Annotated in this window: 105 protein-coding genes, 1 pseudogene and 1 riboswitch (1 of these 107 cut by a window edge); of the genes and pseudogenes, 40 read left to right on the forward strand and 66 right to left on the reverse strand. The window is 56.6% G+C overall.

Annotation, left to right across the window (positions count from 1 at the left end):
• Window positions 1-34: 34 nt before the first annotated feature.
• The 25 genes from ACMGGX_RS00820 to ACMGGX_RS00940 form a co-directional block, all read right to left on the reverse strand.
• Window positions 35-1,111 (reverse strand): hypothetical protein, encoded by a 1,077-nt coding sequence (locus ACMGGX_RS00820; RefSeq protein WP_348561332.1) that lies wholly within the window; start codon window positions 1,109-1,111, stop codon window positions 35-37.
• A 3-nt stretch (window positions 1,112-1,114) separates the two neighbouring features.
• Window positions 1,115-1,669: a hypothetical protein gene (locus ACMGGX_RS00825; RefSeq protein WP_420297909.1), complete on the reverse strand. Its 555-nt coding sequence runs from the start codon at window positions 1,667-1,669 to the stop codon at window positions 1,115-1,117.
• Between the two features lie 76 nt (window positions 1,670-1,745).
• Window positions 1,746-2,258, reverse strand: a complete 513-nt coding sequence (locus ACMGGX_RS00830; protein WP_348561334.1) for a hypothetical protein — start codon at window positions 2,256-2,258, stop codon at window positions 1,746-1,748.
• Entirely contained in the window at window positions 2,239-4,779 is a 2,541-nt protein-coding gene (locus tag ACMGGX_RS00835) for a type VI secretion system Vgr family protein (protein ID WP_420297910.1), read from the reverse strand. Before ACMGGX_RS00835 ends, ACMGGX_RS00830 begins: the two co-directional genes overlap by 20 nt.
• Before the next feature lie 65 nt (window positions 4,780-4,844).
• Window positions 4,845-6,263 carry a serine/threonine protein kinase gene (locus ACMGGX_RS00840; RefSeq protein ID WP_420297911.1) on the reverse strand — a complete coding sequence of 473 codons (1,419 nt, stop codon included), beginning with the start codon at window positions 6,261-6,263 and terminating at the stop codon, window positions 4,845-4,847.
• A 24-nt stretch (window positions 6,264-6,287) separates the two neighbouring features.
• A complete protein-coding gene (tssH, locus tag ACMGGX_RS00845; RefSeq protein ID WP_420297912.1) occupies window positions 6,288-8,903 on the reverse strand; it encodes a type VI secretion system ATPase TssH in 2,616 nt (871 codons plus the stop codon).
• Between the two features lie 38 nt (window positions 8,904-8,941).
• Window positions 8,942-9,985 carry a type VI secretion system baseplate subunit TssG gene (gene tssG, locus ACMGGX_RS00850; protein WP_420297913.1) on the reverse strand — a complete coding sequence of 348 codons (1,044 nt, stop codon included), beginning with the start codon at window positions 9,983-9,985 and terminating at the stop codon, window positions 8,942-8,944.
• On the reverse strand, window positions 9,982-11,853 hold the full coding sequence (gene tssF, locus ACMGGX_RS00855) for a type VI secretion system baseplate subunit TssF (protein ID WP_047061052.1): 1,872 nt from the start codon (window positions 11,851-11,853) through the stop codon (window positions 9,982-9,984). Before tssF ends, tssG begins: the two co-directional genes overlap by 4 nt.
• A gap of 2 nt (window positions 11,854-11,855) precedes the next feature.
• Window positions 11,856-12,419: a type VI secretion system baseplate subunit TssE gene (gene tssE / locus ACMGGX_RS00860; RefSeq protein WP_223537189.1), complete on the reverse strand. Its 564-nt coding sequence runs from the start codon at window positions 12,417-12,419 to the stop codon at window positions 11,856-11,858.
• Complete coding sequence (locus tag ACMGGX_RS00865) at window positions 12,412-13,224, reverse strand: type VI secretion system accessory protein TagJ (protein WP_420297914.1); 813 nt, start codon at window positions 13,222-13,224, stop codon at window positions 12,412-12,414. The genes tssE and ACMGGX_RS00865 overlap by 8 nt, the downstream gene beginning before the upstream one ends.
• A gap of 9 nt (window positions 13,225-13,233) precedes the next feature.
• A complete protein-coding gene (locus ACMGGX_RS00870; RefSeq protein WP_038417450.1) occupies window positions 13,234-14,232 on the reverse strand; it encodes a hypothetical protein in 999 nt (332 codons plus the stop codon).
• Between the two features lie 16 nt (window positions 14,233-14,248).
• A complete protein-coding gene (locus ACMGGX_RS00875; RefSeq protein WP_023336024.1) occupies window positions 14,249-15,046 on the reverse strand; it encodes a PP2C family protein-serine/threonine phosphatase in 798 nt (265 codons plus the stop codon).
• Complete coding sequence (gene tagH / locus ACMGGX_RS00880) at window positions 15,043-16,806, reverse strand: type VI secretion system-associated FHA domain protein TagH (RefSeq protein WP_420297915.1); 1,764 nt, start codon at window positions 16,804-16,806, stop codon at window positions 15,043-15,045. Before tagH ends, ACMGGX_RS00875 begins: the two co-directional genes overlap by 4 nt.
• A gap of 81 nt (window positions 16,807-16,887) precedes the next feature.
• A complete protein-coding gene (locus ACMGGX_RS00885; RefSeq protein ID WP_420297916.1) occupies window positions 16,888-17,295 on the reverse strand; it encodes a putative T6SS immunity periplasmic lipoprotein in 408 nt (135 codons plus the stop codon).
• Complete coding sequence (locus ACMGGX_RS00890; RefSeq protein ID WP_021240381.1) at window positions 17,286-17,828, reverse strand: hypothetical protein; 543 nt, start codon at window positions 17,826-17,828, stop codon at window positions 17,286-17,288. The genes ACMGGX_RS00885 and ACMGGX_RS00890 overlap by 10 nt, the downstream gene beginning before the upstream one ends.
• Window positions 17,829-17,885: 57 nt before the next feature.
• Entirely contained in the window at window positions 17,886-18,368 is a 483-nt protein-coding gene (locus ACMGGX_RS00895) for an Hcp family type VI secretion system effector (RefSeq protein ID WP_008502640.1), read from the reverse strand.
• A 344-nt stretch (window positions 18,369-18,712) separates the two neighbouring features.
• Window positions 18,713-20,212 carry a type VI secretion system contractile sheath large subunit gene (tssC, locus tag ACMGGX_RS00900; protein ID WP_014884232.1) on the reverse strand — a complete coding sequence of 500 codons (1,500 nt, stop codon included), beginning with the start codon at window positions 20,210-20,212 and terminating at the stop codon, window positions 18,713-18,715.
• Window positions 20,213-20,215: 3 nt separating this feature from the next.
• A complete protein-coding gene (gene tssB / locus ACMGGX_RS00905; protein WP_008502644.1) occupies window positions 20,216-20,740 on the reverse strand; it encodes a type VI secretion system contractile sheath small subunit in 525 nt (174 codons plus the stop codon).
• 75 nt (window positions 20,741-20,815) lie between these two features.
• A complete protein-coding gene (gene tssA / locus ACMGGX_RS00910) occupies window positions 20,816-21,832 on the reverse strand; it encodes a type VI secretion system protein TssA (protein WP_126795749.1) in 1,017 nt (338 codons plus the stop codon).
• A gap of 11 nt (window positions 21,833-21,843) precedes the next feature.
• Entirely contained in the window at window positions 21,844-22,560 is a 717-nt protein-coding gene (tagF, locus tag ACMGGX_RS00915; RefSeq protein ID WP_023312158.1) for a type VI secretion system-associated protein TagF, read from the reverse strand.
• Window positions 22,561-22,576: 16 nt separating this feature from the next.
• Window positions 22,577-26,197 (reverse strand): type VI secretion system membrane subunit TssM, encoded by a 3,621-nt coding sequence (gene tssM, locus ACMGGX_RS00920; RefSeq protein ID WP_420297917.1) that lies wholly within the window; start codon window positions 26,195-26,197, stop codon window positions 22,577-22,579.
• 2 nt (window positions 26,198-26,199) lie between these two features.
• The gene (locus ACMGGX_RS00925) at window positions 26,200-27,438 is read right to left on the reverse strand and encodes a DotU family type VI secretion system protein (RefSeq protein ID WP_033145801.1); all 1,239 of its coding nucleotides are present in this window, start codon (window positions 27,436-27,438) and stop codon (window positions 26,200-26,202) included.
• Between the two features lie 17 nt (window positions 27,439-27,455).
• Window positions 27,456-28,799, reverse strand: a complete 1,344-nt coding sequence (gene tssK / locus ACMGGX_RS00930; RefSeq protein WP_024909829.1) for a type VI secretion system baseplate subunit TssK — start codon at window positions 28,797-28,799, stop codon at window positions 27,456-27,458.
• A 28-nt stretch (window positions 28,800-28,827) separates the two neighbouring features.
• Window positions 28,828-29,331: a type VI secretion system lipoprotein TssJ gene (tssJ, locus tag ACMGGX_RS00935; protein WP_023312162.1), complete on the reverse strand. Its 504-nt coding sequence runs from the start codon at window positions 29,329-29,331 to the stop codon at window positions 28,828-28,830.
• 23 nt (window positions 29,332-29,354) lie between these two features.
• Window positions 29,355-29,849 (reverse strand): hypothetical protein, encoded by a 495-nt coding sequence (locus tag ACMGGX_RS00940; protein ID WP_033145802.1) that lies wholly within the window; start codon window positions 29,847-29,849, stop codon window positions 29,355-29,357.
• A gap of 1,001 nt (window positions 29,850-30,850) precedes the next feature.
• Here ACMGGX_RS00940 and ACMGGX_RS00945 point away from each other — a divergent pair.
• Complete coding sequence (locus ACMGGX_RS00945; protein ID WP_420297918.1) at window positions 30,851-33,139, forward strand: FdhF/YdeP family oxidoreductase; 2,289 nt, start codon at window positions 30,851-30,853, stop codon at window positions 33,137-33,139.
• 22 nt (window positions 33,140-33,161) lie between these two features.
• Complete coding sequence (locus ACMGGX_RS00950) at window positions 33,162-34,058, forward strand: LysR family transcriptional regulator (protein ID WP_181595188.1); 897 nt, start codon at window positions 33,162-33,164, stop codon at window positions 34,056-34,058.
• Here the strand turns inward: ACMGGX_RS00950 and ACMGGX_RS00955 are convergent.
• Both ACMGGX_RS00955 and ACMGGX_RS00960 read right to left on the reverse strand, forming a co-directional pair.
• Window positions 34,037-34,795 carry a phosphate/phosphite/phosphonate ABC transporter substrate-binding protein gene (locus tag ACMGGX_RS00955; protein ID WP_420297919.1) on the reverse strand — a complete coding sequence of 253 codons (759 nt, stop codon included), beginning with the start codon at window positions 34,793-34,795 and terminating at the stop codon, window positions 34,037-34,039. The genes ACMGGX_RS00950 and ACMGGX_RS00955 overlap by 22 nt on opposite strands.
• Window positions 34,788-35,759 carry a fatty acid desaturase gene (locus ACMGGX_RS00960; RefSeq protein ID WP_420297920.1) on the reverse strand — a complete coding sequence of 324 codons (972 nt, stop codon included), beginning with the start codon at window positions 35,757-35,759 and terminating at the stop codon, window positions 34,788-34,790. The genes ACMGGX_RS00955 and ACMGGX_RS00960 overlap by 8 nt, the downstream gene beginning before the upstream one ends.
• Before the next feature lie 149 nt (window positions 35,760-35,908).
• Between ACMGGX_RS00960 and ACMGGX_RS00965 the strand changes: the two genes are divergently transcribed.
• The 4 genes from ACMGGX_RS00965 (at window position 35,909) to ACMGGX_RS00980 (ending at window position 39,653) form a co-directional block, all read left to right on the forward strand.
• Window positions 35,909-36,889 carry a GlxA family transcriptional regulator gene (locus ACMGGX_RS00965; RefSeq protein WP_217073119.1) on the forward strand — a complete coding sequence of 327 codons (981 nt, stop codon included), beginning with the start codon at window positions 35,909-35,911 and terminating at the stop codon, window positions 36,887-36,889.
• 78 nt (window positions 36,890-36,967) lie between these two features.
• Window positions 36,968-37,978, forward strand: a complete 1,011-nt coding sequence (gap, locus tag ACMGGX_RS00970) for a type I glyceraldehyde-3-phosphate dehydrogenase (protein ID WP_348561351.1) — start codon at window positions 36,968-36,970, stop codon at window positions 37,976-37,978.
• A 281-nt stretch (window positions 37,979-38,259) separates the two neighbouring features.
• On the forward strand, window positions 38,260-38,964 hold the full coding sequence (locus ACMGGX_RS00975) for a hypothetical protein (RefSeq protein WP_063440415.1): 705 nt from the start codon (window positions 38,260-38,262) through the stop codon (window positions 38,962-38,964).
• Between the two features lie 209 nt (window positions 38,965-39,173).
• Entirely contained in the window at window positions 39,174-39,653 is a 480-nt protein-coding gene (locus ACMGGX_RS00980; RefSeq protein ID WP_063440411.1) for an Hcp family type VI secretion system effector, read from the forward strand.
• A gap of 47 nt (window positions 39,654-39,700) precedes the next feature.
• Here the strand turns inward: ACMGGX_RS00980 and ACMGGX_RS00985 are convergent, their stop codons facing one another.
• Window positions 39,701-40,888: an MFS transporter gene (locus ACMGGX_RS00985; RefSeq protein WP_033145809.1), complete on the reverse strand. Its 1,188-nt coding sequence runs from the start codon at window positions 40,886-40,888 to the stop codon at window positions 39,701-39,703.
• 115 nt (window positions 40,889-41,003) lie between these two features.
• On the opposite strand from ACMGGX_RS00985, the gene ACMGGX_RS00990 reads away from it, so the two are divergent.
• Window positions 41,004-41,960, forward strand: a complete 957-nt coding sequence (locus tag ACMGGX_RS00990) for an AraC family transcriptional regulator (RefSeq protein WP_029740088.1) — start codon at window positions 41,004-41,006, stop codon at window positions 41,958-41,960.
• A 102-nt stretch (window positions 41,961-42,062) separates the two neighbouring features.
• Window positions 42,063-43,748: an alpha,alpha-trehalase gene (locus tag ACMGGX_RS00995; RefSeq protein WP_420297921.1), complete on the forward strand. Its 1,686-nt coding sequence runs from the start codon at window positions 42,063-42,065 to the stop codon at window positions 43,746-43,748.
• A 490-nt stretch (window positions 43,749-44,238) separates the two neighbouring features.
• Here the strand turns inward: ACMGGX_RS00995 and ACMGGX_RS01000 are convergent, their stop codons facing one another.
• Together ACMGGX_RS01000 and ACMGGX_RS01005 are read right to left on the reverse strand one after the other, a co-directional pair.
• Complete coding sequence (locus ACMGGX_RS01000) at window positions 44,239-46,341, reverse strand: TonB-dependent siderophore receptor (protein ID WP_181593324.1); 2,103 nt, start codon at window positions 46,339-46,341, stop codon at window positions 44,239-44,241.
• A gap of 112 nt (window positions 46,342-46,453) precedes the next feature.
• Window positions 46,454-46,708 carry a GlsB/YeaQ/YmgE family stress response membrane protein gene (locus tag ACMGGX_RS01005; protein WP_008502662.1) on the reverse strand — a complete coding sequence of 85 codons (255 nt, stop codon included), beginning with the start codon at window positions 46,706-46,708 and terminating at the stop codon, window positions 46,454-46,456.
• Between the two features lie 208 nt (window positions 46,709-46,916).
• Here ACMGGX_RS01005 and ycgR point away from each other — a divergent pair, with 208 nt between their 5' ends.
• Window positions 46,917-47,648 carry a flagellar brake protein YcgR gene (gene ycgR, locus ACMGGX_RS01010; RefSeq protein ID WP_023312174.1) on the forward strand — a complete coding sequence of 244 codons (732 nt, stop codon included), beginning with the start codon at window positions 46,917-46,919 and terminating at the stop codon, window positions 47,646-47,648.
• Between the two features lie 37 nt (window positions 47,649-47,685).
• Here the strand turns inward: ycgR and emtA are convergent, their stop codons facing one another.
• Complete coding sequence (emtA, locus tag ACMGGX_RS01015) at window positions 47,686-48,297, reverse strand: membrane-bound lytic murein transglycosylase EmtA (protein ID WP_023312175.1); 612 nt, start codon at window positions 48,295-48,297, stop codon at window positions 47,686-47,688.
• A gap of 107 nt (window positions 48,298-48,404) precedes the next feature.
• Here emtA and ldcA point away from each other — a divergent pair, with 107 nt between their 5' ends.
• On the forward strand, window positions 48,405-49,319 hold the full coding sequence (gene ldcA / locus ACMGGX_RS01020) for a muramoyltetrapeptide carboxypeptidase (protein ID WP_420297922.1): 915 nt from the start codon (window positions 48,405-48,407) through the stop codon (window positions 49,317-49,319).
• A 97-nt stretch (window positions 49,320-49,416) separates the two neighbouring features.
• A complete protein-coding gene (locus tag ACMGGX_RS01025) occupies window positions 49,417-51,150 on the forward strand; it encodes a potassium/proton antiporter (protein ID WP_348561355.1) in 1,734 nt (577 codons plus the stop codon).
• Between the two features lie 97 nt (window positions 51,151-51,247).
• On the opposite strand, the gene dadX is transcribed toward ACMGGX_RS01025, so the two are convergent.
• Together dadX and ACMGGX_RS01035 are read right to left on the reverse strand one after the other, a co-directional pair.
• The gene (gene dadX, locus ACMGGX_RS01030) at window positions 51,248-52,318 is read right to left on the reverse strand and encodes a catabolic alanine racemase DadX (RefSeq protein ID WP_039263625.1); all 1,071 of its coding nucleotides are present in this window, start codon (window positions 52,316-52,318) and stop codon (window positions 51,248-51,250) included.
• Between the two features lie 9 nt (window positions 52,319-52,327).
• Window positions 52,328-53,626 carry a D-amino acid dehydrogenase gene (locus tag ACMGGX_RS01035; RefSeq protein WP_033145816.1) on the reverse strand — a complete coding sequence of 433 codons (1,299 nt, stop codon included), beginning with the start codon at window positions 53,624-53,626 and terminating at the stop codon, window positions 52,328-52,330.
• A 321-nt stretch (window positions 53,627-53,947) separates the two neighbouring features.
• On the opposite strand from ACMGGX_RS01035, the gene ACMGGX_RS01040 reads away from it, so the two are divergent.
• Window positions 53,948-55,480, forward strand: a complete 1,533-nt coding sequence (locus ACMGGX_RS01040; protein ID WP_023293929.1) for a SpoVR family protein — start codon at window positions 53,948-53,950, stop codon at window positions 55,478-55,480.
• A 112-nt stretch (window positions 55,481-55,592) separates the two neighbouring features.
• On the opposite strand, the gene fadR is transcribed toward ACMGGX_RS01040, so the two are convergent.
• Window positions 55,593-56,312, reverse strand: a complete 720-nt coding sequence (gene fadR / locus ACMGGX_RS01045) for a fatty acid metabolism transcriptional regulator FadR (RefSeq protein WP_023312180.1) — start codon at window positions 56,310-56,312, stop codon at window positions 55,593-55,595.
• Window positions 56,313-56,512: 200 nt separating this feature from the next.
• Between fadR and nhaB the strand changes: the two genes are divergently transcribed.
• Window positions 56,513-58,051, forward strand: a complete 1,539-nt coding sequence (nhaB, locus tag ACMGGX_RS01050) for a Na(+)/H(+) antiporter NhaB (RefSeq protein ID WP_047061072.1) — start codon at window positions 56,513-56,515, stop codon at window positions 58,049-58,051.
• Window positions 58,052-58,194: 143 nt separating this feature from the next.
• Window positions 58,195-58,725 (forward strand): disulfide bond formation protein DsbB, encoded by a 531-nt coding sequence (gene dsbB, locus ACMGGX_RS01055; RefSeq protein WP_024909807.1) that lies wholly within the window; start codon window positions 58,195-58,197, stop codon window positions 58,723-58,725.
• A gap of 123 nt (window positions 58,726-58,848) precedes the next feature.
• Here dsbB and ACMGGX_RS01060 read toward each other — a convergent pair whose 3' ends face one another.
• From ACMGGX_RS01060 to ACMGGX_RS01070, 3 genes are all read right to left on the reverse strand, one after another.
• Window positions 58,849-59,289, reverse strand: coding sequence for a YcgN family cysteine cluster protein (locus tag ACMGGX_RS01060; RefSeq protein WP_024909872.1), 441 nt, complete (start codon window positions 59,287-59,289; stop codon window positions 58,849-58,851).
• 93 nt (window positions 59,290-59,382) lie between these two features.
• Window positions 59,383-60,042 carry a fumarylacetoacetate hydrolase family protein gene (locus ACMGGX_RS01065; protein WP_029742142.1) on the reverse strand — a complete coding sequence of 220 codons (660 nt, stop codon included), beginning with the start codon at window positions 60,040-60,042 and terminating at the stop codon, window positions 59,383-59,385.
• 47 nt (window positions 60,043-60,089) lie between these two features.
• Window positions 60,090-60,365: a YcgL domain-containing protein gene (locus ACMGGX_RS01070; RefSeq protein WP_029742143.1), complete on the reverse strand. Its 276-nt coding sequence runs from the start codon at window positions 60,363-60,365 to the stop codon at window positions 60,090-60,092.
• Window positions 60,366-60,488: 123 nt separating this feature from the next.
• Here ACMGGX_RS01070 and minC point away from each other — a divergent pair, with 123 nt between their 5' ends.
• The 3 genes from minC to minE are packed head-to-tail and all read left to right on the forward strand — an operon-like array spanning window position 60,489 to window position 62,305.
• Window positions 60,489-61,196, forward strand: coding sequence for a septum site-determining protein MinC (gene minC / locus ACMGGX_RS01075; RefSeq protein WP_059346912.1), 708 nt, complete (start codon window positions 60,489-60,491; stop codon window positions 61,194-61,196).
• A 23-nt stretch (window positions 61,197-61,219) separates the two neighbouring features.
• A complete protein-coding gene (gene minD, locus ACMGGX_RS01080) occupies window positions 61,220-62,032 on the forward strand; it encodes a septum site-determining protein MinD (RefSeq protein WP_029742160.1) in 813 nt (270 codons plus the stop codon).
• A gap of 3 nt (window positions 62,033-62,035) precedes the next feature.
• Complete coding sequence (gene minE, locus ACMGGX_RS01085) at window positions 62,036-62,305, forward strand: cell division topological specificity factor MinE (protein ID WP_008500504.1); 270 nt, start codon at window positions 62,036-62,038, stop codon at window positions 62,303-62,305.
• A 75-nt stretch (window positions 62,306-62,380) separates the two neighbouring features.
• On the opposite strand, the gene rnd is transcribed toward minE, so the two are convergent.
• From rnd to ACMGGX_RS01110, 5 genes are all read right to left on the reverse strand, one after another.
• The gene (rnd, locus tag ACMGGX_RS01090) at window positions 62,381-63,508 is read right to left on the reverse strand and encodes a ribonuclease D (RefSeq protein WP_115504063.1); all 1,128 of its coding nucleotides are present in this window, start codon (window positions 63,506-63,508) and stop codon (window positions 62,381-62,383) included.
• A 71-nt stretch (window positions 63,509-63,579) separates the two neighbouring features.
• Window positions 63,580-65,265 carry a long-chain-fatty-acid--CoA ligase FadD gene (gene fadD / locus ACMGGX_RS01095; protein ID WP_420297923.1) on the reverse strand — a complete coding sequence of 562 codons (1,686 nt, stop codon included), beginning with the start codon at window positions 65,263-65,265 and terminating at the stop codon, window positions 63,580-63,582.
• A 203-nt stretch (window positions 65,266-65,468) separates the two neighbouring features.
• On the reverse strand, window positions 65,469-66,050 hold the full coding sequence (locus ACMGGX_RS01100) for a Slp family lipoprotein (protein ID WP_032658483.1): 582 nt from the start codon (window positions 66,048-66,050) through the stop codon (window positions 65,469-65,471).
• A 37-nt stretch (window positions 66,051-66,087) separates the two neighbouring features.
• Complete coding sequence (gene tsaB, locus ACMGGX_RS01105; protein WP_181593332.1) at window positions 66,088-66,783, reverse strand: tRNA (adenosine(37)-N6)-threonylcarbamoyltransferase complex dimerization subunit type 1 TsaB; 696 nt, start codon at window positions 66,781-66,783, stop codon at window positions 66,088-66,090.
• 66 nt (window positions 66,784-66,849) lie between these two features.
• On the reverse strand, window positions 66,850-68,760 hold the full coding sequence (locus ACMGGX_RS01110) for an ATP-dependent DNA helicase (protein ID WP_039263631.1): 1,911 nt from the start codon (window positions 68,758-68,760) through the stop codon (window positions 66,850-66,852).
• Between the two features lie 133 nt (window positions 68,761-68,893).
• Between ACMGGX_RS01110 and ACMGGX_RS01115 the strand changes: the two genes are divergently transcribed.
• Complete coding sequence (locus ACMGGX_RS01115) at window positions 68,894-69,238, forward strand: RidA family protein (protein WP_023312193.1); 345 nt, start codon at window positions 68,894-68,896, stop codon at window positions 69,236-69,238.
• Window positions 69,239-69,244: 6 nt separating this feature from the next.
• Here ACMGGX_RS01115 and ACMGGX_RS01120 read toward each other — a convergent pair whose 3' ends face one another.
• Complete coding sequence (locus ACMGGX_RS01120; RefSeq protein ID WP_033145823.1) at window positions 69,245-69,436, reverse strand: YoaH family protein; 192 nt, start codon at window positions 69,434-69,436, stop codon at window positions 69,245-69,247.
• A 61-nt stretch (window positions 69,437-69,497) separates the two neighbouring features.
• Here ACMGGX_RS01120 and pabB point away from each other — a divergent pair, with 61 nt between their 5' ends.
• From pabB to ACMGGX_RS01140, 4 genes are all read left to right on the forward strand, one after another.
• Window positions 69,498-70,823, forward strand: coding sequence for an aminodeoxychorismate synthase component 1 (gene pabB / locus ACMGGX_RS01125; RefSeq protein WP_420298739.1), 1,326 nt, complete (start codon window positions 69,498-69,500; stop codon window positions 70,821-70,823).
• Window positions 70,824-70,829: 6 nt separating this feature from the next.
• Window positions 70,830-71,408 (forward strand): CoA pyrophosphatase, encoded by a 579-nt coding sequence (locus ACMGGX_RS01130; RefSeq protein ID WP_023312196.1) that lies wholly within the window; start codon window positions 70,830-70,832, stop codon window positions 71,406-71,408.
• A 184-nt stretch (window positions 71,409-71,592) separates the two neighbouring features.
• The gene (gene sdaA, locus ACMGGX_RS01135; protein ID WP_023312197.1) at window positions 71,593-72,957 is read left to right on the forward strand and encodes an L-serine ammonia-lyase; all 1,365 of its coding nucleotides are present in this window, start codon (window positions 71,593-71,595) and stop codon (window positions 72,955-72,957) included.
• Between the two features lie 130 nt (window positions 72,958-73,087).
• Window positions 73,088-74,686: an EAL domain-containing protein gene (locus ACMGGX_RS01140; RefSeq protein WP_420297924.1), complete on the forward strand. Its 1,599-nt coding sequence runs from the start codon at window positions 73,088-73,090 to the stop codon at window positions 74,684-74,686.
• Window positions 74,687-74,692: 6 nt separating this feature from the next.
• Here ACMGGX_RS01140 and yoaE read toward each other — a convergent pair whose 3' ends face one another.
• Together yoaE and ACMGGX_RS01150 are read right to left on the reverse strand one after the other, a co-directional pair.
• Window positions 74,693-76,252 carry a CNNM family cation transport protein YoaE gene (gene yoaE, locus ACMGGX_RS01145; protein ID WP_420297925.1) on the reverse strand — a complete coding sequence of 520 codons (1,560 nt, stop codon included), beginning with the start codon at window positions 76,250-76,252 and terminating at the stop codon, window positions 74,693-74,695.
• Window positions 76,240-76,449, reverse strand: a complete 210-nt coding sequence (locus ACMGGX_RS01150) for a protein YoaL (protein WP_407044014.1) — start codon at window positions 76,447-76,449, stop codon at window positions 76,240-76,242. The genes yoaE and ACMGGX_RS01150 overlap by 13 nt, the downstream gene beginning before the upstream one ends.
• Before the next feature lie 266 nt (window positions 76,450-76,715).
• On the opposite strand from ACMGGX_RS01150, the gene manX reads away from it, so the two are divergent.
• The 5 genes from manX to mntP all read left to right on the forward strand — a co-directional run bounded on the left by manX (window position 76,716) and on the right by mntP (window position 80,870).
• A complete protein-coding gene (gene manX / locus ACMGGX_RS01155; protein ID WP_205916283.1) occupies window positions 76,716-77,681 on the forward strand; it encodes a PTS mannose transporter subunit IIAB in 966 nt (321 codons plus the stop codon).
• Window positions 77,682-77,727: 46 nt separating this feature from the next.
• Window positions 77,728-78,528: a PTS mannose transporter subunit IIC gene (gene manY, locus ACMGGX_RS01160; RefSeq protein WP_008500490.1), complete on the forward strand. Its 801-nt coding sequence runs from the start codon at window positions 77,728-77,730 to the stop codon at window positions 78,526-78,528.
• A 12-nt stretch (window positions 78,529-78,540) separates the two neighbouring features.
• Window positions 78,541-79,392 (forward strand): PTS mannose transporter subunit IID, encoded by an 852-nt coding sequence (locus tag ACMGGX_RS01165; RefSeq protein ID WP_006810994.1) that lies wholly within the window; start codon window positions 78,541-78,543, stop codon window positions 79,390-79,392.
• 54 nt (window positions 79,393-79,446) lie between these two features.
• Window positions 79,447-79,905, forward strand: coding sequence for a DUF986 family protein (locus tag ACMGGX_RS01170; RefSeq protein ID WP_181593336.1), 459 nt, complete (start codon window positions 79,447-79,449; stop codon window positions 79,903-79,905).
• 198 nt (window positions 79,906-80,103) lie between these two features.
• Window positions 80,104-80,293, forward strand: a riboswitch (yybP-ykoY riboswitch).
• Between the two features lie 10 nt (window positions 80,294-80,303).
• A complete protein-coding gene (gene mntP / locus ACMGGX_RS01175) occupies window positions 80,304-80,870 on the forward strand; it encodes a manganese efflux pump MntP (RefSeq protein WP_348561365.1) in 567 nt (188 codons plus the stop codon).
• Here the strand turns inward: mntP and rlmA are convergent.
• From rlmA to mgrB, 7 genes and pseudogenes are all read right to left on the reverse strand, one after another.
• A complete protein-coding gene (rlmA, locus tag ACMGGX_RS01180; protein ID WP_063439330.1) occupies window positions 80,867-81,682 on the reverse strand; it encodes a 23S rRNA (guanine(745)-N(1))-methyltransferase in 816 nt (271 codons plus the stop codon). The two genes, mntP and rlmA, sit on opposite strands and share 4 nt — an antisense overlap.
• 65 nt (window positions 81,683-81,747) lie before the next feature.
• Complete coding sequence (ftsI, locus tag ACMGGX_RS01185; protein ID WP_045355990.1) at window positions 81,748-83,466, reverse strand: peptidoglycan glycosyltransferase FtsI; 1,719 nt, start codon at window positions 83,464-83,466, stop codon at window positions 81,748-81,750.
• 219 nt (window positions 83,467-83,685) lie between these two features.
• Entirely contained in the window at window positions 83,686-83,895 is a 210-nt protein-coding gene (gene cspE / locus ACMGGX_RS01190) for a transcription antiterminator/RNA stability regulator CspE (protein WP_001062678.1), read from the reverse strand.
• A gap of 13 nt (window positions 83,896-83,908) precedes the next feature.
• Window positions 83,909-84,053: pseudogene (locus ACMGGX_RS01195) on the reverse strand (DUF2627 domain-containing protein).
• A gap of 525 nt (window positions 84,054-84,578) precedes the next feature.
• Window positions 84,579-85,568, reverse strand: coding sequence for an MBL fold metallo-hydrolase (locus ACMGGX_RS01200; RefSeq protein WP_348561368.1), 990 nt, complete (start codon window positions 85,566-85,568; stop codon window positions 84,579-84,581).
• A 23-nt stretch (window positions 85,569-85,591) separates the two neighbouring features.
• Window positions 85,592-85,882: a YebO family protein gene (locus tag ACMGGX_RS01205; RefSeq protein ID WP_029741994.1), complete on the reverse strand. Its 291-nt coding sequence runs from the start codon at window positions 85,880-85,882 to the stop codon at window positions 85,592-85,594.
• A gap of 74 nt (window positions 85,883-85,956) precedes the next feature.
• Entirely contained in the window at window positions 85,957-86,100 is a 144-nt protein-coding gene (gene mgrB, locus ACMGGX_RS01210) for a PhoP/PhoQ regulator MgrB (RefSeq protein WP_006175995.1), read from the reverse strand.
• A 161-nt stretch (window positions 86,101-86,261) separates the two neighbouring features.
• Here mgrB and ACMGGX_RS01215 point away from each other — a divergent pair, with 161 nt between their 5' ends.
• Window positions 86,262-86,501, forward strand: coding sequence for a YobH family protein (locus ACMGGX_RS01215; RefSeq protein ID WP_023312207.1), 240 nt, complete (start codon window positions 86,262-86,264; stop codon window positions 86,499-86,501).
• 68 nt (window positions 86,502-86,569) lie between these two features.
• Here the strand turns inward: ACMGGX_RS01215 and kdgR are convergent, their stop codons facing one another.
• On the reverse strand, window positions 86,570-87,361 hold the full coding sequence (gene kdgR, locus ACMGGX_RS01220) for a DNA-binding transcriptional regulator KdgR (RefSeq protein WP_023312208.1): 792 nt from the start codon (window positions 87,359-87,361) through the stop codon (window positions 86,570-86,572).
• Between the two features lie 179 nt (window positions 87,362-87,540).
• On the opposite strand from kdgR, the gene ACMGGX_RS01225 reads away from it, so the two are divergent.
• Window positions 87,541-88,914 carry an MFS transporter gene (locus ACMGGX_RS01225; protein ID WP_420297926.1) on the forward strand — a complete coding sequence of 458 codons (1,374 nt, stop codon included), beginning with the start codon at window positions 87,541-87,543 and terminating at the stop codon, window positions 88,912-88,914.
• 50 nt (window positions 88,915-88,964) lie between these two features.
• On the opposite strand, the gene htpX is transcribed toward ACMGGX_RS01225, so the two are convergent.
• From htpX to ACMGGX_RS01245, 4 genes are all read right to left on the reverse strand, one after another.
• Window positions 88,965-89,846 carry a protease HtpX gene (gene htpX / locus ACMGGX_RS01230; protein ID WP_014884290.1) on the reverse strand — a complete coding sequence of 294 codons (882 nt, stop codon included), beginning with the start codon at window positions 89,844-89,846 and terminating at the stop codon, window positions 88,965-88,967.
• Window positions 89,847-90,039: 193 nt separating this feature from the next.
• On the reverse strand, window positions 90,040-92,088 hold the full coding sequence (prc, locus tag ACMGGX_RS01235) for a carboxy terminal-processing peptidase (RefSeq protein WP_029741991.1): 2,049 nt from the start codon (window positions 92,086-92,088) through the stop codon (window positions 90,040-90,042).
• Window positions 92,089-92,107: 19 nt separating this feature from the next.
• Complete coding sequence (gene proQ, locus ACMGGX_RS01240; protein ID WP_023336085.1) at window positions 92,108-92,794, reverse strand: RNA chaperone ProQ; 687 nt, start codon at window positions 92,792-92,794, stop codon at window positions 92,108-92,110.
• 96 nt (window positions 92,795-92,890) lie between these two features.
• Window positions 92,891-93,388: a GAF domain-containing protein gene (locus tag ACMGGX_RS01245; protein WP_420297927.1), complete on the reverse strand. Its 498-nt coding sequence runs from the start codon at window positions 93,386-93,388 to the stop codon at window positions 92,891-92,893.
• Between the two features lie 132 nt (window positions 93,389-93,520).
• Here ACMGGX_RS01245 and yebS point away from each other — a divergent pair, with 132 nt between their 5' ends.
• The 4 genes from yebS (at window position 93,521) to ACMGGX_RS01265 (ending at window position 99,272) form a co-directional block, all read left to right on the forward strand.
• Window positions 93,521-94,804 (forward strand): membrane integrity lipid transport subunit YebS, encoded by a 1,284-nt coding sequence (gene yebS, locus ACMGGX_RS01250; RefSeq protein ID WP_420297928.1) that lies wholly within the window; start codon window positions 93,521-93,523, stop codon window positions 94,802-94,804.
• Window positions 94,773-97,406: a PqiB family protein gene (locus ACMGGX_RS01255; protein WP_063439338.1), complete on the forward strand. Its 2,634-nt coding sequence runs from the start codon at window positions 94,773-94,775 to the stop codon at window positions 97,404-97,406. Before yebS ends, ACMGGX_RS01255 begins: the two co-directional genes overlap by 32 nt.
• A 77-nt stretch (window positions 97,407-97,483) precedes the next feature.
• Window positions 97,484-98,926 carry a 16S rRNA (cytosine(1407)-C(5))-methyltransferase RsmF gene (gene rsmF / locus ACMGGX_RS01260; RefSeq protein ID WP_420297929.1) on the forward strand — a complete coding sequence of 481 codons (1,443 nt, stop codon included), beginning with the start codon at window positions 97,484-97,486 and terminating at the stop codon, window positions 98,924-98,926.
• A 106-nt stretch (window positions 98,927-99,032) separates the two neighbouring features.
• On the forward strand, window positions 99,033-99,272 hold the full coding sequence (locus tag ACMGGX_RS01265) for a YebV family protein (RefSeq protein WP_008500472.1): 240 nt from the start codon (window positions 99,033-99,035) through the stop codon (window positions 99,270-99,272).
• Between the two features lie 34 nt (window positions 99,273-99,306).
• Here ACMGGX_RS01265 and pphA read toward each other — a convergent pair whose 3' ends face one another.
• A complete protein-coding gene (pphA, locus tag ACMGGX_RS01270) occupies window positions 99,307-99,951 on the reverse strand; it encodes a protein-serine/threonine phosphatase (protein ID WP_420297930.1) in 645 nt (214 codons plus the stop codon).
• A 165-nt stretch (window positions 99,952-100,116) separates the two neighbouring features.
• Between pphA and ACMGGX_RS01275 the strand changes: the two genes are divergently transcribed.
• The gene (locus tag ACMGGX_RS01275; protein ID WP_181593344.1) at window positions 100,117-101,058 is read left to right on the forward strand and encodes a VirK/YbjX family protein; all 942 of its coding nucleotides are present in this window, start codon (window positions 100,117-100,119) and stop codon (window positions 101,056-101,058) included.
• A gap of 407 nt (window positions 101,059-101,465) precedes the next feature.
• Here the strand turns inward: ACMGGX_RS01275 and ACMGGX_RS01280 are convergent, their stop codons facing one another.
• From ACMGGX_RS01280 to yobA, 3 genes are read right to left on the reverse strand one after another with little or no spacing between them, the layout of a single operon-like run.
• Window positions 101,466-101,804, reverse strand: a complete 339-nt coding sequence (locus ACMGGX_RS01280) for a YebY family protein (RefSeq protein WP_045404471.1) — start codon at window positions 101,802-101,804, stop codon at window positions 101,466-101,468.
• Window positions 101,805-101,820: 16 nt separating this feature from the next.
• On the reverse strand, window positions 101,821-102,690 hold the full coding sequence (gene copD / locus ACMGGX_RS01285; protein ID WP_420297931.1) for a copper homeostasis membrane protein CopD: 870 nt from the start codon (window positions 102,688-102,690) through the stop codon (window positions 101,821-101,823).
• A gap of 1 nt (window position 102,691) precedes the next feature.
• Window positions 102,692-103,063: a CopC domain-containing protein YobA gene (yobA, locus tag ACMGGX_RS01290; RefSeq protein WP_033145842.1), complete on the reverse strand. Its 372-nt coding sequence runs from the start codon at window positions 103,061-103,063 to the stop codon at window positions 102,692-102,694.
• Window positions 103,064-103,199: 136 nt separating this feature from the next.
• Here yobA and ACMGGX_RS01295 point away from each other — a divergent pair, with 136 nt between their 5' ends.
• The 3 genes from ACMGGX_RS01295 (at window position 103,200) to exoX (ending at window position 104,878) form a co-directional block, all read left to right on the forward strand.
• On the forward strand, window positions 103,200-103,430 hold the full coding sequence (locus tag ACMGGX_RS01295) for a DNA polymerase III subunit theta (RefSeq protein ID WP_013096102.1): 231 nt from the start codon (window positions 103,200-103,202) through the stop codon (window positions 103,428-103,430).
• A gap of 110 nt (window positions 103,431-103,540) precedes the next feature.
• Window positions 103,541-104,191, forward strand: a complete 651-nt coding sequence (locus ACMGGX_RS01300; RefSeq protein WP_181593346.1) for a carbon-nitrogen hydrolase family protein — start codon at window positions 103,541-103,543, stop codon at window positions 104,189-104,191.
• 24 nt (window positions 104,192-104,215) lie between these two features.
• Entirely contained in the window at window positions 104,216-104,878 is a 663-nt protein-coding gene (gene exoX / locus ACMGGX_RS01305) for an exodeoxyribonuclease X (RefSeq protein WP_010432611.1), read from the forward strand.
• Here exoX and ptrB read toward each other — a convergent pair.
• Both ptrB and ACMGGX_RS01315 read right to left on the reverse strand, forming a co-directional pair.
• Window positions 104,875-106,935, reverse strand: a complete 2,061-nt coding sequence (gene ptrB / locus ACMGGX_RS01310; RefSeq protein ID WP_063439342.1) for an oligopeptidase B — start codon at window positions 106,933-106,935, stop codon at window positions 104,875-104,877. The genes exoX and ptrB overlap by 4 nt on opposite strands.
• Window positions 106,936-107,020: 85 nt before the next feature.
• Window positions 107,021-107,668, reverse strand: coding sequence for a tellurite resistance TerB family protein (locus tag ACMGGX_RS01315; protein ID WP_181593349.1), 648 nt, complete (start codon window positions 107,666-107,668; stop codon window positions 107,021-107,023).
• A 170-nt stretch (window positions 107,669-107,838) separates the two neighbouring features.
• Between ACMGGX_RS01315 and purT the strand changes: the two genes are divergently transcribed.
• Entirely contained in the window at window positions 107,839-109,017 is a 1,179-nt protein-coding gene (purT, locus tag ACMGGX_RS01320) for a formate-dependent phosphoribosylglycinamide formyltransferase (protein ID WP_420297932.1), read from the forward strand.
• Between the two features lie 41 nt (window positions 109,018-109,058).
• On the opposite strand, the gene kdgA is transcribed toward purT, so the two are convergent.
• The 3 genes from kdgA to zwf form a co-directional block, all read right to left on the reverse strand.
• A complete protein-coding gene (gene kdgA / locus ACMGGX_RS01325) occupies window positions 109,059-109,700 on the reverse strand; it encodes a bifunctional 4-hydroxy-2-oxoglutarate aldolase/2-dehydro-3-deoxy-phosphogluconate aldolase (protein WP_014884307.1) in 642 nt (213 codons plus the stop codon).
• A 39-nt stretch (window positions 109,701-109,739) separates the two neighbouring features.
• Window positions 109,740-111,551 carry a phosphogluconate dehydratase gene (gene edd, locus ACMGGX_RS01330; protein WP_047061092.1) on the reverse strand — a complete coding sequence of 604 codons (1,812 nt, stop codon included), beginning with the start codon at window positions 111,549-111,551 and terminating at the stop codon, window positions 109,740-109,742.
• Window positions 111,552-111,783: 232 nt separating this feature from the next.
• Window positions 111,784-113,259, reverse strand: coding sequence for a glucose-6-phosphate dehydrogenase (zwf, locus tag ACMGGX_RS01335; RefSeq protein ID WP_023312228.1), 1,476 nt, complete (start codon window positions 113,257-113,259; stop codon window positions 111,784-111,786).
• 356 nt (window positions 113,260-113,615) lie between these two features.
• Between zwf and ACMGGX_RS01340 the strand changes: the two genes are divergently transcribed.
• On the forward strand, window positions 113,616-114,485 hold the full coding sequence (locus ACMGGX_RS01340) for a MurR/RpiR family transcriptional regulator (protein ID WP_420297933.1): 870 nt from the start codon (window positions 113,616-113,618) through the stop codon (window positions 114,483-114,485).
• A gap of 140 nt (window positions 114,486-114,625) precedes the next feature.
• On the forward strand, window positions 114,626-115,343 hold the 5' portion of the coding sequence (gene pyk, locus ACMGGX_RS01345; RefSeq protein ID WP_008500455.1) for a pyruvate kinase. 725 nt of this gene lie beyond the right edge of the window; the window shows 718 of its 1,443 coding nt (coding positions 1-718); it begins with the start codon at window positions 114,626-114,628; its stop codon lies beyond the right edge, outside the window.

Here is a 115,343-nt window from a genome sequence, read left to right on the forward strand (position 1 = left end):
GCCAACCATGCTGGCCCTTTGGCTGGCTGTTTTATTATTTACGCCATTGGCCTGACTGTTCGACTAAAACCTGGCGGCCTTTGCTGACAACCAATTTCGCGGGTGCATACGTCACGGTATAAACGATCTCGCCATTCTTGTACGTTGAGCCGATTATTTTATCTGCGGAGTCGTGGAATGTTTTTCCCTTTAAGGAGATCGTACTGTTATCACTTTTGCGCACGCCGAGATAAGCCATCTGGTCACATTCGCTATCGAAATGGCCGCACCTGTTTATCAGCGAAATAGTGAACTTTTCGGTGTCCAGTTTTCTGGTTTCAGCGTTATGAACCGAAGCGGCTTTACGTAACGTATAACGCAGCGGAGCATAGTAATTTCCATTTTGAGGAGGAGTAGCTAAACGCCATTCCATTTCACTCCCCTTTATTTCCAGAACAGCACGTCCGCCTGGGCCGCCAAACGATGAGTTGAATTTAATATTGGCACGATTGCCAGCGATAGTACCTGTAAGATTACGCTCATTATCCTCAGGACAATCTATGCGGTTTCCTTTCTGGGAGATATAGCAATAAGACCCGGTGATAAGGTTGCCTGATTCAGCTAACCGCAGGGTTAACGTCGAGTCGTCCCCGAATTCGCCAGACCACTCCCCGTCAAACGCAAGTTCTGACTGGCTGTTCGTTGCAAAATGCATCGCATTGAATCTGGCAGCCCACTGCTGAATATCGGCATTTATCAGCGGGCTATTATCAGATGACCGATATCGTATAACGTCCGATTCCGGAACCACCCAGGCCGCAAAGATTTTGCCGTCAGGATTGATGACCAGCGCTGACGCGTTCTCCAGATAGAGATCCTTTAGCCAGCCTTCAACAAACAATCCGCCACCTGCGGTGGTATGCGGTTCACCAAAGACATCAAAGTTATCAATAAAGATCTGGTAATGATTTCCCAGCAACGCCCTGAGATTGTCTGTCACTTCGCTGTCGTTAACGATGCGGCTAACCGTATCGAGCTTATTGTATTGCGATAATTCAAGCGCCGATGACGTTTCAACAACGCCTGTCAATAAAGCGGTGAACAATACGGCTGCCAGATACTTTTTGGTCATAAATTATTCTGAAGAACCATTTTCGTAATTCATTGTAATTTTCACAACCTTACTGTCTTTAACCTCAAAAGAGAGCAATTTCTTACCCAATTCATAGGAAATCCACTGTTCCCCGGAATCATTTTCAACCTGGCCACTACCATAAGCGTTATTCAGTTCATTTATTGTTGAACCAATATGGATCCCTCGGGCTGTTTTGCCATCCACAGCAGTTAGCGTAATCTGCGACACAATATAATCATCAACACTTCTCTCGGCTTTATCCCACCAAAGATTGGAAGTGAATATTTCTAAACCAGCCTTTTGATGCTGGAAGAACTTATATTGGGTTCCGTCAAAAGGAACCTCACCGACAAAATGACCTTCAAGCGGCACGTCAATTTTACGGGCAATATCAGGAGTCCATCTGTCGCCTAATGCGGCAGGCTGGCCTTTAACCTTGACGGAAAAATCCTGTTTTGTCAGAACGGGCGGCATAGCTTCTGCCAAAACCACATTGCTGCTCAGACAGGTAAACATCAGAGCAGAACAAAGAAATGTAGGTGTGTGTTTTTTCACATTAGTTGTCATTCAATGAATATCTATTGCGCTTCTCACCACTGGAAACACCGCCAGGACATGGGAGCAGCGTTTCTTATTCGGCGCTTATGACGACTGAACCCAGACAGTCAGGATTTTTCACGGTGAAACTGAAGCTCACCTTTTGTCCATTCGTATCTTTTGGCGCTGTATAGCTGGTCACTTCGTTCTCAGAGCGGCCTCGTGGATAATCAGTTAACGTCAGTTGCGGATAATGCTTTTTAACAGTATCGAGAGTGATGCACTGGCCGGACGGTGAAAAATTCAGTAACGGTGCCATACCGTCACTTTCTTTACTTAAGCGTAAATCAATTGCAGTAATGTTCGTTCCATCCGCCAGTTTGATATCGTCGGCATTGTAGAAATTGATATATTCATTCTGTTTCGTCAGCCTGAATGACAACGGAGCGTTATCCAGACTGTTAACGGACAACGTTTTGAGTGATGCGCTCATTTGTGCAATGAACTGCCAAAGATCCTGTTTCTGCATGTTACCTCCTGCCATTCCCGTCGTTAATAAAGCCGCAAGCACCGCACCCGTTTTTAGACTATGGATAATTTTTATCATACCAACCGCCATAATAATCTTCGTAATATTGCCCTGTGGTAGACGTTTGTTCGCCTTTGCCAAAGATACGGCCTATCTGCGTACGCGCTTCACTTTCCTTTATAGCCCCACGTTCGAGAGAATCATAGATACGATTATATTGTGTCTGATTTGCCGGATTGCCCGCAATACCGATATCTCCACCCTTGTTGGCTATGATTTCGCGCTGGACCCGGATATTGTTCAACGTTGCAGCGCCTTCATCACTGAGTGTGCTGTTGAGATAGGCGTCGCGCGAAGAAAAATCAATGTTGGGTTCGTATAAAGCGTGACCACTTTCATGTGACAGAGACTGAACAACCGCATTCGGATTACCGAGCTCGTTTTTATCAACGGTAATAACTCGCTTTTGACGATTGGCAAACGTCCCCTTACCTGCCTCACCTTCTTCAAATGTCCAGCCTCGTTTCTTTAACGTAGCTATGTCATTTTTCATAGTAGGTGATTTATCGACAAGACTATCTACATCCTTGCCATATCCGCTTGAAGGAGCATTGGAGGCTGGAGGCGTAGCGGTTTTAGAGGCTTCGGCAGGTGCGCTGGCAGCCACACCAGCCTTACTCTCCTTTCCCGGCGCAAATTTCTCCTGCACCGCCGCATCAATATCCCCTTTATGCCCCGATCCCGGTGCCGTTGTGCCCGGCTTGGTGCCAGAGGTATTCAGATGCAGCTTACCGCCCGTGGTGATATACCCATCCCCTTCCACGAAGAAGTTAAACTCTTTGCCGATCAGGTTAATCTTGCCGTTAGCATTCAGCTCAATGGCGCTTTCACCGGAGACCAGCCGCAGCTTCGTCCCGGAAGCAATAACGTACTGCTCCACCGCCGCATCCAGCTTGCCTTTCCCCGTCAGGATCTCGGTTCCGCCTTTCACGGCCTGGGTTTGGTTCGCTTCCACGCGGTGCAGTTCATTTTTCTTCACGTAATGGCTGCGCGCCCCGCCGACGCTGTGCGTTTCATCGTTCTTAACGCTGGTGTCCATGTTGCGCTCGGCCTGGATCCACACCTGCTCTGCGCCCGCTTTATCCTCAAACCGCAGGGCGTTGGCGTTGTCTACGGAGCCCCCCTTCGTGCGGCTCATAAACCCCATCTGCGTCGCCGCGGCAGGCAGCGCCCACGGCGGCATGCTCGCGTCGTTGTACACGCGACCGGTAATAATCGGACGGTCCGGGTCGCCGTTGATAAAGTCCACCACCACCTCATCGCCGACGCGCGGGATTTGCACCCCGCCGTAGCCCTGGCCCGCCCACGCGCTCGACACGCGCACCCAGCAGGAGCTGGTGTCATCGCCTTTCGCCAGGCGGTCCCAGTGGAACTTCACCTTCACGCGACCGTATTTGTCCGTCCAGATACTCTCGCCCTTCGGCCCCACAACCTTCGCGGTCTGCGGGCCGTAGGTGCGCGGCCACGCCGTGGTCTGCGCCGGACGGTACACCACCGCCGACGGAATCACCGTGAAATCGGTACGGTGAATGGTTTCACCCTCGCCGCTGGCGTAACGGTTCTCTTCGAAGTGATAGCCCGCCGCCGTCACCAGATACTCGCCGTTGTCGCTGAAGAACGGCGCGTTGGTTAACGTGAAGGTGTGCCCCGGCGCAATCCCCGCCGCCGTGGCGGTGGCCTGAATCTGCTGATGCTCAACCTGCCAGCGCTCCTGACGGATGCGGGCATAGAACTCCCCGTGCCCTTTGTCCACAAAGCGCCCCGGCCAGTCGTACACGTCGATGCTGCCCGGCTTCGGCGACGCCGGGTTCTGCTGGGCCTGGAACAGCCACGCGTTCGGCTTGCGGAAGTCATAGTCGTCAAGGCTGTAAATTCCCGGCGTCACGCTGTCCTCCAGCGCCCACTGGCTGATGCCCTCTTCATCCGTGCTGCCGCCTGACGGCGTCTGGTGGTAAGGAATGACCTCATAGCCGCTGAACGGCTGATGCTGCGTGGCGGCGTCGGTCAGTACCAGGGTGTGTTTGTCCGCCTCGTGGCTGAAGTGATAGGCAATCCCCTCCAGCTCCATCAGGCGGCTGATAAAGTCCAGGCTCGACTCCTGATACTGTACGCAGTAGTCCCATACCCGGTAGCTGCCGGTGAGTTTATCCTCAACGTTGACCTGATGCTCACCCAGCAGGGTTTTGACAATCTGCGGCACCGTCTGCCCCTGGAAGATACGCAGGTTACGGTCGCGCTTCATCGGCCACAGGTCCGGCTCCACCGTCAGCTGGTACACCGCATAGCGGGTGCCCGTCAGTTCGACGGCACTGACCGCCACGCGGGTAATCTTGCCGTTAACATAGCGGGACGTCAGCAGGTTCTGCGTCGGGATGGTCACCGTGACCGGCTGGCCCAGCAGCTTACTGCGGTCGATGCGCGCGTCCGTGCCGAGCACGGTCAGCGTCAGCGCGAACGACTCGGACATCGCCTCGCGGCCCGTCAGTTTCCAGAACAGAAGCCCCTCCACCGGGAGCTGAACGGTAATTCGGTTGAGCATAATCTTTATTCCATCTAGCTTATGCGATTCAGAAAAGAGGTTCGCATCTGTGACTGAGCGTAATTCTAAGGGTTCACCAGCCAGGTACCCGGCTTGGTGATATCCAGCGTCTGGCCACGCGTTCTTCCGTTGCCCTGGAGTTCAATCTTCACCTCACCGGCCGGCAGCTTGAGCGATGCATAGCCGTTGGTCGCCGGACGCAGCGCTTTTGTCTCGCCGTTCACTCTCAGCGTTTCGCCGTCCTGGATACGGATATAGACCAGCGCAACAGGGCTCTCGACAGGCGGCGGCGTCTGCTGTGGCGTCGCCTGCTCGTTAACCTTCGCCGTTTCCGGCTTCACGTCCGGCGCATTTGCGGCGGTCTCAGTCGGACGCGTCTCTGCCGGTGCCTGTGCAGCCTGCTCGGGAGCATCATTCCCGCTGCTGAACAGCATCGCCCCGGCGACAACGCCCACCAGCACGCCTGCGGCAACCATGCCCGGGATCTTGTAGCGACGCCAGTCGAGCAGCGAAGCCGGCTGTTCCTCCTCCACCGGTACCAGCATCGTGCCGGGCTTTTTCGCCGTCAGCACGTCGTTGATACCGGCGACCGGCATCTCTATCAGCGCGGCGAACTCGTCGATGGACTGCGGACGGTCCTCCATGTGCAGCGCCAGCGCGCGGTCGATGGCCTGCAGCAGCGGAATGGAATAGCCCTGCGGCATGATTTCCACCAGCGGTTTGCAGGTATCCTGAATCGAGCGCACCACGCTGACCGGCGGCGGAGAACCCACAATCAGGGTACGCAGCACCGCGCCGAGGGCGTAAATATCCGTCCACGGGCCCTGCTCGCTTTCGTTGTCGTCGGTGTACTGCTCGATCGGTGCAAAACCCGGGCGCAGCATGGTTTCCGTTTCGTCGGAAAGATTACCGATGGTGCGGCGCGCGGAGCCGAAATCAAGCAGCACCGGCAGGCCGTTATCCTGGATCTGAATGTTATCCAGCGAGATGTCGCGGTGCAGATAGCCTTCGTTGTGGATGGTCTTGATCGCACCGAACAGCATCGGCAGCGTGCGGCGGATCCAGGCCTCGTTGATCAGCTCCGGCTTTTCCTCACGCAGGCGCGAAAGCGTGGTGCCGCTGTAAAACAGCGTCCCCATGTAGGCCGTGTCGTTTTGCACCCAGAAACGCAGGACGTGCAGCAGGTTCGGGTGGTTAAAGCGCGCCAGCAGACGGGCTTCCTGAATAAAGCTGTTCAGGCCTGCGGAAAACGCTTTGCCAAAGCGCTCGCTGCGCAGCACCAGGGTCATGTCGTCGCCGCGTACGGCGAGCGAGGAAGGCATAAATTCTTTGATAGCGATAGTGCGTTCGAGCTGGTGATCCCACGCGCGATAGACGATGCCAAAACCGCCGCCGCCGATCACCTCTTTGATTTCAAACTCGTTGAAGCGGTACCCGACCGGGAGCGCGTTTGGGACAGTCCGATTGTTATCATTATCCGTCATCTTTTACAGTTCTCTTGATGATTATTACGCGGCAAACTGACAGTGAAACTCGCCCTGCTCGCAGGTGACGTGCAGACGTCGGTACTGCTCGTCGCTGCGGCTGGCGGTAAGTAAGATCTGGCTCATCTGAGGCAGCAAGGTGTTGGTCAGAATAGCATCCACCATGCGGCCGCCAGACTCCACCTCGGTACAGCGCTGAACAATCTGTTCCACCACGCTGTCGTCAAACTCAGAAATAATGCTGTGATTCTCTTCCAGACGACGCTGAATGCGCTTGAGCTGCAGGCGAACAATCTGCCCCAGCATCTCGTCGCTGAGCGGGTAGTACGGCACCACCAGCAAGCGACCCAGCAGCGCCGGTGGGAAGACCTCGAGCAGCGGCTGGCGCAGGGCGCCGCTTAACGCGTCAGGCTCCGGCATCAGCTCCGGATCGGCGCACATGGCGCTAATCAGGTCGGTGCCGACGTTAGACGTCAGAATAATGATGGTGTTACGGAAATCGATGTGGCGCCCCTCGCCGTCCTCCATCCAGCCTTTATCAAAGACCTGGAAGAAGATCTCGTGGACGTCCGGGTGCGCTTTTTCAATTTCGTCCAGCAGCACCACGCTGTACGGACGGCGGCGCACGGCCTCGGTTAACACGCCGCCTTCACCATACCCTACGTACCCCGGAGGCGCACCTTTTAAGGTGGAAACGGTGTGCGCTTCCTGGAACTCACTCATGTTGATGGTGATAACGTTCTGCTCGCCGCCGTACAGGGATTCCGCAAGCGCCAGCGCGGTTTCGGTTTTACCGACCCCGGACGGGCCGCACAGCATAAAGACGCCCACCGGTTTGTTGGGATCGTCCAGCTTCGCCCGCGAGGTTTTCACGCGGCGGGCAATAAGATCCAGGCCGTGACGCTGGCCGATAACGCGCTGGTTCAGCGTGTCGGCGAGGTTGAGCACCGCGTCGATCTCGTTTTTCACCATCCGACCCAGCGGGATCCCGGTCCAGTCAGAGACCACCGCGGCAACGACGTTTTCATCCACCGCCGCAAACAGCAGCGGCTCATCGCCCTGCAGGGCGTTCAGCGCCTGCTGCCGTTCCGCCAGCTGGCCGCGCAGATCGGCGCTATCGTCATCGCCCGCAGCGAACAGCGCCGCGCGCAGGCGGATAATCTCCTGCACCAGGCTGCGCTCTTCTTCCCAGCGCCGGGCCAGGGCTTCGCGTTTTGTTTCATACGCGTCGCGTTCGGCGAGTAAAGCGGTCACGCGATCGGCGTCACCGGCTCCCACGCGCGCTTCGCGTTCAGCAATCTCAATTTCCACGTCCAGCGCGGCAAGGTGGCGCAGGCAGTCTTCCAGCTGCGCGGGCGGCGCGCTCTGGCTGACCGCGACGCGGGCGCAGGCGGTGTCGAGCAGCGCAACGGCTTTGTCCGGCAGCTGACGCGCCGGGATGTAACGATGCGACAGCTTCACCGCCGCGCTGACCGCTTCGTCGAGCAGCAGCACCTGGTGGTGCGTCTCCAGCGGCGACACGGTGCTGCGCAGCATCAGAATGGCTTTCGCTTCGTCCGGCTCGTGGACCTGCACCGTCTGGAAACGACGGGTCAGCGCCGGGTCTTTCTCGATGTACTTTTTGTATTCCGCCCAGGTGGTGGCGCCGATGGTGCGCAGCTGACCGCGCGCCAGGGCAGGCTTCAGCAGGTTCGCCGCATCGCCGGTCCCCTGCTGGCCGCCTGCGCCAATCAGGGTGTGGATCTCATCGATAAACAGAACGATCGGCGTGGCGCTGGACTGGACTTCATTAATGAGCGCCTGCAGACGGGCCTCGAACTCGCCTTTCATGCCTGCGCCAGCCTGCAGCATGCCGATATCCAGCAGCCACAGCTGAATATTTTGCAGCGGCTCCGGAACGTCGCCGTCGGCAATACGCAGCGCCAGCCCTTCCACTACCGCCGTTTTCCCGACCCCGGCTTCCCCGGTCAGCAGCGGGTTGTTCTGGCGGCGACGCATCAGGATATCCACCATCTGGCGGATCTCCTCGTCGCGCCCGACAACCGGGTCAATCTTCCCTTCGCGGGCGCGGGCGGTCAGATCCTGGCCGTACTGGGCCAGCGTCCCCTGCGCCGCCGGTACCGTACCCGCCGGTGCGTCTGCGGCGGCAGCGGCCTGCTGCGTCTCTTTGCTGTTGGCGCAAATCGCGTCGAACTGCTCAATCAGCACCTCGACGTTAAGGCGGGTGAACTGCGACGAGATGCTTTTCAGCACGTTAGCCAGGTTCCAGGTTTTCAGCATGCCGATCAGCAAATGGCCGCCGCGAATACGGCTGACGCCAAACTTCAGCGAGCCGAAGACCCAGGCGCGCTCCACGGCGCTGTCGATGTGTTCGGAGAGATCGGAAACGGAACTCGCCCCGCGCGGAAGGACGTCCAGCGCGGCAACGATATCGCGCGTCAGCTGCTGTTCATCAAGGGCAAAGTGGCGGATGACCTGCTGCAGATCGCCATCCTGCTGCTGCATCAGCTGATGCAGCCAGTGCACCAGCTCAACATAGGGGTTGCCGCGCAGCTTGCAGAACGCAGTGGCGCTTTCCAGAGAGGTAAATAACAGCGTATCCAGTTTGCCGAAAAGCACGGCACGGCTAATTTCTGACATGTTAGTTTCCATTAACAATGATTCGGTATACGGAAGGATTACCGCTCTGCGCGATACACCAGATCGCCACGCGGGACAGGCTGCGGCTGAAGGCCCAGCCAGGTGTTATAGCCTAATCGCCCATTGCTGCCGAGCGTGGTGCCCTGCACCGCGTCTTCACGCAGGATCACCCGCGTTTCCCATTCAAACTCCACCCCGGCGTACTGACGCACCCAGTCGCGCAGCTCGGTGACCCAGGCTTCACCCGGCAGAAAACGGTTGTACTCCTCCGCGCTCAGCGGGCCAATTTCGATGCGAAACTTGTGCTGCACGTCGCGGACGGCGACGCCGAGAAAGGCGGATTCACCCATGCGCGGCATGCGGCGTCCTGCGCCAAGCTGCGCCTGCTCGCGCGTGGAAAGCGGCATCCACTGCGGCACGTTGCTCACCAGCTTAACCGGCGCCTTAAAATAGTTGCGCAGGATCTTCTCCAGCCCCTCCGGATCCCGCCCGTGACGGGTCAGGTGTCCGGCGTGGGTAAAGCGAGCATGCGAGCTCAGGCTGCCTTTGTTCATCTGCCCCGGCTGACCCATGCCAATCAGCGATGCCAGATACCCTTCAAAGCGCCTGTTGTCGGCGCGGTCCAGAGAGACGGCCGGCTGCGCATCCGCCCAGGCGCGGTAAAACAGCAGCGCAAGGCGGTGATGGAACAGGTCGGCAAACGCGCTGAGGCTGGTGTCCTGATGATGATAAATCCGCTCGCGGGCGTATTCGGTCATGTGGACCGGCAGCGGTCCGTTCGGGCCAAACAGGCCGAAGCTGAGGATAGACACCTCATGCAGCCCGCTTTCTTCGCGCTGGCGTACCTGAGCCAGCGTCGACGGCGCAAAACTCATCGACGGCTGCTGGCCGATGCGCAGCGGCTCAAATTTCGGCAGCGGCGCGCGTCCCAGCGGGTAGCGCTCGCCGCCCTGGGCATCAATGCGCCTTAACAGCTGAAACAGATCGTAGCGCCAGGGCGTCTCGCGAATCCCTTGCCAGAACGCGTCCGGCAGCCGGGTCAGGCGATGCACGCGCAGCGGTGCAGTGGCAGCGTCATTCATATCAGCGCCCTTTTACCCATGCGCGGCGCCCAGTAGCCAATCTCGCCGCGCTGCTGACTTTTCAGGGTGAACTCCGTAAAGCTGTTGATGGACACCAGGCGGGCAAAGAGACGCTCCATCACGCTGCCAAAAAGCCACGGACTGGCGCCGGAAAAGGCACGCTCATCCACCGTCAGGGTGATTCCGATCCCGCGGGCGAAAACGACCGGGCCGGGTTCAGGCACGCGGCGGTGAACCGGCTCCAGCACGCAGTGGCGTACCCCCTCCACCTGACGCGCAACGGGCGTTTCTGCCAGGTTGGCGTACAGCCCTAACAGCTGGCGCAGCGCGGCCGCGCCGTCTTCGTTTTCGCTGTCCATCAGGCTGAGGTAGTTCATCTGCAGCTGGCTGATGAGCCGCCAGGTGCTAAACCCTTCCGCCAGCGCCGGGCGCGGCGGCGTTGGGCCTTTGCGCAGGGTGAGGGATTTCACCGGCATGGAGTCGGCCATAATGAACTGCCCGAGCTCCTGCTGCAGCATCAGCGGCAGGTCGCGGCTGGTGCAGAGCACCTCGGCAGAGATATAGCGCAGGTTTTCCTGCCACGGGGCGTGCTGTTCATCCACCAGCGAAACAAACACCTCTGAACCGATATATCCGGTACGGGTGCCGTAGCGCAGGGCGTGCTCGGACAGCACGCGCTGTTCGCGGCGCAGGGAAAAATAGGCCCCGTAGTTGCCCGCATCGCCGCTCCAGGTGCTCCAGAATGGACGAAACGTCTGGTCATCGCGCTGGCCGTCCGCGCTGCCATATATTTTTTTAACCGCGTAAATTTCATAATCCAGCGGACGAATGTTATCGACCACCAGATGGTATTCATGCTGGCCTTCATTCAGCTTCTGACGCGCCGCGACCTTGGGAAACAGGTTGATGACCGGGGTACAGTGCAGCGCCAGATGGCTGGCATCGACCACGCGCTCCAGCTGTTCATCCGACTTATCCAGCAGAATGAAGATGTCGAAGGCTTTTTCGCCTTCACAGCGCTCGATAAGCGTGCCCAGACCGCTCAGGCTGATGAAGCGGAAGCGGGCCGGAAAGGCGAAATACTCCTGCAGCAGACGGTAGCCGTCAAAGTTGCGCAGATCGTCCGGAAGCAGGGCCTGGTCAGGCTCAAAGCCCTCCTGGCGCAGCGCGTCCGACGCCAGCAGCTGTCGCTGCGGCTGCGGGCTGACCGTCTGGCAGACGATCCCGGCGTGATGCTCCATCACCAGCTCCAGCAGCTTCAGCGCTTCAATGTCCGGACCGCCGAGGAAAAATTCCAGACGGTCGAAATCCAGGTGCCCGAGGTTTTGCGGGCCATCGCAGGCGATGCGGATCCGCAAGGCGCTGCCGATCCCACGCTGGCTCAGCCCCAGCTGCGCCAGCGGCAGATCGGCGGGCACGCCGCCCAGCTCGACCTTATCGATTTTCAGCGGCAGCAGGTTGACCTCGTGCGCCGTGGTATAGCTGCAGGTCACGCCGGTTTTTTTCAGCGCCAGGCTGTCCATCATGGTGCCGCGCGGCACAATGAAGCCCTTGCTCAGGTCGCCCCGGCTGCTGTCGGGCTCAATCTCAGCGATCGCCATCGACGGCGTGGGCGCGAGATAGTTAGGGGCAATCATCTCCAGCAGTCGCTGGGAGAAGCGCGGAAACTCCGCATCCATTTTCATCTGCACGCGGGAGGTCAGGAAGGCGAAGCCCTCCATCAGACGTTCGGTATACGGGTCCGCCACTTCGATGCCGCGCATGCCCAGCCGTCCGGCGACTTTTGGGTAGCGTTCGGCAAACTCGGCCCCCATTTCGCGCAGGTAGGCCAGCTCGCGGTTGTAATATTCGAGCAGTTTACTTTCCATGATTACCCCGCATCTTTCAGTTCAAAATGGCCGTTTTCCAGATCGACATCGGTACGAAACAGAAACTCCAGCGGGTACGGCACACACCACAGACGCCCTTTGATCTCGATGGAGAGCACGTTGTGCAGATCCAGCGAGGAGGTATCCGACACGCAGCGGACCTGCAGCCCCTGCGGCAAAATGCGCGGCTCAAAATTGATGATGGCCTCGGTGAGCTTGCGCTGAATGTCGTGCCATTCGATATCCGACATCCTTTTCCCGGCCAGCGGCGCGACGCCGAAGTTGACCACCGAGCGTTTCACGTGCGGCAAGACGCTCAAATCGCCGGAGGCATCGTGGTTGATGGTGTTAAACAGCCACTGTAGATCGCGCAGGACGTTGCGGCGCAGGGCGGCGTGGGTGATCAGATTGCTGTTGGCCGACTCGCGTTTTTTTTCCGGGTCGTTATCGGTGAGACGATCCAGCAGAGAGGGCTGCATTTTGTCGCGCGCCCCCACCTTCTCCTGCCTGCTGCGGGCTTGCCAGCCGCTGCGCAGCAGATCGCCTTCGCCAGCGGGATTACTCATCGGCTCCATCCGTCGCAAACGTCACGAGGCTTAATGACAGCAGCGGGTATTCGCTTTGCTCGCTCAGCCAGGCCTTCTGGCCCCTGCCTTCGTAAAGAGTGCCGTCTTCGTCGAGCGGCTGCCATTCGGTGGTGCGGCCCAGCCTGACCGCATCGGTGGCATCGGCAGCAAACGGGTAACGCGCCGGGATCTGACACACCTGCTCCGTACCGTCGGTCAGGCGCACCAGCGCGTGACGCCAGATCAGATCGGTCACGCTGGCGGGTGCCTGGAAACGGATCTCCGCGATGGCGCTGAACGGCAGCCAGAAATAACGGCCGTTCACGATGGTTTCGCAGACCGGGCCGAGACGGGCATCGCCATCCATCAGCCAGTCAAACGCCTGCGTCTCTTCGTTTTCGAGGATAATCTGGCCGGCAGTGGCCTCAGCCCGATCGAGGGCGTCCAGACGCAGCGCCCGGGCGCGCTCGCCCTCCTCGCTTAGCGCCGCGGCCAGGGTCGTCAGCCACGGCCACTGGGTTTCAGGCATAGCCGGACGCGCCTGTCCCGCCATCACCTGCGCGCGCTGCAGCTCGCCCTGAATGGATTGCTCCAGCAGCGTGACGGTGGGCTTCGCCTGAGGCTTCAGCGCCAGCCAGCTTTTCAGCTGGGTCAGCGCGCGCGTCCAGTTGCCGCTGAGGGTTAAAAACTGCACGAACGCGGCGCGGAGGTCGGCATCTGCCGGACGGGCTTTGATTTCAGCCTCAAGGCGCGCCAGCGCATCGCTGAGCGACTCGCCCGCCAGGTGTTGATAGAGCGTATTCATAGCCACTCCTTAATTCGCCGCACGCCATGCGCCAACGGCCGGATCGCGCAGCTGAGGACGCAGGGTGTCAATCAGCACGATATTCAGCGGCGTGCCGGGTGCGACCCAGGCGCTCCAGGTTTTTTTCACCGCCGCAATACGCGCCTGCAGTTTTGCATCATCGCTGGCAATTTCACGGGAGATCTCCACCGCTACGGTGCCGTTGCTTTTCCAGCTGTTCAGGGCGTTATCGTAAGGCAGGATCATCCAGCTCTGGTCGCTGTCTGGCGTGCTGAATACCATGCGCTCTTTGTTGACGGAGGTGATCAGCGCGTTTTCAGGATCGGCGCTTTGATTCAGACCCGTCACCGGGAAGCCGTGGATGTAGGTCACCGCCATCTCTTTCTGTCCGCCGTTGCGGGACTGCGAAACCACGGTGTGTCCGCTCAGCCAGCTGCCGTTACCGCAGCGGGTGGTGTCAGAATCCGGAATAAAGAGCGCCGGAGCGGAAGCGCCCCCTTCCCAGAAGGTACGCAGGTGGCAGCCGTCCTGCAGGGTAAATTCCTGCCACGGCGTGCGGTCAGCGGCAACCGTGCGGGAAGCCACGTTCTGGTCCGGCGGCAGCAGCGCGCCGCTGGCTGGGGTTGCGGTGACGGTCGCAGCAGGCGCGGCCTGCTCCTGTTTCACCACCAGCGCCCAGTCCTGCGCTTTGCCTGCCGTACCCTGCGCCAGCGTGGTACCCGCCGGATCGTTGAGCGTCCAGCTAAGCTTATTCACTTTGCTGCACTGGTGTTCCAGCAGGGAGCCAAGACGCGGCACAAAGTTCTCCAGCACGGAGACGTCTTTCTTGCCGTTCGCCACAATGCGCAGCGCCACCTCAGGTTTACACCAGCTCTGCGGCGTGTTGTCTTTGATGTTGTCGATCCAGATATCCAGCTTCTGCGCAGGAGACTGCACGATGCGGAAATTTTCAGCCTGCGCGGTGGAGGTGACCGCCAGAAGTGCTAAACCCGATAGCCAAAGTTTCATATCGTTCCTTGTGTGTCTAATCAGTTCCGCAGGGAAGAAATTGTGCTGCGTCAGAGAGGGTGTGCAGCAAAGTGGTGTCCTGAGGGTTGCCCATCCATACCGCCAGGGCAGTATAGTTATCCTGAGCATTCCCCTCCTGTTCGCCATTCTTTTGAATGATTTGGTTCATTAAGGTCAGCCACTCCTGAGGCGTATTGACCATATGCAGCGACTGCTTCATTTGCTCTTCGCTAACGCCGTGCCAGAACCCGTCGGTGCAGAGTAAGAATGCATCGCCGTCTTCAACCTGCACCACGTCGCTGTAGCTCGCTTCCGGCCCGCCGTTTTCAATCCCCAGCGCGAGGTACAGCAGGTTGCTGTTGAGATCGTCGGTCTGGTGCCCGGCGTCTTTCATCTGCTGCACCAGGCTGTGGTCGGTGGTCACATGCCACAGCCATCCCCGGCGAAACAGGTACAGGCGGCTGTCTCCGGCGTGCGCCCAGTAGGCCAGGCCGTAATCACGGTCAATGAACAGGCTGACCAGCGTCGTGCCCATCCGGCGATAGTCCTGAACGGCCTGCTGTTCGCTGAGGATGGTGCGGTTCGCCGTCTGCACGTAGTCGCGGATATGCTGCGCATTGAGATGTTTGTCGCCATCGAAGCGGGAGATGATGCTGTTGCGGGCCAGCTCTGCAGCCACCTCACCGCCCGGCAGGCCCGCGATGCCGTCGCAGACGACAAAGCAGGCCGAACGTTCCCCTATGGTTTCTCCCGTCTGATCCTGGTTGCTGGCGCGCGTCCCCTGGCGGGAGAGAGAAGCCGTTGCGATATTCATTTGTCTTCCGATCCGCTCTGTGAGTCTTTGTACTGATTCACCTCCATGTCGTACGCATGAAGGAAGGCTTCGCCGAACAGGGTGTGGAAGTCATCCTCAATCTCGCCAGCCGTCTCGCCATAGCTGCGAACAAAATAGTCCCACAGGGCGGCTTTGCGGCTGCCCGGCAGCGCCAGACGAGAGGTCATCCCGTTCTGCTTCGCCTGCTCTTCCAGCTGTTCCGGGTTAAAGGACTGCAGCATCGCGGCAATGATGGCGCGGATACCGGAGATCATGCCCAGCTGGTGCGCCTGCAGATCGATCAGCGCGTCGCGCACGGATTTGGTCGGCGGCATAAAGCCCGGCATCGGGGTGCCGAACATCTGGATCAGCACGGTTTTGCCGGTCGGCAACAGCTTGAACGGGTTATTGGCATCGTCCAGCACCATGGTCATATCGGCCTTCACGCCACGCTTGAGAATGGAGCGCGAGGAGAGCAGCGCCACGGTCCCCTGAGAGAACATACCGAGGATTTGCCCGAGCTGACGCATATTTTCCCGGTCAAACTGCGGGACGGGCTGCATTTCGCTCAGACCCATGCCTTCCAGCAGCGCCTCCAGCAGCTCGCCCTGCAGCACTTCGCCCTTCTCACCGCTGTTCGCCGTAGCGGTTGGGGCGGCGGCGTTATTGACCGGGTCAATGCGCAGACGGCCCTTCGGGGCCTGAGCGCTGCTGCGCGCAACTGCCTGTGGCGTAGGCATGGTGAAGCCTGCGTAATCCTGTCGCGCGGGCTCTTCTTCAGCACGCGGTTCTTCCTGCGGCTCAGGGGCGAACAGCGGAGAATCGGCCAGCACGTCCTCTTCCTGCTCAGGTTCCGGCACTGGCGCAGGCTTTTCGGCAAGAATGTCATCCGGATGGGTTAATGGGGCGCCGCTCATCAGCCCGAGCGGGTCGTCATTACGCGCGGCTGGCGCGCTGGCCTTACCGCCAAACAGGGCCAGCGGATCGAGCTCGTCCGTCGCCTCGTCTTCTGGCTTGACGGGGGTCGTCTCGCCCGGCGGCACCAGCGTTGACGGGGTAACGTCGTCAAAAATACTCTCTTTTTTGAACAACGCTTCGTCGCTGAACAGCGTGTCCGGGTCAACGTTCTTACGCTCAAGCGTTGGATCGCTGTCGTTGAACATCGCCAGCGGATCTTCAGCGTTACGCTCCGGGGCCGCAGGCTGGGAGAACGGATCGTGCGCTGCAGCAGGCTGCGGTTTTGAACGGTTGCTGGAGATGCTATCGGAGATGGAGAACTCCTGCATCAGGCTATCCCAGATTTCCGTTGGCACGGCGGTCGGTTCGGCCTTCCCGCGCGGTGCGGCGCTCGCCGGCTTCGGTTGCGCAGCGGGCGCGGACGCGGCTGCCGGACGCGCCTGCTGATGCATGCTGGCCGCCATACGGCTCACGGGCTGCGTATCGTGGATCAGTTCGGACACTTCGATACGATAGTCATCAATACCGAGAATGTCGCCATCCTGCAGCTCAACCTGACGCCCTCGCTCCAGCGGAATGTCATTTAATACCACGCGGGTGACGCTGCCACGGTTGGTCACGCGGCATTCGCCCTGGGCGTCAACGTGAACAATCGCCTGCAGACGAGAGATGGTGCGGTCATTATCCGGCAACACCAGATTGTTATCCGTACCGCGCCCAATGGTGCCGCCCGGGGCGTAAAAATCACAGCTGCTTTGCGGCGGCTGATGACCGGGTTTCGTAGAAATAATCGTGAATCGCATGGCGTATTCCTGCTGGTATGATTAGCGCTCAAACGCTGCCGCTCTCGGAGCGAGAACGGCGGCGTTTGGGGTTAACACATTCTATTCAGTCTGCGTAAGCTTAAACTGGCCTGAAGGACCTTCTTGTAAGGTGAAACGGGCAGCATAGCGAATAGAATCGTTTTTCCCTGACACCTTCAGGGCAACATCATATTCTCCGGCTTGCCACGCAATCCCCTTCCACTGGTGACACTGTTGGGTCGTTAACGTCACCTCAGGGCTAAACGTTGACGGCGGCGATACCGCTTTCCATTCATTTCCCGCGCGTTTCATTATGGTGGGCGAATGGCTGGTGACAGGCGCGTCTAACCCGGAGTTAGCGGGAATAGCAAAGCAGGGTTCGTTGTTCTTTAGCGTAACCGAAAGCGACTGATATTGTGCAGGATGAGAAACACAGGCACTCACCGTTAATGCGATTGCTACAACACTGAATAACTGTTTCATAACCATACCCGCCGGTCTTTAGGATTTTGAATAAACAACGATAATACCTGCAGATATTTATCCTTCAGGTCGGGTCCGATAATTCCCTCAAAACCTGCGATGTTTCGGAAATCACCCAGACCGTAATTTATCAGATAATAAAAATCTGAAATGATAGAAGCCTGCTGCTCCATACCAAAGTCCGATAGTTTTTTATCGGGGGGCAGAGAATAATTATAACTTGCTGCCCAACTGAATGCGCCTCGGGTTCGAACATTCATTCCAATCTGATGCTGCAATACATGCACCATTTCGTGAATAAACCAGTGTTTATATCGCGGAACCTCTATTGAGAAGTCATCCCGATAATGCGGCTCGCGAAAATAGAGCTCACCGTTGGGAGTCATCGCGACATCTGTCGACTGCATATTAAACGGCAAATAGCTTTTATTATGGACTTTAACTTCTGAGTACTTTATTGCGTCACCAAAAACCGAGCGCGCCAGTGCTATTTCGCCAATGGTGAGAGGACGGGCGCCTCCTTCCTGCAAACTTGCCATGCTATCTTCCTTCCCGGTTGATAATGACCGGGGAAAACTCCCCGGCCACATACGCAATTACGCTTCTTTGTTTTCTTTGATGTTCCAGCCAGCGCTGCTTTCAGCGCCTTTACCACCAGACGTGGTCTGCTCCCAGTACTGCTGTTTCACTTTCGCAGCCTGGAATGCATAGGTCACACCAACGGTATCGCCGTTGTCAGCACCGGTGTACTGAACAGAGGTGACCAGCACATCTTCCAGCGTGATGCGGGAGTATTCCACCTGCTGGCCGCCGGCTTTACAGACGGACAGCTCAACTTTGGTCAGGTGTTTACCGCTGGCGCAGTGTTTCAGGATAGCTGTGGTGGATTTGTCGATAAGCGCGTTAACGTGCAGGTCGTTGAAGTTAACTTTACCGGCACCGCCGCCACCGCCAACGCTCATATTACCTGGCTGGGAAGCGCCCCAGGAGAAGGAGGTAATATCAGTCCAGCCGGTGTGGTTAGAATCTTTAGATTCGCCCGTAACACCCTCGACCTTCAGAAACATATCAATAGCCATAATATCTACTCTTCGTGGATGAACAATATTGCTTTCGAAAAAGCACTTATATGGCAAACAGGAAAGCATGGGGCTGAATAAAACCGTCCATATTTTACCTCTGCCTCATATCAAATGACCCGTGTCATTTGACAGTCTTACATTCCTTCGAAATAACGGAAGGAATGTGAAGTCATTATTACCGTGCGTTATTCTGGAACCGAATAAGCCCGGCATTACCGGGGATTAATTTTTGAATTCTTACGGACAGTGATGTTTGAGGAAAATTGAATAACCACCGCAGCGGTATTTTCCCCCTCACCCCCGCCCTCTCCCTCAAGGGAGAGGGGGCGTCCGTGTCTTCATCACGCGTCTTTCGTCTTCAGCGACGGCAGTTTAGAAACCAGACGCAGGGAAACGGTCAGACCTTCCAGCTGGTAGTGAGGACGCAGGAAGAACTTCGCGGCGTAGTAGCCCGGGTTATCTTCAATCTCCTGCACCTGCACTTCCGCAGCCGCGAGCGGTTTGCGGGACTTGGTCTCCTGAGAGGAGTTCGCCGGGTCACCGTCGACGTAGTTCATGACCCAGTCGTTCAGCCAGCGCTCCATCTCTTCGCGCTCGCGGAAGGAGCCGATTTTGTCGCGCACGATGCACTTCAGGTAGTGGGCAAAGCGGCAGCAGGCGAACAGGTACGGCAGACGAGAGGCCAGACGCGCGTTGGCGGTGGCATCCGGGTCGTGGTATTCGGCCGGCTTCTGCAGCGACTGCGCGCCGATGAAGGCGGCAAAGTCGGAGTTTTTGCGGTGAACCAGCGGCATAAAGCCGTTTTTCGCCAGCTCGGCTTCACGACGATCGCTGATGGCGATTTCGGTCGGGCATTTCATGTCCACGCCGCCGTCATCGCTCGGGAAGGTGTGACACGGCAGGTTTTCCACCGCCCCGCCGGACTCCACGCCGCGAATCGAGGTGCACCAGCCGTACTCTTTGAAGGAGCGGTTGATGTTGGCGGCCATCGCATACGCGGCGTTCGCCCAGGAGTAGCTGTTGTGGTTCGCGCCGTCGGTCTGCTCTTCGAAATCAAAGCTGTCGACCGGGTTGGTGCGAATGCCGTACGGCAGGCGCGACAGGAAGCGCGGCATCACCAGGCCCAGATAGCGGGCATCTTCGGATTCACGCAGTGAACGCCAGGCGGCGTATTCGGTGTTCTGGAAGATCTTGGTCAGGTCGCGCGGGTTAGCCAGCTCCTGCCAGGACTCCATCTGCATCACGCCCGGTGCGGTACCGGTGATAAACGGACAGTGCGCCGCAGAGCCGATGCGCGCCATTTCGCCCAGCAGCTCAACGTCCTGCGGGCTGTGGTCGAAGTAGTAGTCCCCCACGATGCAGCCAAACGGCTCGCCGCCGAACTGACCGTACTCCTGCTCGTAGATTTTCTTGAAGATCGGGCTCTGGTCCCAGCCCACGCCCTTGAAGCGCTTCAGGGTGCGGCCCAGCTCCTGCTTGGAGATGCTCATAAAGCGGATCTTCAGCATCTCGTCAGTTTCGGTGTTGTTCACCAGATAGCTCAGACCGCGCCAGGCGCTCTCCAGCTTCTGAAACTCTTCGTGGTGAATGATCTGGTTTACCTGCTGCGACAGCTGCTCGTCGATACCGGCGATCAGGTTCTGAATGGTGCGGTAGGTGTCGTTGGAGAAAGTGACGGTGTTTTCCAGCGCCTGCTGCGCCAGCGTTTTAACCGCGCTTTCGACGGCTGAACGGGCCTGATCGGTTTTTGGGCGGAACTCTTTGTTCAGCAGCGCGCTGAACTCATCCTGGCTGAACGCCTGACCCGCCTGCTGCTCGTGTTGTTGAGTCTGGTTACTCATCGATTATTCCTCGCTACCTTTCGCGCTTTCGTCATTTTTCGGCAACTGGCTCAGGGATTTGAGCAGCGTCGGATCCTGCAGAATTTTAGCGATCAGCTCTTCCGCACCGTTTTTGCCGTCCATATAGGTCAGCAGGTTGGAGAGCTGGGTACGCGCTTCCAGCAGCTTGTTCAGCGGCTCGACCTTGCGGGCCACCGCATCCGGCAGGAAGTCGTCCATGCTGTCAAAGGTCAGATCCACGTTGAGCTTGCCTTCGCCGGTCAGGGTGTTATCCACCTGGAACGCCACGCGCGGCTTAAGCGCCTTCATGCGTTCGTCAAAGTTGTCGATGTCGATTTCGAGGAATTTACGCTCGTCGACGGCCGGCAGATTTTCAACCGGTTTGCCGACCAGATCGGCCATGACGCCCATCACAAACGGCAGCTGAATCTTACGTTCTGCACCGTAGATCTCTACGTCGTACTCGATCTGCACGCGGGGGGCACGGTTACGTGCGATGAATTTCTGCCCACTGTTACTCATTGCCATGATGTTCTCCATCAAAGATGCGCGGTGAAGGTGAAACGGCAGGCTCCATGCCTGTCGTCATAATGCCTGGACGCGTTATTCGCGGCGCCCAAAGATGTTTTCAAGTTGGTTAACGCCGTCTGGCGCCAGGTCGCGAATAATGTCCATAAAGTTAAGTTCTGACAGCCGCTGCACCCGTTCAATCATCAGCGGTGCGGGGTGGCTCGGTTCGTACTGCGCAAAATACTGCTTCGCTTTTTCCAGCATCAGCTGCGCGTCGGCGCGGCTGGTGACCTGCACGCTGCGCCAGTCGGTCACCGGCTGAACGGGCTGCGCTGCCGTCGACTGCTGCTCGGCCTGGGGTTCTGCCTGCGCCTCACGGCTCGGCAGCAGCTTGCTGATGTCGGTTACCTGACACGCGCTGGCCACCAGTCCGACGGTTTTCAGCAGCTGCTCCATCTCGGGCACGCCGCTTTCACCGAGATGCCCGGTGAGCAGCTCGCGAATCGCCAGCAGACGTTCGTTAATGACGATAACCGCGGCGGTTCCCGGCTGGTCGCCGCGGGCCAGCTCGTCAATCAGCCGTGGACGGCCGCCGGGATAGTCCGGACATTCCGTCTTGCTGCCGTCCAGCAGGGCCTGGGCATCCCGGAGCGAAATTTCATCGCCGTTTGAACGCAGAAGCGAGGCGTTTCGCACGGCGACGGTGAGGTCGGATTTATCGCTCAGCCCTGCCAGGGCGTTAATGCGATAGAACGGATCGGTTTCGCCATACTCTTCCAGCAGCGGATAGAGCGTCTCCCAGTAACGGGCGATCGCCTCCTGCACCAGCAATAATCCGTCCGCGTAGCCCGCAAGCCCGCGGCGGCGCGTCCAGGCATGGGTTAACGCCAGCAGTACGCGAAGATCTTTGGTGCGGGTCAGCAGGCTGGTGGCGTATTTTTCCACCGTGTTCCAGTCAGCGGGCTCTGCCGGGATAATGGTGTCGCCAAACTGCTGTTCCGCTTTGCCCTGACTGGCCTGATTCATGATCTGGAAGTCGGCGTCGTACTCCAGGTTTTCGCCGCAGGGTTTTTCGGGGCTTATTGGCGCGAGAAATTCTTCGATATTCATGAGATCCCTGCTTATTCAAACATGGGCGGATAAAGACCGTGACGCCCCGGACGGGCGCCCCCTGCCGGGTCGAACAGCAGGGTGAAAAGCTGCCCGGTAAAGTTACCGCTGTGCACGTGGGTGTACAGCGGGTAGCCGTCGCAGCGGTTGGTCCACCAGTAGCTGGTCTGGCGCAGCGGATCAAAACACTCGGCCGCCTGAGGCCAGCCCAGCGTGCTCTGGCCATCCTCGTCATAGCCAATCACATCAAGGATGTCGGAACGCTTTTGCGGCTCGACGGGCTGCGGCGCCGGGATGGTCATCAGCATCTCATCCAGCTGCGAGGCGGAAAAACTGTTGCGCACCGCATGCAGCCCCAGGCGCCCAATCTGCTGGTACCAGCTTTCGGCCTGGCTGAGCAGGCTGGTCGACCACTCTGACGGGGCGAAGCTCAGCTGAAGGCAAACCGGGTACTGGCGGCCAACGCTGTCGCGGCCGGGCAGCAGACAGCCCATCTGGATCATCTGGCTGCCCAGCATCGGCGGTACCACAAAATTCCAGACTGGCGCTTTGTGAAACTGGCGCTCGCCGCTGCGCTGCTCTTCCTGCTGCCAGGCCAGCAGACCGACCTGGAACCAGTGTGACCACTGGCGCTGTAAAGTGTCAGGAAAGCGACGCTGCAAAAAATCTCCGGCGCTGGGTAATTTGCCATACCAGCTGTAGCGGTTCATCGCAGGGGTATTCGTCATACGGCTGTCCTTGCGGTTATGGGCATGAGAAACGGGGAAGCTGGAACGGGTTACGAATGCTGTTTGGCGCAAACTCCAGCGTGACCTGATGTCCGTCGACGTTGAAGGTGGCCTGACGGCTCAGGCTACCCGCGCCCGGGCTGGTGCTCGCTTTATCGAAGAAGCGGTTCAGCGCCCAGGCGCCGTTGGTGACCAGCGTCGCCGTGCTGCCGTTAGCCAGCCCCAGCTGCATGCGTACCTGGTTGGTGCCACCCGGCCCCGGCCAGTTCATGATCTGCACGGCCTGCGGACCGTGGCTGTAGCGCAGCAGCTGGCCGTCAACGTCCAGCGTCAGGTTCAGAATGGAGTTATCCATTCGCACGGTGCGAACCGTCACCTTGAAGGACGGCGTCGTGGCGCCATTAGCAAAGAAAGCGTCGCGAATCGACTGGGCCTGCTGGAACGGTCTCAGCAGCCCTTCGCTTCCCGGCAGCGTTTTACCGTCGATGCCCGGCATAAAGCGCCAGTTTGCCTGCGTGGTATCCACTTTATTGGTCAGATTGTCGCGGAAGAAAGCGTCCATCAGCCCGGTTCCCGGCGCAAACATGCGCGCGAGATCGTCAGGAGTGACCTCGGTGCTGGCGCTGCGCACCAGCGGGTAACGGCCGGCGATCGCCTGACGGCAGAAACCGCCCACCTCAACATTAATCCGCTTCCGCACGTTTTCGAGGTCGCGGCGCTGGGTATCGCTGCTGGCGCCCACCGCCATATTGCTGAACATAGTTTGCAGCCCGCCCGGCAGGCGACCGGCGCTGGCCTGCAGGCGGCTGATCGCCTCGCCGCCCGGTGCCGGCATGCCGCTGTTGGCCGCGTCCTGGACGGCGGTCAGGTAGCGGTAGAGCTCATCCACCTGCTTGAGAAAATCATCAAACACGATGGTCTTCCCGCCCTTCTCCAGCGGCTGCGCCAGCTCAATCATCGGCGCGTAGTGGTCGGTGACCAGCTGTTCCGGCGCCTGAGTGACCACGGCGGCCTGGGTCGGCGCAGCGTCATTGTTGCTGAACAGCGCTTCGAGCGTGCGGGTGGCGCGGTTGCTCTGCGCCTGCGCTTTATCCGCATCTTCCGGCGCTGGCGCATTGCGTGACAGCGTCAGGACCTGGCTCAGGTTCTGCACCAGACGGCGCAGCGGCGAGTTTGCGCCGGAGAGCAGGCGCGCGGTGTTGATGCGCTGGGAAAGATCGGCGCTGTTATTGAGCTGGATGTCGGCGAGGAAGCGATCCCAGTTCGCGATAAAGTCGCGCATGTAGAGCTGGCGCACGGCGTTATCGATCTGCTGTTTATCCTCCTGCGCCGTCGCGGCCCCCAGCACCCAGGCGTCGTCCTCGTGCAGGGCGGTGGTGACGCTGTCAATCTGGCCGTTAAAGCTTTTCCAGTAACCGTCCGGCGTATACAGACCCGGCACGCCTTCGCTCACCGGCTTGCCGCTTTTGCGTGAAAACACCAGCTCGCTCTGCGGTCCGCCCAGGTCGGAAAGGGAGACCGGCTTGAGGTTGTCATCATGCTCCAGCAGGCGTTTGAGGCGGCCGTATACGCGCGTGGAGAGCGGCTGCTGATTGATCATCGCTCTTTCGCGGGCCACCAGAGATTCATCCTGCGCGTACGGCGAGGCCTGAATTTTCGGTTCCAGCAGCTGCGTCAGGTGCCATTCAAGCTGCTGCAGCTGCGCCTTCGTGACGTTCTGCGGCAGATTTCGCTGCAGGTTAAGCATCACCCACGAATGCAGGAATTTACCGTCGTAGTGCTTTGGCTGATACAGCATCTGATAGGCTTTCAGCGCTTCATAGCTGTATTCCACGTCGCTGCCGTTGTCGTTGCGCAGCCAGGTGGTGATGTGCATGGCAACGGCAGGCAACAGCATCTGATCCAGCGCTTTCTGGTACAGAGACTGCGAGGCATCGCTGACGTCATCCCCGCGATAGAGACCCATACGGCGGGATACGGGCGGATCGTTCACATCAAACGCGTCGCTTTTCGGCAGGTCAACCAGACCGTTCAGCAGCGGCAGCAGATCGAACAGGTCACGCTGGGTCTGGTTCTGCAGCGCCTTGCTCTGCTGGTCCAGCAGCGGCACCTTCGCATCCACCTCTTCCAGATAAGCCTTGTTTTTGGCATAGCTGGTCAGCCACAGACCGCCGAGGATCACCAGCAGGGCCAGCAGCGCCGCGTAGCCGGACCAGATCACCGCCCGGTTGCGCAGCTCCCACCAGCGGTTTTCGCCCGCGATCCCGGCTTCCTGGAAGATGACGTTTTGCAGCAGGTTCTTAATGAAGAAACTCTGACCTTTTGCCCCCGGGATCGGCGCTTCTTTGCTGACCGAATCCCAGTTATCCGCCTCTCCCCCTTCCGGCAGCGACAGAGCGCGGTTCAGTTCGCCCATCACGCGGTCGAACGGCATGCCTTCCTGTGTCCCGCTGGCGAAGTAGATCCCGCGCGGAGAGAACTCGGTTTCGAAGTTGGAGCGGGCGAAGACCGTGCTCAGGTAGTCCGCCAGCAGCGGACGCAGCGCGGCGAACTCCTGCGGGAAGAGATACGCTTCAGCACGGGTTTTCGCATCATGCTCTTTCAGCATGGTTTCCGGCAGCCCGGCATCGAGGCGCTGCTGCAGCAGGGAAAACTCCTGCTGGAAGTTGCCCATCAGGTCGTAATCGGCGTGCTTGGTTTGCTCCCACGGCAGCGTAAAGCCCCAGATCTGGTCGCGCTGCGCTTTGTCGTAGTCGGCAAACCAGGCGCGGAAGCCTTTAAGCAGGTCGGCCTTGGTCACCATCACGTAGACAGGGAAGCGAATACCCAGCTGTTCATGCAGCTCGGACAGACGCTGGCGCAGGTTTACCGCCTGCTGGCGGGACGCCTCGGCGGACTGGGTGAGCAGGTCAGAAATGCTGATGGTGATGATAACGCCGTTGATCGGCTGGCGGCGGCGATACTTGCGCAGTAACCCCATAAACTCCAGCCATTCGCCGGCGTCCTGTACCTGCTCGCTCTCCTGGGTGGTATAGCGGCCCGCCGTGTCCAGCAGCACCGCCTCATTGGTAAACCACCAGTCGCAGTTACGCGTGCCGCCAATGCCCCGCAGCGCGGTTTTACCGAAGCGATCCGCCAGCGGGAACTGCAGCCCGGAGTTAACCAGCGCCGTGGTTTTACCGGAGCCCGGCGCGCCGATAATGACGTACCACGGCAGCTGATAGAGATATTGCGTGCTGAAGCGCTGCGTCCACTGGGCGCCCTGGCCCGCTTTGCTGAAGTGCGCTTTTTTCAGCATCTGCGCGGCTTCATCAAAGCGGCTGGCGAGGATCTGCTCCTCGCTGTTCAGCCGCTTCTGCGGATCCGCCGCTTCCTGGCTGGCGGTGTTCTCTTTGAGCTTGTCCATCAGCTTGCGGTTCAGCCAGGCATTGTACAGGCGCGGCAGAATGTGGCCCTGCGCCCAGAGCAGATAGACCACGGCAATGCTGATAATGCGGTTCTGTTCAGACTCAAGCGGTCGGGTGTCCACGATGGACAACAGGGGACCAATCATCCAGATCACCGCCGCAAGCGCCGTTACGCCGAGGAAGCTCCACAGAATGCGGTTGGTCAAGATGGAAAGAAGTGTAGTCAGCATCCTTAGTTTCCTTGCGGCAATCCGTTCAGCTCGGCCTGAGTGTTTTCAGGCGACACCAGCAGAGTAATTTCCACACGGCGGTTACGGGCGCGGTTTTCAGGCGTCGTGTTCGGCGCCACCGGGTTAATCTCGCCTCGCCCTTCCGCTTTCACGCGGCCAGGCTGAGAGAGGCTTCCCTGCAGCATTTTCTGTACCGAGCGGGCGCGTTCCAGAGAGAGTTCATAGTTCGAGGCAAAGCGCGCGCTGCGGATCGGCACGTTGTCGCTGTAGCCCACCACCAGAATTTTGCCGCTGACGTTATTCATCGCCTGCGCAATGCGGTTGATGACCGGTTCATAGCGGTCACGCACGACGGTAGAGGCGGAGGCAAACAGCCCGTCGCCCTTCAGGATCACGACGCTGCGATCCGCTTCGTCTTTCACCGCGACCAGGCCAGCCTCGATTTCAGGCTTCAGGAAGCCGCGCAGGTTCAGCACCGCCGGAAGCTGACGGGCCGGCTGCTGAATAGTGGTTTCCGGCAGCTGGGACTGGTAAATCTTCGCCAGCACCGGGTTGGTGTTATCGCCAAGGCGCCAGTTAAGCACGATATAAAACAGGCAGGCGATAAACCCGGCCAGCGCCACGCAGGCCCACAGGGGAACCATCGGCCGCCAGAGCTTGCGCAGCACCGGACGATCTTCCGGATGGGGAGAAAGCGGCGGCGGATAGCTGCCGCGCACGCCGCGGATCATCTGCCACAGCCGCTGCTTGATGGTTTCAAGCTGCGTGCGGCCATTATCCAGCACCCGATAGCGTCCTTCGAAGCCCAGCAGCAGGCAGTAGTTGATCATCTCCAGCAGCAGAATATGCTCGCGCGGGTTCTGCGACAGGCGCGCCAGCAGCTGGAAGAACTTCTCGCCGCCCCAGGTTTCGTTATGGAAGGTCACCAGCAGACCGTTGCTTGACCAGACGCCGCTGCTGCCCCAGGGGGTGAGCGCGGCGGCCTCATCGAGCGCCGTACACAGGCAGTAACGCGCCCCGACGATCACTTCGTAGGGCAGCCCCGCCTGCTGGCAGCGGACTTCGAAACGGCGAATCTCATCGATCAGGCGCTGGCGTAACGCCACCTGATCGTCATGGGAGACCGAATGACGGATCTGCGGAATCGCGTTGAGCAGCGGATTGGCGGCCGCCACCAGCTGATTGTTGCTACTGGCCCCGGTAAACGCGGCATCACTGCCGGTGTCCTGTCGTTCCTGCATATTAAGCGCTCGCTTTATTATTCTGTCGGGCTACGGATGGCCCAAAACTCCATATCCAGCCCCGGGAACTCCCCTGCAAGATGCAGGGCGAATGCGCCGGACTTATCCATCTCGTGCCACAGCTCGCTGCCCTTCTCCAGTTCAAAGTAGCTGTAGCCGGCATGCCAGGGGATCTGCGGCGGCGCGACCGGCATGGCGCGCAGCATAATGCCCGGCAGCTGAAGCTGAACCAGATCGCGGATTTTCGAGACCGGCGCGACCTTCATCTGCGCCGGGAAATGGGTTTGCAGGTGTTCGCCTGGCACATTAGCTTTTACCGCCAGCACGAAGCCGAACTCGCGCACCATGCTGGTTTCAGGCACCGTGGCGATGTTCAGGCCGTGGGAGCGTTCGTTAAGCGGCAGCTGAATCGCGTGGTCTTCCATCACCAGCGACAGCCCCTGACGCAGCATCAGCATCAGTTTGCTGAAGCAGTTAGCCAGATCGTCATGATCGTAAATCGGCAGCACGCTTTCGGCGGTACGCTGCGACGTCCAGGTGGCGAGCTCGGTTGCAAACGGCAGCCAGCTGCGCCAGAGCGTTTCCGGATGCAGCAGCGGGAGGGTTTTTAAATGAGAAACCTCGCCCAGATGACGGTTAACCAGCGACAGCAGCGTGAACTCAATCAGTTCGGAGGTGTTAAAGCGGCCTGGCTGGCGCAGACGACCGCCAATTTGCTGGCTGCGCTGGACCAGCAGACCGTGCAGATCGTTGATCATGCTGTAGATCTGCGGGCTGTTGTTGGCGTTGAGCATCGGCGGGATGTAGCTGTTATCGAGCCGCACGTGGTTGTCGTTACGTTTCTCCGTCACAAACGCCACGCCGATGGCGGTCCATTCCGCCGTGAGGTCTTTTTCCAGCATCAGGGTCAGACGCAGGCGGCCAAACTGGACGGTGGCATCCCCCACCGACATGGCGTTGTCGTCTTCCACCTCTTGCTCGAAAGCGATGAAGCGCGCCAGCGAGGCCGGCTCTTCGCTAAAAATCACCTCTTCTCTCTCGCCGCGACGAACCGGCAGCGCGAGCACCACCTTTTCGTTGGTGAGATTGTCAGGAATTTTCAGCGGTGCAGGACCGTTGCGCCCGTTACGCACCTGGAAAAAGGTGCCGTCCGGCAGCAAGCCACTGCAGTAGCTCAGGGCAATGCATCCCTGACGAAGCATCGCTTCATCCAGTTCAACGTCAAGAAAGCCCCAGAGATATGACCGCTGTAGCGCACCCCATTCACGAACATGGTTGAGCAGATAGCTTTCAGTCCGCTGAAAATGGTGTGGACGCAGGAACATGCCTTCGGTCCAGACGACCTTTTCTGCTTTCGTCATGATGATGTGTTTCCTGTGTTGAAGCGCGTTACTGGCTGATGACCCGAATGCCGTTCACGTCGAGAAAAACGTTGGCCTGAAGTTCATCCGCGGACCATTTCCAGAACTGGTAGATATGATTTTCGCCAGGCACAGGCAGAGGGAGTGAAACGCGCCATTTTTTGCCATCCAGCATCTGATACTCCGCCATCACGCCGATGTAGCGGGCCTCCGGAGAGCTTTGCCCGCTGAGGGTTTTGGACAGCTGTCCCGGCATCAGAAAGAACACGTCGCTGTTCAGCAGATTCGCGCCAAGCGTGGCTGACGCGTTGTTCTGCAGGGAGTAGAAGTCGCTGGACATGAAATCCGCATCGGATTTCAGCAACAACACCCGGACCTTAAGCGGCGCAGATTCATTGATTTGTGGATGAGCCTGAAACTGCAGATTGTAGCGGGAGGGGTCGCTGTGTGAAGACGACGTACAACCACTGACCAGGGCGAAAATCACCGCGTAAAAGAATAACCACAGCTTATGAAAATTTTTATTATTCATAAAAATGCGCTCATGCAAGCCGTTTAGTTCAGGATCCAGGTACCGTTAGCGCTGTCTTTGCAGGCTTTGCTGTTGCCGTCGACGTCGACACAGGTCGCTTTTTTACGCGCCTTCGGACGAATGGCCTGTTTACGCACGGCCGCATCGTACAGGTCGGCCTTGATCACGGCACGCATCGGGACGTAACCAATCAGCTGATCGTTACCTTCATCGGCAAGCGCCATCCAGTAGTGTTCAACCTGCCCCAGCACCACGTACGTTTTTCCGGTGTCGAGAGTGCGGATAACTTTGCCGCCGAAGTCAGGACGGCTCATCAGGGAGGCCGGATACATGGCGCGATACGGTTCGTTGACCGGGTTGAACTCCGCCGGTGGCGTCACAGCGTGACGGTGGGTTAAGGTCACGCCGTTGACCTGGCTGGTCTCGATCGTATCGTCGTTGATCACAGGTTTCTGCGGCGCTTTACAGCCCGCCACCGCCATTACAAACAGAAGTGAAAACAGTACGCGCATTTTCATATGCTTTTCCGTAGCGATATTTCGATGATGAAGATAAGGGGGTGAAGTTTGACTTAGGTGCTATTGTTAAAATAGCCAGGATATTTTCGGGGCGTTACTATTTTAAGGGCATAGCTACCGCACGAGCCCTTCAGAATAAGGCCCAGTGTCTTCCTGACATATTTTGACAAACGGTAAACAAGTTTACATGAGCTTCGTCTCAATTCAATATTTACCCGTACGTAACTGTTGGTAAATGAAGCAGTCGGAAAATTATAGGATTAATCCTATGAAAAAACCCGATACGACCTACACCCTTTTATTTCTTAGCCATACAACATTACAAGTATATGTTTTATATACTAAAAACACAAAAGAGAACCACTTTCATTAACGCAATACGGCTATTATCGCCACTACCATAATTAGTAGAATTCGCGTATTGGTGAGGTCAGAAGAATATATGAACCATGAATTATTTGTTGCACTAAAAGGGTATCTTTAATATTGAATGCACGCGACAACGTGAAGGTAACTATTTCACTTATGTTGCACGACGTTAATTTCACGACTCAAAATAACTTTATATTTCGCGTTGCGACAATTACCCGGTCAGGCCTGAATTTTAATCGTCAATCATTAAGCCTGAGTTAACCATCCTGACATTATCGCAGTCGAAAATGCTCGCAATAGCCCGCCAGCTGCGAACATTCTTTATTGCTGCCGCTCACAGGCTTCATTCGAAATTTTATTGCTGCTACATCCTCTCCTGCTCGCCCCATCTATCTTGCCTACCGTTTGATAGATATGATTTATTATTAAAATGATAAAATTTCGTTATAATTTCTTTAAATATTTAAGCATAAGATCCGATAAATCGCTGTAATAAAACGAATTTAAGATAAAGCATTTTTCCGCACCGCATGCGCGTAGCCATCCGGTCGTCATTGCTTTCGCTTATTGTCTTGTACAGCGCTTTTACGGGTTCAGACGTTGTGTGACCGAAGAAATCAGGAGTGGGTATGAATAAGAAAAGACGCTCGGTGCCGGGTATCAGACACTATGACGGTCCGGCCGGAGGCTGGGGCGCGTTAAAAGCGACGGCCATCGCGGTACGTACCCAAATGGATACCTTTGATGCTCCCGCCACGCTGCTGCGCACCAACCAGCCTGACGGTTTTGACTGCCCGGGCTGCGCGTGGCCGGATAAAGAACACAAGTCGACGTTCCAGTTCTGCGAGAACGGCGCCAAAGCCGTGACCTGGGAAGCCACCAGCAAACGCGTTCCCCCCGCGTTTTTGGCCGAAAACAGCGTCTCCTCGCTGCTGGCAAAATCGGACTTTGAACTGGAAGGCTACGGTCGACTGACGCATCCCCTGCGCTATGATCGGGCAAGCGATACATTCCGGCCCGTCGACTGGGAAGAGGCGTTTCAACGCATCGGCGAAGTATTGCGCGGGCTCGAACCGGACCAGGTCGAGTTCTATACCTCCGGACGCGCCTCTAACGAAGCGGCGTATCTGTTCCAGCTGTTCGCCCGCGAATACGGCACCAATAACTTCCCCGACTGCTCGAATATGTGCCACGAGGCCACCAGCGTCGGTTTGCCGCGTTCGATTGGCATCGGGAAAGGCACAGTCTCGCTGGACGACTTCGATAAGACCGAGCTGGTGATCTCCATCGGCCACAACCCCGGCACCAACCATCCGCGAATGATGGGGACGCTCCATGAGCTGGCCCGTCGCAACGTGCCGATTATCGTCTTTAACCCGCTGCGCGAACGCGCCCTCGAACGCTTCGCCGATCCGCAAAGCGTGATTGAAATGGCGACCTACGGCTCAACGGATATCGCCTCGACCTATTTCCAGGTGAAGGCCGGGGGCGATGCCGCCGCGCTGAAAGGCATTGCCAAACATCTGCTGGAAATGGAGGCCGAACGCGGTGACGTGCTCGACCACGCGTTTATTGCCGAACACACCCAGGGCATTGAGGACTTCACCGCCGATATCGCGCAAACCCGCTGGGACGAGATCGAGCGCGAGTCTGGGCTGAGCCAGGCGGCGCTCAAAAAGGTGGCCGACGCCTATGCGAAATCAAATGCCACCATCATTACCTACGGAATGGGCATTACCCAGCACAATAAAGGTACGGCAAACGTCCGCCTGATCGCCGACCTGCTTCTGCTGCGCGGGAATATCGGCAAGCCCGGCGCGGGAATCTGCCCCCTGCGCGGCCACTCTAACGTTCAGGGAAACCGGACAGTCGGGATCAGCGAGAAGCCTACCCCGGCCTTCCTGAACCGTCTGAAGGACGTTTTTGGCTTTGAGCCGCCGTCTCACCACGGACACGATGCGGTGCAGGCCACGCAGGCGATGATCGACGGCCGCGCGAAGGCGCTCATCTGCCTCGGGGGTAATTTTGCCGTCGCGATGCCCGATCACGAGCGGGGTTTTCCGGCGATGGGTAACCTGGATTTGAGCGTGCACGTCGGAACCAAGCTCAACCGCACTCATCTTCTGGTGGGCAAAGAGACCTTTATTTTCCCGTGTCTCGGCCGCACCGAGCTGGATCTCCAGGCCACCGGTCGTCAGTCCATTACCGTCGAAGATTCCATGTCGATGGTGCATGCCTCATCCGGCAAGCTGAAGCCCGCCTCGCCGTTGCTCCGTTCGGAACCCGCTATCGTCGCCGGCATGGCGAAAGCCACGCTGCCGGAAACCCGCGTGGACTGGCTGACGCTGGTTGAGGATTACGACCGCATCCGCGATCTGATCGAGCAGACCATTCCGGGCTTTGAGAACTACCACGCGCGGATCCGCGTTCCCGGCGGCTTCCGCATGCCGCTGCCGCCAACGCAGCGTATCTGGCCAACGGCGACGGGGAAAGCGATGTTCTCGGTGTTCGACGGCGTTCACGAGAACGCCAGCGGCGAAGGTGAGCACGTTCTGCGCCTGATCACGCTGCGCAGCCACGACCAGTACAACACCACCATTTACGCGCTGGACGACCGCTACCGCGGCGTGTTTGGCCGCCGCGACGTGCTGTTTATGAACGAAGACGATATGGCGCAGTCAGGCCTGGAACACGGCGACCGCGTGGATATCGAAACCGCCCTCCCCGGCAGCGTCCAGCGTCTGAAGGACATTACCGTGGTGGCGTACAGCATCGCGCCGGGCACCGTCGGCGCCTATTACCCGGAGGCCAACGTGCTGGTGCCGCTTGATTATCTGGATAAGGACAGCGGTACGCCGTCGTATAAATCCGTTCCGGTTCGCATCACCCTGCGCTCGAAAGAGATCCGCATGCTGTAAGGCTGCTCGCGCAGATAATATGATGGATATTAAACAGTTAAAATATTTAATCGCGCTCGACGAGACCCGCCACTTTGGTAAAGCGGCCTCGCAGTGCAACGTCACCCAGCCGACCCTCTCCATGCGCATCCGCAGCCTGGAAGAGGAGCTGGGGCTGGTGCTGATCGTGCGCGGGCAGCGCTTTGAAGGGTTTACGCCGGAGGGTGAACGCATCCTCGCGTGGGCCCGCGCCCTGCTTGCCGCGCACGACGGGTTACAGGCGGAAGCCGCGCTGTGCAAAGGCCAGGTGGTGGGCGAATTACGTCTGGGGATGGTGCCGCTGGCGAGCGTGGATCCGATGATCTTTATTCGCCAGCTAACCCAAAAATACCCGGAGCTGACCTACAGCCTCTATTCCATGTCCTCAGCGCAGATTGCCGACGGCGTCAGCCGCAATCAGCTTGAGCTGGGAATTTGCTACCTCAACAGCATCGACACCAGCCTGTTTGACGTTATCCAGCTGCCAAAAACCAAGATGGGCCTGCTGCACGACGTCCGCCATTTTCAGCTCGGCCAGGCAACGCTGACGTGGCACGACCTGACGGATTTTCCGCTGGGGTTCCTGACCAAAGGGATGCACTACCGGGCGCATATGGAGGCTAGCTTTAAATCTGCAGGCATCGAACCGACGTCCGTTTTCGAGAGTGACTCGACGTTCCAGATCATTCAGGCGGTTCAGAGCGGCGTGTGCTGCGCCGTCATGCCGTTGAACAACGGGCTGGAGGCGCTGAACAGCAACTTCCGGATTGTCCCCATCGCCGACGCGAACATTGAGGCTCCCGTCGGCCTGATTATGCGCAGGCAGAAGCCCGTCTCCTCGCTGGCGCTGCGCTGCTTTACCGACGCGCAGGAGATTTATCACGCGGACAATGAGGCGTAGGCCTCGCGCGTCACCACGCTAAAACCGTCGATCAGCACCGCGTCGCGCACCTCCCGATATTCCGGCGCATCCACCAGCTCGCGGAGCGCATCGCGAATAGCGTCAAGCGTTTCAGGTGAGGTGTTATGCGAGGTGATCAGCGGCAGTCCGGGCGTCAGCGGTGTGCGGTCAATGACCGCCAGCCCCGCAAGCCGTTCCGGCTCATGGCGCTGCAGCAGTGCCCAGGTCACGCAGTCGATGGCCGCGATATCCCCCGCCCCGCGTTTCACATCAATCAGCGACTGGCGATGGCTGCCGCTGAAGGACGTTTGCGCGAAAAAGGGACCGCCGCTCGCAAGGGGAGCCACCATTTTTCGCAGCGCATTGTAGCCGGACTGGGAATCCGGGGAGTTACAGACCGCCCGACGTCCGCGAAAATCCGCCAGCGTGAGGTGCCGATCCTCCTCGCGCACCGCCAGAAAGCTGCGGTAGTGGATCCCTTCGCAGCCCGGTGCCGCGTAGTGAAAACAGCCGACCACCTGCACGTCCGGGAGCTGCGTGACCAGCGGATAACCGCAGGTCTGGCTGAGGATAAGCGCAGGCTGTTGCCAGTGGGTCAGCAGATCGGACTCCGGCCAGCCGGGATCGCGATCGACGGACACACCGCGCGCGGCCAGCAGCCCCTTTACCGCCAGCCAGAGCGCGCGGGTGTCGGCGCGATCCACGGCATACATGGGAAACGCCAGCAGGTTACTCATACCCTTCCCCCTGTTGTTTTGCGGGGTGAACCGTGACGTCGACGGGTCTGGCCCAGAACTGACGCAGCCATTCACCGTAGCCCCTGACGAGAAAACCGTGGTTTCGCTGCTGGTACGCCTCCCGGTTTTGCTCGTAGATGGCCTTCAGCCCGTACCAGGGAACGCCCGGCAAATCATGATGTACTGAATGGTAGTTGAGATTCAAAAACAGCACCCGCCAGAACAGCCCCGCCTCATTAATAACGGAGCGCGCCAGCGGATCGTCCGCCGCGCGATGTTCGAAAAACGATCGGATCTTGGTCAGCGCCAGCGCCGGATAGCTGACCGCCAGCACAAACCAGACGGGTGAAAAACCGGTACGCGCCATCCAGGCGAAGAGCGCCACCAGCAGCAAAACGTGAACCAGCCACATCGCCATCGCCCGCAGGTGAAGGTGGCGAAATGCCGCCACGGCGCTGCCCAGCGTCTGCAGGATATCCAGCAGCGGGGCCAGCACCAGCCGCCCGGCGAAGGTATTCCGGGCGCGGATCGTACGCTTCTGCCAGGGGGAAAAACGCGCCCAGCTCTCGTCGGTAAAATAGTACGACTCCGGGTCATCCACCGGATGGGTCAGGCTATGGTGCCGATGATGGGCGAGATGGGAGTCCCGGTACAGGCCATACGGATACCAGACCGCCAGCGGGAGCGTGCCAAACAGCTGGTTGAGCCAGGCAAAACGCGTGGGGTGTCCGTGGATCAGCTCATGCTGCAGGGACATGTACCAGGCGGTAAACCCGATGAGAAGCAGCGTGGCGGGCAGCAGGCCGAGCGTTTGCCAGAACGCCAGCGTGGCAAACCAGCCGGCATAAATCGTGATAATCAACAGCCACGTGGGCAGTTCGCTTCGCCATAAAAAACCCGATGCAAGGTGGCGGATTTGTTCGCGTTGTTGCGGATGTAAATAGAGGGAGCTTCGTTGACTCATTCCTTCAGACGCCGTTTCGCCAGAGATAATTCTCTGACGATCGGGGATAACGTCTGAAATAACAAAGAACTTAAATCGCATTGCTTTGCCAGAAACGTGGGGCGCACGCGTCGCTTGACTTATTCTGTGATAAAGGTACTTTTCAGGACATGAAGAAGATCCTGATTATTGTTCCCGACGGCGGCATGCTGTTTGAAGCCGCCGGTATCGCCGACATTCTGATGCAGGCCAACCGGCTGCATCCGGAAGGGCTTGCGCAGCCGCGCTACCGGATTATCATCGCCACCACCCAGCCTCACCAGGTGATCCACGGCCAGTCCGGCCTGAATCTGCTGGCGGACTATCGCCTGCCGGAGCTGGATCCGCGTGAACCGCTGGATACCATTATCATCACCGGACGCGGCATGAACGAGCAGGAGAGCACGGCGGTGGTGGACTGGCTGCACCTCGCTGCGCCGCACGCCCGGCGGGTAGCCTCTATCTGCGGCGGCGCGATGCTGCTGGCCCAGACCGGCCTGCTGGACGGTCGGCGCGCGACCACCCACTGGCGGCTGCTGGAGACGATGCAAGCCCAGTATCCGGCTATCCACGTCGAAGGCGGTCCGCTGTATATTCAGGATGGCCCCATCTGGACCTCCGGCGGCGTGAGTTCCGGGTTCGATCTGACCCTGGCGCTGGTGGAAGACGACTACGGATTTACCCTCGCCCGCGACGTGGCGCAGGATATGGTGATGTATCTGCGCCGTCCCGGCGGCCAGCTGCAGTTCAGCCGTTACAGCCTGCAGCAGCCCGGCACATCCGGTCCGATAGGCGAGCTGCAAACCTGGATCCTGCAAAACCTTACCGCCGACCTGTGCGTGGAAAATCTGGCCGAGAAAGCGGCAATGAGCCCGCGTAATTTCACCCGCGTGTTTACCCGCGACGCGGGAGTTTCTCCGGCCCGCTACGTGACCGAAGCGCGTCTGGCCGCAGCCCGCCAGCTGCTTGAGCAGACCCATGACTCCCTTGAGCGCGTTGCCGAGCAAAGCGGGTTTGGCACCAGCATTAACCTGCGCCGCATCTTTGAGAAACAGCTTCACCTCACGCCCGGCGAGTACCGCCAGCGCTTCCACTGCCGCAAGATGGCGTAAACTGATCCTTTTTTGTCGTTTACGCCAATCGGCCCGACGCCTACAGTGACTCCAGACAACAGAGATAAGGAGTGCACCATGGTTAAGGTCGGTATTAACGGTTTCGGCCGTATCGGACGTAATTTCCTGCGCGCGGCGCTGGGCAACCCGGATCTGCAGATTGTGGCCATTAACGATCTGACGGACAGTAAAACCCTCGCCCACCTGCTGAAACATGATTCCCTTCTGGGCACGCTTCCCGCGCCCGTTGAAGCGGCAGACGGCGCGCTGCAGGTAGACGGGCAGCGGATCGCCGTATTTAGCGAACGCGATCCGGCGAATATCCCGTGGCGTGACGTCGGCGTTGACGTGGTGATTGAGGCAACCGGCTTCTTTACCGAGCGGGAAAAAGCGGCGGTGCATATCACCCACAGCGGCGCTAAGCGCGTCATCATTTCCGCTCCCGGGAAGAACGACGACCTGACGATTGTGATGGGGGTTAATCACGAGCAGTACGATCCCGCCCGTCACGCGGTGGTGAGTAACGGGAGCTGCACCACGAACGGCCTGGCGCCGGCCGCTCAGGTGCTGCATCAGCAGTTCGGGATTGAGCATGGCCTGATGAACACCACGCATGCCTACACCAACAGCCAGGCGCTGCACGATCAGCCGGAGAAAGATCTGCGCGGCGCGCGCGCGGCGGCGCTGTCGATTGTGCCTTACTCCAGCGGCGCGGCAAAAGCGCTGGGGAAAGTGATCCCCTCCCTGGACGGCAAACTGACCGGATACTCCCTGCGCGTACCGGTGCCGGTGGTGTCGATTGTGGATTTAACGGTAACGCTGAGCCGTAACGTGACCGCCGAAGAGGTGAACGAGGCGTTCCGCAACGCGGCCGCCAGCGGGCCACTGAAAGGTATTCTGGGCTATAGCGATGAACCGCTGGTCTCCAGCGATTACCAGGGCGACCCACGCTCCTCAATTATCGACGGGCTTTCCACGCTGGTGATTGGCGGGAACATGGTGAAGATCCTGGCGTGGTACGACAACGAGTGGGGCTTCTCTAACCGTCTGGTTGATCTGGCGGTGTGGATGGATAAGAAAGGACTGTAAGTCTTACCGTGATGCCGGGTGGCGCTTGCGCTCACCCGGCCTACAAATTATGTCATCATTCAGTAATATCTCCCCCTTCCTCGCTGAATATATAATTCTCAATAATCTCAAGATTATTTAACTCTTTCTAATTCATCGCATCAATTATAAAAACGCATCAATTAACTTAGAAAATAGGTTAATATTTATTCTTTATTTTACGTTTAAAAGTGCGAGTCCGATCACTGTCCTTAGTCGATAACGTAGACCATGATACACCCTGCACACAACAGGGACATATTATGTATTACAGCAAGGAAATTATAGAAAGAATTGGATCCGATAAAGATCTCGCAGTAAGGCTCGATCGTGCCGTCGCGGGGGTAAAGGATGGTGCCATAGAATATTTAAACAATCTTGGTGATGCTACCACGCGATTGCTTTATTATACATCTTGCTTTACAGACAATTATCAGGATGTCTGTACACAATTGCGTTCAGAAGACAAGAGGTTCATTTTTGGTGTTGTAGAATTAGTTAAACACAGAGATTTAATCTTCCGCATGGTTAAGATATATTTAGAAACAATGCTTAAAAACAGAAGTGAAGATGAGAAAAAAAGCATACTCCAGAAAGTCATACCCTTCACAACCAATTATTCAGTTAAACAAGCTTCGAAATTCGGCTTAATTTATGCTGTTACAAAGTACATATGTTATAGCAATCAAATGAATACCGCAGTGCAAAGGGTGTTAATGAAAAAAGTTGCCGGGAGAACGGGTGGCGTATTTTTAGTGTTAAACGGTTATGCAATGATTCAACACGCTGCCGACAGTGCCAATAATCTTAAAAAAAATCTTCCGTTGTTTTACCATGCATTATATATGGAAAATATTGAAATGATGTTCTTTCTCATCGAACCCGTAATAATGAAAGCTGGCTATCTGAATATTTATACAGCGTCAGACAATGATATTACGAATGCATTTATAAAAATAGCCCAATAATGCGAAAATTCATTAAGAGCATCATTAAACTTATTATCGAAGACTGGAAGAATGATTTGAAAGCATATGGCACAATTTTGGTCATTGTGATTTTATCAACGATACCAGCTACCTTCATCGAAGATGACCAAACCGCAATGCTTATCATTGGGGCTATTGTTGTGATTGTTTTTTATATAGCGTACTTCTACGAGCCAAAAGGATGAAACATGTCTACACCAGCACATATATGGTTTACTGACGAAAATAATGCTCCCGTATTAGGCGAGTGTTTAATGCCTACCAGATTGGGCTCTACCGAACTAAAATCGTTCAACCACTCTGTCTGGATCCCGACCTGTTCCAACACGGGAAAACTGACAGGAACGCGCCTCCATGTTCCAATCACCTTTGAAAAAGAAATAGATCGCATCACACCCCATCTTTTTCGTGCCGTATGTACAGGTAAAACCTTCAAAACGGCATTGATCAAAATGTATAAAATTGATGACGCCGGTACTGAGCGCGAATACTTCAATATCACTCTGGAAAACGTCAAAATAACAAGGATCTCGCCAGTATTGCACCCGCTCGGTATCGCAAGTGCACATATGGAAGAAGTCGAACTTCGCTATGAATCGATTGAATGGAAATATTGCGACGGGAATATCATGTTTAAAGACACCTGGAATGAAAGAGCAACAGCATAGAACAATGAACCCCCTTTAAGTCCCTCTCCCAAGGAGAGGGAAAAGGCTCACTCTGCTTTCACTTTTACTCCCATAAACACAATTACCATCGCCGTTACCAGTAAAAGACCGCTGCCCGCGAATACGCCGCTGGCACCGTTGAGGTCAAATACCGCGCCGCCCCCGGCCGCACCGGCACTGATTGCCAGCTGAATTGAGGCCACCAGCAGCCCGCCTGCACTTTCGGCTTCATCCGGAACGGTGGTAGCAAGCCAGGTTGACCAGCCCACCGGAACCAGACCAAATGCAAAGCCCCACAGCGCGACCAGGAACCCATCCAGCATCGCCAGATGACCAAACGCCACCATCGTGAGCGCGAGAACGCCCATTGCGAACGGCACCAGCGCCAGCGTCAGGCGCAGATTTCGTGCCAGCAGATGCCCGGCAACGGAGGTGCCGACAAAGTTGGCGAGCCCAAAGCCCAGCAGGATCAGCGAAATGGTCTCAACGCTCGCCTGCCCCACCGTTTCCAGGAACGGGCGCAGGTAGGTAAAGAAGGCGAAATGGCCGCTGAAGATCAGGATGGTCGCCAGCATGCCGCCGATCATCCCCGGACGACGCAGCACGCGGAACAGCGTACTCAGGCTGCCGCTGCTCTCCGGCTTCATGGACGGCAGGACCCAGAGCTGCCACAGCAGCGCCAGCATGCTCGGTAGAATGCAGAGAACAAAGACGTTGCGCCAGCCGATCAGGCTGCCCAGATAGCTGCCGAGCGGCGCCGCGACCACCGTGGCAATCGATACGCTGGAGAAGATCACCGCCAGCGCCTTCGGCACTTTATCTGCCGGAACCAGGCGCATCGTGGTCGCCGTCGACATCGCCCAGAATCCCCCGATGGCGATCCCCAGCAGCAGGCGGCCCATCAGCAGGACGTGCAGATTGGGCGCAAAGGCTACCAGCAGACTGGAGATAATTTGCAGCACCGAGAAAAACATCAGCACCCAGCGGCGGTCGATGCTTTTGGTCGCTGGCGTAATCAGCAGTCCGGTTACCAGCGCCACCAGCGCGGTGGCGGTGACGGCCTGTCCGGCCATTCCCTCACTTACGCCCAGGCTCGCGGCCATCGGCGTTAACAGGCTGGCGGGCAGAAATTCTGCCGTAATCAACCCAAACACCCCCAGCCCCAGTGAATAGACGGCCCGCCAGGCGGGTTTTGCAGGCGCTACCGCCTCGCTCGCCGCGACACATGAATTCATCTGTTTTTCTCCCGTTATAAAAATGTGACAACTGTCGCAAAAGCATAGAAGGTTCACCCTGGACGATCTATGACATATAATCTCCACTTATTGATTATTCGTCCGGAGTTGCGCCATGACCGTACAGTCACCCGATCTGATCAGCGAACTTTTGCGTGGCATGCGTCTGTCAGGGGTGAAATACCGGCGGATTGAAGCCAGCTCGCCGTTTGGCGTCGCGTTCCACCACGCCCCCGGCAAAGCGCAGTTTCATTTCGTGAGCCACGGCAGCGCCCTGCTGCGGATGGAAAGCGGTGCGGCCTTTCAGCTGAGCAGCGGAGACGCCCTCTTTATTCCAGGCGGCAATTCCCATGCCCTGCTCTCCGACGAGCGGGCCACCATTACCCCTGTCAGCGACTTTCCCAGCGAGCCTATCTGCAGCTCGGTGTGTGCCATCACCTGCGAGCCCTGCCCGGAAAGCGAGAACACCATCATCTTTAGCGGGTGCATGGATTTTGAGCTGGGCGGGATGCAGCCGCTGATCAAAGCGATGCCGGAAGTGATGATGGTCAGCCGGCTGATGTCCACCTGGCCGGAGATCCACCCGCTGCTGGCGGCGATGGAGCGGGAGTCCGTGGCGCGTCAGGCCGGGTACGCCGGGATCCTCGCGCGCCTGGCCGACGTGGTGGCGGCGTTAATCGTGCGCGGCTGGGTTGAAGGCGGCTGTGGTAAAGCCACCGGCTGGGTGCAGGTTCTGCGCGACCCGCGCCTGAGCCGGGCCATTTACGCCATGCATCAGCAGCCCGGCCTGAACTGGAGCGTGGCGGATCTGGCAAAAGAAGCGGGCACGTCCCGCTCCGTGTTCGCCGAACGGTTTCTGGCCGCGACGGGAACCACCCCGGCAAAATATCTCAGCGAGCTGAGGATGCGCCTTGCCATCCAGTACATTCGCCACGAAAATCAGCCGATTGAAACCGTCGCGCTGCGGCTGGGGTACGGCTCTCTGGCGGCGTTTAGCCGGGCATTTAAGCGCATCATTGGACATGCGCCGGGCACGCTGCGGGAAGCCAGCCAGACGCCGGAAGAGGTCTGACGGGTAGGCAATTATTAACGCGAAGCGGGCAATATTCGTCTAAGGTTTTCAGGTGATTGACAACAGCGGTCACGCTGTTTAGTGAAGACAGGAGACGAACTGATGATAAGACCTCGTACACTACGCCCCGCGTTCTTGCCCCTTGCGTTAGGAGGCGCGCTGCTCGGCGTCACGACTTGCGGTTATGCCGACGATAGCCCCGCAGCCCAGACAACCTCACCCGATATTTTGCTGGGCCCGCTGTTTAACGATGTGCAAAGCGCCAAACTGTTTCCCGATCAGAAAACCTTCGCGGATGCCGTCCCCAAAAGCGACCCGCTGATGATTCTGGCGGATTACCGGATGCAGCACACGCAGTCCAGCTTTGACTTACGCCACTTTGTCGAGATGAACTTTACGCTCCCTGCGGAAGGGGAAAAATATGTTCCGCCTGCTGGACAAAGTTTACGTGAGCACATCGACGATCTCTGGCCCGTGCTGACGCGCACCACGGATAAAGCCAGCAACAAATGGGATTCCCTGCTGCCGTTACCCAAACCTTACGTTGTGCCCGGCGGACGTTTCCGCGAGGTCTACTACTGGGACAGCTATTTCACCATGCTGGGCCTGGCAGAGAGCGATCACTGGGACAAAATCAGCGACATGGTGGATAACTTTGCCTATGAGATTGACACCTTCGGCCACATTCCCAACGGCAACCGCAGCTATTACCTGAGCCGCTCCCAGCCGCCGTTTTTCTCAATGATGGTTGAACTGCTGGCGACCCACGACAGCGATGCGCTGAAGAAGTACCGCCCGCAGATGGAGAAAGAGTATGCCTACTGGATGGACGGCGTCGACGCCCTTCAGCCGGGGCAGGCTAACAAACGCGTGGTGAAGCTGGACGACGGCGCTATCCTCAACCGCTTCTGGGACGACCGCGACACCCCGCGCCCGGAGTCCTGGCTTGATGACGTGAATACCGCCAAAAGTAACCCTAACCGGCCTGCAACCGAGATCTACCGTGATTTGCGTTCCGCTGCGGCCTCGGGCTGGGACTTTAGCTCCCGCTGGATGGACGATCCGCAAAAGCTCGGCACCATCCGAACCACCAGCATTGTCCCCGTGGACCTGAACGCCCTGATGTTCAAGATGGAAAAACTGCTGGCGCGGGCAAGCCAGGAGAGTGGCGACGCCGCCAGCGCAAGCAAATACGAAGCGCTGGCGACGGCGCGTCAGAAAGCCATCGAGAGCCACCTGTGGAATGATAAAGAGGGCTGGTACGCGGATTACGATCTGAAAAGCAAGAAGGTACGCAATCAGCTCACGGCGGCAGCCCTGTTCCCGCTTTACGTGAAGGCGGCGGCGCAGGATCGGGCCGATAAAGTCGCCGCGGCAACTTCATCGCGCCTGTTGAAACCGGGCGGTATTGCGACCACCACCGTAAACAGCGGCCAGCAGTGGGATGCGCCAAACGGCTGGGCCCCGCTGCAGTGGGTGGCCGCGGAAGGGCTGCAGAATTACGGACAGGAGAAGGTCTCAATGGACGTGACCTGGCGCTTCCTGAAGAACGTTCAGCATACTTACGACCGCGAAAAGAAACTGGTCGAGAAGTATGACGTGTCGACAACCGGTACGGGCGGCGGCGGCGGCGAGTATCCGCTGCAGGACGGCTTCGGCTGGAGTAACGGCGTGACGCTGAAAATGCTGGATCGGGTCTGTCCGAAAGCAAAACCGTGCGACAGCGTGCCGGAGAATCAGCCTGCGGCGAATGATGAGGCTGCGCCGGTGAAAGCTGCGGCACAGTGAGGGTATTGCCGGGTGTCGGCTACGCCTTACCCGGCCTACGCGTGCTGGCTCTAATCCTCCGGGAGAAGGTTAGCCAGTAAGTTTTGAGCAGAAGCAATAACGTTGTTTCAGAACGCCTGAACGCTTTCAGCGATGCCATGGTCCGGCTGTAAATCGCTGAGGCATTTCCTTCCGGCCGGGGCGAGGCGCATGGATGCGCCGAGAGGGCGGGCTTTACAGGGATGTTACCTCCGCCCGTCCCCGATAAGCCGGAAGGAATACGCCGAGGGCACCGCGAAGCGGCGATTTACCGCCGGGAGCCCGGGTTGCCAGGGTGGCGGCGACTGAGCCACCCTGGCACGTTCACCGGTCACATCGTTACAGAGTAGCAAGGAACATAAAGTGAACGGAATGACCACCGGAGCCGTATGTTCCCCCTCACCCCAGCCCTCTCCCTCAAGGGAGAGGGGGCAGTCCGATTGCGCATTTTTGACGGGGTTCCCCTGGTTCCTTAGAAACTATAACTCGCCCCTAACTGATACGTCCTGTCACGTCCAATCCAGCAGTTGGTCGCATCGTAGCAGGTCAGCGTCTCTTTATTGGTGATGTTCTGCGCGCTGGCTTTGAGCGTTAGCCCTGCCAGCGAGGGCAGGATTTCGCCCATCCGGTACGAGGCCGCGAGATCGTACTGCGTGGTGCCGCCCAGTTTACCCGCATCGTTTGCCGGAGAGATTTCCATCGGCCCGGTGTAGCGTGCGCCCGCTCCCAGCATCAGTCCTTTCAGCGGCGTGTTGTCAAAGGTGTAATCCCCCCAGAGGTTGAAGGCATTCTCCGGTACCTGCGTTGGACGTTTACCTTTGTACTTGTCATCTTCCCGGTTGATCGCGTGGGTGTACGCATAGTTGGCAATCAGCGTCAGGCTGTCCGTCGGACGGCTGATGGCGGACAGCTCTGCCCCTTTGGATTCCACTTCCCCGGTCTGACGATAGTTCAGGAAGCCCGGATCGGAGGTGACGACATTTTTCTGACGGATGTTAAACACCGAAGCGGTAAAGGTGGTGGCGTAGTCGGCCAGCAGATATTTCACCCCGCCCTCAACCTGCTTGCTGGTGGTCGGCTTGACGTCTTTCGCCACGAGCGTGCCCTGCGGTGAGACCGGCGCAAAACCTTCTGAATAGCTGATAAACGGCGAAATCCCGTTATCGAAGGCGTAAAGCGCGCCCAGGCGTTTGGTGACGCGGTCCTGCGATACCCAGGCTTTATCACCATTTTGCAGGTAGTTGGTGGTGACGGAGCGGTAATCGTCGTAGCGCAGGCTGCCCAGCAGGTTGAGGCCGCCAAACTCTACCTGATCCTGCAGGTAGTAACCGTTTTGCTGGTAGCTGAGACGGTTTTTCTGGGCGGTATAGAGCCCCAGCGCGCTTTCCTGGATCTGCGAATAGTCAGGATACCGCATATCGATACCCGGCGTGGCCGACGCGTAGCGATAGTGGAAATGGGAGTTCAGCTTCTGATAGTCAAACCCGGCCAGCAGATGGTGTTTCCACTCGCCCAGCGCAACGGTTTTGGTCACCTGGTTGTCGATGTTGAAGCTCTTAAGGTCTTCATCGGTGGTGTAGGCAAAGCGGTTGAGCTGATACGCCTCGCTTCCCGTCCCTGTCGCGTAGACGCTGCGCTGGTGGGTATCAACGTCGAAATAGCGCGCCTTCTGGTTAAAGCCCCAGCCGCTGTCGAATTCATGTTCAAAGCTGTAGCCCAGCATCCACTGACGCTGCTTAAACCCACTCCACTCATCTCCGGCGTAATCGCGCTTGCCCGCATATTTCGAGCGCAGGTAGGCGAGCGGCAGCGGGTTAGACGGCGTCAGGCTCGGGGTGTTTTGCGCCAGCGCGTCCAGGGTAAGGCGGGTTTTGCTGTCGGGCTGCCAGGTGACGGACGGCGCAACCAGGTAGTTTTCATACCGGGTGGTGTGCGGCTGATCGTCGTTTTCCGTCGCTTTGCCCAGCAGACGGTAATTCCAGTCGCTGTCGGCAATCTGCCCGGTTGAATCGAGATAGCCCTCTTTCAGATTACGGTTTCCGCTGTTAACGCCGATTTCGGTTCGGGCTTCCCGCTGCGGTTTTTTACTTTGAATATTCACCAGCCCGCCCGGCGAACCGCCGCCGTAAAGGACCGATGACGGGCCTTTCAGGATATCAACGCTGTCAATCAGCAGCGGATCGATGCGCGCTTTGGTATTGCCGGTGACGTTATAGGGCAGCTGCAGCCCGTTGTAGAACTCCTGGTCGACGGTAAAGCCACGAATTTTATATTCGCTCATGTAGGAGGTATTGCCCCGCACCTCGGTTGAGACGCCCGGGGCATAGCGCAGGATTTCATTCACCGAATTCGCGTGACGCTTTTCAATTTCCGGCGCAGAGAGGGTCGTGATAACCTGCGGCGTTTTACTTTCGGCAACGGCCGATTTGGTGGCGCTGTTCGTCCAGGCCGGCAGCGCGCTGCCCTGCTCTGAACCTGTGACGACAATGGTGGATTCTTCGGCGAACGCCGGGACCTGCAATGCCAGCGTGACGGCCCCTGCCAGGGCGCAAAGCGTAAAACGTGAGGTATTCATAATGTCGTCTTGTTGTTAGATGCAATACGGAACGACAATTATTATCATTTAGATTAACAAATCAATACTCAGGCAAAAAAACGGCCCTCCGCAGAGAGCCGTTCATGTCAATTTATGCTCGTCGCAGTAACCTGAATATGCCCAGCACCACAATGGCACCCACGACAGCGACCAGAAAACTGTGCAGGTCGAAACCACTTATGTTGCCTCCAAAGCCAAACATCGTCGCCAGCCAGCCGCCCACAACCGCACCAACGACCCCGAGTACACAGGTCAAAATAAAGCCGCCGCCATCGTTTCCCGGCATGATCAGTTTAGCGATAGCGCCAGCAATAAGACCAAAGATAATCCAGGCGATGATACCCATAGCGATGCCCTCTTGCAGGTTTAACGCGTGCGCAGAAAACCTTCTGCACAGCTAACTTAAGTATAGGTCATCGCCGGAAAACCATTTTCATCTCACCGACTTATCTTTGGTTAAACAGGCAAAAAAAACTCACCGGTTTGTATTAAGTTTCATTGCAGATTGCCGATAACGCTAAGACAGTCTGTCATCAATCAAGGAGCCATCCGGCGTGAGTCATTACAGTGAGCAGTTCCTCAAGCAAAATCCGCTGGCTGTATTAGGGGTATTACGCGACCTGCAAAAAGGTGAAGTGCCGCTGCGCATCAGCTGGTCGAATAATCAGTTCATCAGCAAGATCCTTGACGCCTCGCAGGATCGGCTGGTGATTGATTTAGGCAGTCAGGAGTATGAAAACCGCGCGGCGCTGAAAGCGGAGAATATCGCAGTGATGGCCGAAACGCAGGGCGCCAAAGTGGAGTTTGTCCTGTCGCGGCTGGAACTGAGCGAATACCAGGGACTGCCGGCTTTTGTTACCCCGCTTCCGACCAATCTCTGGTTTGTTCAGCGTCGTGAATATTTCCGCATCAGCGCCCCGCTCCATCCCGCCTATTTTTGTAAGGCCAAAATGCCTGACAAAAAAGAGATCCGCTTCCGCCTCTTCGATTTGTCGCTGGGCGGCATGGGCGCGCTGATGGATACGCCGAAACCGGACGGGCTGGTAGAGGGCATGCGGTTTACGCAAATTGAACTGGATATGGGTGGCTGGGGTCGCTTTTATTTCGATGCGCAGCTGATTGCCATCAGCGACCGCACCGTCGTGGACAGCAAAAATGAAACCATCACCACGCCGCGTCTGAGCTTCCGTTTCCTGAACGTCGGGCCCGGCGCAGAGCGTGAGCTTCAGCGTATTATCTATTCCCTGGAGCGGGAGGCGCGGGAACGCGCAAATAAAGTCCTGTGAAGAAATCGGGCAGCGTGACCGCCGCCCGTCTGCGGCATTACATGGCATCCATCGCTTTCTGTACTTTCCAGATATAACGAGGCGCCTGTGGTGCCGGGTGATTTTTCGCCACATGCTCAAAGAATTCGTCTTTGTCCATGTCGTTAATCTCTTCTATCGCCTCTTTGCGGTCAGAGGAGAAGGTTCTGAGCAACGCGCCGGCACCGTTAACGTAAGACACCACCAGCGCGTACTGCATCACCTCTGGATCCTTGATCCCCTTCAGCACGCCATGCTCCATAATGCTCAGATAGGCCGTGCCCATTGAAATGTTGCGTTCCGGGTTCTTCAGCTCGCTGGTCGACGGCTGGCCGCTCCAGCCCATGTAGCGATAAACCTCTCTCCCCGCCGTTGACGCTTTAAGCTGCATCAGCCCCACCGCGTTGGACTTGCTGACAAGCGTGGGATTACCGCCGGACTCCACCGCAATGATCGCCGTGATGAGACGCGGGCTGACGCCCCAGGCCTTCCCGGCTTGCTCACTGATCGGCATCCACTGCATGGCCCGTTTCACCGGCACTTCCGGGTTCCAGGGCGGGTTTTGATAATCATGTTTTGAACTACAGCCAGCGAGCAACACAATCAAAAAAGCAAACCATCTCAATTTCACGTCATCTATCCTTATAGCCGGTCATCGCGGTGCGCCGCCTCTTGAAGCAGGCAGCGTATAAGCGGCATGATATAGACAATTAGTTTCTCATTCAGCAAGGAATTGCCATGTCTCAGTTTCATCTTATCGCGCCGTCGGGCTACTGCATTAACCAGGACGCGGCGCAGCGGGGCGTTCAGCGTTTGCTGGAATCTGGCCATCAGGTAGAAAATCAGACGATTATCCCCCGCCGCCAGCAGCGTTTTGCCGGTACCGAAGCGCAAAGGCTGAATGATATCAATAGTCTGGTGAGACTGACGGGCGAAAACCGGATTGTGCTTGCGGTGCGCGGCGGATATGGTGCGAGCCGGCTGCTGGAGAGCATTGACTGGCAGGGGCTGGCGCTGCGCCAGCAGCAGGATCCGCTGCTGATCTGCGGCCACAGCGATTTCACCGTCATCCAGCTTGGGCTGCTGGCCCTGCATAACGTCATCACCTTCAGCGGTCCGATGCTGGCCGGCAACTTCGGCGCACCGGAGCTGAATGCATTTACCGTAGAACATTTCTGGCGCGCGCTGCGCAATTCCACCTACAGCGTGGAGTGGCAAGGCAATGGACCGCACTGGGAATGTGAAGGCCAGCTCTGGGGCGGCAACCTGGCGATGCTGGTCTCGCTCATCGGTACGCCGTGGATGCCGCAAATCGAGGACGGCATTCTGGTGCTGGAAGATATCAACGAACCTCCGTTCCGCGTCGAACGCATGCTATTGCAGCTTTATCATGCCGGTATTCTTGAACGCCAGTCCGCGGTTGTGCTGGGCAGCTTCAGCGGCTCTGCCCCGAATGACTATGACGCGGGTTACTCCCTTGAGACCATGGTCGACTTCGTTCGCTCGCGGCTGGATATTCCGGTCATCACCGGTCTCGATTTCGGCCACGAGCAGCAAACCGTGACCCTGGCGCTGGGGGCGCACGCCACCCTGATCCACAATGATTCCGGCAGTCGGCTGACCATCAGCGGTCATCCTGTCATAAAGGCATAAAAAAGCCGTTATACCCCCTTAATAAAACGCTGTTGCCGTTGTTAATATGTTAGGGTTTTAGTAACAGCGTTAACATTGAGGTGGGAGTAAGAGAACATTGGATGCCGCAGCGATAATCAGCCTTTTCATTTTGGGTTCCGTCCTTGTAACCAGCAGTATTTTATTAAGTTCATTTTCATCGCGTCTCGGCATACCTATTCTTGTCATTTTCCTCGCCATCGGCATGCTGGCCGGCATTGATGGCATTGGCGGTATCCCATTCGATAACTACCCCTTCGCCTACATGGTGAGTAACCTCGCGCTGGCGGTGATCCTGCTGGACGGCGGGATGCGTACCCAGGCGAGCTCCTTCCGCGTGGCCTTAGGGCCTGCGCTGTCGCTCGCCACGGTCGGCGTGTTGATTACCTCCGGCCTCACCGGGATGATGGCCGCGTGGCTTTTCCATCTCAACATCATGGAAGGTTTGCTGATTGGCGCCATCGTGGGCTCAACCGATGCGGCAGCGGTGTTTTCCCTGCTCGGCGGAAAAGGGCTTAACGAACGCGTTGGCTCCACGCTTGAGATTGAATCCGGCAGTAACGATCCGATGGCGGTATTTCTCACCATTACGCTTATCGAGATGATTCAGCAGCATGAAAGCGGGCTGAGCTGGATGTTTGCGTTACATATCCTGCAGCAGTTCGGCCTGGGGATCGTCATCGGCCTGGCGGGGGGCTATCTGCTACAGCAGACGATCAACCGCATCTCGCTGCCCGCGGGGCTTTACCCCCTGCTGGCGCTGAGCGGCGGCATTCTTATTTTTGCCGTCACCACCGCAGTGGACGGCAGCGGTATTCTCGCGGTCTATCTCTGCGGGTTCTTGATGGGCAACCGCCCTATACGCAACCGCCATGCCATTTTGCAGAACTTCGACGGTCTGGCGTGGCTGGCGCAAATCGGCATGTTCCTGGTACTGGGCCTGCTGGTTACGCCATCGGACCTGCTGCCGATCGCCGTTCCGGCGCTGCTGCTGTCCGCGTGGATGATCTTCTTCGCCCGTCCGCTGTCGGTGTTTGCCGGCCTGCTGCCGTTTCGCGGCTTCAACCTGCGCGAGCGGGTCTTTATCAGCTGGGTGGGCCTGCGCGGCGCGGTGCCGATTATCCTTGCGGTGTTCCCGATGATGGCCGGTCTGGATAACGCGCGGCTGTTCTTTAACGTGGCGTTCTTCGTGGTGCTCATTTCCCTGCTGTTCCAGGGAACCTCGCTCGGGTGGGCGGCGAAAAAAGCCAAAGTCGTGGTCCCGCCCGTGGGCTGGCCGGTCTCCCGCGTGGGGCTCGATATTCATCCGGAGAACCCGTGGGAACAGTTTGTCTATCAGCTGAGCGCCGACAAATGGTGCGTGGGAGCCTCGCTGCGCGATTTGCACATGCCGACCGAAACGCGCATTGCCGCCCTGTTCCGCGATAATGTCCTGCTGCACCCTACCGGTAGCACCCGCCTGCGCGAAGGGGATATTCTCTGCGTGATTGGTCGCGAGCGCGACCTGCCCGCGCTGGGCAAGCTGTTCAGCCAGTCGCCTCCGGTGGCGCTGGACCAGCGCTTCTTCGGCGATTTTATTCTGGAAGCCAGCGCCAAATTTGCGGATGTGGCGCTGATTTACGGCCTGGATGAAGGTGCTGAAGACGGTGATAACCCGCAAACTCTGGGCGAAATCATTCAGCAGCGGCTTGGCGCTGCCCCGGTCGTGGGCGATCAGGTGGAGTTTGCCGGGATGATCTGGACCGTTGCCGAAAAAGAAGATAACGCGGTGCGGAAAGTCGGTTTAAGGCCGATGGAAGAGGAAACCGAGTAGTTGTTTTTTTGCCGGGTGGCGCTAACGCTTACCCGGCCTACGTTCGAGGGTTTTGTAGGTCGGGTAAGGCGAAGCCGCCACCCGACATAAATATATGTTACACCGTCACAACCGGCACTCTTGGTGCCAGCGCGCACATCAATTCATACCCCACCGTGCCCGCCGCGGCAGCAACGTCATCAATTTTGATTTCGTTACCCCACAGCTCGACGGGTGAGCCAATGCCCGCCTGCGGGCATGGCGTCAGGTCAACGGCCAGCATATCCATAGATACGGTGCCCACCGTTCCCGTGCGAACCCCATCGACCCAGACCGGCGTGCCGGTCGGCGCGATGCGCGGGTAGCCGTCGGCATAACCGCCCGCCACGATGCCAATCCGCTGCTCGCCCTTTGCCCGGTAGCGGCTGCCGTAGCCCACCGTGTCCCCTGCCTTCAGCGTCTGCACGCCAATGATTTCACTGCGCAGGGTCATGACCGGCTTAAGGCCGCTGTTGGCGATATCCTGCCACTGACCAGAGGGAGACGCACCGTAGAGAACGATCCCCGGACGCACCCAGTTATAGTGCGCCTCGGGATGCCACAGCGTGGCCGCCGAGTTCGACAGCGAGCGCGGGCAATCCAGCCCTTCTGCCGCCTGCTCAATGCGGACCATGGCATCGGCAATACCGTCGGGTTTTTCCGCGTCGGCAAAATGCGCCATCAGCGTCATTTCGCCCACGTTTTTCATGGCGCGCAGCTGCTGCCAGACCGTATGCACCCGCTCAGGCTGGAAGCCCAGGCGGTTCATGCCGCTGTTCACCTTGAGGTAGATATCCAGCGGAGCATGGAGCTTCGCATCCTGGATCGCCTTAATCTGCCAGTTGCTGTGCACGCTGGTGGTCAGCCGGTACTTATCCAGCAGCGGCAGATCGTCAGCATGGAAGAAGCCTTCCAGCAGTAGAATCGGCCCTTTCCAGCCGCGCTCGCGCAGCAGAATGGCCTCTTCAAGATTCAGGAGCGCAAAACCGTCGGTCGCGCTCAGCGCGCTCCAGATACGGTCGATACCGTGGCCATAGGCATTCGCTTTCACCACCGACCAGACGCGCGAACCCGGTGCCGCCCGACGAACAATTTGCAGATTATCCTTCAGGGCCTGCAGGTTCAGCTGGGCCAGAACAGGACGGGACATGACAACTCCTTAGCTATGCGCGCCGTGCAGGTGCTGTGGACGCGAAGGCGTAAACCCCGATTGATAGCGCGCGGCGCTTAAATCGTCAAACGGAATTGCCGGCGTGCGCCCGGAAATCAGGTCGCTCAGCAACTGGCCCGATCCGCAGGCCATCGTCCAGCCGAGCGTGCCGTGTCCGGTATTGGTCCACAGGTTTTTGTACGGCGTGCGGCCCACGATCGGCGTGCCGTCCGGGGTCATCGGACGCAGGCCGGTCCAGAACGTCGCCTGCTCAACAAAACCGCCGCGCGGGAAGAGATCCCCCACGACCATCTCCAGCGTTTCACGACGCGGCTGCAGCAGTTCGGTGTTGAAGCCCACAATCTCCGCCATGCCGCCTACGCGAATGCGGTTGTCGAAGCGGGTAATGGCGATTTTGTAGGTTTCATCCAGAATGGTCGACACCGGTGCGCCGCTCTCTTCTTTCACCGGAATGGTCAGCGAGTAGCCCTTCAGCGGATAAACCGGAATGTCGAGAATGCCTTTCAGCATGGCGGTGGAGTACGAACCAAACGCCATCACGTAGGCATCGGCTTTGATCACCTCGTCGCCGCACTTCACGCCGTAAATTTTTTCCCCTTCCGACAGCAGCTTGTCGACGGAGGTATTAAAGCGGAACTTCACCCCCGCCTGCTCGCACATTTGCGCCAGACGTTGCGTAAAGAGCTGGCAGTCGCCGGTTTCGTCATTCGGCAGGCGCAGGCCGCCGGTCAGCTTGTGCGCCACTTCCGCCAGCGCCGGTTCAACCTGGCCAAGCTGGCTGGCTTCCAGGAGCTGGTACGGTACGCCCGCATCTTCCAGCACGGCGATATCGCGGGTGGCATTCTCGTACTGTTGCTCGGTGCGGAACAGCTGCAGCGTCCCGCCCTGACGGCCTTCATACTCAATCCCCGTCGACGCGCGCAGCGCTTTCAGACAGTCACGGCTGTATTCAGCCAGACGCACCATGCGCCCTTTGTTCTCCATGTAGTGGCGGGTGTCGCAGTTGCGCAGCATCTGCCACATCCACTTCAGCTGGAACTGCGTGCCGTCAAGGCTGATGGCCAGCGGCGCATGGCGCTGGAACATCCATTTAATCGCTTTCAGCGGAACGCCCGGCGCAGCCCACGGCGCCGCATACCCCGGAGAGATTTGCCCGGCGTTCGCCGCGCTGGTTTCAAGCGCCGGACCGGATTCACGATCGATAACGGTTACGTCATGTCCCGCCTGACTTAAATACCAGGCGCTGGTTACCCCAACGACACCACTTCCCAGTATGACAACACGCATAGCCACTCCATTATGTGCAAAAGAACAATCTTCTAATTACAGATTGATAACCTAGTTGAAAATATTATTCAACATACGACTTTTTTATGGTGACTTACCTCACACATCCCCCAGCATCAGGGGATAGTGCTAATTTGGGATCTCCTGCTGCGCGTTATTTTTAACCAGCATAATATGCTGAGACATACCGTTTTTTTGCCGTATCAAAAACGCGAAATCGCAAAGAAAAAATTTCTGCCCCAGCACGCTTTTTAACACGTTGATCTATGCTTGAAAGGAGGCTCTCCAGACAGAGAGAGCACCCACAACGAGGGCGCGCTAATGGCTACTATTGATTCCCTGAACAAGGACAACACACGTCTGAGCGATGGACCCGACTGGACCTTCGAGCTGCTGGATGTTTACCTCGCCGAAATCGACCGGGTCGCAAAGCTGTATCGTCTGGATACCTACCCACATCAGATTGAAGTCATTACGTCCGAACAGATGATGGACGCCTACTCCAGCGTCGGGATGCCGATTAACTATCCGCACTGGTCGTTTGGTAAAAAATTTATTGAAACGGAACGGCTGTATAAGCACGGCCAGCAGGGGCTGGCGTATGAGATTGTGATTAACTCCAATCCGTGTATTGCCTATTTAATGGAAGAGAACACCATTACCATGCAGGCGCTGGTGATGGCGCATGCCTGCTACGGGCACAACTCATTTTTCAAGAATAACTACCTGTTCCGCAGCTGGACGGATGCCAGCTCCATCGTCGATTACCTGATCTTCGCCCGTAAATACATTACCGACTGCGAGGAGCGCTACGGCGTGGACGAAGTGGAAAAACTGCTCGACTCCTGCCACGCCCTGATGAACTACGGCGTGGACCGCTATAAACGCCCGCAGAAAATCTCCCTGCAGGAGGAAAAAGCCCGGCAGAAAAGCCGCGAAGAGTACCTGCAAAGCCAGGTGAACATGCTGTGGCGTACCCTGCCGAAGCGTGAGGAGGAAAAAACGATCGCCGAAGCGCGTCGTTACCCGTCCGAGCCGCAGGAAAACCTGCTCTATTTTATGGAGAAGAACGCCCCGCTGCTGGAGCCGTGGCAGCGTGAGATCCTGCGCATCGTGCGCAAGGTGAGCCAGTATTTTTACCCGCAAAAGCAGACGCAGGTCATGAACGAAGGCTGGGCGACCTTCTGGCACTACACCATTCTTAACCATCTGTACGACGAGGGAAAAGTGACCGAGCGGTTCATGATGGAATTCCTCCACAGCCATACCAACGTGGTGTTCCAGCCGCCCTACAACAGCCCGTGGTACAGCGGGATTAACCCGTATGCGCTTGGCTTCGCCATGTTCCAGGATATTAAGCGCATCTGCCAGTCGCCGACGGAAGAAGACAAATACTGGTTCCCGGATATCGCCGGTTCTGACTGGCTGGAAACGCTGCACTTTGCGATGCGCGACTTTAAGGATGAGAGCTTCATCAGCCAGTTTATGTCGCCGAAGATCATGCGTGATTTCCGCTTCTTTACCGTGCTGGACGATGACCGCAACAACTATCTGGAGATTTCCGCTATCCATAACGAAGAGGGATACCGTGAGATCCGCTCTCGCCTCTCTTCCCAGTACAACCTGAGCAACCTTGAGCCGAATATTCAGGTATGGAACGTCGATTTGCGCGGTGACCGCTCCCTGACGCTGCGCTATATTCCGCACAATCGCGCGCCGCTGGATAAAGGGCGTAAAGAGGTGCTGAAGCACGTGCATCGCCTGTGGGGCTTTGACGTGCAGCTGGAGCAGCAGAATGAAGACGGGAGCGTCGAGCTGCTGGAACGTTGCCCGGCGCGGTTGAATACGCTGTAGCGTTTTTTTGCCGGGTGGCGGCTACGCCTTACCCGGCCTACAGGTTTTGTAGGCCCGGTAAGCGAAGCGCCACCGGGCGAAAAAAAACCTCTCGTATGAGAGGTTTTTTCTTTTAGCGGGTCTGAATCGCTAAATCACCCGGCAGCGTTTTCTGCATACGGTGCCAGATTTCACCGGAATCGTGACCGTAGCGACGCACCGTCTCATAAACCTGATCGTGCAGGCCTTCGGTACAGAGCTTGCTCAGCTTATGGTAGAAGCCCAGCGCCAGGCTACGCGCTTCCGGATTGGCAAAGTAGTGGCGGCCAATCCGGGTATAAAGCCCTTTCATACCGTTGAGGATCAGGCCGTACACCGGGTTGCCGGAGGCAAACGCCAGGCCGCGAAACACGTTGTAATCGAGGGTGGCAAAAGCATCGGCGTGATCTTCCACCTCGTTCGCTGTGGCCAGCACCGCAAGGGCGTCTTCCGGATGCTGACGGAAAGCGGTACGAATAAAGATCGTCGCGATGTTGGTGCGAACGGAGAGCAGATTATCAATGAGCTGCGGCACGCTTTCATGGTCAAGACGCGCCAGCGTTTCAAGAATGTTCAGCCCGGACGTTTCCCAGAAGTTGTTCACTTTCGTAGGCTTACCGTGCTGGATCGTCAACCAGCCATCGCGCGCCAGCCGCTGAAGCACTTCACGCAGCGTGGTGCGAGTGACGCCAATCAGTTCAGAGAGTTCGCGTTCAGCCGGAAGAATGGACCCCGCAGGGAAACGATTATTCCAGATGCTTTCAATGATGTACTCTTCCGCGAAACCCGCCGGGCTCTGCGCCTTAATGACCATAGTGAGATTTCCATTACACAGCTTTAGCAAATTGGACTCATCATACCAGAGGCACGCTGTAGCAGGTAGCGCGGCAAAGAGAGAAAAGAGGGATCGCCGTTTCATTTTTGTGAAATTTACAATGCAGCCTTATCCGCCTCCAGGCCGCGATTTTTGCGTATACTGATGTTTTGTCTTACTTGACGGGAAGGACGTCTGTTGTGGAAATTTCTTTTGGGCGCGCGCTTTGGCGCAATTTTTTAGGCCAGTCTCCTGACTGGTATAAACTGATACTGTTGGTTTTCCTGGTCGTTAATCCCATCATTTTTAGCGTGAATCCCTTTATCGCCGGCTGGCTGCTGGTGGCGGAGTTTATCTTCACCCTGGCCATGGCGCTGAAATGTTATCCCCTGCTGCCGGGCGGATTGCTGGCGTTTGAAGCCGTCGTCGTCGGTATGACCAGCGCCGAGCATGTCAAAGCAGAGCTGGCGTCTAATCTCGAAGTGCTTCTGCTGCTGATCTTTATGGTGGCGGGCATCTACTTTATGAAACAGCTGCTGCTGTTCATCTTCACGCGGCTGCTGCTCAGCATTCCGTCGAAAATGTTCCTCTCGCTGGCGTTTTGCCTTGCCGCCGCCTTCCTGTCGGCCTTCCTGGATGCGCTGACGGTCGTCGCGGTGGTGATCAGCGTCGCGGTTGGGTTTTACGGTATTTATCACCGCGTGGCCTCCTCTCGCCCAAATGAGGACCTGCAGGATGACAGCCACGTCGAGGCGCATAACCGTGACGTGCTGGAACAGTTCCGCGCGTTTCTGCGCAGCCTGATGATGCATGCCGGCGTCGGTACCGCCCTGGGCGGCGTGATGACCATGGTGGGCGAGCCGCAAAACCTGATCATTGCCAAAGCGGCGGGCTGGCACTTCGGTGATTTCTTCCTGAGAATGGCCCCGGTGAGCGTACCGGTGCTGATCTGCGGGCTAGCGACCTGTCTGCTGGTGGAGAAGTTTCGCCTCTTTGGGTACGGGGCGCAGCTCCCTGAGCCGGTACGTCAGGAACTGCATAAATTCGATGTGCAGAGCCGAAGCCAGCGGACGCGCCAGGAGACGCTACGACTGATTGCCCAAGGGATCATCGGCGTCTGGCTTATCGCGGCGCTGGCGTTCCATCTTGCCGAAGTGGGGCTGATTGGCCTGTCAGTCATTATTCTCGCCACCACCTTTACCGGCGTGACGGACGAACATGCCATCGGCAAGGCGTTTACCGAAGCCCTGCCGTTTACCGCCCTGCTGGCGGTGTTCTTTGCCGTCGTGGCGGTTATTATCGACCAGCACCTGTTCGCGCCGATTATTGCCTTTGTATTACAGGCCTCGCCGGATGCTCAGCTCTCGCTGTTTTACCTGTTTAACGGCCTGCTCTCGTCGATCTCAGATAACGTCTTTGTCGGGACGGTCTACATCAACGAGGCCAAAGCGGCCATGGAGCAAGGCGTTATCAGCGCCGGACAGTTTGAGCTGCTGGCCGTGGCGATCAACACCGGTACCAACCTGCCGTCGGTAGCGACGCCAAATGGCCAGGCCGCCTTCCTGTTCCTGCTGACCTCCGCCCTCGCGCCGCTCATACGTCTTTCTTATGGCAGGATGGTGTGGATGGCGCTGCCCTATACGCTGGTGCTCACGATCGTCGGATTGCTTTGCGTCAAAATTACCCTCATTCCCTGTACGCAATGGCTGGTACAAGCGGGTATACTTGCGGCGCAGTAAACTATGCATCTCGGGCAGTTCGCTGCCCGTTTGCCTTTTCGCACGATAAACATCCAATTACGTTTTATTTCGCCAGGTACAGGTGGCGCGAAAAACGAATTCGTTTACACTGCGCTTTCTAAGCATGTTCCAGGGAAATGATTATGTTGAGATTTTTAAACCAGTGCTCCCGCGGTCGCGGAGCGTGGTTGTTAATGGCCCTGACCGCCTTTGCGCTGGAAATGGTCGCGCTGTGGTTCCAGCACGTAATGGGACTGAAACCTTGCGTACTGTGTATTTACGAACGCTGCGCGCTGTTCGGCATTATGGGGGCGGGCCTGGTGGGCGCGATTGCCCCAAAATCGCCGCTTCGCTATGCCGGTATTGCCATCTGGATCTACAGCGCCTGGAAAGGAATTGAACTCTCCTGGCAGCACACCATGATGCAATTGCATCCGTCACCGTTTATGACCTGTGATTTTGCCGCCCGCTTCCCGAGCTGGCTGCCGCTGGACAAATGGCTGCCGCAGGTGTTTGTCGCATCCGGTGACTGCTCCGTTCGTCAGTGGGAATTCCTGACGCTGGAGATGCCGCAGTGGCTGGTGGGCATTTTTGCGGCCTACTTCGTCGTGGCGCTGCTGGTGCTGATCGCTCAGCCGTTCAAACCGAAGAAACGCGATCTGTTCGGAAGGTAAAAGCAAAACGGCAACCTCGGTTGCCGTTTTTAGTGCTTGCGCCCTATCCCGTGGAAGAGAGTTAGGGTGAGGGCATCAGGCCGCACAAGCACAAAAAAAACCGCCTCGGCGGGTTTTTTAATCTCAACGGGTCGGGTGATTCATGATGTGGTCTTCCCAGTCACGCACCTCGGACTCTTTCACCGCGATGTGGCGCACAGAGATACGTTCACCGTGCATCGCCGCTTTTGAACCGGTTAACAGCGGATGCCAGTCAGGCAGACCTTTCCCTTCCGCCAGCAGGCGATACGCGCAGGTATGCGGCAGCCATTCAAACGTCGGCAGATTATCCCGGGTTAACTTGATGCAGTCAGGCTCAAATTCAAACCGGCGCTCATAGTTGCGGCACTGGCAGGTTTTAATGTTTAACTGCTTGCAGGCAACGTTGGTGAAGTAGATTTCGTCCGTATCTTCATCCATCAGCTTGTGCAGGCAGCACTGCCCGCAGCCGTCGCACAATGATTCCCATTCCGCGTCAGTCATGTCGTCGAGAGTTTTGCTTTGCCAGAAAGGGATGTCGTTCATCAGGATGTCCACACGTCAAAAGAAAGCGCACCTTATAACGAGTCTGGCACGTTGTTGCAAGTTTTGCCGCCCTCTTCAGGCGGCAAGATGGGGTTACAGCACGCGAGTTTTCAGCGACAGGCCGTTAAAACCGACCTCTAGCTCGTCACCGCTGAGTAGCGGACCAACGCCTTCTGGGGTTCCGGTCAGGATCACATCGCCAGGTTTAAGGGTAAAGAAGCGGCTCATGTAGGCGATCAGGGGCACAATCTTATGGATCATGTCTGCCGTGGTGCCCTGCTGGCGGATCTCGCCGTTAACCTTCAGGCTGAGCGGCGTGTCCTGCGGATCGCCGGTAAATTCGCTCACCGGCACAAACGCCGAAATCGGGCAGGAATTATCAAACCCTTTGGCTTTTTCCCACGGCTGTCCTGCTTTCTTCATTTTGCCCTGCACGTCACGCAGGGTCAGATCCAGCGCCACGCCGTATCCGGCAATCGCTTTTTTAACATGTTCTTCTGAGGCCTGGCGAAGCGTCGCGCCGATCAGCACCGCGAGTTCAACTTCGTGATGCACCGAACCCAGCCCCTGCGGCAGCGCCAGCGGCTGGCGTATATCGCAAAGCGCCGTTTCAGGCTTAATAAACAGGACCGGCTCTTCTGGCGTCGCGCTGCCCATCTCCTGAATATGTTTTGCGTAGTTGCTGCCCACGCAAACCACTTTGCTGACGGGATAATCCAGTAATGCACCTTGCCAGTTATGATGTTGATACATGGTCGACCCCTAAACGGTTGATGTGTTGTGCCCAAAAACAGTTGAGACTATTTTTTACCGTTCGCCTCAAGATGCTGTTTTAATAAATTCTCGGGTGGCGGTGGAAGCTGTAAATAATAGCCTTGCTCGGCTAAGGCCGTTTTCACTTTATCCAGATCGGCATTAATCAGTTTCTTACGACCATCAAGCGGCAGCAGCATCGCCAGCTGTGGTCGGCCAAAGTTCTTCATTAATTCTTCAGGCACGCGTGAAAAATCGTCTTTCTTTTCGACATAAAGATAGGTCTGGTCACGGCTTGTACTTCTGTAGATCACACAAAACATGTTTTTACTCTGAATTAATGGGTGGTTGCTTGCCTCAATATACTCCTGACTATAACATGCCTGATACTCTTCGGAATATCGCAGCGAGTGGTTGCGGTTAATAGCAAATTGAGTAAGGCCAGGATGTCAAACACGCCCATCGAGCTTAAAGGCAGTAGCTTCACCTTATCAGTGGTACATTTGCATGATGCAAAACCCGAGGTTATTCGTCAGGCGTTAGAAGACAAAATCGCCCAGGCTCCCGCCTTTCTGAAGCACGCCCCTGTTGTTATCAACGTCAGCGGTCTTGAGGCTCCGGTTAACTGGAAACTTCTCCAGCAGGCCGTCTCCTCGACCGGACTGCGAATCGTGGGCATCAGCGGCTGCAAAGATGCTGAGCTGAAAGCGGAAATTGAGCGTGCGGGGCTGCCCCTTCTGAATGAGGGCAAAGAAAAAGCCTCGCGTGCGGCACCCGCTGCCGTGCAAACGCCCCCTCCTGCGGTGCAAAACGTTACTACCGTCACAAAAACGCGAATGATTGATGTGCCGGTTCGTTCCGGTCAGCGCATTTATGCACCAAACTGTGATCTGATTGTTACAAGCCACGTCAGTGCTGGCGCTGAGCTGATTGCAGATGGCAATATTCACGTATACGGTATGATGCGTGGACGTGCGCTCGCAGGTGCAAGTGGCGATCGAGATGCGCAAATATTTTGTACTCACCTGACGGCGGAACTGGTGTCCATCGCAGGTGAATATTGGCTGAGCGACAAGATCCCAGCCGAATTTTATGGCAAAGCGGCTCGCCTGCTTCTGGCAGACGACGCGTTGACCGTTCAACCGTTGAATTGATCCCTTTTTAACAAGGAATTTCTATGGCACGCATTATTGTTGTTACTTCGGGTAAAGGAGGCGTTGGCAAGACCACCTCCAGCGCGGCCATCGCTACTGGTTTGGCCCAGAAGGGAAAGAAAACCATCGTTATCGACTTCGATATCGGTCTGCGTAACCTCGACCTCATCATGGGATGCGAGCGTCGCGTCGTGTATGACTTTGTAAACGTCATTCAGGGCGATGCCACGCTTAACCAGGCGATGATTAAAGACAAGCGCACCGAGAACCTCTACATTCTCCCGGCTTCTCAGACGCGTGACAAAGACGCCCTGACCCGTGAAGGCGTGGAAAAGGTGCTCGACGATCTGAAAAAAATGGATTTCGACTTCATTGTCTGCGACTCCCCTGCAGGCATCGAAACCGGTGCCCTGATGGCGCTCTACTTCGCTGATGAAGCGATCATCACCACTAACCCTGAAGTTTCATCCGTGCGTGACTCAGACCGCATTCTGGGCATCCTCGCCTCTAAATCCCGTCGTGCGGAAAATGGCGAAGACCCGATTAAAGAACACCTGCTGCTCACCCGCTACAATCCGGGCCGCGTGAACAAAGGTGACATGCTGAGCATGGAAGACGTGCTGGAGATCCTGCGCATTAAGCTGGTGGGCGTTATCCCGGAAGATCAGTCCGTGTTACGCGCCTCTAACCAGGGCGAGCCAGTGATCCTTGATACATTGGCAGATGCAGGTAAAGCTTACGCCGATACCGTTGACCGTCTGCTGGGAGAAGAACGTCCTTTCCGCTTCATTGAAGAAGAGAAGAAAGGTTTCCTCAAACGCCTGTTCGGAGGATAAGTTATGGCATTACTGGACTTTTTTCTCTCGCGGAAAAAGAACACCGCCAACATCGCAAAAGAACGTCTGCAAATTATCGTTGCGGAGCGTCGTCGTAGCGACGCCGAGCCTCACTACCTGCCGCAGCTGCGCAAGGACATCCTGGAAGTGATCTGTAAGTATGTGCAGATTGACCCGGAGATGGTCACGGTGCAGCTGGAACAAAAAGACGGGGATATTTCGATTCTGGAGCTGAACGTTACGCTCCCGGAAGCGGAAGAGTCGCGTCCGTAGGTTTGTGTTTTCGTCGCCCCGGTAAGCGCAGCGCCACCGGGGAAATATGCCGGGTATATCGCCCGGCATATTTTTTTATCGCGGATAACCGTCCAGCAGCGTATTCAGGCGATCGGCCATCAATTCCCCGCGCCAGCCTGCCATCATCTCCGGCACGCCATTCTGCGGCTTCAGCTTCCAGTGCCAGTTCAGCAGCTGGTTAATCTGACGACGTGAGGCGAGCAGTTCCGCACTCAGCTTGCTTTCCGTTGCAACTGCCTGCACCAGCGCTTTGATATCCTTAAACGCTTTGCGATAGCCCGGCATGTCCATCAGGTTCAGCAGCGGTTCCGGCAGCGCATCTTCCGGCAGCTCCTGCGCTTTGGCGACCAGCGCCAGCAGGGTTTTACCGTGGAAGCGGATCTCGCTGCCCGAAAGGCCAATGCTGTCCAGCTCGCCCAGGCTGCCCGGCATATAGCGAGCGACCGCCCAGAGATGCTCTTCGCGAACCACAAAGTTAACGGCCAGATCGCGCTCGCGCGCTTTACGCAAGCGCCAGTCTGCCAGCAGCTGCAGGCATGCCAGCTGACGCGTACGCAGCTGCCAGGCGTTGCTGATATCGCGCCAGGCCTCTTTCGGGTCAACCACTTCCTGACGACGCTGCTGGGTCATACGGCACTCGTCCAGCGCAGCAGCGAGCCAGCCGGAGGCTTCTGCCTCTTTCATCAGCTGTCCGGCAATCGGCAGCAGGTAAAACACGTCTGCCGCCGCATATTCCAACTGACGCTCGGTAAGCGGGCGTGCCAGCCAGTCGGTACGGGATTCGCTTTTATCCAGCGTCAGGCCCGTATACTCCTCCACCATGGCAGCAAAGCCCCATGAGAGCGGACGATTGCTGAATGCCGCGAGGATCTGCGTGTCAATCAGCGGCTGGGGCATGATGCCAAAGGTGTTCAGAAAGACTTCCAGATCCTCACTGCCTGCGTGCAGGTATTTCGTCACGGCGGTATCGAGCAGCAGGTCACGCATCGGCGTCCAGTCGGTAATGCCGAGAGGGTCAATCAGCGACACGTGTTTACCGTCGTACATCTGAATCAAACCCAGCTGCGGATAATAGGTCCGGGTACGGACAAACTCGGTATCCAGGGCAATGGCAGGGAAGTCGCGCGTCACTTCGCACAGCGAAGCCAGCTCGTCGTTGGTCGTGATCATCTGGTAATTCAAAACGGGTTCTCTTTTGTTTGCGCCCATAAAAAACGCCGGCTTAACCGGCGTCTGGGCGATTAGCGTGAAGCTCAGGCCTTATTGTCTACTTTGCCATGGGCTTCGTCACGTAATTCTCGTCGTAATATCTTTCCGACGTTGGATTTCGGCAGCTCATCGCGGAATTCAACCAGCTTCGGCACCTTGTAGCCCGTCAGCTGACGGCGGCAGAACGTTACCAGCGCCTCCTCCGTCAGGGAAGGATCTTTCTTGACCACAAATATCTTAACCGCTTCACCGCTGCTGCCGGAAGGGACGCCGACAGCCGCCACTTCAAGTACGCCGCTGTGCTGCATAACCACGTCTTCGATCTCATTCGGATAGACGTTGAAACCGGAGACCAGGATCATGTCTTTCTTGCGATCGACGATGCGCAGGAAGCCCTCGTCATCCATTACCGCAATATCACCGGTGTGCAGCCAGCCGTCTTTAATGATTTCGTCAGTCGCATCGGGACGCTGCCAGTAACCCAGCATCACCTGCGGACCTCTGACGCAAAGCTCACCCGGCTCGCCCGGCGCGACTTCGTTATCGTTATCATCGACCAGTTTGGCCTCTGTCGAAGGAACCGGCAGACCAATGCTTCCACTGTGATAGTCGATATCGTGTGGGTTCACGCTGACCAGCGGAGCACATTCCGTCAGCCCATAGCCTTCCAGCAAATACTGGCCGGTGAGCTTCACCCAGCGCTCGGCGACCGCCTGCTGAACCGGCATGCCGCCACCCGCAGAGAGATGCAGCGTGGAGAAATCCAGCTGCTGGAACTCTTTGTTATTAAGCAGCGCGTTAAACAGGGTGTTTACCCCCGTCATGGCGGTGAACGGGTATTTCGACAGCTCTTTCACCAGGCCCGGGATATCGCGCGGGTTGGTGATGAGGATGTTCTGACCACCCAGTTCAATAAACAGCAGGCAGTTCATGGTCAGCGCAAAGATGTGATACAGCGGAAGCGCGGTGATCACCACCTCTTTGCCCGGATGCAGCAGCGGCCCGTAGGTAGCGTTCACCTGTTCAAGGTTTGCCAGCATATTGCGGTGGGTAAGCATGGCCCCTTTAGCAACGCCGGTGGTCCCACCCGTGTATTGCAGAAACGCAAGATCTTCCGCGACCACTTCGGGTTTCACATACTGCATACGGTAGCCCGCATGCAGCGCGCGGCGGAACGAGATGGCGTCCGGCAGGTGGTATTTTGGCACCAGGCGCTTGACGTATTTGACGACAAAGTTAACCAGCGTGCCTTTGGCAGTGGAGAGTTGATCTCCCATGCGCGTCAGGATGACGTGTTTAACCTGGGTTTTGTCGACCACTTTTTCCAGCGTGTGGGCGAAGTTGGACACAATGACAATCGCCGCTGCGCCGCTGTCGTTCAGCTGATGCTCCAGCTCGCGCGGGGTGTACAGCGGGTTGACGTTGACGACAATCATCCCGGCTCGCAGGATACCGAACAACGCCACCGGGTATTGCAGCAGGTTCGGCATCATCAGAGCGACGCGGTCCCCTTTTTGCAGCCCCAGCCCTTCCTGCAGATACGCCGCAAACGCGCGGCTACGCTCCTCAAGCTTACGGAACGTCATGACCTCGCCCATATTCACGAATGCGGGCTGGTCCGCGTAGCGCCTTACCGAGTGCTCAAATAATTCCACCAGGGATTGATAACGGTCAGGATTGATCTCAGCAGGAACATCTGCGGGATAACGGTTAAGCCAAACCTTCTTCAATGCATCACCTCTGAAATGAGTGTTCGTCGTCATCACAACCCCGATAATAAACAGTTTGTTAACATTATATTAACTCAGCGTACCAGTTTATTAATTGTTCACATTTAAGGTTGCGAAGCGCGTCACTCTTTTTTTTCGTTTTATCCGTAAAAAAACAGAGACAGCGGCTGAGCCGCTGTCTCTTTTCTAACAATAACAGTGAGTTACTCAGTAACGATCGTCTGAACCTGTGCAGGACCCGGGTTATACCAGCCCCAGCCCGGGTAGCCGTAACGATAAGGATGTGGACCCCACATCCACGGATCCATCGGCTGAGGCGGCATGATCACCTGCTGTGCCAGCCGCCAGCGCTTATAGCCGTTCACCTGCATGGTCATAAATTTATACGGCGTGCTGCCGATTTTGCCCTGCACGGCACCGGTAATCGGCCCGACGACGGTCACCAGCTGTCCGCGAAAATCAACCGGATCGAGGAAACCACTGACGTCCGCATAGATACGGCCGCGGGAGGCCTCACCCAGTACCGGCCGCGCGCCGCTGTCCAGCGGAACGGTCGCGATCTCCAGACGGGTTTTCCCCTGCTGGTTTTGTACGTCGATGACCTTACCGCCAAAGCGCGCTTCCTGGCCGACGTAAAGCTCAGGCGCATTCATCACCCGCACCAGATCCTGCTGTGGCGTCGGGCTGCTGCCCTTAATCGCATCAGGAACGGAAACGCATCCGCTCAGTGCTATGGCAACAGCGCCTGCCATAATAAGGCGTACTACTTTAGTCTGAACCGCCATGATGCGACTCCTTTTTCTCAGTTCCTGTTACTGAGATTCACTCGCGGCCCGGAAGTTTCTTCCACGCAACGGTGTTTCGCAAATAAACCGGCTCCGCGTGTTCAACGGCAACGGTTTTTCCTGCTGCGAGCAGCTGGCAGGCAATCGGAAGCATATCTTCCGCAGCCGGCAGCAGCATGTTGCCGTCCACCAGCGTCACGCCTGTGCCGGTCGCCATCTCCGGCCACGCAGGCCAGCCTGTGCCGACTGTTGCCCACTCACCGGAGAGCTGCTGCAGTCGTTCAGTGACCGCTTCCGGCTTGAGCACGGCTTCCGTCTCTTCGCCGTGCCACACGCCCTGCTCGTCGCGGGTGTATTCGGCCCAGTAAACTTCGCCCATGCGGGCATCAATCGCGGCCAGCACGCGCGTTGCCCCGGTCATGCGCCATGCGCCCTGCGCCATGGTGGCGAGGGTAGAGACGCCGATCATCGGCAGTTCGGCGCCCAGCGCCAGCCCCTGCGCAATGCCAATCCCGATACGTACGCCCGTAAAGCTGCCGGGGCCACGGCCAAAGGCCAGCGCATCGAGGTCGGTTAAGGAGGTGTTGCCCTGGGTTAAAATGGCTTTTATCAGGGGCAGAATGCGTTGGGTGTGTTCCCGTGGGCACTCTTCGAAATGAGCAGAAACAGCACCGTCGTTCAACAGAGCGACAGAGCAAGCCTCTGTCGCGGTATCAATAGCCAGAATTCGCATCAGTCGTCGCGCTCTCGCAAGGGTCAGTCACAAAATGGCGCGCATCTTAGCACACTCCGGGGTAAATTACTCCGCCGTTGGGTTTGCCAGGAAACGCACCGCGCGTTTTATGTCCCGCGTCCGCGGCGCGGGCGGCAGGCTGGCAAGGAAGGTCGCTCCGTAAGGGCGCATCACCAGCCGGTTATCGCAAATGACCAGCACGCCGCGATCGGTAACGTCGCGGATTAATCGCCCTACCCCCTGCTTGAGGGTTATCACCGCGTCCGGGAGCTGTACCTCGTCAAACGGATCGCCCCCGCGCAGACGGCAGTCTTCCATGCGCGCCTTCAGCAGCGGATCGTCCGGAGAGGTAAACGGCAGCTTATCAATGATCACCAGCGAAAGCGTATCCCCCCGCACATCGACCCCTTCCCAGAAGCTGCTGGTTGCTACCAGCAGGGCATTTCCGGCGCTGACAAACTGCTGTAACAGCTGGCCTTTGCTGGTTTCTCCCTGCAACAGCACCGGTAAGGTCATGGTGGCGCGGAACTGCTCGGCGAGATCACGCATCATGGCGTGAGAGGTGCAGAGCATAAAGCAACGGCCGTTGTTGGCCTCGATCATCGGTTTTAACATCGCGGCCAGATGGCGCGCCGCACCCGGCTGGTTCGGCAGCGGCAGATTACGGGGAACGCAGAGCAGCGCCTGTTTTTCGTAATCGAACGGGCTGGGCAGGAGCAGCGATTCCGCATCCTCAATGCCGAGACGTTCCGTGAAGTGATGCAGATCGTCATTCACCGACAGGGTTGCCGAGGTGAAGATCCAGCTTCCAGGCTTTTGTGCCATCACCTCTTTAAATTTATCCGCCACCGTCAGCGGCGTGAGCGCCAGCGTGAAGTGCCGCGAGGTACACTCATACCAGTAGCTGAACCCCGGCTGGTTAATCTCTTTCAGCCGTTTGAGCCGCCCGCGATAGAGCGTGGCGCGTTCGAAGGCCGCGTCCAGCAGCGCGGAACGGCCGAGGGACAGCTTTGCCACGTCGTAGCAGAGTTCGAGGGCATCATCGAGCAGCAGCAGCGCGCGCTGGATGTTTTTGTCCGCCAGCAGCTCGCGCAGGTTACCGCGATAGCCCGGCTCGCCGAGCTGCAAGCGGAAATCCTGCGCGCTTTGCGCCAGACGGTCGGCGCACTTCTGCAGCTGCTGGGTATCTTTGAGTTCGGTCCGGTAAGCGATGGTGAAATCTTTCGCCAGATCCTGCAGCTGGCGGCTGGAAAGCGACTGGCCGAAGTACTGGCTGGCGATGTCCGGAAGCTGATGGGCTTCGTCGAAGATCATCACGTCCGCCTCCGGGATCAGCTCGCCGAAACCGCTATCCTTGACGACCATATCCGCGAGGAACAGATGGTGGTTCACCACCACCACGTCCGCGTCCATCGCCGTTTTGCGCGCTTTCACCACAAAGCAGTCTTTATACAGCGGGCAGTCGCTGCCGAGGCAGTTGTCGTTGGTGCTTGTCACCAGCGGCCAGGCAGGCGAGTCTTCCGGCACGCTCGCGCAGGTGCTGATATCACCCTCTTCAGTCTGGTTCGCCCAGGCGCGAAGGATAATGACGTCGCTGAGGGTTTGCACCGGCAGGTCGCCGCCCGCCAGCGCCTGCTGCTCAAGACGTTCCAGGCAGAGATAGTTAGAGCGCCCCTTCAGCAGGGCCAGACGCCCCTTGTATTTCAGCGCTTTCGCCACCGTGGGCAAATCGCGGCTGTAGAGCTGATCCTGCAGCGCCTTCGATCCGGTGGAAATAATCACCTTCTTCTTCGCGCGCAGCGCCGGAGCAAGGTAAGCATACGTTTTACCCGTGCCGGTTCCGGCTTCGACCACCAGCGGCTGAGCCTTATCGATGGCGCGTGCAACGGCATGCGCCATCTGGCGCTGAGGTTCACGGGGCTTGAAGCCGGGAATAGCCTGCGCTAATTGACCTTCAGGGGAAAAATCGTCTGCCACGGTGCTCTCTCACTGTATTTTTGCACAGGGATTATGTCAGCCCATCCTCTCCTGTGCCACCCCAAATAGTGACGACACGAGAACAATATGGCAGTCTTGCCGCCTGACGACGAAAAATAACGAGGAAACGTTTATGACAATTGTGCGCATTGATGCCGAAGCCCGCTGGTCTGATGTGGTGATCCATAACCAGACGCTCTACTACACCGGCGTACCGGCTAACCTGGATGCGGATGCGTTCGAGCAGACGGCTAACACCCTGGCGCAGATTGACGCGGTGCTGGAAAAACAGGGCAGCGACAAATCCCGCATTCTGGATGCAACGATTTTCCTGGCAAACAAAGAGGATTTCGCGGCGATGAACAAAGCCTGGGATGCATGGGTAGTGGCGGGTCACGCGCCTGTACGCTGCACCGTACAGGCCACGCTGATGAAGCCGGAATATAAGGTAGAGATTAAGATTATCGCGGCGGTGTAGGCCCGATTACTCTTCTGGATCTTCATCTTCATCTTCGAAACGCGCCACGATCCGCTCGCCGGAATGACTGGCGCGAATCTCCTCTGCGACAACGGTAATCGCCTGTCCGCTGCTCATCCCCTGGGACATCAGTTCCTGAATTCGCTCAACCGCTTTCTGCTGCTGTTCATGGCTCAGAGAAGGTAAACCTGCAAACATCGTCAACTCCTGCTAAATTATTCGCGCTAATTATTTCACGCTGCCCGGTAGTATGCCACACATGAACATGCGCTTCCCCACTGTTATTACCTTGCCCTGGCGTGCAGACGCCGCTGAATTCTGGTTTGCCCGCCTGAGCCATCTTCCGTTTGCGATGCTTCTGCATTCCGGCCATGCGGACCATCCCTATAGCCGCTTCGATATTCTGGTGGCCGATCCGCTAAAGACGCTGACAACCGATGACCTGTCGTTAACGGACGATCCCCTGAAGCAGCTGCAGCAGGCCATTAACGCGCTGGGCTTATCTGCCGCGCCGAACCCGGATCTCCCTTTTCAGGGGGGCGCGCTGGGCCTGTTTGGTTACGATCTGGGTCGCCGTTTCGAAACGCTGCCAGAGCATGCGCAGGCTGATATTTCCCTGCCAGACATGGCCGTGGGGCTGTATGACTGGGCGTTAATAGTTGATCACCAGAAAAAAACGGTTTCCCTGCTGAGCCATCATGACGTGCAGGCGCGTCTGGCGTGGCTTGAGGCGCAACAGCCTGCACCGGCACAGACGTTTACGTTGACCTCAGGCTGGCGCTCAAATATGAGCGCAGCGGAGTACGCCGAAAAATTCGCGCGCGTTCAGGCGTATCTGCAAAGCGGTGACTGCTATCAGGTTAACCTCGCCCAGCGCTTCCAGGCGACATACCGGGGAGATGAGTGGCAGGCGTTTACCCGTCTTAACGCCAGCAACAAGGCGCCCTTCAGCGCGTTTGTCCGCCTGGAACAGGGGGCCATACTCAGCCTGTCACCCGAGCGCTTTATTCATCTGGCCGAGGGCACGATTCAAACCCGTCCGATTAAAGGCACTCTGCCGCGTCTTGCCGATCCCGACGCCGATCGCCAGCAGGCGGAAAAACTCGCCGCCTCTCCGAAAGACCGCGCCGAGAACCTGATGATTGTCGATCTGATGCGTAACGATATTGGCCGCGTCGCCGAACCGGGCAGCGTGCGCGTGCCGGAACTGTTTGTCGTCGAGCCTTTCCCGGCGGTGCATCACCTGGTCAGCACCATTACCGCACGTCTGCCCGCCTCTCGCACCGCCTGCGATCTGCTCCGTGCCGCATTTCCGGGTGGCTCCATCACCGGCGCGCCAAAGGTGCGGGCGATGGAGATCATTGATGAGCTGGAGCCGCACCGCCGCAACGCCTGGTGCGGCAGCATCGGCTATATCAGCCTGTGCGGCACCATGGATACCAGCATTACCATTCGCACGCTGACGGCCTGCGACGGAAACCTTTACTGTTCGGCCGGGGGCGGCATTGTTGCCGATAGCCAGGTCGATGCGGAATATCAGGAAACCTTTGATAAAGTTAACCGTATCCTGAAACAACTGGAGTAATCACGGGTGGAAAAAGAGAACCTGACGCTGGACGATTTTTTATCTCGCTTTCAGCTATTACGACCGCAGGTCAACCGCGAAGCGCTGAACCAGCGTCAGGCGGCCGTGCTGATCCCGGTCGTGCGTCGCGCGCAGCCGGGCCTGCTGCTCACCCAGCGTTCTCCCCATTTACGCAAGCACGCGGGTCAGGTCGCCTTTCCGGGTGGCGCAGTAGACAGCTCCGACGCCTCGCTGATTGCCGCCGCGCTGCGGGAAGCGCAGGAAGAGGTTGCCATTCCGCCGGAGGCCGTTGAGGTCATCGGCGTGCTGCCGCCCGTCGACAGCGTCACCGGTTTTCAGGTCACGCCGGTGGTGGGCATTATCCCGCCGGGCCTGCAGTATCACGCCAGCGTCGATGAGGTGTCCGCGGTGTTTGAAATGCCGCTTGAAGAGGCGCTTCGGCTAAGCCGTTATCATCCGCTGGATATCCATCGTCGCGGGCATGACCATCGGGTCTGGTTGTCCTGGTATCAGCATTATTTTGTCTGGGGCATGACGGCGGGCATCATTCGCGAACTGGCGCTGCAAATCGGCCTGAAACCTTGACTATACTTTACATTCCATCCTTTTTTGCAGGTTTGCGATCCGCGTCGCGCTATTAGCAAAACCCATCGTTAACCATTAGTTTAATTCATGTGAATAGTTAAGCCGAGGTCGGTGTTCCCTCTTACACTATGCGCAGTTATAACATCGTTACTGGAACCCCGGTAACCCTGTCAGGAGTGTGAAAGTGATTAGTATATTCGACATGTTCAAAGTGGGAATTGGCCCTTCGTCTTCCCATACTGTTGGCCCGATGAAGGCCGGTAAACAGTTCGTCGATGATCTGGTCGAAAAAGGATTACTGGAAAGCGTTACCCGTGTCGCCGTGGATGTTTACGGCTCGCTGTCATTAACGGGTAAAGGCCACCACACCGATATCGCCATTATTATGGGTCTGGCAGGCAATATGCCGGATACCGTAGATATTGATGCCATCCCGGCATTCATCCGCGACGTGGAAACACGCGGCCGCCTGCTGCTGGCAAACGGCCAGCAGGAAGTCGATTTCCCGCAGGATGACGGCATGCGTTTCCGTAGCGACAACCTGCCGCTGCACGAAAACGGCATGACCATTCACGCTTACAGCGGTGAAAAAGAGATTTATAGCAAAACGTACTACTCCATCGGCGGTGGCTTCATCGTGGATGAAGAGCATTTTGGCAAAGACAGCGTCGGCGACGTCAGCGTACCGTACCCGTTCAAATCGGCTACCGAGATGCTGGGCTACTGCAAAGAGACCGGTCTTTCACTGTCCGGCATGGTGATGCAGAACGAACTGGCCCTGCACAGCAAAAAAGAGATTGAAGACTATTTTGCGAACGTCTGGCAAACCATGCGCGCCTGTATCGACCGCGGGATGAACACCGAAGGCGTTCTGCCGGGTCCACTGCGCGTACCGCGTCGTGCCTCTGCCCTGCGCCGTATGCTGGTGACCACGGACAAGTTCTCCAACGACCCGATGAACGTGGTTGACTGGGTAAACATGTTTGCCCTGGCGGTTAACGAAGAGAACGCCGCCGGTGGCCGCGTCGTGACGGCGCCAACCAACGGTGCGTGCGGTATCGTTCCGGCAGTGCTGGCCTACTACGATCACTTTATTGAGCCCGTGACGCCGGACATCTACATCCGCTATTTCCTGGCGGCAGGTGCCATTGGTGCGCTGTACAAAATGAACGCCTCCATCTCCGGTGCGGAAGTGGGCTGTCAGGGTGAAGTGGGCGTTGCCTGCTCCATGGCGGCGGCGGGTCTGGCAGAGCTGCTGGGCGCAAGCCCTGAGCAGGTCTGCGTGGCGGCGGAAATCGGTATGGAACATAACCTCGGTCTGACCTGTGACCCGGTCGCGGGCCAGGTGCAGGTGCCGTGCATCGAGCGTAACGCGATTGCCTCGGTGAAAGCCATCAACGCCTCACGTATGGCGATGCGCCGTACCAGCGAACCTCGCGTATCGCTGGATAAGGTGATTGAAACCATGTACGAAACCGGCAAGGACATGAACGCGAAATACCGCGAGACGTCCCGCGGTGGCCTGGCCATTAAGGTGCAGTGCGACTAATACTGCCTTTCGCCCATCTGCAACGGATGGGCGAATTTCCCTCTTCTTTCTCGTCTCCTTCAGCTTTCCCCACTACACTTTTACTGTTGCGTCCGGCTTTTGTGGCTGGTGGCTTATCAGGCGACCGTTCATGCAAACTGCACAAACGATCATTAAAAACTATCGCCGAAAACGCGTTATCGTCTGTGTCACGGTTGCGCTCCTCACGCTCATCCTGACGTTAGGCATTCGCTTTATTTCACAGCGCAATGTTAACCAACAGCGGATCCTCGATTTTACCAGCCACACCGTTCGCGCCCTTGATAACGTCCTGCTTTCTTTAGAGAACCGCCGCAGCGTGCTGCAGCCCCTGGTTGGGCAGCCCTGCCCGCAGGCGCACCTGGCGCTGCGAAAGCAGGCCGCCATTTTGCAGACGGTACGCTCCATCGCCCTGATTAACGAGGGTATCCTGTACTGCTCAAGTATTTTCGGGAGCCGCAATGTGCCCGTTCGCGACTTCCTGAAAGAATTACCCGCCAGCACGGCGAAGCTGATTTTATCGAGCGATCAGTGGCTGCTTAAGGGTAGCCCGATATTGATCCAGTGGTATCCCGTCTCTCAGGACGGTGAAGCTGGCGTAATCGAAATCATCAATATCGATCTGATCGCCAAAATGATCCTTGAGCCCCAGCGCCCGCTCATCAATGACGTGGCGCTAACCGTAGGCGATCGCTTTCTGCGCTATGGACAACGCGTCAGCGACAGCCTGACGTTTGAAGAGGAGGGCTCTCTTTTCCGGCAATCGTCAACCCGAAACCCTTTCACCATTACGGTCAGCGGGCCAGGGCCTGGAGAATTAGCCTTAAAAAGCCTGCCAGCCCAGCTGCCGCTGGGACTCATGCTCAGCCTGCTGCTGGGCTATCTCGCCTGGCTGGCAACGGCAAACCGGATGAGCTTTACGTGGGAGATCGATATGGGCATTGCGGCGCGGGAATTTGAGCTTTTCTGCCAGCCGCTGGTGAATGCCCGTACCCAGGCTTGCACCGGCGTGGAGATCCTGCTGCGCTGGAATAACCCCCGTCAGGGTTGGATCACCCCGGAGGTGTTTATCCCTCTGGCAGAAGAACATAACCAGATTGTCCCCCTGACCCGCTACGTCATCGCCGAAACGGTGCGCCAGATAGGCTACTTCCCTTCCAGCGCCGGTTTTCACATCGGTATTAACGTCGCCGCCAGCCATTTCCGTCACGCGGTGTTGATACAGGACCTGAACCGCCTCTGGTTCAGCGCCTGTCCGCGTCAGCAGCTGGTGATTGAACTCACGGAACGGGATGCGCTGCTGGATGCGGATTATCGCATCGTGCGCGAACTGCATCGCAAAGGGGTGAAGCTGGCCATCGACGATTTTGGGACCGGGAACAGCTCCCTCTCCTGGCTTGAAAAGCTTCACCCGGACGTGCTGAAAATCGACCAGTCGTTTACCACCGCCATCGGCACCGACGCCGTGAACTCGACGGTGACGGATATGATTATTGCGCTGGGACAGCGGCTGAATATTGAACTGGTGGCTGAAGGGGTCGAGACGGAGGAGCAGGCGCGCTACTTGCGCCGCCATGGCGTGCCTGTCCTGCAGGGTTTTTTCTATGCGCGGCCCATGCCGCTACGGGATTTTCCGAAGTGGCTGGCGGGAAGTTCATCCCCGCCAGCGCATCATAACGGGCACATCGTGCCCTTAATGCCGCTGCGCTAAGCCGGCTTACTCATCTTCGTCGTGGGCAGATTGTTCTTTAACAATGCGAACCATATCAACGCGATAGTCGTTGGCTTCAACGATCGTAATGTGCAGCGGCGCCAGCTCGATCACATCGCCGACGCGCGGGATCTGTCCATTAACGGCGATAACCAGACCGGCAACGGTCGCGATGTCTTCTTCATCGTTGATCACGTTTTCCAGCCCCAGCGTGTGCGAGAGCGCGTGCAGGTCGGTGGTACCTTTAACCAGCCAGCCTTCACCGTCGGCAACGATCTCTGGCGTTTCGTCGGCATCCGGGAATTCACCGGCAATCGCTTCCAGCACGTCCAGCGGCGTGACCATCCCCTGCACCACGCCAAACTCGTTGGTGACGATAACAAAGCTACCGCGAGCGCGGCGCAGCACCCCGAGCAGGTTGATAGGATCCAGCGTTTCCGGCACGACAATCGCCGGCGACGCGGCGGCAACGGCTTCCACGTTGACGCCCTCTTCCAGGGCCACCAGCATCTCTTTCGCCCGCACGACGCCGATGATCTCATCCAGCTCTCCGCGACACACCGGGAACAGGCTGTGCGGAGAAGAGAGCAGCTGCTGGCGAATTTCATCCACGCTCAGGTTTGCATCGACCCAGCTGATCTCTCCGCGCGGCGTCATGATGCCGCGCAGCGAACGGGAGGCCAGGGAGAGCACGCCGTTGATCATGTAGCGTTCTTGTTCCACAAACGCCCCTTCCGGGACCGGAACCGGGTTATGGTTTTCGGAATCAGACTGGACGTTCACCTGACGACGACCGCCCATCAGGCGCAGAATCGCGTCTGCGGTACGGGCGCGCAGCGGCTGATTCGACTGCTGCTTAATAAAGTTACGGCGCGCAATCTGGTTGAACAGCTCGATCAGAATCGAGAAGCCAATCGCGGCGTACAGGTAGCCTTTCGGAATATGGAAGCCAAAACCTTCCGCCACCAGGCTCAGACCAATCATCAGCAGGAAGCTCAGACACAGCACGACCACCGTTGGATGCTGGTTAACGAAGCGCGTCAGCGGCTTCGAGGCCAGCAGCATGACCGCCATCGCAATAACGACAGCCGCCATCATTACCGGCAGATGATTCACCATGCCGACCGCCGTGATCACCGCATCCAGCGAGAAGACCGCATCAAGCACCACGATCTGCATCACCACCACCCAGAAGCTGGCATAGCCTTTGCCGTGCCCATCATCGTGCTGACGGTTTTCCAGCCGCTCGTGTAGCTCCGTCGTCGCTTTGAAAAGCAGGAATATCCCCCCGATCAGCATGATTAAATCACGCCCGGAGAAGGTGTAGTCCATGACGGAAAACAGCGGTTTGGTCAGCGTGACCATCCAGGAGATGACGGAAAGCAGCCCCAGTCGCATAACCAGCGCCAGCGAGAGACCAATCAGACGCGCTTTATCACGCTGTTTTGGCGGCAGTTTGTCCGCAAGGATGGCGATAAACACCAGGTTATCAATGCCGAGAACAATCTCCAGCACCACCAGCGTGAGCAATCCCACCCAGATTGACGGGTCCATTAAGAATTCCATGACAAGCTCCTGCTAAAGGAATGACGAAACGGTGCCCCACTCAACGTGGGCAAAACAGAGGCAAACAGTGTCGATACGTGGCGAGGATCGCCGGTGAATAAGGCGCGAAATGGCCTGGTTGATGACTGACGTCGGTGACGGTCCATATAGTGGGCTGTAACCCTATACTCCTGAACGATTAAACGGAGGCTAAACATATCAGAGACACTGTGTTTTTAGCAAAGATTTACGTTCCTTTGCAAAGTTCTGTAACACAGCGGCTTTACGCTACAGATAAATCTGTAACGCGTGGCTAAATTACGGATCTTCATCACATAAATTATTTTTTCACTATCTAAAATAATTCGCGGAAGTCTTAGTTTTTTTGAACTCTAACCCTTATCTGAATCGATTCGGTTCGCCAATACGATTCTCAGTACGACTGCCTGGCAGGCGTATTAATGATAATAAAAGGAGGTAGCAAGTGACCATTGCTATTGTCATAGGCACACATGGTTGGGCTGCTGAGCAGCTACTCAAAACGGCAGAGATGCTGTTGGGCGAGCAGGAAAACGTCGGCTGGATCGATTTCGTTCCCGGTGAAAACGCCGAGACGCTGATAGAGAAGTACAACGCTCAACTCGCGAAGCTGGATACCAGCAAAGGCGTGCTGTTTCTCGTTGATACATGGGGCGGCAGCCCGTTCAATGCCGCCAGCCGCATTGTCGTCGATAAAGAGCACTATGAAGTTGTCGCCGGGGTTAATATTCCCATGCTGGTGGAAACCTTCATGGCGCGCGACGACAATCCGGCGTTTGATGAGCTGGTGGCGCTGGCCGTTGAAACCGGTCGCGAAGGGGTTAAAGCCCTGAAGGCGCAGCCGGTTGAAAAACCGGCCCCTGCTCCCGCATCGGCACCAAAAGCGGCAACACCGGCAAAACCGATGGGCCCGAACGATTACATGGTCATCGGCCTTGCGCGTATTGATGACCGCTTAATCCACGGCCAGGTCGCGACGCGCTGGACCAAAGAGACCAACGTTCGACGCATTATCGTGGTCAGCGACGAAGTTGCCGCCGATACCGTTCGTAAAACCCTTCTGACTCAGGTTGCTCCCCCTGGCGTTACCGCGCACGTCGTGGATGTCGCCAAGATGATCCGCGTTTACAACAACCCGAAATACGCGGGTGAACGCGTAATGCTCCTGTTCACTAACCCGACAGACGTTGAGCGCATTGTTGAAGGCGGCGTGAAAATCACCTCCGTGAACATCGGTGGTATGGCATTCCGTCAGGGCAAAACGCAGGTCAACAACGCCATTTCAGTCGATGCGAAAGATATCGAGGCATTCAACAAGCTGAATGCGCGCGGTATTGAACTGGAAGCCCGTAAGGTTTCTACGGATCAAAAACTGAAAATGATGGATTTGATCGGCAAAGTTGGGAAATAAGCCCGCGCCGGTTCTCATATAAAGTTTATGTAATAGGAGAAGTGCAATGGAGATTACCACTCTTCAGATTGTGCTGGTGTTCGTCGTCGCATGTATTGCGGGTATGGAATCCGTACTTGATGAATTTCAGTTCCACCGCCCTCTGGTGGCCTGTACGCTGATTGGGGCCGTTCTGGGTGACATGAAAACCGGTATCATCATCGGTGGTACCCTGGAAATGATCGCCCTGGGCTGGATGAACATCGGCGCGGCGGTTGCGCCCGATGCCGCGCTGGCCTCTATCATTTCGACCGTTCTGGTTATTGCTGGTCACCAGAGTATTGGTGCCGGTATCGCGCTGGCGATCCCGCTGGCTGCAGCTGGCCAGGTTCTGACCATCATCGTTCGTACTATCACCGTTGCCTTCCAGCACGCGGCGGATAAGGCGGCCGAAAACGGCAACCTCACGGCGCTGTCCTGGATCCACGTTTCATCCCTGTTCCTGCAGGCGATGCGTATCGCGATCCCGGCGGTTATCGTGGCGATCTCTGTTGGTACCAGTGAAGTGCAGAGCATGCTGAACGCCATTCCAGAAGTGGTCACCGGCGGTCTGAACATCGCGGGCGGCATGATCGTGGTCGTTGGTTATGCGATGGTCATCAACATGATGCGCGCAGGCTATCTGATGCCGTTCTTCTACCTCGGCTTCGTGACCGCTGCCTTCACCAACTTCAACCTGGTTGCACTGGGTGTGATTGGTGCGGTAATGGCGATTCTCTACATCCAGCTTAGCCCGAAATATAACCGCGTCGCGGGTGCCCCAGCGCAGGCTGCTGGTAACAACGATCTCGATAACGAACTGGACTAACAGGTGAGCGAAATGGTTGATATGACAAAAACTACCACCGAGAAAAAACTCACTCCGGGTGATATTCGTGGCGTGTTCATCCGTTCTAACCTGTTTCAGGGTTCATGGAACTTCGAACGTATGCAGGCGCTGGGCTTCTGCTTCTCCATGGTACCGGCAATCAAACGCCTGTACCCGGAAAACAACGAAGCGCGCCGTCAGGCGATCAAGCGTCACCTGGAATTCTTTAACACCCATCCTTACGTAGCGGCTCCGGTACTGGGCGTAACGCTGGCGATGGAAGAACAGCGTGCGAACGGCGCAGAGATTGACGACGGTGCCATCAACGGTATCAAAGTCGGCCTGATGGGTCCGCTGGCCGGTGTCGGTGACCCAATCTTCTGGGGTACCGTGCGTCCGGTCTTCGCGGCGCTGGGTGCCGGTATCGCGATGAGCGGCAGCCTGCTTGGGCCACTGCTGTTCTTCATCCTTTTCAACGCCGTGCGCCTGCTGACCCGTTACTACGGTGTGGCCTACGGCTACCGTAAAGGGGTGGACATCGTTAAGGACATGGGCGGCGGCTTCCTGCAGAAACTGACTGAGGGGGCGTCAATCCTCGGCCTGTTTGTCATGGGGGCGCTGGTTAACAAGTGGACGCACGTGAACATCCCGCTGGTGGTATCGACCATCACCGGTCAGGATGGTCAGACCCGCGTCACCACCGTGCAGACGATTCTGGACCAGCTTATGCCTGGCCTGGTACCGCTGCTGTTGACCTTTGCCTGCATGTGGCTGCTGCGTAAGAAAGTGAACCCGCTGTGGATTATCGTTGGCTTCTTCGTCATCGGTATCGCTGGCTACGCTGTCGGCCTGCTGGGTCTGTAAGTTTCAATGCTATAGACCGGGGGCTTGCCCCCGGTTTTTTTATCTGGAGGATGAATGACTGTCACGGACATCGTACTGGTTTTATTTATTGCTGCCCTTCTGGCTTTCGCGATCTATGACGAATTCATCATGCCCCGCCGTCACGGCGAGACGCTGCTCTCCCTTCCCCTTCTGCGACGCGGGCGCGTGGATGCGTTTATCTTCGCGGGTCTCATCGTTATTCTTATTTACAATAACGTCACCAGCCATGGTGCAATATTAACCACATGGTTATTATGTGCGCTGGCATTAATGGCGGTTTATCTGTTCTGGATCCGCACGCCGAAAATCATTTTTAAATCCCGCGGATTTTTCTTCGCCAATGTGTGGATAGAATATAACCGTATTAAAGAGATGAATTTATCCGAAGACGGTGTGCTGGTGATGCAATTAGAACAACGCCGCCTGCTTATTCGGGTGAAGAATATTGACGATCTGGAAAAGATATACAATTTACTTGTTAAAACTCAATGAGTTAAATATATAGCAATGGCTATATTCTGTGTTTATCTTGCGCAAGAAATATAGCCAAAGCTATATCCCTTTCGTTAATTTGTTCTCTATTTGTTAACGATACTTTCACGCTTAAAGACAAATGAAAATCGTTATCACCAAGCATTTTAAATAATTCCTCTTCGTTGTTGTTTTATATTCTCAAAATATGTTAAGGTTGCGCCCGTCGTTGGGGAGTAGCCGATTTCCTGTTCTCAGGAAATGTACGTGTCAACATACTCGTTGAAAAACGTGGCGCGTACGGATCGCTGACAGCACATCTTATGTGCGGCGCGATCAGGCGAGACCATAGATACATCAACTGCTGTTTACTGGGGGCAGTGATGTGTCATATGGATATCCCCGGTCTGGACGCTGTTATGAATATCTCCGCTACGATTCTCCTCGCTTTTGGCATGTCCATGGACGCTTTTGCGGCTTCCATCGGAAAAGGCGCCACGCTCCACAAACCTAAGTTCTCAGAAGCCCTGCGTACCGGCATCATTTTTGGCGCTATCGAAACGCTGACGCCGCTTATCGGTTGGGGACTTGGCATGCTCGCCAGCCATTTCGTGCTGGAGTGGAACCACTGGATTGCCTTCGTACTGCTGGTGTTTCTCGGTGGCCGAATGGTGATTGAAGGTTTTCGCGGCGGTGATGATGAAGACGAGGAACCGCAGCACCGCCACGGGTTCTGGCTGCTGGTCACCACGGCGATTGCCACCAGCCTTGATGCGATGGCCGTCGGCGTCGGTCTGGCATTCCTGCAGGTCAATATTATCGCCACCGCGCTGGCCATCGGCTGCGCAACGCTGATTATGTCCACGCTGGGCATGATGGTCGGACGGTTTATCGGCCCGCTGCTGGGTAAACGCGCCGAGATCCTGGGAGGAATTGTGCTGATTGGCATTGGTGCCCAGATCCTCTGGGCACACTTCGCCGGTTAATCTTCGCGCTGCCAGACGTGGATACTGAAATCCGTCTGGCAGTTAAATATTGATTGTAGAGCTAACGCTTCCCACACTTCCGGTTTTGCCCGCCACGCGAACGGCGTCATCTGCAGCAGCGCGGTTGCTTCTTCCCCTTTAAGCGTCATTTCATACGCCACGCTTTGCTCCTGCTTCAGGCTAAAACCGGCCAGCTGTTCAGAATGAGGGGCATGCAGACGCACTTCGTCGTAGATCAGGCCTTTCAGCTCCATCAGATGACGCGGGCCCGGCGTCACGGTTACGACCCATCCGCCCGGTTTCACCACGCGAGCCAGCTCTTCCGCCTTGCAGGGCGCGTAAATGCGGATAACCGCATCCATGCTGGCATCGTCAAACGGCAGCCGGTGGCTGGATGCCACGCAGAACGTCACGTCCGCGTAACGCTTTGCCGCCGCGCGAATAGCCACTTTCGACACGTCCAGACCGAATGTCAACGCGCCCTTCTCGCGTGCGATCCCGGCAAACCGTGCGGTGTAGTACCCTTCCCCGCAGCCGATATCGAGCATGGCGGTGGCTGAACCCGGCAGGATGTCATTCAGCATCTGCGCGACGGTCTCCCGCAGCGGCAGATAGTGCCCGGCATCCAGAAACGCACGACGCGCCTGCATCATCTCTGCACTGTCGCCTGGATCGCGGGAGCGCTTATGCTGCACCGGCAGAAGATTCACGTAGCCTTCTTTTGCCATATCAAACTGATGCCCCTGCGGACAGGTATAGCTTTTATCTGAATGCGTCAGGGGGGCGTGGCAAAGGGGACAGCTGAAGGACATGGTGACTCCGGAGCATAATCAAAGGGCGAAGTGTACCGCTATTCGCCCTGGTTATAAACGCCCGGTTAACGCATAACGATAAGGTGGTCGGAACCCGCCGGTAACCCGTCAGGTTTCACATTCTCCAGACGCAGCACGTTACCCATAATCTCGCTGAAGACAGGCGCGGAAACGGCACCGCCGTAGTAGGCCCCATTTTGCGGATCGTTAATGACCACCACCAGAGCAAAGCGCGGATCGCTGGCAGGCGCAACGCCGGCCGTATAGGCGACGTATTTATCGACGTACTTTCCGCTGTCGTCAATTTTCTTTGCCGTACCGGTTTTCACCGCCACCCGGTAATCGCGAACGGCTGCCTTAACGCCCCCGCCGCCGGGCAGAGCAACGCTCTCCATCATGTGTTCCACCTCGTGCGCGATCTCTTCCGGCATGACGCGGTGCCCGATAACGGGTGGATCAATACGCGTAATCGAGAGAGGTCGCTCGAGCCCGAAGCCGCCGATCGTGGCGTAGACGTGCGCCAGCTGGAGCGGCGTCACCATCAGCCCGTAGCCGAAGGCAAAGGTCGCACGATCGAGCTGGCTCCAGTATTTACGATTTGGCAACAGCCCCGCGCTCTCGCCCGTTAAGCCAAGCCCCGTATTCGTGCCAAACCCAAAGTTTCTATAGGTATCAATAAGATGCTGGACAGGCATTGCCAGGGAGAGTCGGGATACGCCGGTGTCGCTCGATTTTTGCAGGATCCCGGTCATCGTCAGTTCAGGATAATAGCCCACATCGCGGATACGATGCCCGTCAAGGGTATACGGGTGAGTGTCAATCACGCTGTCCGGCTGGACCAGGCCCTGCTGCAGGGCCGTCATCAGCACCAGCGGCTTGACCGTCGAACCGGGTTCGAACGTATCGCTGATCGCGCGATTACGAAAATCGTTTATCGTCGCGCCTTCCCGATTATTGGGGTTGAAATCCGGATAGCTCGCCATGGCGAGTATTTCCCCGGTTGGGATATTAATTAGCACCGATGCACCAGACTCGGCCTTGTTCCAGGCCACGGCATTATCGAGCGCATCTTCGGTGATGGTTTGCAGCCGCTCGTCGATACTTAACTGGATGTTATGCGCCGGTGCAGGCGCCACTTCCGTCAGGTTTTCAACCACGCGACCATAGCGGTCTTCCCTTACCTGCCGCACTCCGGCCTTGCCGGTCAGCTGCGCGTTGAAGCTTTTTTCCACGCCTTCAATGCCCTGCCCGTCAATATTGGTAAAGCCAATCAGGTTCGCTGCCACATGACCGGCAGGATAAAAACGGCGGGATTCATCGCGTAAATTGATACCGGGCAGATTCAGCTTATCGATCCACTTCGCCTGTGCGGGATCGACCTGACGGGCAAGATAAATAAAACGCCCCTGCGGGTTGGCGTTGATTCGCGCCGAAAGTGTGCCCAGGGAGAGATGCAGCGCGTTTGCCAACGCCTGCCAGCGTTCGTCAATGCCAACGCCCCCTTTTGCCAGCACCGTTTTAGGATCGGCCCAGACGGCCCGGACGGGCACACTCACCGCCAGGGGGCGACCTTCGCGATCCATTATCATGCCCCGCGGCGCATCAATCGCCAGCTGGCGGAGGGAGCGCATATCTTCCTGCTTCACCAGATTGTCAGGCTTGATGATTTGCAGCCAGGCAACGCGGCCCAGCAAAAAAGCCAGACTACAAAAAATAGCTAAACAGAGCAGCACAAAACGCGCTGGCGTGAAATTGCCAGCGGTCGTTATCAATTTCTTCTTCACCTGAACCCCAGGACTGTTAAACAACGCCCTGATTTAACGGGAAAAGATGGGTTTAAGGTGGCAAAACAGTGCTACTAACATCGCAGCTTTGCAACAAGTTACTAACAAGACCGCCAATGGTAATATTTTGAAAGATAAGGGACATAAAAAAGCCCCGCATTATGCGAGGCTTTATGTCTGAGATTGAAGTGCTAAGCGCTTCAGTCAGCAGCGGTTCGATCAGATAGCAGTTACGTTAACTGCAGCTGGGCCTTTCTGGCCGTCCTGAATTTCGAACTCAACGTTCTGGCCTTCAGCCAGAGTTTTGAAGCCGTTACCCTGGATTGCAGAGAAGTGTACGAACACGTCTTTGCTGCCGTCAGCAGGAGTAATGAAACCAAAACCTTTAGACTCGTTGAACCACTTAACTTGACCTTTAATCTTTGCCATTTTGCAAAATTCCTTAGAGTGTTTTCTTAGCCCGCAGGCATTAACTGAGATAAAACTGAGACATTACTGCATGAGGCACTAATATAAGGTTCGGCAGAGAAGCGGTATTCAACGACAACGTGTTTACTCAGGACTTCTTTACTGAAAATGCCACACATAAACAGAACTGTACCTCGTTTGACCCAAAACGTGTTATCACACACTATGTTTAATATGGCAAGCCATTTTTAAACATGTCTCGATCCGCCGCACAAATTCGAACAGTGCCTGTCAGGTTTTGCACAATTATGCGCATCACTTACAGACAGCTCTGCTGCGTAACAAAGACCCAGCGTTGCTTTCACAAGCGCTGTAATCTAAGACTTTTTTAACATAGCTCAATCATTACGAAGCGTCCAGCAAACGGGAAAAGAAATCTTACGTCCTGATTGAGTTAGAACAATTTGTGAAAACTTATGCTTAAATCATTGTAACGCGACCAAATTGTTTCAGAGAAAAAACACTGTTAATAACCCGCGCCGAACTGTATTAAAATGCACCGACTATTAAATAGTGTTATGCACCAAAATAATGAAATTTTTATGACTCTGCATCAAAAGAAGGCAAGCAAAACGTTTCGATAAAAATAAAACAATCCTGCACGCGTTTCCAGGCAGAATATATGCACTCCTTTATCGCTTCGTTTATAAGGATAAATATTCACCAACTTTCAGTATCCTGAAAGAATGATTAACTGGTGCTAAATTATCTAGCGCGTCAGTTAACTCCCGCACAGGTTCATCAAGGGCTTCGTCTGCCAGTTCAAACACGCCCCAGTGAATGGGAAACGCCAAAGGACAACCCAGCTGCTGCCACAATGCCACCGCAGATTGCGGATCCATATGATGGACAGCCATGAACCATCGTGGAGCATAGGCACCTATTGGTAACGCGGCAGCATCGATATGGCCAAGGCGTTCAGGTATCAACAGCAGTTCAGGCGAATACCCCGTATCTCCGCTAAACCAGAAACGATGATGTCGACCTTCCATAACCCAGCCGCACCATAATGAGCGATTGCGGTTCCATGGCGTGCGCATACTCCAGTGCTGTGCCGGTACGGCGGTCAGCGTCATCCCCTGCCAGGTGAAGCTCTGCCACCAGTCGAGCTCAACCACGCGTTTTGCCCCCCGGCGGCGAAACCAGTCGGCCAGGCCCAGCGGAACAAAAAAACTGACCTCAGGGAAGCGTTTGAGAATACGGCGAATGGTCGCGTCATCAAGATGATCGTAATGATTATGGGAGATGACGACCGCATCAAGCTGATTGAGTTGACTGACTGACAGCGCGGGAGGCGTTTTGCGCTGGGGTCCCAGGAAAGGGAGCGGAGAAGCGCGCTGTGAAAAAACCGGATCGGTAAGGATGATATTGCCGTCCAGCTGCAGCATTACGCTCGCGTGTCCCAGCCACCATACCCCATCTTCATGAGGTTGTGTAAGCTCAACCGGTTGCCACCACTGTTGGATAAAGTCTTCATAGCCCAGCGCGGGTGGCTTCGGTAAACCGGCCTCTTTACGCGCTTTACGCCAACGGTCAAGATCGCCGGGTTGATGTCCGACAGGATCGGTATTACAAAAACCGTTCGGGGTGTGATGTTTCAGGGAGGGGTCATACCAGGGATTTTTCCAGACCACAGCCACCTCCCAGCCTAAAAAGATTAACGCTCAGCCACCAGGCGGATAAAGTCGTCTTCGTCTTTGCTATCTTCAGCGACCGCGTCTTTCGGCGCGTCTTTCTCTTCCGGTTCGTTAGCCTCACACAGACGGCGCAGCAGCGCATTCTGACGTTTTTGCTGATCGAGCAGCGCTTCCAGCAGTTCAATCTGCTCGTTAGTACGGGAGCTGGCGCGGTTCACAAAAAACCAAATGACCAGGCCCACAAGCAGAACAACCAAAGAAATCATCAGGGATGCCATATTCAGCAGCCCTGAATTCAGTAACTCACCCATTTCACCACCTCAATAAAAACGTCTATTTTACCACTGGCGCGAAGGAAGGAAATCACCTTGAGAAAAAATGCGTATTACCACGGAATAAACTTATTGATTGCGCAAACGCCGCTAAAAAACTGTACATCCTGATCGCACATCACATTGATCGTCTGCGTCCATAACACCACGCACGCTATCAGCACGATAATCAGAATTACCCAGCGTATTTTTTTCACTCCACACTCCGTCTAAAAACCTGATGTAACGAGGTTAACACGCTTATCTTAAACAAGGACTAACTGTACCGCCATCGCACTTTTTTCAGAATCCTGCACTTGTTTCATCGTGTAAACCGTTTACGCTAGCTTTATGATAACAACGACAAAAGAGGTTAATGATGCGCTTCATTATTCGAACAATTATTGCACTGGCTATCGTCTGGATTGGCCTTCTGCTCACGGGTTATGGCGTGCTTGTGGGAAGCACCGAAAACGCAGCCGGGTTAGGGATTCAATGTAAATATTTAACGGCACAGGGCGTGAGCACTGCGCAATATTTGCATACTGACAGCGGGATCGTTGGCTTGACCAACTGTCCGGTCCTGCGAAAGACATCCGTCGTGATTGATAATGGCTAATCAGCCGGTGACATGACTGATATAAAAAACGCCGCAACAGATGCGGCGTTTTTTTATGCGAGCAGAGATTAAAACGGGTAGTCGTGGTAACCCATTTGTTCAGAAATCTTACGTGCGGCAGTGTGCAGAATAGCCACATACTCATGCAGGCGCTCTTCGGAGAAGCGTAAGGTTGGGAAGGAGATACTTAAGCCCGCGATCACCACGCCAAAACGATCAAACACCGGAACACCGATGCAGCGCAGCCCTTCTTCCTGCTCTTCGTTATCTTCGCCATACCCCTGCTCGCGTACGCGATCGAGCACCGTTAACAGCGCGTCCGTGCTGGTAATGGTTCGCGAGGTACTTTGCTTGTATTCCACGCCTTCGAGGATCTGCTTCACTTCCTCACGATCGCGCCAGGCCAGCAGAACCTTACCAATCGCGGTGCTGTAGAGCGGGTTGCGACGACCAATGCGCGAGTACATGCGCAGATTGTACATGGAGTCGATTTTATGGATGTAAACAATGCTGTCTTCATCCAGCGCACCGAGATGGATGGTCTCTTTGGTCAGGCGAGAGATTTCACGCATCTGGATATCAGCGCTGCGGATCAGGTCAACATTTTGTAGCGCACGAGCGCCCAGCTCAAACAGCTTCAGCGTCAGAGAGTATTTTTCAGATTCGCCTTCCTGGGCAACGTAGCCCAGCGACTTCATGGTTTGTAAAAAGCGATATACGGTGCTTTTAGACATCATCACGCGCTGCGACAACTCTGTAATACCTATTTCACGCTCTTCCCCCAGCGCCTGTAAGATGCCAAACACCTTCAGCACGGAAGAAACAGAATCTGGCTGTTTATCCAAATCCGCAATAGCCATTTACCACCTCATAGAGAGTGTTTTATAAAAATCAGAACCGGTTTTTATTATAAGTTCCCGTCATGTCACCTGCAATCAATCCGCGTTTACTTCGTTACAAATCTGCGACATATCGCGGCTGTAACAATGCTAAAATAGTTACCCTGAGAATAATTTCACGCTGAGCTTTTTTAATCCTAATGGAAAAGACCCTTTCCGATGGCCTGCCTTTACCCCAGCGGTATGGCGCTATAGCGACCATCATTATCGGTATCTCAATGGCCGTCCTTGACGGCGCAATCGCGAACGTTGCCCTGCCAACCATCGCCAGCGACCTGCATGCCTCTCCCGCCAGTTCGATATGGATCGTTAACGCCTATCAGATTGCGATTGTGGTTTCCCTGCTCTCGTTCTCTTTCCTGGGCGATATGTTCGGTTACCGTCGGGTGTATCAGTGCGGTCTGGTGGTTTTCACCTTCACGTCCTTGCTATGCGCCCTTTCAGATTCACTGCATACCCTGACGCTTGCCCGCATTGCGCAGGGTTTTGGCGGCGCGGCGCTCATGAGCGTAAACACGGCGTTGATCCGCTTAATTTATCCGCAGCGTCATCTGGGACGCGGCATGGGGATAAACTCGTTTATTGTCGCCGTCTCTTCCGCCGCCGGGCCAACTATTGCGGCGGCGATCCTTTCCGTTGCGTCATGGCAATGGCTGTTTGCTATTAACGTGCCGCTGGGCATTGTCGCTATATTCTTTGCCCTGCGCTTTCTTCCCGCTAACGGCCCTAAAAGCACCATGCCGCGCTTTGATGTGGCGAGTGCGGTGATGAATGCCCTGACCTTTGGCCTGCTGATTACGGCGCTGAGCGGCTTTGCGCAGGGACAGTCTCTGATGCTTACCGGCGCGGAGCTCATCGCCCTGCTGGCGATCGGCTTCTTCTTTGTTCGCCGCCAGCTCACTCTCCCCGTGCCTTTACTGCCGGTCGATCTGCTGCGTATTCCCCTCTTTTCCCTCTCCATTTGCACGTCCGTCTGCTCGTTCTGCGCCCAGATGCTGGCTCTGGTTTCTCTGCCCTTCTTTCTGCAGAGCGCGATCGGCCGTTCAGAAGTGGAGACCGGCCTGCTGTTAACCCCCTGGCCGCTGGCGACCATGGTGATGGCTCCGCTGGCAGGTTACTTAATTGAACGCGTCCATGCCGGTTTACTGGGAGCATTGGGGCTGGCGGTGATGGCGACAGGCCTGTTCGCGCTGGCTCTGCTACCGTCATCGCCAACCGATCTGGACATCATCTGGCGCATGATCCTGTGCGGCGCAGGGTTTGGCCTGTTCCAGTCTCCTAACAATCACACCATTATCACCTCCGCGCCGCGCCATCGCAGCGGTGGTGCCAGCGGCATGCTGGGGACCGCGCGCCTTCTGGGGCAAAGCACAGGTGCGGCACTGGTTGCCCTGATGTTTAACCTCGCCGGACAAAACGGCAACCACGTTGCGCTTCTCACCGCGGGAGCCCTTGCTTCCCTCGCGGCGGTCATCAGCGGCCTGCGGGTGACCCAGCCCAAAGTTCAGGCATAAAAAAAACCGGGCGGAGTGTTCTCCTGCCCGGCTTATTAGGGTTCTTAGCGTTACTTCAGGTATTCCCCACTGCGCAGCGCTTCGATACGTTTATCCAGCGGCGGGTGAGACATAAACAGCTCGCTCAGCGATTTGGATTTACCGTTAATGCAGAAGGCCATCATGCTGTTCGCTTCCTGCGGCTCGTAGCTGGTTTTCAGACGCTGCAGCGCGGCAATCATCTTCTCACGACCAACAAGCTTCGCCGAGCCGGCATCCGCGTGGAATTCACGGTGGCGGGAGAACCACATGGTGATGATGCTGGCCAGAATACCGAATACCAGTTCCAGAACCATCGAAACGGCGAAGTAGATCAGCGGGTTGCCGTTGCTCTCTTCACCTTCGTCACGGTTTCCGCCCATAAAGCCAGCCGCGATCTGCGCCAGAATACGGGAGATGAAGATTACGAAGGTGTTCACCACGCCCTGAATCAGGGTCATGGTCACCATGTCACCGTTGGCGATATGGCTGATTTCGTGGGCAATAACCGCTTCGGCTTCGTCACGGCTCATGTTCTGCAGCAATCCGGTGCTGACGGCAACCAGTGACGCATCGCGACGGGCGCCCGTGGCGAAAGCGTTGATGTCCGGGGCATGGTAAATCGCCACCTGCGGCATGGCGATCCCGGCCTGACGGGATTGCTGAGCCACCGTATTCATCAGCCACTGTTCCATGTCGTTGCGCGGCTGTTCAATAACCTCACCACCCACCGATTTCAGTGCCATCCACTTCGACATCAGCAGGGAGATGAACGAGCCACCAAAACCAAACAGCAGCGCCATAATCAACAGACCCTGAACGCTGCTCGACTGAATTCCTGTCAGGCTTAGCACGAGCCCGAAAACCACCATGACCGCCAGGTTGGTGAGCAGGAAGAGCGCGATTCGCATCATAATTTTCTTTTTACCTCAGTTTAACAAAACGCACTATGCGATTACCCACATCGTATGGGTATTACGGCTATTTTCAAGCATCCGGCGGGCGTAAGTCACCAGAAAGACACAACTTTACACAATTGGAAATCTGGCTGACGGAAGGATGCAGAACAAAAAGAAACAGGCACAATTTCTTGTGCCTGTTGGGAGGTTATTTTGCCGGAGCGGGCTGTACGGCTGGTTTCTCTTTTTCCTGATTCGCCAGGTCGAGAGCGATATGCACCGTCTCGTCCAGATACGGATCCGGCTCCTGGTAATCTTTTGGCAGATCGTCCAGTTTCTTGAGCAGAGGCTTGCCTTCGCGCTTGAAGCGATCGTTGATACGCGCCAGGCGGGTTGCATCGTCCTCGTTGTTCTCTTTCTCACGCTGTGCGTAGTTCAGAGAAACGATATTCCGCTTATCTTTCAGGGCATTGAATCGTGCAATGTCCTTCATGATGTACTGGAACTCCGGATCTTTCGCGATGCGGTCGTTATGCGCTTTCAGCAGTTCTGGGCCAAATTGCGTCATATCACCTGCTTTCACGTAGGTCGCGGCATTGATGCTGTCCCACGGCAAGGCGTTATCTTCAAACTTCTCGCCGGTTTCCGTCTCTTCCGTGCCTGTCGGCATCATGATGTCCGGCGTTACGCCCTTACGCTGCGTACTGCCGCCGTTCACGCGGTAGAATTTCTGAATGGTGTACTGAACCGAGCCCAGCGCAGGCCATTCCGGACGCAGCATCTGATCGTAAATACGATTCAGAGAGCGATACTGCTGAACGGTACCTTTCCCGAAGGTTGGCTCACCAACGATCAGCGCGCGACCATAGTCCTGCATTGCAGCGGCAAAGATTTCAGACGCGGAAGCACTGAAGCGGTCAACCAGGACCACCAGCGGGCCTTTGTAGTAGACCACACCGTCGTTGTCGGCATCTTCTCGCACTTTACCGTTGTTATCACGCACCTGAACCACCGGGCCAGATGGAATGAACAGACCGGAGAGTGAAACCGCTTCAGTCAGCGCCCCGCCGCCGTTACTGCGCAGGTCGATGATAATGCTGCTGACGTTCTGTTTTTCAAGCTTCTGCAGCTGAACTTTCACATCGTCAGTCAGCCCCACGTAGAAGCCAGGAATATCCAGAACACCCACCTTCTCTTTACCCACGGTTTTCACCGACATTTTCACCGCGCGGTCTTCCAGACGGATACGCTCGCGGGTCAAGGTAACAATACGGGTTTTGGTGCCTTTACCGGCAGGCAGAATTTCCAGACGAACCTTGCTGCCTTTCGGACCTTTGATCAGCGCAACCACGTCATCGAGACGCCAGCCGATCACGTCGACCATGTTCTGGCCTGTTTGTCCTACACCCACAATGCGATCGCCTACGCTAATCGCTTTGCTTTTGGATGCCGGGCCACCCGCAACCATGGAATTGATCACCGTGTAATCATCGTCCATCTGCAGCACCGCGCCGATACCTTCCAGAGACAGGCTCATCTCAGTATTGAACTGTTCGGTGTTGCGTGGAGAGAGATAGTTGGTGTGCGGATCGATTTCGTGCGCAAAGGCGGTCATCGCGAGTGAGAAAACATCCTCACTGTTGGTCTGCGCCAGACGACGAATGGCAAATTTGTAACGACGCGTCAGCGTGTCACGGATCTCTTTTTCGTCTTTGCCGGTCAGCTTAAGACTCAGTTCGTCGTATTTAACTTTACCGTCCCACAGCGCATTCAACTCGGCTTCATCTTTCGGCCAGGGTGCTTTACTGCGATCCAGATTAAAGGTGTCAGTGCCGGTGAAGTCCATCGGACGTTCCAGCACTTTCAGCGCGTACTGATAGCGTTCAAAACGGCGCTTTTGCGACAGGTTGTAGAGATCGTAGAACAGATCCAGCTTGCCTGAACGCAACTCGTCACCCACCTCGGATTTGCGCTTAGCGAACTGCTCGACATCGCTGGCGAGCAAAACGTTATGGCTGTAATCCAGCAAGTTCAGATAGCGGTCAAAGATTTTGGCCGAAAAGGCCTGATCGAGATCGAACTGACGATAGTGCGAGCGGGTAAAACGTGAGGTCACGCGCTCGCTCACCGTCGCGTGCTGCGTCTCTTCCTTGAGAACCGGAATTTGATCAACACGCGTGATATCGTCCACTGCAAAAGCGTGACCTGTTATGGCAAACAGGCCCGCCAGCGCGGTGAGCTTAAAAAAAGTGTTCATGCCAGGCTTGGCCTCCGTTTCAGAACAACAAGTGTTCTGCGCGTACAATCATTGACATACCAGAAGTCAGCTGTACACGAACGCCATCTTTGGTGATTTCCAGTACGGTGGCGTCCATAGCATTGTTACCCGCTTTTACCTTCAGCGCCTGACCTACGCTCAGGGCGTTAATGTCAGAAACCGGCGTATGGCGCGGCTCTTCACGAGGGGCGCGCGGGGCTTTTGCTGCTGGTTTGTCTGCACGCGGTTTGCGATCGTTATTATCGTGACGGCGCGGCGCAGGGCGTGGTTTACGCTCACGACGAGGCGCTTCTTCCTGGCCGTTTGCCGCTGCGGCTTCGCGTTTTTTCGCCTGCTGTTCTGCACGTTGTGCCTGAACGCGTGCTTTGGCTTCTTCAAGCTGCTTACGCGCGTGCTCAACGTGCTGCTCGTCCAGCTCACCACACGGGTTGCCGTCGAGATCCACGCGGGTCGCGCCAGCTTTGATACCGTACAGGTAGCGCCAGCTCGAAGTATAAAGACGTAAGGCGGAACGCAGCTGAGTTTTGCTGAGGTTCATTTCCCCTTCAACACGCGCCACCAGATCCTGAAAAATACCGACTTTCAGGGGACGAGCTTCACCTTCCGCGCTGAAGCACTGCGGGAAACGCTCGGCCAGAAATGCGATAACTTCTTTACTGCTATTCAACTTAGGTTGATTTTCCATGAAATTTCCTGATTACAACGGACGTTGCCAACAAGCGCAGGCATGAACAGGCGTCATTATAATGACGCTATCAGTAAATGCTACGTTATCCGTTGATTATCCTGCGACGCTCGCAAAGAATTTTTGATAATCGGTTGCGGCGAGTACGTTTTCCAGATTCGCCACCAGCTCGCGCAGCCCCTGTTCGTCCTCGGTTGTAAAGCGACTGAAGACCGTACTGTCGATATCCAGAACGCCAATAATCTGATTTTTGACCACCAGCGGCAGAACGATTTCAGAATTACTGGCGGCGTCACAGGCAATGTGCCCGTCAAACGCATGAACGTCTTCCACACGCTGGACCTGATTTTCGGCCACCGCCGTGCCGCATACGCCACGCCCTATCGGAATACGCACGCAGGCCAGTTTGCCCTGGAACGGGCCGAGCACCAGCGTTTCGCCTTCCAGGAGGTAAAAGCCGGCCCAGTTCACGTCAGAGAGACGTTCAAACAGCAATGCGCTAGTATTTGCCAGAGTGGCTAAGAAGCTGGTCTCACCCGCCATCAATGCCTTAAAATCGCGGTTCAGATCCGCGTAGAATTCTGTTTTGTTCATTATTCAATCACTTAGTTGTCTTACAAATTTACCGCATAGCCTATTAAAATAAGCATTAAATGCGCTCATGCTCAAGATGAATCCGTTCATGAGTTATTATAACTTTCAACAATACTTATTTGTGCGCAGCTGATGGCCTTAAAAACAACCAAAATTACGCCGACAAGAAAGATAACTGTCCATACGGTAAGCGAAGCTTTGCCACGTGCACATTATCAGCGTTGCCCCCAGTGCGATACGCTTTTTATGTTGCCGAAGATGAAATCGCACCAAAGTGCCTTTTGTCCGCGCTGCGACGCCAAAATTCGCGATGGCCGCGACTGGTCGCTCACCCGCCTCGCCGCCATGGCCGTCACCATGCTGCTGCTGATGCCCTTCGCCTGGAGCGAACCGCTGCTGAAACTCTACCTGCTTGGCGTGCGCATTGACGCCAACGTACTGCAGGGTATCTGGCAGATGACCCGTCAGGGGGATCCCATCACCGCTGCCATGGTGCTGTTCTGCACCGTTGGCGCGCCGCTGGTGCTGGTCGCCGCCATTGCGTATCTGTGGTTTGGAAATATTCTCGGTATGAACCTTCGCCCGGTGCTGCTGATGCTGGATAAGCTCAAAGAGTGGGTGATGCTGGATATTTATCTGGTGGGCGTGGGCGTTGCATCGATAAAGGTACAGGACTACGCCTTTTTGCAGCCCGGCATCGGGCTCTTTGCTTTCATCAGCCTGGTATTGCTGAGCATACTGACGCTTATCCACCTGAACGTTGAACAGCTCTGGGAGCGATTTTACCCTCAGCGCCCCGCCACGCGTCCTGATGAAAATCTGCGCGTCTGTCTGGGATGCCACTATACCGGCTTGCCCGACGCGCGCGGTCGCTGCCCGCGGTGCCACATTCCGTTGAGACTGCGGCGCAACAACAGCCTGCAAAAATGCTGGGCCGCGCTGATCGCCTCCCTGGTGTTTCTGATCCCAGCCAATATGCTGCCGATTTCCATCATTTACGTGAATGGCGGGCGTCAGGAGGATACTATCCTCTCCGGGATTATCTCCCTTGCGCACAGTAACGTCGGGGTGGCGGCGATCGTCTTTATTGCCAGTATCCTGGTTCCCTTTACCAAAGTGGTGGTGATATTTACCCTGCTCATCAGCATTCACTTTAAGTGTGAACAAGGCTTACGGACCCGCATTCTGCTGCTGCGGTTCGTCACCTGGATTGGCCGCTGGTCAATGTTAGATCTGTTCGTGATTTCGCTGATGATGTCGCTCATCAATCGCGACCAGCTACTTGCTTTTACAATGGGACCCGCGGCTTTTTATTTCGGCTCTGCGGTGATATTGACTATTCTTGCTGTGGAATGGCTGGATAGCCGCTTACTTTGGGATGCACATGAGTCAGGAAACCCCCGCTTCGCCGACTGAAGCGAGAATTAAAACAAAACGCCGCATTTCGCCATTCTGGTTGCTGCCCGTCATCGCCCTGATGATTGCAGGCTGGCTTATCTGGACGAGCTATGAAGATCGCGGGAGTACCGTCACCATTGATTTCCAGACCGCCGACGGCATCGTCGCCGGGCGAACGCCCGTTCGCTTCCAGGGGGTTGAAGTGGGTACGGTTCAGGACATCTCCCTTGGAAAAGGGCTGAACAAGATTCAGGTGCGGGTCAGTATTAAATCTGACATGCAGGATGCCCTGCGCAGCGAAACGCAGTTCTGGCTGGTCACGCCAAAAGCGTCTCTGGCCGGCGTGTCGGGGCTGGATGCGCTCGTGGGCGGTAACTATATTGGCATGATGCCGGGTAAAGGTGAGCCGCAGGATCACTTTGTTGCCCTGGATACACAGCCCAAGTACCGCCTCAACAACGGCGATTTAATGATCCATCTGCAGGCGCCGGATCTCGGTTCTCTGAACAGCGGTTCGCTGGTCTATTTCCGCAAAATCCCGGTTGGCCGCGTGTACGATTACGCGATCAACCCGAATAAACAGGGCGTCACCATCGACGTGCTGATCGAGCGTCGCTTCACCAATCTGGTGAAAAAAGGCAGCCGCTTCTGGAACGTCTCCGGCGTGGATGCGGACGTCAGCCTGAGCGGTGCGAAAGTGAAGCTGGAAAGTCTGGCCGCGCTGGTGAATGGTGCCATTGCCTTTGACTCCCCGGAAAATTCAAGCCCCGCCACTGCGGATGACTCATTTGGATTGTACGCTGACCTGGCGCACAGCCAGCGCGGCGTGCTCGTCAAACTCGCCCTGCCCGATGCTAAGGGGCTAAAAGCCGGTTCAACGCCGCTGATGTATCAGGGGTTGCAGGTTGGTCAGCTCACCAAAATGACGCTCAACCCGGGCGGCTCGGTCACCGGCGAAATGACTGTCGACCCGAGCGTGGTCGATCTCCTGCGCGAGAAAACGCGCATCGAAATGCGCAGTCCAAAGCTCTCCCTGAACGATGCCAGCCTCAGCACGCTGTTGACCGGCAATACGTTTGAGCTCATCCCCGGCGAAGGTGAACCCAGCAATAGCTTCGTGATTGCCCCGGCGGATAAATCCCTGCTGCAAAAGCCGGGCGTAGTGACCGTCACGCTGAATGCGCCAGAAAGTTACGGAATCGAAGCCGGTCAGCCGTTAATTTTACACGGCGTGCAGGTCGGTCAGGTGCTGGAGCGTAAGCTCTCCGCGAATGGCGTGACCTTCTCGGTCGCCATCGATCCGCAGTACAGCGACCTGGTGCACGGTGACAGCAAATTCGTGGTGAACAGTCGCGTCGACGTGAAGGTGGGTCTGGACGGCGTGGAGTTCCTCGGCGCCAGCGCCAGCGAATGGGTTAACGGCGGTATCCGCATTCTGCCCGGCGATAAAGGTCCCGTTCGCGACAGCTACCCGCTCTATGCCAACCTGGAGAAAGCGGTTGAAAACAGCCTGAGCGATCTCCCTACCACCACGCTGACGCTAAGCGCCGAGACGCTGCCGGACGTACAGGCGGGATCCGTGGTGCTGTATCGCAAGTTTGAGGTTGGGGAAGTGATCGCCGTTCGCCCGCGTGCGGACGCGTTTGATATCGAACTGCATATCAAGCCGGAGTACCGCAAGCTGCTGACGCCAAACAGCGTCTTCTGGGCCGAAGGCGGCGCGAAAGTTCAGCTTAACGGTAACGGGCTGACCGTGCAGGCCTCCCCGCTCTCACGCGCGCTGCGCGGGGCGATTAGCTTCGATAACCTCAGCGGCGCAGGTGCGAATCTGCGCAAAGGCGATAAGCGTATTCTCTTCCCGTCCGAAACCGCCGCACGCGCCGTGGGTGGACAGATTACCCTGCACGCGTTTGATGCCGGCAAGCTGGCGGAAGGTATGCCAATTCGCTATCTGGGCATCGATATCGGGCAGATCCAGAAGCTGACGCTGATTACCTCCCGCAACGAGGTGCAGGCCACCGCCGTGCTGTACCCGGAATATGTGCAGACCTTCGCCCGGACGGGTTCGCGCTTCTCGGTGGTGACGCCGCAGATCTCGGCCGCGGGCGTTGAGCATCTCGACACCATTTTGCAGCCGTACATCAACGTTGAGCCGGGCCAGGGCAATGCCCGTCGTGATTTCGAGCTGCAGGAAGCCACGATCACCGACTCGCGCTACCTTGGCGGCCTGAGCATCGTGGTGGAAGTGCCGGAAGCGGGCTCGCTGAGCATCGGCACCCCGGTACTGTTCCGCGGCATTGAAGTGGGTACGGTCACGGGCCTGACGCTCGGTACGCTCTCCGACCGCGTGATGGTGGCGTTACGCATCAGCGAGCGTTACCAGCACCTGGTACGTAATAACTCGGTGTTCTGGCTGGCATCCGGCTATTCGCTGGACTTTGGCCTGACGGGAGGCGTGGTGAAAACCGGCACCTTCAACCAGTTCATTCGCGGCGGTATCGCGTTTGCTACGCCGCCGGGCACGCCGCTGGCGCCAAAAGCGCAGCCGGGTAAACACTTCCTGCTGCTCGAAAGCGAACCGAAAGAGTGGCGTGAATGGGGAACCGCCCTGCCGCGTTAATCTGAAAGGCTCCGGTGTCAACGCACCGGAGCCTTTATGCTACACTGCGCGCCTGAACTTTTCCCTGTGGTGTGCCCGTGGCTCAAAACTCCGTATTTCTTCCTGAACAATTCCTGGCGCAGATGCGCGAGGCGCTTCCCTCTCACCTGTCGTTAGACGATTTTATCGCCGCCTGCCAGCGTCCGTTACGCCGAAGTATTCGCGTCAACACGCTGAAAATCAGCGTCGATGATTTTCTGACGCTGGTCTCGCCGTACGGCTGGCAGCTTACGCCGGTCCCGTGGTGCTCCGAGGGTTTCTGGATCGAACGCGATGACGAAGCCTCGCTGCCGCTGGGCAGTACCGCTGAACATCTGAGCGGTCTGTTCTATATTCAGGAAGCCAGCTCGATGCTGCCGGTGGCCGCCCTGTTCGCCGATGGCAATGCGCCTGAGCGCGTGATGGATGTTGCCGCGGCGCCCGGCTCAAAAACCACGCAAATTGCCGCCCGGATGGGTAACCACGGGGCGATCCTCGCCAACGAGTTTTCCGCCAGCCGCGTGAAGGTGCTGCATGCCAACATCAGCCGCTGCGGTATTCATAATGTTGCCCTCACGCACTTCGACGGACGCGTGTTTGGCGCCGCCTTACCGGAAGCCTTCGATGCCATTCTGCTGGACGCCCCCTGCTCCGGCGAAGGAGTGGTGCGTAAAGATCCCGATGCGTTAAAGAACTGGTCCGTGGAGAGCAACCTGGAGATCGCCGCCACGCAGCGCGAGCTGATCGACAGCGCATTTCACGCGTTGCGCCCCGGCGGCACGCTGGTCTATTCAACGTGCACCTTAAACCGCGATGAAAACGAAGACGTCTGCCTGTGGCTGAAAGCGAACTACCCGGATGCCGTGGAGTTTCTGCCGCTTAACGATCTGTTCGCCTCGGCACAGGAGGCGGTCACGCCGGAGGGTTTCCTCCACGTGTTCCCGCAGATTTACGACTGCGAAGGGTTCTTTGTGGCGCGTCTGCGTAAAACGCAGGCGGTTGCTCCTCTGCCCGCGCCTAAATTTAAGGTCGGCAACTTCCCGTTTGCTCCCCTTAAAGGTCGCGATGCAGCACAGCTTGAAGCCGCCGTCAAAAAGGTTGGGCTGGTCTGGGATGAGAGTCTGCACCCCTGGATGCGTGATAAAGAGATATGGCTGTTCCCGGCACAGATCGAGCCGCTCATCGGAAAGGTCCGTTTTTCGCGAATCGGGATCCGCCTGGCGGAAGTGCATAACAAAGGCTATCGCTGGCAGCATGAGGCCGTTATCGCCCTTGCCGGAGACGAGAATATCTTTGCCCTGACGCATCAGGAAGCCGAAGAGTGGTACCGTGGTCGCGATGTCTATCCGGACAGCACGCCGTCAGGCGATGAAGTGATAGTGACGTATCAGGGATATCCGCTGGGGCTGGCAAAAAAAGTCGGCTCAAGGCTGAAAAACAGCTATCCGCGCGAGCTGGTTCGGGATGGCCGTCTGTTTACCGGTAACGATCGCACAGCCTGAAAAAAAGCGCATTTTTTTACTGGCGATTTTGCTCTCCTTGTCTACGATCAAAAATGGGTGATCGCACTGGTCATACCAGATTTTGACAACCGACCCGGAGAGCACTATGACGAAAACCAGCGTGCGTATTGGCGCTTTTGAGATCGACGACGCAGAGCTGCGCGGCGAAGCACAAGGCGATCGAACGTTAAGTATTCCCTGCAAATCCGACCCGGATTTGTGCATGCAGCTCGATGCATGGGATGCAGACACCAGCGTCCCGGCAATACTTGATGGCGAACATTCTGTCCTTTACCGTGAGCATTACGATAGCAAAACCGATGCCTGGGTCATGCGTCTTGCCTGACCTAAAGAGAACCCGCCCGAAGGCGGGTTATTTATTACTGCAGCTGCGCCAGCGTGAAGTAACCGTCGAAAACAGCCCCCGTATCAATGTAGTGAAGATTATTAAAATCGTATCTTCTGTCGAGGGGCGTATGCCCAAACCAGAAATGATCCGCGCCGCTGATGCCCTCTCCTTTGCCCACCATAAATCCCATCAGCCTGTCGCGGTTCCATAAGACGCGCTGGGCACTAACCGGTTTTTGCCAACAGTATTCCGCGGCCGGATAATCAGCATGGGCAATCACATTCAGACCGTTCGCACAGGTTATCTCGATGATATGCGGTAAATCGCGACAGCCGTCGAGCAACGACAGGGCAAGCTGTTGCTGGTCGCGTTCAAGATGCGAAAACCATATTCCACCATTCATCGTCCAGAGAGAAAAATCGTTATTATCCAGACTGTCGAGAGCCATTTGCTCATGGTTTCCACGCACGGCACGAAACCATTTCTCATGAATTAACTGCAGGCATTTAACGCTATCAGGGCCACGATCGATCACATCCCCGACTGAAATAAGTAAATCCTCATATGGGTTAAAATGACGGCGTTTAAGCTCATCCATAAGCCACTGGTAACAACCGTGTATATCGCTGACAACCCAGACGTGACGCCACATCCCACCTTCAATTCGCTGATACATAGGACCTCCTTTAACAGTATAGCCGCCGCAGAAAAGGCAACAGACAGGCGCGGTCATCACGAAGTCAAACAAACGGTAAACCAAACAGAAATAAAGATCCTCGCGCTATTAATCCCTTTTTATTGGCTCTTTAGAATAAGGGTATAAAAAAAGAGGGGTCTTCACGTGTCTAATACGCACCTGCATAACGATGTTTTTTATCCGCATCGCACAAATATTATTTCCGAGCTGGTGAACGGCAAACGCGTGCCGGGTCCGATCTGGCGCAAACGCGAATATCGTCTGAAGTTCCTTTTACGCTCGCTTCTGTTCTGGTCCTCCACCCATCGCATGCTGGAAGCCCTTTCGGGTCGCGACGATTTCGACAGGCTGCTGGCCTCTCAAATTACGTTGCCCAGCAAGACCCACCGACAGTATCTGATGCGCGGCCTGACGGCTAACGATCGCGCCGACGCTATCGTCAACCACTACTACTGGATTGATAGCCTGAAAGAGAGCGGTCTCGCTCAGGCCCTGACGAGCCAGCAGGAGCAAACCGTTGTGCAGTTCCATGCTAAAGACGGTGTAACCTATACGGTCAATGCTTCCTCTGCGGGAAAAGCCGAGCGCGAAGGAGAAAGCACGCTGTGGCTACACGACAACGAGGATACGCTGCTGGCCAGCCTGACCTTTAGCGTCGCGCGCAGCAACGGTCAGCAAGTCATGGTCATTGGCGGGCTTCAGGGGCCCCGTCGCTGCGTATCGCGAGACGTCATTAAACAGGCCACCCGCGCCTGCCACGGCCTGTTCCCTAAGCGCGTGTTGATGGAAGTTCTTTTTCAGCTGGCTGCGCAGTCATCTGTCCGGGCGATTTTTGCCGTCAGCGACGAGGGGCACGTTTTCCGCGCGTTGCGATATCGCCTGAGCAAAAGCCGCCATTTCCACGCCAGCTACGATGAATTTTGGGCATCTCTGGACGGTAAAAAGCTCTCAGCTTTCTGCTGGCAGCTGCCGCTGCAAATGGAGCGTAAATCCCTTGAAGAGATTGCCAGTAAAAAACGTGCCGAATACCGCCGTCGCTTTGAGCTGCTTGATGAAATAGAGGCGTCCGTGAAGTCCCGCTTTTAACGATGACTCTTGCTTTATCCGACTGCACACGAAAATTTAACAAAACAGGCAAAAAGGGCTGGACTTCGGCATGCTGTGTTGTGTTATGTTTTAGCAGGACGTACAGGATGTACGCACTGTATGAGAAAGATTGCGTTGGGATTACGCGTTTACTTTCATACAGATAAAAAGAGACCGAATACGATTCCTGTATTCGGTCCAGGGAAATGGCTCTTGGGAGAGAGCCGTGCGCTAAAAGTTGGCATTAATGCAGGCTAAGTCGCCTTGCCTTTTAAGAATAGATGACGACGCCAGGTTTTCCAGTCCACAGCTAAAGCGGTCGGAAAAAAAGCGCCAGAGCATCATTAAAAGTGAAAAACCGCAGTGCTTTCGCAAGCATCTGCGGTTTTTTATTGGAAACCCGAACGTTAGCAGAGCTTATCGGCGCGCTCGATAAACGGTGCCAGACTCATTTTTTGTCCCGGATGCGACGGGTCATCAATTTGAATAATGCTAATCGGCTGACCGCTGCTCTTGCCGCTGGCTACCTGCTGCTCTGCGGTGTCATTCAGCGGGTATTGCACCAGCGTGCTCGGATTGATGGCATACAGCGCATGGCCTGGACGGCAGGTCAGCATCACCTCTTCGCGATTGAACGCCCATTTGTCCTTACCCACTTCGAAACGGCTCACGGTGATGACCTGCGGTGCGGCAAACGCGCTCCCCGTACAGGCCAGCAATAAGAGAGAAAGTACTGTCTTTTTCATATGATATTTAACCTTGTCAGAAGGGTTCCCAGGTGGCGAACAGGCTGACCGTTGCCAGCACCAGCGCCCCCAGCACCACTTCTGCCTGTGTCATCCTGATAAAAATCTGCTTTGCTCGCCCGCTCTCCGGACGAAACCGTGGCACCAGAAAATACCGATTTGCCAGCGCAATTACCACCATCAACGCCACCAGCGCACATTTGAACAACAAAAACTGCACGTAGCCAGCCTGCCAGGGAATATTGAGGCCCAGTATCATGAGTGCATTTATCACCCCGGAGAGCAGCACGCCCGCAACGGCATAATGCCCCACGCGCGAGAAGCGCATCATGGTAAAGATGGCGGCATTCTGCCAGCGCCCTTTCGCCAGACGCATGCAGAACAGCAGGGGCAGTAATCCGCCAAGCCAGGTGGCGGCACATATCAGGTGAAAAGCATAATTAAGACGCTGCAGCGCCCCCGTCGGACCGTCGTTCATCGCCGCGTGCCCTACCCCAGCCAGCAGGATAAGCTGGCCCATTGCGAGCAGCAGCAGACGCGAACCTTTCAGCGGCGCAAGCCATGCCGCACCGACCGTCAGCGCAGCGAGGATTATTTGCCACAGCCAGACGCCGCCAAACCGGGTTCCCATCACGCTGAACCAGACCTGTGGCGCAAACACATCTCCCCAGCCGTTGCCCATCAATCCGCCCTGCAGCATAAACATCAGGACCGCTGCCGCAAGGCTCACTAAGGCCGCCACTTTCTGCTGCGACTGGAATCGCCGGGACAGCAGACGGTGGAGAGAGGAAGGCGTAAACCAGACGCTGTAAAGCGCATTGCCAAACACCAGCATCAGCGCCCCAAAATGGATAAAGCGTAGCCCGATATAACACAGCGCCAGCATGCTATTTCACGCTAAAGTGATAGCTGCCTTTGGTTTTATGGCCATCCACGGAGACCACATGCCAGTCCACCTGGTAAGTCCCTGATGCCAGCGTTTGTTCCAGCGGCACGGTAAGCTGAGCTTTGTTCTTTTCGTCGCGCGTAGCGGTTCCCGTTTTGATGACCTGCTTTTGCGCATCCGTTACCACCACACCGCTAAATCCAGGTTCGATACCTTCTGAAAAATTCAGCGTAAGTGCCTGCGGTGCGGTCACCACGCTGTCTGCTGCCGGGATCTGCTGTTTAAGATGTGCATGTGCCAGCACGGAAGGCGTCATCATTGTCGAGGCCACAAAAACCAGTGCGCAGACCGCGCGGGAAGCGGAGAAACCCATCCTATCATTCCTTTTTGTTATGTCTGTATGCTAAAGAATAACGCTGTATAATAAACGAGTCGAGGATCATCCTGCCTCCGCTTGTCATCATCGTGCAATCGCGGTAACGTTGCCGCCGCATAAAAAGGAGAAGGTAATGAAGATCAATCTGGCCGCCCTTCCGCAGGACGAGATGGATAAAGTGAATGTCGATCTCGCTGCCGCTGGCGTCGCGTTCAAAGAACGTTACAACATGCCCATCGTGGCTGAAGTCGTGGAACGGGAACAGCCCGCCCATCTGCGCGACTGGTTCCGCGAAAGATTAATCGCCCACCGTCTTGCCTCGGTCAATCTCTCCCGTTTACCGTACGAGCCTAAAGTTAAATAAGCTTAACGAGTCGTTACACTTCCTTACGCGGAATCTGGCAGGATAAGAAAACCCTGATAAATTTGGGTCTATTCTTAAATCTCTGCGACTCAGTGTATAAGGAAGTCACGATGTCACATTGGAATATAGCGGCAGCCCAGTATGGTGGGCTGCATCAAACCCTAGATGACCATGTTACGCACCACCTGCGCTTCATCGCCGAAGCAGCACGGCAGCGGTGTGATCTGCTGGTTTTCCCTGAACTCTCATTAACGGGCTCTGGCGCGCCGACGTTACCTCCCCCGCCCGATGACGCGCAGCTGGAGCCGCTGCTCAACGCGGCACATCTACACCAGATTACCGTTATTGCCGGGCTCCCCCTGGAACAGAATGGCCAGCGCCAGAAAGGTCTTGTGCTGTTTTCGCCCGCTCGCCATCGCATTTTGCGCTATCCGCAAGGGCGCGGTGCCAGCCTGGTGCCGGGGGATAAACACCTTAGCATCCTTGATACACATCCCGATTCGCCCAATCTCGATCCCCGGGCAACGCTTGTTACCAGCTGCCAGTCGGTGGGGGATAATCGCTGGCGGCAGTCCATCAGTAACCTGCAGCGCTTCGCGCATAAATATGCCATTGCGGTGCTGATGGCGAACGCCTGCGGCGGCAGCGCGCTGTGGGATGAAAAAGGCCAGCTGGTCGTGCGCGCGGATAAGGGTGAGCTTCTGGTGACCGGCACGCTCGGCGGAGAGGGTTGGCAAGGCGATATCATTCCTTTAGGCTAGGCGTTTTAAGCTCAGGAGTTTTCAATGCTGCGCGTCATCGATACCGAAACTTGCGATCTTCAGGGCGGAATAGTGGAAGTGGCCTCTGTCGACGTGGTTGATGGTAAAATCGTCAACCCCATGAGCCATCTGGTGCGTCCCGATCGCCCCATCAGCCCTCAGGCAATGGCTATCCATCGCATTACCGAATCGATGGTGGCGGATAAGCCGTGGATCGAAGAGATCATTCCGCACTACTACGGTAGCCCATGGTACGTCGCGCATAACGCCAGCTTTGACCGCCGGGTGTTGCCTGAAATGCCGGGGGAATGGATTTGCACCATGAAGCTGGCGCGTCGTCTCTGGCCGGGGATTAAATACAGCAATATGGCGCTGTACAAGTCCCGCAAGCTCAGCGTACGTACCCCTGAGGGGCTTCACCATCACCGCGCCCTGTATGACTGCTATATCACCGCCGCGCTGCTGATTGATATTATGAATATCTCTGGCTGGACGCCGGATGACATGGCGACGATCACCGGACGTCCCGCGCTGCTGACCACGTTTACCTTTGGTAAATATCGCGGGAAGCCGGTGTCCGAGGTGGCGGATAAAGATCCGGGCTATTTGCGCTGGCTGTATAACAACCTCGACAGAATGAGCCCGGAGCTGCGCTTAACGCTGAAACATTATCTGGGCGACGCTTAACGCTCTGCACGGCCTGGCAGCGTTTCCTGCGCCAGGCCTATTAAAAAGGCATATTCCAGCGCAACCCCTTCGTACGATTTAAATCGCCCCGATTTCCCTCCGTGTCCGGAATCCATATCGGTACACAGCAGCAGCAGATTGTCATCGGTTTTCAGCTCACGCAGTTTTGCCACCCATTTTGCCGGCTCCCAGTATTGCACCTGAGAATCATGCAAACCGGTGGTGACCAGCATATGCGGGTAGGCTTTCGCCTCAACGTTATCGTACGGGCTGTACTCTTTCATATAGCGGTAGTACATCTCATCCTGCGGATTCCCCCACTCCTCAAACTCCCCGGTGGTAAGAGGAATGGATTCATCGAGCATGGTCGTGACCACATCGACAAACGGTACCTGCGCGACAATCCCCTTAAAACGGTCGGGACGCTGGTTGATCGCCGCCCCCATCAGCATGCCGCCCGCGCTGCCCCCCATCCCAAAGCAGAGCTGCGGATCGCCGTATCCCTGCTCAATCAGCGCATCGCAGACGTCGAGGTAGTCATTGAAGGTGTTTTTCTTTTTCAGAAATTTCCCGTCTTCATACCAGTTCTGGCCCAGCTCACCGCCGCCGCGAATATGGGCGATGGCGAAAACAAAACCGCGATCGAGCAGGCTTAACCGGCTGCTGCTGAAATCGGCGTCCATGCTTGAGCCATACGAGCCGTAGCCGTACACCAGGATCGGGTTTTTGCCTTTCTGAAAATGAGCACGATGGTAAACAAGAGAGACCGGCACCTCCACGCCATCACGGGCGGTGACCCACAGGTGCTCGCTGCGGTAGTTTTCGGACTCAAACCCTTTTACCTCGGTCTGCTTAATCACCTGGCGCTGCCCGGTATCCATATCCAGTTCAAACAGGGTGTCCGGCGTGGTCATGGAGGAGTAGCCGTAGCGCAACCGCGACGATTCGGGTTCAGGGTTGAATCCAATCCACGTCACGTAGGCCGGATCATCGAACGCAATCCCCACCACTTCCCGGGTTTTACGGTTGATTTGCCGGATACTGGTCAGCCCGCGCTGACGCTCTTCCACCACCAGCCAGTCGGTAAACAGGGTGAACCCTTCCAGCATCACCTGATCCCGCGCGGGGATAAGCACCTCCCACTTGCGCTCATCGCGCACTTTGGTTTTATAGAGACCAAAGTTTTTTCCCTCGCGATTGGAGCGCAAATAAAAGCTGTGCTGGAAGTGATCCAGGCTGTACTCGTGATCCTTACGGCGCGGCAGGAAACAGAGCGGCTGGGCATCGGGCAGTTCGGCATCCAGCAGCAGAACTTCCGACGTCGTCGCGCTGGCAAGGAAGATAATCACATAGTGGCGTGAGGAGGTTTTATGCAGGCTGACATAGAACGTTTCGTCTTTCTCTTCATAAACCAGCTCGTCGTCAGCGGAGTCTGTTCCCACGGTATGTCGCCACACCTGGTAAGGCAGCAGCGTCGACGCGTGCTTTTTGACGTAGTAGACCGTCTCGGAATCATTCGCCCAGACAAAGTCCGGGGAGACGTTTTCCAGCATTTCCGGATACCAGTTGCCGGTCTCCAGATTGCGAAACCGCAGGCCGTACTGGCGGCGGGAGAGATAATCCTCCGCCAGCGCCATCACCGCGTTGTCAGGGGAAATGGACATGCCGCCCAGGGTATAAAACTCGCTGTGGGCGGCGCGCTGGTTGGCATCCAGCAGAATATCCCACTCATCCCATTCGGCGCTTAACACCGACTGACGCTGGTAGATGGGATACTCATTGCCGGGCTCGTAAATATGGCGATAGCGATAGCCGTTTTTGGTCCAGGGCGCGGAGATATCGCGCTGGGGAATACGCTGCACCATTTCATTCAGGAGCTGGTCCTGAAGCGTCTGCTGGCTGGACATGACCTTGCGGCCATAGTCGTTTTCCTCGTGCAGGTAGTCGAGTACCTCTGGCCGGGAGCGAGAATCGTCCCGCAGCCAGTAATAGTTGTCTATACGCGTATCGCCATGCGTGGTGATCGCATAAGGAGTACGTCGGGCTTTCGGTGGCATGTCATCATTCTTTTAAGTTTTACACCCTATAAGGTTGGCAAAACCCACGCATGATGCAAGCGAAACAGCGTCGCGACGGCGACGGTTATCCCTGTAACGCCTGTTTTTGCTCCCGGATATCCCGCTCAATGCCGTCGCGCACGTCCTGAGGGATCTTTAACGCATCGCCCAGAGCGTTAATGTAGCTGCGCTCCATAAAGTGATCGATATCGATGGCGACGCAGCTGAGGAAATAGAGCTCCAGCGCCTCTTCCTCATTCTTCACACTTTGCGCAAGACGCTGCGGCTCGAGCGGCTGTTCTATCGCCTGCGCCACCAGCACTCTTCCCTTCTCTTCAACGCCGGCCTCGCGCAGCTGCTGCTCGATCGCCGATCGTTCCTTATCGTCAATATGCCCGTCGCTTTTCGCGGCAAAAACCAGCGCAAGAATGAGCCGTTCGGTACGCAGATCCAGCGGCGAGGTGTGCTCGCCGTAATGCGGTTCATCGCTGTGCGCGGTCCGTACCCTGTCCTTGTATTTATTCCACAGCACGGTGCCCGCGATGGCGCCGCCGCCTGCCAGCAGCGCGCCTGTACCATACTTTGCCAGCAGCTTGCGTGAGGATTTATTCGCGACCAGCAGGCCTGCCAGCCCGCCGAGCGCCCCGGGTACCAGCAGTTTGCTGAGGTCCCGTTCGCCAGAAGATGTTTTCTGCCCTAACAGGGATTGCAGTTGATTTAACCAGCCAGACATGGTTTCCCTCACTTAACGGTGAACATGTTCCACAGCGTAAGCGAGTGGGCGTCAGGAAATGTCTGGTCGGGCTAAAGATGCGCAAATTTCTGCCCCCTCGTTTAGCCCTGCACAAGACAGACGCAAACGTTTTCGTTTATACTGCGCACAACTTTTTCAGGGGGATTGTTATGATTCGTTTAGGAACTGCGCTGCGACCTGCGGCGACGCGAGTGATGCTGTTGGGATCGGGCGAGCTGGGAAAAGAGGTCGCCATTGAGTGCCAGCGTTTAGGTGTGGAAGTTATTGCCGTAGACCGTTACGCCGACGCACCCGCCATGCACGTCGCCCATCGTTCTTATGTGATTAACATGCTGGATGGCGATGCCCTTCGCGAACTGATTACGCGCGAAAAACCCGATTTTGTCGTGCCGGAAATTGAGGCCATCGCCACCGATACGCTGATCGCCCTGGAGCAGGAAGGCCAGCCCGTGGTGCCCTGTGCGAAAGCCGCAAAGCTGACCATGAACCGCGAAGGCATTCGTCGCCTGGCAGCGGAAGAGCTGGGATTGCCCACCTCGAGCTACCGTTTTGCTGGCGATAAGGCCGCGTTCCTGCAGGCCGTTGAGGAGATTGGCTACCCGTGCATCGTTAAGCCGGTGATGAGCTCCTCCGGAAAAGGGCAGAGCTTTATTCGCGACAGCGGCACCCTAGATCACGCGTGGGATTATGCCCAGCAGGGCGGCCGTGCCGGAGCCGGTCGCGTAATCGTCGAAGGCGTCGTGAAGTTTGATTTCGAAATCACCCTGCTGACCGTCAGCGCCGTTGACGGCGTCCATTTCTGCGACCCGATTGGTCACCGCCAGGAAGATGGCGATTACCGCGAATCCTGGCAGCCGCAGCAGATGAGCGCCCTGGCGCTGGAGCGTGCTCAGGAGATCGCCCGTAAAACCGTCCTGGCGCTGGGCGGCTATGGCCTGTTCGGCGTGGAGCTGTTTGTGTGCGGCGACGAGGTGATTTTCAGCGAAGTCTCCCCTCGCCCGCATGACACCGGCATGGTCACGCTGATTTCGCAGGATCTCTCCGAATTCGCCCTGCACGTGCGCGCGTTCCTCGGCCTGCCCGTCGGCGGTGTTCGTCAGTATGGCCCGGCCGCCTCGGCGGTGATCCTGCCGAAGCTAACCAGCCAGAACGTCACGTTTGATAACGTCGACGGGGCGGTAGGTGCAGGATTGCAGGTACGTCTGTTCGGCAAGCCGGAGATCGACGGAACCCGCCGTCTTGGCGTGGCATTAGCCACCGGGGATAACGTTGACGACGCCGTGGCGAGAGCGAAAGCTGCCGCTGCGAACGTTAAAGTAGAGGGATAAAAAAACGGGCCAAAAGGCCCGTTTTTCATGCTGCGATTAACTTACTGTTTCGCACCTTCAACCGCTTCGCGAGCCAGTTTGGTAATGCGATCCCAGTCGCCCGCTTCCAGCGCATCCGCCGGAACCAGCCATGAACCACCGATGCAAAGCACGCTTTTCAGCGCCAGGTAGTCACGGTAGTTGGCAGGAGAGATACCGCCCGTCGGGCAGAAGCGTACCTGAGAGAAGGGACCCGCAATCGCCTGCAGCGCTTTGGTGCCGCCGTTCGCTTCAGCCGGGAAGAATTTGAACTCTTTCAGACCGTAGTCCATGCCCAGCATCAGTTCAGAGACGGTGCTGATGCCAGGGATCAGCGGAATGGTACCTTCGGTGGCGGCTTTCAGCAGCGGCTCGGTCAGGCCAGGGCTGATGGCGAACTGCGCGCCCGCTTCGGTCACTTCTGCCAGCTGCTGCGCGTTGAGAACGGTACCCGCACCGATGATGGCGTCCGGCACTTCTTTGGCGATAGCGCGGATAGCATCCATCGCGCAGGCGGTGCGCAGGGTCACTTCCAGAACGCGAACGCCGCCCGCAACCAGCGCTTTCGCCATCGGTACAGCGTGCTCAAGCTTGTTTACCACGATAACCGGCACGACAGGGCCAGTGGTCAGGATTGCTTCTGCACTTGTTTTCCAGTTTTTCATCAGAGTTTTCTCTCGCCAGATCGTTAAAATCAAGTCGTCTTAAAACGTAATACAGGTTGCGCCCTGCTCCGCACCGGAGAGTTTCTCACGCAGCGCGCTGAACATTTCGCGTCCGGTCCCCACGCGCGATGCGCTCAGGTCAGGAATATGGGGCTGACGTGCCGCCAGCTCGGCTTCATCCACCAGCAGGGTTAACTCACCCGTCTGGCCGTTCACGCGGATCATGTCACCGTCGCGTACCTTCGCCAGCAGACCGCCGTCGTAGGCTTCCGGCGTCACGTGGATGGCTGAAGGCACTTTACCGGATGCCCCGGAGAGGCGTCCATCGGTGACTAGCGCAATTTTGAAACGGCGGTCCAATAATACACCAAGTGGTGGCATAAGTTTATGTAATTCTGGCATCCCGTTAGCTTTAGGCCCCTGGTGACGCACCACCACCACGCAGTCTTTATCAAGCAGACCGGCGTCAAAGGCGGGTAATACGTCGTGCTGGCTTTCAAACACCACCGCCGGCGCTTCGATAACCTGGTTCTCTTCCGGTACGGCAGAGGTCTTCATTACCGCACGACCGAGGTTGCCGCTCAGCACTTTGGTGCCGCCATGAGGAGAGAACGGTTTGTCGATCGTGGCAATCACCTGCGCATCAAGGGACGCGCTCGCCCCTTCACGCCAGTCCAGCTCGCCGTTGTTCAGCCACGGCTCCTGGGTGTAGCGCTGAAGGCCAAAGCCAGCCACGGTATTTACGTCTTCATGCAGCAGTCCGCCTTTCAGCAGCTCGCGCATCAGCAGCGGTACGCCGCCTGCAGCCTGGAAGTGGTTAATATCCGCCGGACCGTTCGGGTACAGGCGCGCCATCAGCGGCACTACAGAAGAGATCTCGGAGAAGTCATCCCAGTTAATCAGAATGCCCGCCGCACGCGCCATGGCCACCAGATGCATGGTGTGGTTGGTTGAGCCCCCGGTTGCCAGCAGCGCGACAATCCCGTTAACAATGACTTTTTCGTCAACCATTTTACCCATCGGCATCCATTCGTTGCCGTTGCCGGTCAGACGCGTGACCTGACGGGCCGCGGCCTCGGTCAGCGCCTTGCGCAGCGGTGCATCCGGCTGGATGAAGGACGAGCCCGGAAGCTGCATCCCCATAAACTCCACCACCATCTGGTTAGTGTTAGCCGTACCGTAGAACGTACAGGTCCCCGGCGCATGATAGGACGCAGCTTCCGCCTCCAGCAGCGCCTGACGGTCTGCTTTGCCTTCCGCGTACAGCTGGCGAATACGCACTTTTTCTTTGTTCGGCAGACCGCTCGCCATTGGTCCGGACGGGACGAAGATTGCAGGCAGATGCCCAAACGACAGCGCCGCCATCACCAGGCCCGGGACAATCTTGTCGCACACGCCGAGGTACAGCGCGCCATCAAACATATTGTGTGACAGGCCCACCGCGGCAGACATCGCAATCACTTCGCGGCTCAGCAGGGACAGCTCCATACCGTCCTGCCCCTGCGTCACGCCGTCACACATGGCAGGTACACCGCCCGCCACCTGCCCCACCGCATTTACGCTGTGCAGCGCGTTGCGGATGATAGTGGGATAGACCTCATACGGCTGGTGGGCGGAAAGCATATCGTTATAGGAGGTAATGATGGCGATATTGTTACGCAACATGCTTTTCAGCGACGCTTTATCATCGGGCTGGCAGGCGGCGAAGCCGTGCGCCAGGTTCCCGCAGGCCAGCTGAGATCGGTGGACGGTGCTGCTCTTTGCCTGTTCAATCCGGGCGAGGTAGGCCGAACGGGTCTCTTTCGAGCGCTCGATAATGCGCTGTGTTACGCGTAACAATGTCGGATTCATAAAAGCTCCTCTAAATTATCTGTCCGGCTCGGGAGTTTACAAAGTCGCTGGCAGTTGTTAACAACGCTGAAACGCTTGCTGTCCGGAGCTCAGGGGCAAAATCACTTCCGGCAGTGTAATAAAAAAAGCTCCGCGGGTGAATCCACGCGGAGCTTAAAAGTTGAAAATTGTGCCACTAGCTGTGTTAGATCATGTTACCGGTAAAATAACACTTTCGAGCTAGAGGATTATCTTACTCAAACTCGTTCCAGGAGCGGCCATCGCGGGTGATCATCGCCACCGACGCGACAGGTCCCCAGGTACCCGCCTGATACGGTTTTGGCGCATCCTGATCGGCAGCCCAGGCTTCGGTGATGGAGTCGACCCATTTCCACGCCTCTTCCACTTCGTCGCGACGCACGAACAGCGCCTGGATACCGCGCATGGTTTCCAGCAGCAGACGCTCGTAAGCATCGGCCAGGTGCGTCTGGTTGAAGGTTTCGGAGTAGCTCAGATCCAGCTTGGTGGTCTGCAGGTTGTGTTTATGATCCAGCCCCGGCACTTTGTTCAGGATCTGGATATCCACCCCTTCGTCCGGCTGCAGACGAATGGTCAGCTTGTTCTGCGGCAGTTCCTGCCAGGACTCTTTGAACAGGTTCAGTTCCGGGTTTTTGAAGTAAACAACCACTTCGGAACATTTGGCCGGCAGACGTTTACCGGTGCGCAGGTAGAACGGAACGCCCGCCCAACGCCAGTCGTCGATATCCACGCGGATCGCCACGAACGTCTCGGTGTTGCTGGACTTGTTCGCGCCCTCTTCTTCCAGGTAGCCCGGCACTTTTTTGCCTTGCGCAAACCCGGCGGTGTACTGACCGCGGACGGTCTTCTCACGCACGTTGGAGCGGTCGATGCGGCGCAGTGACTTCAGCACTTTCACTTTTGCGTCACGGATGCTGTCAGCCGTCAGGTCAGACGGTGGAGACATGGCAATCATGCACAGAATTTGCAGCAGGTGGTTCTGGATCATGTCGCGCATCTGGCCGGCCTGGTCAAAGTAACCCCAGCGGCCTTCAATCCCCACCTCTTCCGCCACGGTGATTTCCACGTGGTCGATAGTGCGGTTGTCCCAGTTATTCACAAACAGGGAGTTAGCGAAACGCAGCGCCAGCAGGTTCAGAACCGTCTCTTTACCGAGATAGTGGTCGATACGGTATACCTGGCACTCTTCAAAGAACTCGCCCACCTGGTCATTGATTTCACGCGAGGTTGCCAGCGACGTACCCAGCGGCTTCTCCATCACGACGCGCGCCGGTTTGGCGTTCAGTTTGGCTTCGCCCAGACCTTTGCAGATGGCGCCGAAGGTGCTTGGCGGCATGGCGAAATAGTTAATGGTGACACGGTTTTTCTGATCCAGCATCGCGCCTAAGCGGGTAAACGCGCTGACGTCGTTGACGTCCAGGTTGCAGAAATCGAGGCGTCCACTCAGGGTATCCCACAAACTTTCATCAATTTTTTCCTTCATGAAAGTTTCGAGCGCCTCGCGGACGACTTTGGTATAAGCGTCCTTGTCCCAGTCGGCGCGCCCTACACCCAGGATACGGGTATCCGGATGAATTTGGCCCGCTTTCTCCAGTTGATACAGGGAAGGCAGCAATTTTCGGCGTGCAAGGTCGCCTTTCGCGCCGAAAATGACCAGGTCACATGCCTGGGCTGTTTGCGTTACCGCCATGTCATTCTCCTCAGTTGGATCACCTGGTACTTCTGCCAGGTATCGTTGTAATTTTATTACAATGCACTGTACTGCTTTTACGTCATTCCCGAAACCATTAGCGCTTATCGTCGCGTGCGATACCGCGATTTTTCCCCCTCTGGAGGATTACGACGGCGCAATGACGCAACAACCGCCGTTTCTTTGCGCAACAGGGTCACAGCAAAACCCGACACCGATCAAGTAATGAAAAAAAACAACAACATTATCTTGTCGATTGTTACCCTTAATGGAAGCCACAAGGGTAATATCGGCTAAATCGAATCACGATTTCATCAATTTATGAAATCGTTTACACCCATGAGCGTGCTGTTAACATGAACATGCTGGAAAAAATCCAGTTTCAACTGGAACACCTTAGCAAATCCGAGCGAAAAGTGGCCGAGGTCATTCTCGCCTCCCCCGCTCAGGCGATTCATTCAAGCATCGCCGCTCTGGCACAGGAAGCGGATGTTAGCGAACCGACGGTCAATCGCTTTTGCCGCAGCCTGGAAACGCGCGGCTTCCCTGATTTTAAACTGCATCTGGCACAAAGTCTGGCTAACGGCACCCCATATGTTAATCGTAATGTGGATGAAGACGACAGCGTTGATGCCTATACCGCGAAAATTTTTGAATCGGCCATGGCTTCGCTTGATCACGTGCGCCAGTCTCTGGACATGAGTTCCGTGAATCGCGCGGTGGATTTACTCACCCAGGCCAAGCGGATTGCGTTCTTTGGTCTCGGGTCGTCGGCGGCCGTGGCGCATGACGCGATGAACAAATTTTTCCGCTTTAACGTCCCGGTTATTTATTCCGATGACATTGTGCTGCAACGCATGAGCTGTATGAATTGCAGTGAAGATGACGTCGTGGTACTGATTTCGCACACCGGCCGCACCAAGAGTCAGGTAGAGCTGGCGCAGCTGGCCCGTGAAAACGATGCCATGGTGATTGCCCTCACCACGGCAGGCACGCCGCTGGCCCGTGAGGCGACGCTGGCGATCACCCTCGACGTGCCGGAGGACACCGACATTTATATGCCGATGGTTTCCCGACTGGCGCAGCTCACCGTGATTGACGTGCTGGCAACCGGTTTTACTTTGCGTCGGGGCGCAAAATTCCGGGATAACTTGAAGCGGGTCAAGGAAGCGCTGAAGGAATCGCGTTTTGATAAAGAATTGCTTATAAAGAGCGATGTTCCCTGATAGTTAATAACGAAGACGTAACCAATAATTACGATGTAACGATTTACGGCATTCGGTCCACTCTCCGCTGCCTTGCAGCAGATGAAGGCCGATTCAATGTTCACGCAACACCAAAGTTGTTTCAGTCAACGGAGTATTACATGTCCAGAAGGCTTCGCAGAACCAAGATCGTAACCACCTTAGGCCCGGCCACCGATCGCGATAATAATCTTGAGAAAATTATCGCCGCCGGCGCCAACGTGGTGCGTATGAACTTCTCTCACGGTACGCCAGAAGACCATAAGTTACGTGCCGATAAAGTGCGTGAAATCGCAGCCAAACTGGGCCGCCACGTTGCTATCCTCGGCGATTTGCAGGGTCCAAAAATCCGCGTATCGACCTTTAAAGAGGGTAAAGTTTTCCTCAATATCGGCGACAAATTCCTGCTTGATGCCAACCTGGGCAAAGGCGAAGGCGATAAAGAGAAAGTCGGTATCGACTATAAAGGCCTGCCGGCTGACGTGGTGCCGGGCGATATCCTGCTGCTCGACGACGGTCGCGTACAGCTGAAGGTGCTGGAAGTTCAGGGCATGAAAGTGTTCACCGAAGTCACCGTCGGCGGCCCGCTCTCCAACAATAAAGGCATCAACAAACTGGGCGGCGGCCTCTCTGCAGAAGCGCTTACCGATAAAGACAAAGCGGACATCGTGACGGCTGCGCTGATCGGCGTTGACTACCTGGCGGTCTCCTTCCCGCGCTGCGGCGAAGATCTGAACTATGCGCGTCGTCTGGCGCGTGATGCAGGCTGCGATGCTAAAATCGTCGCGAAAGTTGAACGCGCGGAAGCCGTTTGCGATCAAGATGCCATGGACGATGTGA

This window comes from Enterobacter sp. BNK-29, assembly GCF_048684785.1.
Lineage (GTDB): Bacteria > Pseudomonadota > Gammaproteobacteria > Enterobacterales > Enterobacteriaceae > Enterobacter > Enterobacter cloacae_M.

Bases quoted from the DNA above. Each gene is read 5' to 3' on its own strand.
- ACMGGX_RS00820 (WP_348561332.1), bottom strand. From the start codon at position 1,111: ATGACCAAAAAGTATCTGGCAGCCGTATTGTTCACCGCTTTATTGACA.
- ACMGGX_RS00830 (WP_348561334.1), bottom strand. From the start codon at position 2,258: ATGATAAAAATTATCCATAGTCTAAAAACGGGTGCGGTGCTTGCGGCT.
- ACMGGX_RS00835 (WP_420297910.1), bottom strand. From the start codon at position 4,779: ATGCTCAACCGAATTACCGTTCAGCTCCCGGTGGAGGGGCTTCTGTTC.
- ACMGGX_RS00840 (WP_420297911.1), bottom strand. From the start codon at position 6,263: ATGACGGATAATGATAACAATCGGACTGTCCCAAACGCGCTCCCGGTC.
- tssH (WP_420297912.1), bottom strand. From the start codon at position 8,903: ATGTCAGAAATTAGCCGTGCCGTGCTTTTCGGCAAACTGGATACGCTG.
- tssG (WP_420297913.1), bottom strand. From the start codon at position 9,985: ATGAATGACGCTGCCACTGCACCGCTGCGCGTGCATCGCCTGACCCGG.
- tssF (WP_047061052.1), bottom strand. From the start codon at position 11,853: ATGGAAAGTAAACTGCTCGAATATTACAACCGCGAGCTGGCCTACCTG.
- tssE (WP_223537189.1), bottom strand. From the start codon at position 12,419: ATGAGTAATCCCGCTGGCGAAGGCGATCTGCTGCGCAGCGGCTGGCAA.
- ACMGGX_RS00865 (WP_420297914.1), bottom strand. From the start codon at position 13,224: ATGAATACGCTCTATCAACACCTGGCGGGCGAGTCGCTCAGCGATGCG.
- ACMGGX_RS00870 (WP_038417450.1), bottom strand. From the start codon at position 14,232: ATGAAACTTTGGCTATCGGGTTTAGCACTTCTGGCGGTCACCTCCACC.
- ACMGGX_RS00875 (WP_023336024.1), bottom strand. From the start codon at position 15,046: ATGAATATCGCAACGGCTTCTCTCTCCCGCCAGGGGACGCGCGCCAGC.
- tagH (WP_420297915.1), bottom strand. From the start codon at position 16,806: ATGCGATTCACGATTATTTCTACGAAACCCGGTCATCAGCCGCCGCAA.
- ACMGGX_RS00885 (WP_420297916.1), bottom strand. From the start codon at position 17,295: ATGGTTATGAAACAGTTATTCAGTGTTGTAGCAATCGCATTAACGGTG.
- ACMGGX_RS00890 (WP_021240381.1), bottom strand. From the start codon at position 17,828: ATGGCAAGTTTGCAGGAAGGAGGCGCCCGTCCTCTCACCATTGGCGAA.
- ACMGGX_RS00895 (WP_008502640.1), bottom strand. From the start codon at position 18,368: ATGGCTATTGATATGTTTCTGAAGGTCGAGGGTGTTACGGGCGAATCT.
- tssC (WP_014884232.1), bottom strand. From the start codon at position 20,212: ATGAGTAACCAGACTCAACAACACGAGCAGCAGGCGGGTCAGGCGTTC.
- tssB (WP_008502644.1), bottom strand. From the start codon at position 20,740: ATGGCAATGAGTAACAGTGGGCAGAAATTCATCGCACGTAACCGTGCC.
- tssA (WP_126795749.1), bottom strand. From the start codon at position 21,832: ATGAATATCGAAGAATTTCTCGCGCCAATAAGCCCCGAAAAACCCTGC.
- tagF (WP_023312158.1), bottom strand. From the start codon at position 22,560: ATGACGAATACCCCTGCGATGAACCGCTACAGCTGGTATGGCAAATTA.
- tssM (WP_420297917.1), bottom strand. From the start codon at position 26,197: ATGCTGACTACACTTCTTTCCATCTTGACCAACCGCATTCTGTGGAGC.
- ACMGGX_RS00925 (WP_033145801.1), bottom strand. From the start codon at position 27,438: ATGCAGGAACGACAGGACACCGGCAGTGATGCCGCGTTTACCGGGGCC.
- tssK (WP_024909829.1), bottom strand. From the start codon at position 28,799: ATGACGAAAGCAGAAAAGGTCGTCTGGACCGAAGGCATGTTCCTGCGT.
- tssJ (WP_023312162.1), bottom strand. From the start codon at position 29,331: ATGAATAATAAAAATTTTCATAAGCTGTGGTTATTCTTTTACGCGGTG.
- ACMGGX_RS00940 (WP_033145802.1), bottom strand. From the start codon at position 29,849: ATGAAAATGCGCGTACTGTTTTCACTTCTGTTTGTAATGGCGGTGGCG.
- ACMGGX_RS00945 (WP_420297918.1), top strand. From the start codon at position 30,851: ATGAATAAGAAAAGACGCTCGGTGCCGGGTATCAGACACTATGACGGT.
- ACMGGX_RS00950 (WP_181595188.1), top strand. From the start codon at position 33,162: ATGGATATTAAACAGTTAAAATATTTAATCGCGCTCGACGAGACCCGC.
- ACMGGX_RS00955 (WP_420297919.1), bottom strand. From the start codon at position 34,795: ATGAGTAACCTGCTGGCGTTTCCCATGTATGCCGTGGATCGCGCCGAC.
- ACMGGX_RS00960 (WP_420297920.1), bottom strand. From the start codon at position 35,759: ATGAGTCAACGAAGCTCCCTCTATTTACATCCGCAACAACGCGAACAA.
- ACMGGX_RS00965 (WP_217073119.1), top strand. From the start codon at position 35,909: ATGAAGAAGATCCTGATTATTGTTCCCGACGGCGGCATGCTGTTTGAA.
- gap (WP_348561351.1), top strand. From the start codon at position 36,968: ATGGTTAAGGTCGGTATTAACGGTTTCGGCCGTATCGGACGTAATTTC.
- ACMGGX_RS00975 (WP_063440415.1), top strand. From the start codon at position 38,260: ATGTATTACAGCAAGGAAATTATAGAAAGAATTGGATCCGATAAAGAT.
- ACMGGX_RS00980 (WP_063440411.1), top strand. From the start codon at position 39,174: ATGTCTACACCAGCACATATATGGTTTACTGACGAAAATAATGCTCCC.
- ACMGGX_RS00985 (WP_033145809.1), bottom strand. From the start codon at position 40,888: ATGAATTCATGTGTCGCGGCGAGCGAGGCGGTAGCGCCTGCAAAACCC.
- ACMGGX_RS00990 (WP_029740088.1), top strand. From the start codon at position 41,004: ATGACCGTACAGTCACCCGATCTGATCAGCGAACTTTTGCGTGGCATG.
- ACMGGX_RS00995 (WP_420297921.1), top strand. From the start codon at position 42,063: ATGATAAGACCTCGTACACTACGCCCCGCGTTCTTGCCCCTTGCGTTA.
- ACMGGX_RS01000 (WP_181593324.1), bottom strand. From the start codon at position 46,341: ATGAATACCTCACGTTTTACGCTTTGCGCCCTGGCAGGGGCCGTCACG.
- ACMGGX_RS01005 (WP_008502662.1), bottom strand. From the start codon at position 46,708: ATGGGTATCATCGCCTGGATTATCTTTGGTCTTATTGCTGGCGCTATC.
- ldcA (WP_420297922.1), top strand. From the start codon at position 48,405: ATGTCTCAGTTTCATCTTATCGCGCCGTCGGGCTACTGCATTAACCAG.
- dadX (WP_039263625.1), bottom strand. From the start codon at position 52,318: ATGTCCCGTCCTGTTCTGGCCCAGCTGAACCTGCAGGCCCTGAAGGAT.
- ACMGGX_RS01035 (WP_033145816.1), bottom strand. From the start codon at position 53,626: ATGCGTGTTGTCATACTGGGAAGTGGTGTCGTTGGGGTAACCAGCGCC.
- ACMGGX_RS01040 (WP_023293929.1), top strand. From the start codon at position 53,948: ATGGCTACTATTGATTCCCTGAACAAGGACAACACACGTCTGAGCGAT.
- fadR (WP_023312180.1), bottom strand. From the start codon at position 56,312: ATGGTCATTAAGGCGCAGAGCCCGGCGGGTTTCGCGGAAGAGTACATC.
- dsbB (WP_024909807.1), top strand. From the start codon at position 58,195: ATGTTGAGATTTTTAAACCAGTGCTCCCGCGGTCGCGGAGCGTGGTTG.
- ACMGGX_RS01060 (WP_024909872.1), bottom strand. From the start codon at position 59,289: ATGAACGACATCCCTTTCTGGCAAAGCAAAACTCTCGACGACATGACT.
- ACMGGX_RS01065 (WP_029742142.1), bottom strand. From the start codon at position 60,042: ATGTATCAACATCATAACTGGCAAGGTGCATTACTGGATTATCCCGTC.
- ACMGGX_RS01070 (WP_029742143.1), bottom strand. From the start codon at position 60,365: ATGTTTTGTGTGATCTACAGAAGTACAAGCCGTGACCAGACCTATCTT.
- minC (WP_059346912.1), top strand. From the start codon at position 60,489: ATGTCAAACACGCCCATCGAGCTTAAAGGCAGTAGCTTCACCTTATCA.
- minD (WP_029742160.1), top strand. From the start codon at position 61,220: ATGGCACGCATTATTGTTGTTACTTCGGGTAAAGGAGGCGTTGGCAAG.
- minE (WP_008500504.1), top strand. From the start codon at position 62,036: ATGGCATTACTGGACTTTTTTCTCTCGCGGAAAAAGAACACCGCCAAC.
- ACMGGX_RS01100 (WP_032658483.1), bottom strand. From the start codon at position 66,050: ATGGCGGTTCAGACTAAAGTAGTACGCCTTATTATGGCAGGCGCTGTT.
- tsaB (WP_181593332.1), bottom strand. From the start codon at position 66,783: ATGCGAATTCTGGCTATTGATACCGCGACAGAGGCTTGCTCTGTCGCT.
- ACMGGX_RS01115 (WP_023312193.1), top strand. From the start codon at position 68,894: ATGACAATTGTGCGCATTGATGCCGAAGCCCGCTGGTCTGATGTGGTG.
- ACMGGX_RS01120 (WP_033145823.1), bottom strand. From the start codon at position 69,436: ATGTTTGCAGGTTTACCTTCTCTGAGCCATGAACAGCAGCAGAAAGCG.
- pabB (WP_420298739.1), top strand. From the start codon at position 69,498: ATGAACATGCGCTTCCCCACTGTTATTACCTTGCCCTGGCGTGCAGAC.
- ACMGGX_RS01140 (WP_420297924.1), top strand. From the start codon at position 73,088: ATGCAAACTGCACAAACGATCATTAAAAACTATCGCCGAAAACGCGTT.
- yoaE (WP_420297925.1), bottom strand. From the start codon at position 76,252: ATGGAATTCTTAATGGACCCGTCAATCTGGGTGGGATTGCTCACGCTG.
- ACMGGX_RS01150 (WP_407044014.1), bottom strand. From the start codon at position 76,449: ATGTTTAGCCTCCGTTTAATCGTTCAGGAGTATAGGGTTACAGCCCAC.
- manY (WP_008500490.1), top strand. From the start codon at position 77,728: ATGGAGATTACCACTCTTCAGATTGTGCTGGTGTTCGTCGTCGCATGT.
- ACMGGX_RS01165 (WP_006810994.1), top strand. From the start codon at position 78,541: ATGGTTGATATGACAAAAACTACCACCGAGAAAAAACTCACTCCGGGT.
- ACMGGX_RS01170 (WP_181593336.1), top strand. From the start codon at position 79,447: ATGACTGTCACGGACATCGTACTGGTTTTATTTATTGCTGCCCTTCTG.
- mntP (WP_348561365.1), top strand. From the start codon at position 80,304: ATGAATATCTCCGCTACGATTCTCCTCGCTTTTGGCATGTCCATGGAC.
- rlmA (WP_063439330.1), bottom strand. From the start codon at position 81,682: ATGTCCTTCAGCTGTCCCCTTTGCCACGCCCCCCTGACGCATTCAGAT.
- cspE (WP_001062678.1), bottom strand. From the start codon at position 83,895: ATGGCAAAGATTAAAGGTCAAGTTAAGTGGTTCAACGAGTCTAAAGGT.
- ACMGGX_RS01205 (WP_029741994.1), bottom strand. From the start codon at position 85,882: ATGGGTGAGTTACTGAATTCAGGGCTGCTGAATATGGCATCCCTGATG.
- ACMGGX_RS01215 (WP_023312207.1), top strand. From the start codon at position 86,262: ATGCGCTTCATTATTCGAACAATTATTGCACTGGCTATCGTCTGGATT.
- kdgR (WP_023312208.1), bottom strand. From the start codon at position 87,361: ATGGCTATTGCGGATTTGGATAAACAGCCAGATTCTGTTTCTTCCGTG.
- ACMGGX_RS01225 (WP_420297926.1), top strand. From the start codon at position 87,541: ATGGAAAAGACCCTTTCCGATGGCCTGCCTTTACCCCAGCGGTATGGC.
- htpX (WP_014884290.1), bottom strand. From the start codon at position 89,846: ATGATGCGAATCGCGCTCTTCCTGCTCACCAACCTGGCGGTCATGGTG.
- prc (WP_029741991.1), bottom strand. From the start codon at position 92,088: ATGAACACTTTTTTTAAGCTCACCGCGCTGGCGGGCCTGTTTGCCATA.
- proQ (WP_023336085.1), bottom strand. From the start codon at position 92,794: ATGGAAAATCAACCTAAGTTGAATAGCAGTAAAGAAGTTATCGCATTT.
- ACMGGX_RS01245 (WP_420297927.1), bottom strand. From the start codon at position 93,388: ATGAACAAAACAGAATTCTACGCGGATCTGAACCGCGATTTTAAGGCA.
- yebS (WP_420297928.1), top strand. From the start codon at position 93,521: ATGGCCTTAAAAACAACCAAAATTACGCCGACAAGAAAGATAACTGTC.
- ACMGGX_RS01255 (WP_063439338.1), top strand. From the start codon at position 94,773: ATGAGTCAGGAAACCCCCGCTTCGCCGACTGAAGCGAGAATTAAAACA.
- ACMGGX_RS01265 (WP_008500472.1), top strand. From the start codon at position 99,033: ATGACGAAAACCAGCGTGCGTATTGGCGCTTTTGAGATCGACGACGCA.
- pphA (WP_420297930.1), bottom strand. From the start codon at position 99,951: ATGTATCAGCGAATTGAAGGTGGGATGTGGCGTCACGTCTGGGTTGTC.
- ACMGGX_RS01280 (WP_045404471.1), bottom strand. From the start codon at position 101,804: ATGAAAAAGACAGTACTTTCTCTCTTATTGCTGGCCTGTACGGGGAGC.
- copD (WP_420297931.1), bottom strand. From the start codon at position 102,690: ATGCTGGCGCTGTGTTATATCGGGCTACGCTTTATCCATTTTGGGGCG.
- yobA (WP_033145842.1), bottom strand. From the start codon at position 103,063: ATGGGTTTCTCCGCTTCCCGCGCGGTCTGCGCACTGGTTTTTGTGGCC.
- ACMGGX_RS01295 (WP_013096102.1), top strand. From the start codon at position 103,200: ATGAAGATCAATCTGGCCGCCCTTCCGCAGGACGAGATGGATAAAGTG.
- ACMGGX_RS01300 (WP_181593346.1), top strand. From the start codon at position 103,541: ATGTCACATTGGAATATAGCGGCAGCCCAGTATGGTGGGCTGCATCAA.
- exoX (WP_010432611.1), top strand. From the start codon at position 104,216: ATGCTGCGCGTCATCGATACCGAAACTTGCGATCTTCAGGGCGGAATA.
- ptrB (WP_063439342.1), bottom strand. From the start codon at position 106,935: ATGCCACCGAAAGCCCGACGTACTCCTTATGCGATCACCACGCATGGC.
- ACMGGX_RS01315 (WP_181593349.1), bottom strand. From the start codon at position 107,668: ATGTCTGGCTGGTTAAATCAACTGCAATCCCTGTTAGGGCAGAAAACA.
- purT (WP_420297932.1), top strand. From the start codon at position 107,839: ATGATTCGTTTAGGAACTGCGCTGCGACCTGCGGCGACGCGAGTGATG.
- kdgA (WP_014884307.1), bottom strand. From the start codon at position 109,700: ATGAAAAACTGGAAAACAAGTGCAGAAGCAATCCTGACCACTGGCCCT.
- edd (WP_047061092.1), bottom strand. From the start codon at position 111,551: ATGAATCCGACATTGTTACGCGTAACACAGCGCATTATCGAGCGCTCG.
- zwf (WP_023312228.1), bottom strand. From the start codon at position 113,259: ATGGCGGTAACGCAAACAGCCCAGGCATGTGACCTGGTCATTTTCGGC.
- ACMGGX_RS01340 (WP_420297933.1), top strand. From the start codon at position 113,616: ATGAACATGCTGGAAAAAATCCAGTTTCAACTGGAACACCTTAGCAAA.